This window comes from Arthrobacter sp. TJ-236 (assembly GCF_058269235.1).
Window position 1 is genome coordinate 1 of sequence record NZ_JBZCNI010000005.1, and the last position, 109,076, is coordinate 109,076.

The window sequence follows — 109,076 nt, forward strand, 5'->3', positions numbered from 1 at the left end:
ACACAACCAAACCGTCATGTCATCGCTCCGAAGCAACTTTTGAAGCTTACCCGCACTGTCTCCGTATCTCCAAATCCGCCGGTTCCCACCGCCCCCGGGTCACGACCCATCCAGATGAATGGAGGTGAACCCCGTTTGTGTGGTTGTCGGCCGACCAGATTGCTTCATCAGCGCGGATATAAACAGTAGCACCGGATCGCCCTGGATGTAAAACAGCTATGGACCCCCCTCGGTGAGGAAGATCCACAGCTGCTACGACCAGTCGGACTCAGGAGCCGGCGGGCTTGAGGTACAGCACCCCCAGCGGCGGCACGCGGACGTCACCATAGGCGGGCTGCCCGTTGTGCGCGCCCTCCCGCGCGGTCACGTGCCCGTCGTTGCCCACACCCGAGCCGCCGAACTGCGAGGAGTCCGTGTTGAGGACCTCCGTCCACTCCCCCGCCCACGGCAGGCCGACGCGGAACCCTTCGTGCGGGCCGCCCGCGAAGTTGGCGATGCAGACGAGCGGGTTGCCCTGGTGGTCCCACCGAATGAAGGAGAGAGTGTTGTGCTCGCCGTCGTTCTCGTCGATCCACTGGAAGCCGGCGGGCTCGTTGTCCCGTGCGTAGAGAGCAGGCGTCTCCCGGTAGATGGCATTGAGCGATCGGACGAGCTCCTGCACACCCTTGTGGGACGGGGTGTCCGTCAGGTACCAGTCCAGGCTGTGCTGCTCGGCCCACTCCGCTTCCTGGGCGAACTCCGACCCCATGAAGATGAGCTGCTTGCCGGGGTGCGCCCACTGGAAGGCGAGGTAGGCCCGGACGTTGGCGAGCTGCTGCCATCGGTCACCCGGCATCTTGCGCAGGAGCGATCCCTTGCCGTGGACCACCTCGTCGTGACTGATGGGCAGCATGAAGTTCTCGGTGTAGGCGTAGACCATCGAGAACGTCGCCTTGCCGTGGTGGTGCACCCGGTTGATCGGGTCCTCGGAGATGTACTCGAGGGTGTCGTGCATCCAGCCCATGTTCCACTTGATGCCGAACCCGAGGCCGCCGCTGCTCGTGGGCCGGGTGACGCCGTCGAACGCCGTCGACTCCTCCGCGACCATGACGATGCCCGGCGCCCGCTTGTACGCCGTGGCGTTGACCTCCTGCAGGAAGGAGATGGCCTCCAGGTTCTCCTGCCCGCCGAACTTGTTCGGCCGCCACTGGCCCTCTTCGCGGGAGTAGTTCAGGTAGAGCATCGACGCGACGGCGTCGACGCGCAGTCCGTCGATGTGGAACTCCTCGAGCCAGTACAGTGCGTTCGCGACCAGGAAGTTGCGCACCTCCCGACGGCCGAAGTCGAAGATGAGGGTCCCCCAGTCCCGGTGCTCCCCGAGGAACGGGTCACCGTGCTCGTACAGCGTGCCGCCGTCGAAGGTGGCCAGGGCCCAGGCGTCCTTGGGGAAGTGGGCCGGGACCCAGTCCATGATGACGCCGATGCCGGCCTGGTGGAGGCGGTCCACCAGGTACTTGAAATCGTCGGGCGAACCGAAGCGTGAGGTCGGCGCGAAGTACGACGTGACCTGGTACCCCCACGAACCACCGAAGGGGTGCTCGGCGACGGGCATCAGCTCGACGTGCGTGAACCCCTGCCAGGACACGTACTCGGTGAGCTGCTCGGCGAGCTCCCGGTAGCTGAGGCCCTGGCGCCAGGAGCCGAGGTGCACCTCGTAGACGCTCATCGGGCCGTTGTGCGGGTCCCCGGCGGCGCGCGCGGCCATCCACTCGTCGTCGCCGAACGTGTAGCTCGACTCGACGACCTTCGACCCGGTCAGCGGCGGCACCTCGGTGCCGCGTGCCATGGGGTCCGCCTTCTCGCGCCACTGGCCGTCGCTGCCGAGGATCTTGAACTTGTAGCAGGTGTCCGCGCCGGCTCCCGGGATGAAGATCTCCCAGATTCCCGAGCTGCCGAGCGCACGCATCGCATTGACGCTGCCGTCCCAGCCGTTGAAGTCCCCCATGACCTGGACGGCGCGGGCGTTCGGTGCCCACACGGCGAAGGACACGCCCTCGATGTCGCCCAGGACCGACGAGTAGTGCCGGACGTGCGCGCCGAGGGCGGTCCACAGCGTCTCGTGCCGGCCCTCCCCGATCAGGTGCATGTCGATCTCGCCGAGCGTGGGCAGGAACCGGTACGGATCGTCCACGAGGACGGGATCCGCTTCGTAGGTCACCTCGAGCCGGTAGTCGGGCACGTGGCCCGGATTCTCGGCGGGCATGGCCCCCACCCAGATGCCGTTGTGCTCGTGCGTCAACTCCGTGCGTCCGGATGCCGTCACGACGACGACGGAGCGCGCCAGGCGGCGCAGCGTGCGGATGGTGACGGTGTCGTCGTCGGCCAAGTGCGCTCCGAGGACGGCGTGCGGCTGGCGGTGGACGCCCTCGGAGACCTGCTGGAGCACGGACTGCTCGACGACCACCGGAACAGCGGCCGCCGTCGGGGCTTTCACGGGGGCGGCTGCTGGTGCATCGACCGCGGGCCTGCCCGGGGCGTTCGCACCCGAACCGTCGTTCTCGGCCGCGGCCGACACCTTCGCGGACGCCGTCGCGGCTGTGTCCGCGACCGCCTTGGCGGCCTTCTTCGCAACCTTCGCTGCCTTGCCCGCGATGGACTGCTCGCCGTTCTCGCCGGCGGATTTCTTCGGGGGGTTCATGTCTGCTGCTTTCGTTGCGTCGGCGGCGGGCTCAGCACCCAGTACACGGCGGACGTCCCGGACGGGCATCTCGACCCAGTCCGGCCTGTTGCGGATTTCGTAGACGACCTCGTAGAGGGCCTTGTCGAGCCAAAGAGCGCGGTAGAGGGCTCCCGAGGTGTCGACGGCGGAGCCGGACTCGTCGGAGTAGCCGGCGAGGAACGCGGCACGCGCTGCTGCGGACCACTGCTCGGTGACGTCGGCCTCGGGTGAGCCGGCAGGAGCCGGCCCGCGTGACGCCGCCGCGTACTCGAGGGAACGCACCATGCCCACGACGTCGCGGAGAGGGACGTCCGGGACGCTCCGCTCCTCGGTGGGCCGCAGGGGCTCGCCCTCGAAATCGATGATGAGCCAGGTGCCGTCCGGCGCCTGGAGGACCTGCCCGAGGTGCAGGTCGGCGTGGATGCGCTGCAACGGCGGGACGGCGTCGAGCTCCTCGACGCCACGCACGACGGCGTCGACCTCCGCCTGGAGGGGACCGACGGCGTCCGCCGCCTCCTCCCAGGCCCAGCGGATGCGGTGCGCGAGCGCCCGCCGGAACTCCTCCTGCTCCTCATCCGAGGCCTGCCTGCTGCCGAAGGCGCCGTCGAGCTGCTGGTGGATCCGCGCGATCGCGCGGCCGAGCTCGCGGGCCTCGTCGGAGAACTCGGTTCCCGAGGAGGCGGCGAGCGATGCGGTGCGCCACGCGTCGGTGCTGCCCTCGACGAAGTCGCGGAGGACGCTCACGTGTCCCGTGACGTGCCGGCCCGGCTCGCTGTGCGCCTGCTGCCAGGTCCCGGTGACCCACCCGTAGGTGTCGGGGGTGTCCGTGGAACCGCCCGCCGTGAGCCCGGCGCTGATCTGCACATCGGGGCTCTCGCCCGCCGCGAGGACGCGGAAGAACTTGACGATCATGGAGCCGGGCCCCGAGCCGTAGACCACGGAGGTGTTGGACTGCTCACCCTGCAGCACCTTCACGGGCTGCGATGCTCCGGGCCCCTGGTCCACGGGCTCCTTGATCAGGGTGCCGACCAGCCGTCCGTCGGCCGTCGAGCCGCCCTGCAGGATGAAGGACACCCACGCACGGACGAAATCGGGGTCGAACGTGGCGTCGTAGGCCCACCGGGAGCCGAGCTCGGGGTGATCGACCTTCCCGATGAGTCCCGCCGCGGCGTCGTTGAGTTCCTCCGTCCGATAACTGATCGGGACACTCACGACATCCGTGCGCCGGCCGGACTCCACGGCGAGGAAGTGCACCTCGAAGCCGGCCAGGCCGGCCGGGTCCTCCAGCACCGTCCCGCCGACGACGGTGATGTCGACGGAGCGGCTCCTCGCCGGGAACCAGCGCTGGGCGGGAAGCCACTCGGTGAGGATCTCCGGGATGTAGGGAGTGTGGGACGTCATGACCGTGACCCCTCCGCGATGGCGATGACGGGCATCGCCTCGGTGTGCGGTGAGGCGGAGTTGGAGGTCGCGGAGCGGACGCGCAGCCAGAAGAAGTCGTGGCTGCCGAGCGTGAGTGTGATCTCGCCGTCGTCCGCGAACGCCGGGAAGATCGCGCCGCCGAAAAGGTCGCGGAGCCCACGTCCGGCGAACTCGGGCAGGCGCATCCGCGCCGCCACGGGGTGCTGCGACAGGTTGAAGATGCAGAGCACCGATTCCGCCTGCTCGCCCTCGGCGTTCGCGACGTCCACCTCGCGGAGGAAGGCCAACACGTTCTCGGACTCGACCGGGACGTTGCGATAGCTGCCGAGGCCGAAGGCGGGGTGCGCCTTGCGGACGGCGAGCATCTGGCGGACCCAGTGCAGCAGCGAACTCGAGGTAGCCATCTGCGCCTCGACGTTCACGTGGTTGTAGTGGTAGACGAGCGACTGCACCACGGGGAGGTACAGCTTCCCGGGGTCCACCGGGGAGAACCCGGCATTGCGGTCCGGGTTCCACTGCATCGGGGTGCGCGACGCGTCGCGGTCCTCGAGCCAGATGTTGTCGCCCATGCCGATCTCGTCGCCGTAGTACAGGAACGGGCTGCCCGGGAGCGAGAGGAGCAGCGCGTGGATCAGCTCGACCTCCGCGCGGGAGTTGTCGAGGAGGGGCGAGAGCCTGCGACGGATACCCACGTTCGCCCGCATGCGCGGATCCGGTGCGTACCAACCGAGCATGGCTTCACGCTCCTCGTTGGTGACCATCTCGAGCGTCAGCTCGTCGTGGTTCCTGAGGAAGGTGCCCCACTGGGCGCCCGCGGGGATGTCGGGCGTGTCCTTCATGGTGTCGATGATGGGGGCGGCCTTCTGGTCCCGGAGGGCGTAGAACAGCCGCGGCATGATCGGGAAGTGGAAGGACATGTGGCACTCGGGGCCGTCCTCGTCACCGAAGTACTCGACGACCTCGTCCGGCATCTGGTTCGCCTCGGCGATGATGACGCGGCCGGGATACTTCTCGTCGACCATGGCCCGGAGGCGCTTGAGGAACTCGTGCGTCTTCGGCAGGTTCTCGCAGTTGGTGCCCTCCTCCTCGAAGAGGTAGGGGATGGCGTCCGCGCGGAAGCCGTCGATGCCCTGGTCGAGCCAGAACTTCACGACGTCGAAGATGGCTTCCTGCACCTTGGGGTTCTCGAAGTTGAGGTCCGGCTGGTGGTCGAAGAACCGGTGCCAGAAGAACTGGCGCCGCACCGGGTCGAAGCTCCAGTTGGACTCCTCGGTGTCAACGAAGATGATGCGCGCGTCCTGGTACTTCTCGTCCGTGTCGCTCCAGACGTAGAAATCGCCGTAGGGGCCCTCGGGATCGCTGCGCGACTCCTGGAACCAGTGGTGCTGGTCCGAGGTGTGGTTCATGGGGAGATCGATGATGACGCGGACGCCGCGCGCGTGCGCCTCGGCCACGAGCCGCTTGAAGTCGCCGAGGGAACCGAACTCGTCCAGGACGTCGTAGTAGTCGGAGATGTCGTAGCCGCCGTCGCGCAGCGGGGACTTGAAGAACGGCGGCAGCCAGAGGCAGTCGACCCCCAGCCACTGCAGGTAGTCGAGCTTCTCGATCAGACCGGACAGATCGCCGGAGCCGTCCCCGTTCGCGTCGGCGAATCCACGGACCAGGGCCTCGTAGAACACCGCCTTGCGGTACCAGTGCGGGTCATGGGCCAGTCCCGGCGCGTTGAGCTGGAAGGGGTTGGGCACTAGTGCTGCCTCCTGATTGAAAGAACATGGGCGGGCTCGACGTGCGGGTCCAGCCTGACGTAGTTGTACTCGCCCCACTCGAAGGTCTGCCCCGTGATGAGGTCGTCCACCACGAACGTACCGTTCTCGTCGAAGTCCTCCGGCGCGAGCCCGAGCCGGGAGAGGTCGAGGGAGACCGTACTCTCCCGGGTACTGTGCGGGTCCACGTTCACGACCACGATGATCGTGTCCTTGCCCGCGGACGTCTCCTTGTGCTTGGCGAAAACCACCGTGTCGGGGTCCGTGCTGCCGTGGATGCTGAGGTTCTCGAGGTCCCCGAGTGCCGGGTGCGAGCGTCTGATGGTGTTCAGTCGCGCGATGAAGGGGGCGAGGGAGCGGCCCGCCGCCTCGGCCGCCGCGTAGTCACGGGGCCGGAACTGGAACTTCTCGTTGTCGATGTACTCCTCGGCGCCCGGCCGCGCGACGTGCTCGAAGAGTTCGTACCCCGAGTAGACACCCCACAGCGGGCTGGCCATGGACGCCAGGACCGCGCGGATCTTGAACGCCGCCGGCCCGCCGTACTGCAGGTACTCCGTGAGGATGTCCGGGGTGTTCACGAAGAAGTTCGGCCGGAAGTAGGACGGTGAGACCTTGCTGATCTCCGTGAAGTACTCCTCCAGCTCCGTCTTGGTGTTGCGCCAGGTGAAATAGGAGTACGACTGCTGGAAGCCTGCACGGCCGAGAGCGTGCATCATCGGCGGACGGGTGAAGGCCTCGGCGAGGAAGATGACGTCGGGGTGCTGCGCGTTCACGCGGGCGATCAGCCACTCCCAGAACTGCACCGGCTTGGTGTGGGGGTTGTCGACGCGGAAGATCTTCACGCCGTGCCCCACCCACATCAGGGTGATCCGCAGGACCTCCTCGGCGAGACCCGTGGGGTCGTTGTCGAAGTTGATGGGGTAGATGTCCTGGTACTTCTTGGGCGGGTTCTCCGCGTACGCGATGGAACCGTCCACGCGCGTGGTGAACCACTCGGGGTGGCTCTGGACCCAGGGATGGTCGGGGGACGCCTGGAGGGCGAGGTCCAGCGCCACCTCGAGGCCGAGCTCGGCGGCCCGGGCGACGAACGCGTCGAAGTCCTCGAAGGTCCCGAGGTCGGGGTGGATGGCGTCGTGGCCTCCCTCAGCGGAACCGATGGCCCACGGTGAGCCGGGATCCGCGGGCCCGGCGACGAGCGTGTTGTTCGGGCCCTTGCGGTGTGCGCGGCCGATCGGGTGAATCGGAGGGAGATAGACGACGTCGAAGTTCATGGCCGCGACCGCGTCGAGGCGCTTAGCCGCCTCACGGAAGTTCCCCGAGGTCCACTCGGCGGTGTCGGGGTTGTACGTCGCACCCTCCGAGCGCGGGAAGAACTCGTACCACGCGGCCTTTCCCGCGATCTCCCGCTCGACGTTGATGGGGAAGGGTTCGGACGACGTGACGAGCGTCCGAAGGGGCTGCCTGCCGATCGCCTCGTGGATCTCAACCGAGAGACCCGCGGCGAGGCGCGCCTCGACGCTCTGATCGGTGACGGACAGGGCCTTGGCCGTACGCCGGAAGAGCTGGGCGTCCGCCGGCGAGCGCTCCGCGGCGGCGCGGGTGAACAGCGCCGCACCCTCGGCCAGCATGAGGTCGACGTCGACGCCCGCTGCGATCTTGATCGTGGCGTCGTGCTCCCAGGTGCCGAAGACGTCCGACCACCCCTCGATGGTGAAGGTGTGGAGCCCCTCCGCCCGGGGGGTCAGCGTTCCGGCCCAGCGGTCGAGGCCGGAGCCGACCGGCGTCATGCGCACACGCTGCACCTCGACGCCCTGGGGGTCGTGGAGGACCGCCGAGACGCCCAGCTGGTCGTGGCCCTCGCGGAACACGGTGGCTCCGATGGCGATATCCGCTCCGGGAATCCCCTTCGCGGGGAATGCACCACCCTCGACAACGGGACTGACCGCCGTGATGGGAATGCGTCCGAAGCGCAGGCCTTGCGGATAGGGGACGTGTCGGTTCTGATCACTAGTGGTCGTCACTTCTACGACGTTAGCGAGTAATGGTCCGAATTGCTAAGGGCGCTTCAGGTAACAGGAGGTCCATTCCGGCGTCATGCAAGCGTTTGCGTGGCGCGCTCTCCCCTCCCCGGAGCAAGTGCGCTAGCGTAACCGGGGTGAAGGCAATCCGTAGATTTACCGTCCGAACCGTCCTCCCCGAGAGCATTGCGCCGCTCGGAAAACTCGCGGGTAATCTGCGCTGGTCCTGGCACCTGCCGACCTCGCGCCTGTTCGAGGAGATCGATCCGGCAGCGTGGGAGGAGAGCGGGCACGACCCCGTGTCCTTCCTCGGCTCCGTGACCCGCGAGAAGCTCCAGCAGCTCGCGGCGGACGAGAAGCTCGTGAAGCGCATCCAGGAGCTCGGCGCTGATCTCGATGCCTACCTGACGAAGCCGCGCTGGTACCAGGGCCTCGGCGAGGACGCACCCCGCTGCATCGCCTACTTCTCCCCCGAGTACGGCATCAGCGCCGTGCTCCCCCAGTACTCCGGCGGTCTCGGGATCCTCGCGGGCGATCACCTGAAGTCCGCCTCGGACCTCGGCGTGCCCCTCATCGGCGTCGGGCTCCTCTACCAGGCCGGCTACTTCAAGCAGTCCCTCTCCCGTGATGCGTGGCAGCAGGAGACCTACCCGGTCCTAGACCCGGACGGCCTGCCCCTCACGCTGCTGCGCGAGGAGGACGGTACCGCCGCGACGGTGGTACTGCCCCTGCCGAACGGCCGCCAGCTGTCCGCGCACATCTGGCGCGCCGACGTCGGCCGCGTGCCCCTCCTGCTCCTCGACTCCAACGTGGCCGAGAACGACGAGGCCGCACGCAACGTGACCGACCGCCTGTACGGCGGTGGCGGCGACCAGCGCCTGCAGCAGGAACTCCTTCTCGGGATGGGCGGGGTCAAGGCCCTGCGCATCTTCGAGCGCCTCACCGGTACGCCCACCCCGGAGGTGTTCCACACCAACGAGGGCCACGCCGGCTTCCTCGGGATCGAGCGCATCCGCGAGCTCATGGACCCGTCCAACGAGTCCCCCATGAGCTGGGAGGAAGCCCTCACCGCGGGTCGCGCCTCCACCGTGTTCACCACCCACACTCCGGTCCCCGCAGGTATCGACCGCTTCGACCGCTCGCAGATCGAGCACTTCTTCCACGCAGGGCTCGCGCCGTCGGTCCCCACCGACCGGGTGCTCGCCCTCGGCGCCGAGAACTACGACGACGGCGACCCCTCGAAGTTCAACATGGCCGTCATGGGTCTTCGCCTGGCGCAGCGCGCGAACGGCGTGGCCAAGCTGCACGGTGAGGTCTCGCGCGGCATGTTCTCCGGGCTCTGGCCGGGGTTCGACACACGCGAGGTACCCATCTCCTCGGTGACCAACGGCGTGCACGTGCCCAGCTGGGTCGATCCCGAGATCGCGGACTTCGCGCTGGAGAACTTCGGCGCCGACTCGATCCTCGATCCCCAGTGGAGCAAGGTGTACGACGTCCCGGACACGGACATCTGGGCCCTGCGCCGTCGGCTACGCTCCAACCTCGTGGACGACGTGCGACGTCGCCTGCGCGCCTCGTGGAAGACGCGTGGTGCCGCCGACGCCGAGCTGACGTGGACGGACTCCGTGCTCGATCCCGACGTCCTCACGATCGGCTTCGCCCGGCGCGTGCCGACCTACAAGCGCCTCACGCTCATGCTGCGCAACCCCGAGCGCCTCAAGGCCCTCCTGCTGCACCCCGAGCACCCGATCCAGCTCGTGATCGCCGGGAAGTCGCACCCGGCCGACGAGCAGGGCAAGCGCATGATCCAGGACCTGGTCCGGTTCACCGACGACCCCGAGGTGCGTCACCGCATCGTCTTCCTCCCCAACTACGACATCGCGATGGCCCTGACGCTCTTCCCCGGCTGCGACGTCTGGCTGAACAACCCGCTGCGTCCGCTCGAGGCCTGTGGCACCTCCGGGATGAAGGCCGCCATCAACGGTGGCCTCAACCTCTCGGTCCTCGACGGCTGGTGGGACGAGATGTACGACGGCGACAACGGCTGGGCGATCCCGACCGCGAACAATGGCGCCTCCGCCGACGAGCGGGACGACATCGAGGCCTCCGCGCTGTACGACCTCCTCGAGACGCAGGTGGGCCCGCGCTTCTACTCCCTGGTCCCGGCCGATGGAGCCGGGGCGGCCGGCCCGTCCGAACCGTCGCGCGACGGCGTTCCCCACCAGTGGATCGCGATGATCAAGCACACGATGGCCACCCTCGGCCCCGCGGTGTCCGCCGAGCGGATGCTGCAGGACTACGTGGAGAAGCTGTACCGGCCCGCCTGGCGCGCCGGTCAGGAAGCCGCGGCCGACCACTTCTCCTCGGCGAAGAGGACCGCGGCCTGGCGCTCGAGGGTGCAGGGCAGCTGGCCCGCCGTGCAGGTGGAGCACGTCGACTCCACCGGCGTCTCGGAGGACCCGCAGATCGGGGACTCGCTCACCGTGAACGCGTACGTGGCACTCGGTGGGCTGAACCCCGACGACGTGTCGGTGGAGGTCGTCTACGGACGGGCACATGACAGTGACGAGCTCAGTGAGGTGACCGCCGAGGACCTCTCCATGGCGGAGAACCTCGGTAGCGGCCGCTACCTGTTCACCGGAGGTATCCGGATCGACCACTCAGGGTCCTTCGGATACACCGTGCGGGTGCTGCCGAAGCACGTGACACTCGCCACGAAGGCCGAACTGGGACTGGTCGTCAACGCCTGATCCGCCTCGCCCCTACGACGAAGCCCGGGACCACGGTCCCGGGCTTCGTCGTGTGACGGCGTGTGTGGACGCGACGTCGGAGGCCGCTGCGCGGTCAGCAGCTGTAGGTACGGAGCGAGACCGCCTGCACGGTGTCGGGTTCACCGGACCGGCGCCGTACCGGTTCCGAGGCGTCAGCAGGGTCATCGGTTTCGGCGGTGTCAGCGGTATCAGCGGTATCGCTGATGGCTGCGGAGTCGAAGGTGAGCCTGAAGGAACGGGGGCGTGCGCCCTCGACACCCTGCCCTAACAGGACCCATGCGGAGGGCAGGTGGATCCGGACGTCCTCGAGGGAGCCGTTCATCACCACCAGACCGTTGATGGAGCCGTCCCTGGAGCCGAGCAGGAGCTGCACGGTCCGGGTGGCGGGGTTGTTCCACTCCTCCGCCGTCATGGGCAGGCCGGCCGCGTTGAACCACAGGAGGGTCGACTGGTCCACGCGGGACGGGAACGTGGCCGGTTGCGCACCGAGGAAGTCGCGCCGGATGGACAGGAGTGTGCGCGTGGCCTCCAGCATGCGCAGCGCGGCGCCGTCCCGGGGCCAGTGCACCCAGGCGAGCTCGTTGTCCTGGCAGTAGGCGTTGTTGTTGCCCCGCTGCGTGCGTCCGAACTCGTCGCCGGCGGTCAGCATCGGCACGCCGAGCGAGATCAGCAGCGACGCCATGATGTTGCGGGAACTCCGCTCCCGCGCAAGGAGCACCTCCGGATCCTTCGAAGGGCCCTCCACGCCGTGGTTGTAGCTCCTGTTGTCCCCGTGGCCGTCCCGGTTGTGCTCCCCGTTGGCCTCGTTGTGCTTTTCCTCGTAGGCCACGAGGTCCGCGAGCGTGAAGCCGTCGTGCGCCGTGACGAGGTTGACGGAGGCGAGAGGGCTGCGGCCCGAGGCGCCGAAGGTGTCCGCCGATCCGGCCAGGCAACCCGCGAGGCGGGCAGGGGACGACGCCGCGCCGCCCGCAGCGAGCGACTTCACGTCGCCCAGCCAGAAATCGCGCACCGTGTCGCGGAAACCGTCGTTCCAGTCCGCCCAGCCCACCGGGAAGCGCCCCGTCTGCCAGCCCTCCGGACCGATGTCCCATGGCTCCGCGATCAGCTTGGTGCCGCTCAGCGCCTTCGACGCTCCCGCGGCCACGAGGAAGGGGTGCCTGGGTGTGAAGCGGTTGTTCTCGTCGCGCGAGAGCGTGACCGCGAGGTCGAAACGGAAACCGTCCACGCCGCATTCCTCGACCCAGTACCGGAGCGAGTCCAGAGCCATCCCGACCACGCGGGACTTCGAGAAGTCGAGGCTGTTACCGCAGCCGGTGGTGTCCACGTACCGGCCGTCGTCGTCGTGCCGGTAGTAGTCCGTGTCACCGAGGCCGCGCCAGCACAGCGCGGGGCGGCCCTGCTCGCCCTCCCCCGTGTGGTTGTACACGACGTCGAGGATGACCTCGAGACCGGCCTCGTGCAGCGTGCGGACCATCGACTTGAACTCGTCGAGCACCGCTGCGGGGCCCGCCGCCCTCGCCGCCGCCGTCGCGTAGTCCGTGTGTGCGGAGAAGAAGCCGAGCGTGTTGTAGCCCCAGTAGTTCGTGAGGCCGAGCGGTCCGAGGTGCGGTTCGTCGATGTGGAAGTGGACGGGGAGGAGTTCCACGGCCGTGACACCGAGGTCGCGGAGGTACCCCGTCATGGCGGGGTGCGCCAGGCCGGCGTAGGTCCCGCGGAGTTCCTCGGGGATGTCCGGGTGCAGCTTCGTGAGGCCCTTGACGTGCGCCTCGTAGATGACGGTGTCGCGCCACGGGGTCCGTGGGTGTGCGGACCCTCCCCAGTCGAAGGTGTGCTCGAGGAACACCGAGTAGTAGACGGTCGTCGTGCCGTCCGCAGCATCGGCAGCATCGATCGTCTCGATGGCCCGCGCGTACGGATCCAGGAGGAGCTGCGCGGAGCCGGCGGCACCCGGCAGGTCCTTGCCCGTGGGCCAGAACGCATAGAGCGCCCCCGGCGCCACGGGGCCGACGACGCCGTGGTGCACGCCGCCGTCAAGCCCCACGAGGGTGTCGGAGGTCCAGGAACCGTCCTCACGCCGCCAGTGCACGTCCATGGACGCGATGCCGGGAGCCCATACCGCGGCGTTGGCGTGGCTGTCCACGCCCCAGGCGTTCCTGATGGCGTGGAGCCCCAGGGGGAACTCGCGGGAGGCGTGGGGCAGCGAGTGGACGAACTGCGTCATGGTGCCGGTCAGGCCGATCGCTGACGGGAGATCTCGTAGAGCGAGATACCCACCGCCATGGACGCATTGAGCGACTCCATGGCGGAGTCGATGGGGATGGAGACGATCTGGTCGCAGTTCTCCCGCACCAGCCGGGACAGGCCCTTGCCCTCGGAACCGACGACGAGGCAGATGGGGTCCCGTCCGAGGGTGAGCTCGGGCAGCGAGATGTCGCCGTCGCCGTCGAGCCCGAGGACGAAGATGCCCTTCTCCTTCATCGACTTCAACGCCGAGTTCAGGTTGCCCACCCGGGCGACCGGCACGCGCACGGCCGCACCCGCGCTGGTCTTCCAGGCCGACGCCGTGACGCCGACGGACCGGCGCTCCGGCACGATCACACCGTGGCTGCTGAACGCGGACGCCGATCGGATGATGGCCCCGAGGTTGCGGGGGTCGGTGATGCCGTCGAGGGCGACGAACAGCGGGGCGTTACCGATGTGGCCCCGGCGGTACCGCTCGATCGTCGCGTCCACGAGGTCGATGGCATCCGCGTACTCGTAGGGAGGGATCTGCAGCATGAGGCCCTGGTGCACCGCGCCGTCGGTCATGCGGTCGAGCTCCTGCTTGCCCGTCTCCATGACGGGGATGCCGCGCTCGGCGGCCATCTTCAGCGACTCCCGCACGCGGTCGTCCATCTCGATGCGGATGGCGACGTGCAGGGCCTTCGCGGGGATCCCGGCGCGCAGAGCCTCGACCACGGAGTTGCGGCCGGTGACGACCTCCTCGGCCGCCTTCCCCTTCGTGCGGCCGGTGCCGGCACCCTTGCCGCCCGCGCGCTTGGCAGCGGAGCGCTCGGCGAGCTCCTTGCTCTTGTACGCCTTGTGGTACGGGCGATCCTCGGCCTTGGGCGTGGGGCCCCGGCCTTCGAGCGACTGCCGGCCGTGTCCGCCCGTGCCGATCGAGGGGCCCTTCTTCGTCTTGCGAACCGCGCCTGGGCGACCGTGAGTGGCCATGGAGAAACACCTTTGAATAGAGGAAGAGTAACCCCCAGTTTACGCGGCGCCCGTCACCCTCCGGAATGGGTGTCCGAGAGGGACCACCGGACGCCGTCCGCGGCGTCCTCCAGTGTGATGCCCGCCGCGGCGAGCGAGTCCCTGATCGCGTCGGCCCGGGACCAGTCGCGGGCCGCGCGCGCTGCACCCCGTTCGGCGATCCGGTCGGCGATCAGCGCGTCCAGCGCGTGCGTCAGGCCGGTCTCCGCCGCCCCGCCGTCGGCCGAGCCGGCGTCGTCGAGTCCGAGGACGCCCGTCATGGCGACGACGGCCGCGAGGCACTCGCGCACCGCGTCGTCGTCCTGCGCCATCAGGGCGATGTTGCCGGTCCGCACCGTGGTGTGGAGGACGGCGAGCGCCTGCGGCACGTTGAGGTCGTCGTCCATCGCCTCGGCGAAGGGTCCGGGCAGATCCGCGGTGAGCACGGGTCCGCGCACCGGTGCTCCGACGCGGGCGGACGCTTTCGCGATGAAGCCGTCGATCCGCGCCACGGCGGACCCGGCTTCCTGCAGGGACGTCTCGCGGTAGTCGAGGACCGAGCGGTAGTGGGCCTGGCCGAGGTAGTAGCGGACCACACGCGGGCCGGCGGCGGCGATCATCTCCTCGGGGCTCACGGTGTTGCCGAGGGACTTCGACATCTTCTCCCCGCGGTAGGTCACCATCCCGTTGTGCATCCAGAAGCGTGCGAACGCGTGGCCCGCGGCCTGCGACTGCGCCATCTCGTTCTCATGGTGCGGGAAGCGCAGATCGAGCCCGCCACCGTGGATGTCGAACTCCGTACCCAGGTACTTCGTGACCATGCTCGAGCACTCGAGGTGCCACCCGGGGCGCCCCGCACCCCAGGGGCTGGCCCATGAGGCGGTCGCGGGGTCCGTCTCCTTCGACCCCTTCCACAGGGCGAAGTCCCGGGGGTCCTTCTTGCCGCGGGGGTCGGCATCCGGCGCGGCCTGCATGTCGTCGATGTCCTGGCGCGTCAGGCTGCCGTAGGACGGCCAGGAGCGGACGTCGAAGTAGACGTCACCGGACGCATCGGGCGCGGGGTAGGCGTGGCCGCGGTCGATCAGCAGCTGGATCAGGGCGTGCATCTCCGGGATGTGGCCGGTGGCCCGCGGCTCGTACGTGGGTCGCCGGACCCCGAGGGCCGCGTAGGCCCGGTGGAACTCCTGCTCGAACCGGTAGGCCAGGGCCCACCACTCCTCCTCGGGCACCACGCCGGGCACCTCCCCGGCACCGGCGCGGAAGGACTCCTCGGACTTCGCGAGGATCTTGTCGTCGATGTCCGTGACGTTCCGGACCACGGTCACGCGGAGTCCGCGCGCCTCGAGCCAGCGGGTCAGCTGGTCGAAGGCGATGGCCGAGCGCACGTGGCCCACGTGCGGCATGCCCTGCACCGTGGCCCCGCAGTAGTAGAGGCTCACCCGACCCGGCTCGAGGGGTTCGAAGGCGCGCACCTCGGCGCGGGCGGTGTCATGGAATCGCAGGCTCACCGGTCCAGATTACCCGGCGGTCGAGGGTCCGCCCGGAGCGTCACCGGCGTGCACGCGGACGACGACGGCGGTGGCGACGGCCGCGACACCCTCGCCCCTGCCGGTCAGCCCCAGTCCGTCGGTGGTGGTCGCCGAGATGCTCACGGGCGCGCGGGCGGCGTCGGACAGCACGGCCTCCGCCTCGGCCCTGCGGGGCCCGAACGTCGGCCGGTTGCCGATCAGCTGCACCGCGACGTTCCCGATCTCGAAGCCCCCCGCCCGGACGATCGCTGCTGCGGCCGCCAGGAGCGTGTGTCCGGACGCACCGGCGTACTCGGGGCGGTCGGTGCCGAAGTGGGTTCCGAGGTCACCGACGCCGGCCGCGGAGAACAGGGCGTCCGCCGCCGCGTGCGCCACGACGTCGCCGTCGGAGTGCCCGGACAGCCCGCGCTCCCCCTCCCACAGCAGACCTCCGAGCCACAGCGGCGAGGGGTCCCCCTCCCCGGCGTAGGCGTGCACGTCCGTGCCGATACCGGTGCGCGGGAGAGGGGTCCGGTCCGGCATGGGTGCTCCTCGTGATGGTGCGGGTCGGGTGGCACCGGCGAGCACTGCTTCGGCGACGGTGAGATCGAGCGGGGTGGTGACCTTGAAGGCGAGCGGGTGGCCATCGACGACGCGCACCGTGGCGCCGACCGCCTCCATGAGCATGGCGTCGTCGGTGACGCCGGCGTGGTCCGAGGCCGGGTGGGCGTGGGCCGCCCGCAGCGCGGCGACGTCGAACCCCTGCGGGGTCTGGACGGCGCGCAGGCCCGCGCGCTCCAGTGTGCTCGTGACGACGTCGCCCGTCACGACCTTCACGGTGTCCACCACAGGGAGGACGGGCACGACGGCGTCCGCTCCCTCGCGGACGGCGTCGGCGACGCGGCGGAACACCTCCGCGGGGGTGAGGGCGCGAGCGGCGTCGTGCACGAGGACGACTGCCGTGCGCTCGGGGAGGAAGTCGAGGCCCGCACGCACGGAGTCGCTCCGGGTGGCTCCGCCCGGTACGGCGACCACCCCGACGTGCAGACGCGCCGCACGTTCGACGACCGCGGTCAGGAGGGCGTCCCCGGGAGGGATCACCACCACGACGGCGGACGCCACACCGGCGTCGAGGACGGCGCTCAGCGCGTGGTCGAGCAGGGTGCGCCCGGCGCACAGGACCCGCGCCTTCGGGATGCCGTGCCCCAGCCGTTGTCCCGAACCGGCGGCGACGATGACGACGCCTACGTCTGCGGGCGGGTCGTCGCGGTTCTCGGGCATTCCGTCACCCTATGACAGGCACACGAAAAAGAGGGACCCGAAAGTCCCTCTCCCCGTGCTGCCTGCTACCCCCGCGTCCACGAGGTCCGTTCGCCTAGGAGGCGAGGACCTCGTCGAGGACGGTTGCGGCCTTCTCCTCGTCGGTCTTCTCGGCGAGCGCGAGCTCCGAGATCAGGATCTGCCGCGCCTTGGCGAGCATTCTCTTCTCCCCTGCCGACAGACCGCGGTCGTGGTCGCGGCGCCAGAGATCCCGGACCACTTCCGCGACCTTGATGACGTCGCCCGAGGCGAGCTTCTCCAGGTTCGCCTTGTAACGACGTGACCAGTTGGTCGGCTCCTCGGTGAACTCGGCCCGGAGGACGTCGAACACGTGCTCGAGGCCTTCCTTGCCGACGACGTCCCGGACCCCTACGAGATCGACGTTCTCTGCTGGTACCTCTATTGTCAGATCGCCCTGAGCCACCTTGAGCTTGAGATACATCTTCTCTTCGCCCTTGACGGTGCGCATCTTGATCTCTTCGATCTTCGCGGCACCGTGGTGCGGGTAAACAACTGTTTCGCCAACCTCAAAAACCATGTGGACATTCCCCTTTCCCGCCGGTCAGTTTATCACGGGAACGACACGCCGATGCCGCGTTCTCGCAGGTCAGACGGCCTGAACAGCTCCAATTGACTATCCTTCGCCCCTTGACGGGAAGCCCTCGAGGTGATCCGGGTCTCCTCCTCGGACGAGGAACGGCACCACCTTCGGGCGGGGTTGCCGATAGTCTGGTGGCTAGGTCCACCCCGGATTCCGCATCAGTCCCGCCTGTAGAACCCCAGGAGTTTGCGCTGTGAAGAACGCACCCAAGAACCGAGTGCAGCCGGCCGTCGCTGCCGGCGCCGTCGTGATGATGCTGGGTGTCTCCGGCTGCAGTTTCACGGCCGAGCAGTTCACGGCGAACCCGTACGCGCCGTCGGACGGGATCGTGAAGGACCTGGGGCCCGTGCTGCTGCGCAACATCCTCGTGGTGGGCCGCGACGACGAGACCGCCGGGCGCCTGGTCGGGACGGTGTTCAACACGAGCGACGAACCCGTGGACCTGACCATCACGGCCGGTGGAGCAGCCACCGACATCACCATCGAGGGCCAGGGCCAGTACCGGTTCGAGGACGAGACGAGCGATGACGCGACACTCGAGGGCCTCGACGACAGCCCGGGCTCCCTGATCGACGTGGACTTCGAGACCGAGGGTGAACAGGCCGTCTTCCAGGTGCCCGTGCTCGACGGCACCCTCGAGGAGTACCGCGAGTACGTCCCCGGCGGCTACACCCCGCGACCGAGCGAACCCGCCGCGACCGAGGAAGCGGAGGGCGAGGGCGAGTAGTCCTCCCCCTCACCTCCGCCTCAACGACCGGACCTCAGGGCTCGTACTTGTAGCCGAGACCCCGGACCGTGATCAGGTACCGGGGGTTCGAGGGATCCGGCTCGACCTTCCCGCGCAGGCGCTTCACGTGGACGTCGAGCGTCTTGGTGTCACCCACGTAGTCCGAGCCCCAGACGCGGTCGATCAGCTGGCCGCGCGTCAGCACCCTGCCGGAGTTCCTCAGCAGCATCTCGAGGAGTTCGAACTCCTTGAGAGGCAGGGCGACCTGCTCGCCGTCGACGCTCACCACGTGACGTTCGATGTCCATGCGCACGGGCCCGGCCTGGATGGTGTTCGAGATGAGCTCCTCGGGCTCCCCCTGGCGTCGCAGCACCGCGCGCACGCGGGCCACGAGCTCCCGCGAGGAGTACGGCTTCGTGACGTAGTCGTCGGCGCCGAGTTCCAGGCCCACCACCTTGTCGATCTCGGCGTCCTTCGCCGTCAGCATGATCACGGGGACGCTCGAGCGCTGCCGCAGTTGCCGGCACACCTCGGTGCCGGAGAGCCCGGGCAGCTGGAGGTCCAGCAGCACCAGGTCCGCCCCGGAGCGGTCGAACTCGGTGATGGCATCGAGGCCGTTGTCCACGACGGACACCTCGAACCCTTCCTTGCCGAGGAGATAGGACAGCGGGTCGCTGAAGGACTCCTCGTCCTCGACGATCAGAATGCGGCTCAAGCCTTGACTCCCTGTTCCTGGGCAGCACTGCTGCCCTTCCTGTGTGATTTCTTGTCGGCCGCACCGTGCTTGGCGGCCTCCGAACCGTCCGCGGCGTCGTCCTCGGGGTTCCGTTCCATCTCGGGCAGGCGCACGGTGAAGGTGCTGCCCTGGCCGGCCTGGGACCACACTGTCACCTCTCCGCCGTGATTCGCGACGACGTGCTTGACGATGCTGAGCCCGAGGCCCGTACCCCCGGTCTGCCTGGAGCGTGCCGCGTCGATGCGGTAGAAGCGCTCGAAGATGCGTTCCTGCTCCTCCGGCGTGATCCCCGCGCCCTGATCCGTGACCGACACCTGGACGAGCCCGTCCCGGGAGCGTACGCCCACCCCCACGCGCGTGCCCTCCGGCGAGTAGCGGATCGCGTTGTCGATCAGGTTCCGGAACGCCGTCATCAGCAGGTCGCGGTCGCCGTACACGGGCGTGGAGACCGAGCCACCGACCACGATGTCGATCTGCTTGCTCTCCGCCGGGAGCTTGTTGCGGTCCACCGCCTCGGCGATCACGGCGTTGACGTCCACCGGCCTGCCGCGGCGGACCACGTCCGCGCCCTGCAGCCGTGAGAGCTCGATGATGTCCTGGACCAGTGCCGAGAGGCGGCCCGACTCCTTGTGCATGCGCTGCGCGAACCGCCGGACGGCCACCTCGTCCTCCGCGGCGTCGTCGATGGCCTCGGCGAGGAGGGAGATGGCGCCGACCGGCGTCTTCAGTTCGTGGGAGACGTTCGCCACGAAGTCGTTCCGGATCTCCTCGCTGCGCGTGATCTCCGTGCGGTCGTCGGCCAGGATCAGGATGTACTCGGCACCGAGGGCGGCCACGCGCACCTGGACCACGATGGTGCCCTGCCCGAGCGGGCCCCTGGGGAGTTCGAGCTGCTCCTGCTCGATCACGCCGTCGCGGCGCACGCGGGCTGTGAGCTCGAGCAGCTCCGCGTGGACGACGGTGTGACCGCGCACCAGGCCGAACGCGTAGGCCGCGGGGCTCGCGCGGACCACGCCGTCGATGGCGTCCACGATGACGTAGGCACGGCCGATGATCGAGAGGACCTCGGCGGCGCCCTCGGGCAGCGTCGGCTCGTCCTCGTAGAGGAGCCGGAGGCGCTGGGCCTCGCTCGCGCGGAATGCCGCCATGCCGCTCACGCCGAGGGCCAGGCCTACGAGACCGGCCACGAGCGTCAGGATGAGGGGGTCCACGGGCACAAGCTTATGCGCACGGATTTCGGCGCTCTCCCAGCCCGTTGGCGCGGCTCCGGGCGTTCAACTAACGTTCACACAAACCGTGACAACAGTTCACAGCCGGCTGAAAGGCTCGACGGTAGAACCATGACAGCGGTTGGATCACGAACCTCCAGGGAAGGACGCCTACGTGCGTAAGGTTTTTCAGGCGGAGCTGCACCAGATCGGTGAGGAGCTCATCGAGATCTCGCACCTGGTGTCCGATGCCATCAAGAAGGCCAACAGCGCCTTCCAGAGCGCCGACACCGAACTGGCACAGGACGTGATCGCCGCGGATGCGCGCATCGACTTCCTCCAGAACGACCTCGACGAGCGGGCGATCGACATCCTCGCGCTCCAGGGCCCGGTCGCCTCCGACCTCCGCATGATCGTGGGGGCGCTGCGGATGAGTGCCTCGCTCGAGCGGATGGGTGACCTGGCGCGGCATGTTGCCCAGCTCGCGCGGCTGCGTTTCCCGGCGAACGTGGTCCCCGAGAGCATCCGTGCGACGTTCGACGAGCTCGCCGAACTCGACGTGCAGATCGCGGCGAAGGTCACGGAGCTCCTCGAGACCCGCAACCTCGACCTCACCAACGAGATCAGCGCCGCCAACGCCCGGGTCAACGAACTCCACGCCGGCGTCTTCAAGGCCATCGCGTCCGAGCAGTGGTCGGAGAGCGCCCCGACCACGGTCGACGTCACGCTCGCCAGCCGCTACTACGAGCGCTTCGCAGACCACGGCGTCTCCGTGGCCCGCAAGGTCACCTACCTCGTGACCGGTGAGTGGCAGCCGAGTGCTCCGCTGAGCTGACCCTCACCCCTCCTACAGCACGCACACACGACGACGGCGGCCCCACCGGGACCGCCGTCGTTCTGTCTGCCGCTCGGGCAGTGTCCGAGCAGTGTTCGGGCAAAGTTCGGGCGGTGTGCGCGCTAGTGCTTGCCCTGGTTCGCGACGGCCTCGATCGCGGCCGCGGCCGCGTCGGCGTCGAGGTAGGTGCCACCCGCCTTCACGGGCTTCAGGTCCTCGTCCAGCTCGTAGACGAGCGGGATGCCCGTGGGGATGTTGAGCGACGCGATGTCCTTGTCGCTGATGCCGTCGAGGTGCTTCACCAGGGCGCGCAGCGAGTTGCCGTGGGCCGCGATGAGGACCGTCTTCCCCGCGCGGATGTCCACCGTGATGTCGGACTCCCAGTAGGGCAGGAGACGCTCGAGGACGTCCTTCAGGCACTCGGTGCGCGGGAGGTCGTCACCGAGGTCCGCGTACCGGGGATCGTGGGCCTGCGAGTACTCGCTGGAGTCGTCGAGGGGCGGCGGCGGGGTGTCGTAGGAGCGGCGCCACTCCATGAACTGCTCCTCGCCGAACTCCGCGAGGGTCTGGGCCTTGTCCTTGCCCTGCAGGGCACCGTAGTGGCGTTCGTTGAGGCGCCAGTTCCGCTTGACGTCGATCCACGTGCGGTCCGCGGCCTCGAGCGCCAGGTTCGCCGTGATGATGGCGCGCTTCTGGCGCGAGGTGTACACGATGTCGGGCAGGATTCCGGCCTCCGTGAGCAGGCGGCCGCCGCGGCTGGCCTCCTCGCGGCCCTTGGGGGTGAGATCGACGTCCACCCATCCGGTGAAGAGGTTCTTCTCGTTCCATTCGCTCTGGCCATGGCGCAGCAGGATCAGTGTGTAGGTCATGAATCCAGTCTGCCGCACGTGGCCTAGCCTTGGGAGCGTGCCTCAGCGACCGCGCCCGCCGAAACCGCTCGGGACGATCACGCGGGGCACCACGAACCCCAACCGGTTGCGCCGGGCCGACCGGTGGCTGGCCGGCCCCCAGCGTTTCCGCATCCGCCGCGCCGCCGACCCCCTCGTCGTCGACCTCGGGTACGGTGCGGCGCCCGTCACCGCCGTCGAACTGTTCACGCGCCTGCGGACGGTGCGCAGCGACGTCGAGGTGGTAGGGGTCGAGATCGACCCGGCGCGCGTGATCGCAGCACACCCCCTGGCCCGGCCCGGGCTCAGCTTCCGGCAGGGCGGGTTCGAACTGCCGCTCGACGGCCGGCGGCCGGTGGTGGTGCGGGCCTTCAACGTGCTACGGCAGTACGGGGAGCACGAGTACGCGGCGTACTGGGACGAGGTGCGCGGGCGCCTCGCTCCCGGCGGCATCCTCGTGGACGGGACCTGCGACGAGATAGGCCGGCGCGCGTCCTGGGCCACCGTGGACGGTGGCGGGCCGGTCAGCCTCACCCTCTCGATGCGCTTCGGCGCCTTCTCCATACCGTCCGACGTCGCCGAGCGGTTACCGAAGGCGCTGATCCACCGGAACGTCGAGGGCGAGCGCGTCCATGCCTACCTGAGAGCGCTGGACCGCGCGTGGCTCGATGCCGCACCGCTCGCGTCCTACGGGACCAGGCAGCGGTTCGTCGCGACCTGTGCTGCGCTGCGCTCCGGCGGCTGGCCGCTCCTGGACGGTTCAGCGCGCTGGCGCCTCGGCGAGGTCACGGTGGCGTGGGACGCCGTCGCGCCCGGATGAGACGGTGGGACCGTCCGCGCCGTGCGGGCGGGACGGTCGGTGAGGTGGACGGCTACCAGGGACCGTAGGGGCCGTAGTTGCCGCCGCGGCCGGAGGTCTGGCTCACGGCGGGCTTGACGTCGGCGAGGTACACGCACGCGGCGATGATGGCCACGAGCTGGAAGAGGTTGAACCCGCCGCGGCCTCCGAGCGCCGAGAGCAGCCCCACGACGACGGCGCCGCCGGTGAGGGCGAGCCAGAACCCCTTGGTGCGCTTGAAGGCGGCCTCGAACGCCGTACCCGGGCGCCGGATGCAGTCGGAGAACGCCCAGATCTCGATCCCGAGGGCCACGAAGCCGAGGGCGAGATACAGATACCGCTGAATGTCCAGAACGAGGTCCACACCTTCAGCTTAGCGGCCCCGTCGGGTCTGCTGCGGCGGGCTGTGGAGTGGACCGCACCGGTGCTGCGCGGTCACATGCCGGCGTCGGACGCCCGTCCTGCCACGCGCAGCGCGTGATCGAGGTCCGCCCACAGATCCTCCGGGTTCTCGATGCCCACCGAGAGCCGCACGAGCGCCTCCGGCACGGTCTTCGGTTCGGCGGGCTGACGGCGTCGACGCTCGATGAGGGACTCCACCCCGCCGAGCGAGGTGGCCGGCAGCCACAGGCGGACCGCCTCGACGAGGGCTTCGGCGGTCGCGACGTCGTCGAGCTCGATGCTGATGATCCCGCCGAAGCCGTTGAACTGGGCCGCTGCGCGCTCGTGACCGGGATCCGAGGTGAGGCCCGGGTACCGGACACGTCGGACGGCGGGGTGGTCGACGAGGCGGTGCGCGAGCTGCGCCGCGGTGGACTGGCTGCGCTCGATCCGCAGCGCCAGCGTCCGCAGGCCACGCAGGGCGAGCCAGACCTCGAACGGCCCAGCGATGGCCCCGTGCAGCGTCCGGTGCGCGAGGAGCCGATCCCGGAGTGCGGTCTTGGACGTGACGAGGGCACCCAGGACGACGTCGGAGTGCCCGGCGAGCCACTTCGTGACGGAGTGCAGGACGACGTCGACGCCCGACTCCAGCGGCCGGTGCACGATCGGCGTGTTGAACGTGTTGTCGGCGACGACGACGGCGCCGAGGGCGTGAGCGGCGTCCGTGAGCACGGACAGTTCGGCCACCTCGAGCATCGGGTTGGTGGGGCTCTCGAGCCACAGCATGACCTGACCGGCGTCGAAGCGTGTACCGAGTGCGTCGAGCTCGGCGAGTACCGCAGCGGTGTCCGCGATGTCCACCGGGCGGAGCTCGAACCGGCCCTGTGCGGCGAGGTCGGCGGCGAGGCTCAGGGAGCCGGCGTAGGCGTGCCGCGGCATGACCACCGCTCCGCCGGTCGGGACGAGGGACAGCGCGGCGGCGGCGGCACCGAGTCCGGAGGAGAACACCAGCGCGGGGAGGCGGGCGCCCTCGAGCGCGCCGAGCGCCTCCTCGAAGGGTTCCCAAGTGGGGTTCGAACCGCGCGCGTAGATGCGATCACCCTCGCCGGGGTCCCGGGTCTCGTGGTAGGTGGAGGAGAGGACGATCGGCGCGTTGACCGGGGCGTCGTGCTCGCGCGGCGGGCGGCCCGCGGCGACCACGAGCGTGTCGGGTGCGAGGTCGGTGGGGATGTCGGCGTGACTGCGGTGCGGCTCGGACATGGCTCCCAGCCTAGTCGGGGCCGTCCGATCGGCGGGCGGGGTGTGGGGACGGCCGGGATCCGTCCGTGCCACTCGGTACGCTTGGCGCGTGACCTCTCCCCTGCCGCACGGGCTGCCCGGCCTCTTCATCGCGTTCGAGGGTGGCGACGGCGCCGGCAAATCGACGCAGGCCGGTCTGCTGCGCGAGGCCCTCGAAGCGCGTGGCCGCACCGTCGTGCGGACCCGGGAGCCCGGCGGCACCCCGGTCGGCGAGCAGCTCCGACGGCTCGTCCTCGAGCACGGCAACGGCGAGATCCCCGCGCGGACGGAAGCCCTCATCTTCGCGGCCTCCCGGGCTGCACTCGTCGAGCAGGTGATCCTGCCCGCGCTGCGGCGGGGCGACGTCGTGGTGTGCGACCGCTACATCGACTCCTCCGTGGCCTACCAGGGCACCGGGCGGCACCTGGGCGCCGACGCCGTCCGCGGCGTCAACCTGTGGGCGGCGGACGGGCTGCTCCCCGACCTCACCGTCCTGCTCGACGTCGATCCGGCGGAGGGCCGCAACCGGCGGACCGCAGGGTCAGCAGCGGAGGACCGGCTGGAGTCCGAGCCCGACACCTTCCACGCGAGCATCCGCTCGGCGTTCCTCGACCTGGCCCGCGCCGAACCGGAGCGCTACCTCGTGCTCGGGGCCGCCGAGGAACCGGAGCACCTGCACAGCACCATCCTCGACACCACTCTCCGTGCTCTCGCGGACGTGCCCACCGGGACGTCGGCGTGAGCGTCGACACGAGCCGCGCCACCGGCACCGGCGTCGACAGGAAGCCGGGTACCGGCGCGGACCGGCGCCCGGCCACCGGCGTATGGGCGGACCTCCGGGGCCAGGAGCAGGTGGTGGAGCAACTGCGCCGCGCCGCGCAGTCGGGCGCGCCCACGCATGCCTGGCTCTTCACCGGCCCGCCGGGATCGGGACGCTCGAATGCCGCCCGGGCCTTCGCGGCAGCCCTCCTGTGCGACCGGGAGGCGCTGAGCGAGCGCGGCTGCGGGACGTGCAAGGCGTGCCGCACGGTGCTGTCCGGCGCCCACGCGGACCTGACGAACGTCACCACCGAGAAGGTGACGATCAGCATCGACGAAGCGCGCGAACTCGTGCGGAAGGCCCAGGACAAGCCGTCGACGGGCCGCTGGCGCATCATCATCGTCGAGGACGCCGACCGCATGCAGGAACGCAGCACCAACGTGCTGCTGAAGGCCATCGAGGAGCCGCCGCCGCGGACCATCTGGCTGCTCTGCGCGCCCAGCCCCGGGGACGTCCTCGTCACCATCCGCTCGCGCTGCCGCTCGGTCGGTCTGCGCCTGCCCCCGGTGGCGAACGTCGCCGATCTGCTCGTCACGCGGGACGGCATCGATCCGGCCACCGCGGAAGCCGCAGCGCGTGCCGCGCAGAGCCACATCGGCGTGGCGAAGCGGCTCGCGACCGATGCCGGCGCACGGGAGCGCCGCAACCAGATCGTCCGGCTGCCGCTGACGCTCCGCTCCGTCTCCGGCGCCATGCGGGCCGCCGCGGACCTCGTGAAGCTCGCCGAGGCGGAGGCGCAGAGCTCCTTCGAGCAACGTGACGCCGAGGAGCGGACGGCCCTGCTGGCCACCCTCGGCGCCCCCGAGACCGGTACGCTGCCGCCGTCGATGCGCGCGCAGATCAGGCGGCTCGAGGAGGACCAGACGCGGCGGGCGAAGCGCTCGAAGAACGACTACTTCGACCGGGCGCTCACCGACCTCATCTCCTTCTACCGGGACGTCCTCATGCTGCAGGTCTCCAGCGGGCGGTCCCTCGTCAACGAGCCGCTGCGCCCCGACCTCGAGGAGTTCGCCCGCCGGGAGAGCCCGGAGGACACCCTGCTGCGGATCGAGGCGATCAATGAGGTGCGTACCCGCCTCGTGAGCACCAACGTCTCGCCCCTCCTGGCGATCGAGGCCATGGCCGTGACCCTCCTGTCCCGGAAGGACCTCGAGCGATGAGCAGATCCACACGAATTCCCGGCACCGCCGCCCGCACCCGCCGGCTGCGCACGCTCACCGCCGCCCTCGCCGTCCTCCTCGGGGTCTCGGGGTGCACGGCGCTCCCCTCCGGACAGGGCGGCGGCGATGACTCCGTGGAGATCGAGACGGCCGACCCGGCGGCGATCGGGGACGTGCCGGAGGACCTCCGCGATTTCTACGCCCAGGAGGTGCGATGGGAGGACTGCGAGGGTTCGTTCCGATGCGCGACCATCACCGTGCCGCTCGATTACGCCGATCCCGGCCGTGCCGGCATCGACATCGCGGCGATCCGGTCGGAGGCGGGCGGTGAGGCGCGGGGCACCGTCCTCGTGAACCCCGGCGGACCGGGCGGCTCCGGCGTCGCCATCGTGCGCGACTCCCTGGACTACGTGACGAGTGAGCGGCTCCGCGAGAACTACGACGTCCTCGGTTTCGACCCCCGTGGCGTCAACCGCTCCAGCGCCGTGACCTGCTACACCGCGGAGGAGCAGGACGAGGCGCGGCAGAAGTCCTACCCCGTGGACGCACCGGACGACGAGCTCCTCGCGCTCCTCCGGGAGGACGCCCAGCGCTTCGCGGACCTGTGCGCCGAACGGACCGGGGAGCTGCTCGGATTCGTGGACACGGTGTCCGCGGCCCGCGACATGGACATCCTCCGGGCGCTCGTCAGCGACGAGAAGCTGAACTTCCTCGGGTTCTCCTACGGCACCCAGCTCGGCGCCACCTACGCGGAGCTGTTCCCCGAGCGGGTGGGGCGGCTCGTGCTCGACGGGGCGATCGACCCCTCGCTCGGCAACGACGAGATCACCCTCGGGCAGGCGACCGGCTTCGAGGCCGCCCTGCGCGCCTACGTCACGGACTGCCAGCAGGGCGACGACTGCCCCTACGCGGGATCCGTGGACGACGGCGTGCGCCAGATCCAGGACCTGTTCGCCTCGGTGGAACGCGACCCGATGACCGCGCAAGACGGACGGCTGGTCCCGGTGTCCACCTTCGTGCAGGGATTCATCCTGCCGCTCTACGACGACGCCAACTGGCCCACCCTCACGCAATCCGTCACGGCAGCGCTCAACGGGAACCCCTCGAGCATGCTGTACCTGGCAGATCTCTCCGCCGAGCGACAGGCGGACGGCACCTACGCCTCGAACTCGACGGCAGCGTTCCTGGCCGTGAACTGCCTCGACTATCCGATGTCGGACGACCCCGCGCAGATGAAGGCGGACGAGCAGGACCTCGAGGCGGCCTCACCCACCTTCGGCCGCTTCCTCGCCTACGGCGGTGTGACCTGCGCCCCGTGGCGTTACCCCCCGGTCCTGACGCCCGCTCCGGTGAGCGCCGAGGGGGCTGACCCGATCGTCGTCATCGGCACGACCGGCGACCCGGCGACGCCCTACGCATGGTCCACCGCGCTCGCCGAGCAGCTCGACTCCGGGGTGCATGTGACGTGGGAGGGCGAAGGGCACACAGCCTACGGACGCTCCAACGACTGCATCCTCGACCTGGTGGACGACTACTTCGTCGACGGGACCGTGCCGGAGGACGGCGCGCGCTGCTAGATCAGCCCAGCTGAATGACGTCGTCGGCCGGGTCGATGGCGCGGGGCGGCTCGGCCGGCGATGTCCCGGGGCTGCGCGACCCGGTCAGCAGCCACTCCGGCAGGTGACACATGGAGGGGAGGACGGCGTCGGCGCCGGCGAGTCGCAGTTCCGCCTCCGAGTGCGCGCCCGTCAGCACTCCGACGACGGCGCCCGCCCCGGCGCGCTGGCCGGCGAGGACGTCCGACGTCGTGTCCCCCGCGACGAGGACCGTGCGCACGTCCTCGATGTCCAGGGCGAGGACCGCCGTCAGGATGATGTCCGGGTACGGACGCCCGCGACCCGCGTCGGAGGGGCAGAGGCTCAGATCGGCCAGGCCCATCCAGCCGAGGGACTCGAGGATCATGTTCTGCGTGTGGCGGCCGAAGCCCGTGGCCAGGCAGATCTTGAGGCCGGACTCGCGGAGGGCGAGGATCGCTTCCTCGGCCCCCTCGATCGGCTGCACGCCGTGCCGCGCCAGCAGGTTGTCGTACGCGGCCTCGAAGGACCGGTTCGCCGCGACGGCCGTGGCCGGATCCTCGAACAGGTGGCGGAAGACGAGTTCCTTCGACGTGCCCATGGTCTGCCGGGCGTAGAACGTCATCTCGTCGAAGGCCCGGGTTCCCTCGAGCACTCCATGGGACGCGAGGGACCGCGCGAACGCTTCCTCCTGCAGGGGCCCCTCGTCCACCGTGGTTCCCGCCATGTCGATGACGGCGAGCGAGAATCTCTGGTCCTGTGTCATGCGGCGTCCCCTTTGCCGGCCGAGACCCCTCCGGCTCCGGAGATGGGCAACTCCAAGGGTCCCCTACCGGGCTGTCGGGGTGGTGGCGGACGTACGGCAGGAGGATGAACGGGGTACGAACGTGCGGCCACATGGGTAGTTTTGACCCCGGCGACGAACCTGCTATAAAGTTGTCGCTTGTGGATCGGACCGGGGCCACGCCCCCGCCGCGAAGCATTGCCTCCTTAGCTCAGTCGGTAGAGCGTCTCACTCGTAATGAGAAGGTCGCCAGTTCGACTCTGGCAGGAGGCTCTCGAGAAGCCCCGGACGGTCACCCGCCGGGGCTTTTGCATGTCCTCGACCTGACCGACGCAGCAGCATCGACACAGCCGCGACGCAGCAGCGACGGCGGGCGCCGAAGCACCCGCCGTCGGGCGGACCGTTCTCGTGGGGCTGGGACGCCGGGGTGGGTCAGCTCAGTGCGGGCCCCGACTCGGAGGAGCCGGTCAGCTCACCGAGGAACGCGTGGCACCGGGCTGCACGCTCGGAATCCTGGGCCATGACCTGCTCGAAGAACTCCGCGATGTCGTCGCGCCCGGCGTTGCGGGCGTCTCGGACGTACTGGCCGTAGTCGTGCCCGGCCTTCAGGGAGTGGTATTGCAGTGAGATCAGGTCGAACGAGACGTCGTCGAATCCGGTTTCGCCAGTGGACATCAGGCACCTCCATGTGGGGGTGAACAGGTGCAGTCAGGCTAGGAGTCGCCCTTCCGGCGCGGCAACGGGGTTCCACGCCGTCCGATGCCTCGCGCACGCGCACGGCATCTGGTACCCCCGCGGCGTCTGCATCGGCCCGGGATACGAAGAAGCCGCCCGGCATGCCGGGCGGCTTCGTCATCCGCTACGTGGTGCGGGAGGTATCAGGCGAAGTCGGACGTGGCGGGGTCGGCGCCGATGCGGCCGGCCGAGCCCTTGTCGAGGCCGTTGATGGCCTCGATGTCCGCGTCCTCCAGCGTGACGTCGAGAGCTCCCCAGTTCTCGACGATGCGCGATGCCGTGACCGACTTGGGAATGACGACGCTACCGAGCGCGATGTGCCACGCGAGGACCACCTGGGCGGGGGTGGCGTTGTGCTTCGTCGCGATGTCCTGCAGCACGGGATCCTCGAGCAGGCCCTTGCCGGATCCGAGCGGTGACCAGGCCTCGTGGAGGATGCCCTTCTCGGCCTCGAAGGCGCGCAGTTCGGCCTGGTTGAGGTACGGGTGGCTCTCCACCTGGTTGATGACGGGTACCACGCCGGTGGCGTCGATGATCTCGGTGAGGGCCTCGATGGTGAAGTTCGAGACGCCGATGCTCTTCACGCGTCCCTGCTTCTGCAGTTCGACGAAGGCCTTCCAGGTGTCCAGGTACTTGCCCTGCTTGGGCTGCAGCCAGTGGATCAGGTAGAGGTCGAGGGTCTCGAGGCCGAGGCGCTCCATGGAGGCGTCGAAGGCGGCGAGCGTGCTCTCGTAGCCCTGGTCCGCGTTCCACAGCTTGGTGGTGATGAACATGTCCTCGGGGCTGAGGCCCGAGGACGCGATCGCGCGGCCCACACCGGCTTCGTTCCCGTAGATCTTCGCGGTGTCGATGTGTCGGTAGCCGGCCTCGAAGGCCTTGCCCACGACGTCCTCCGCGACGTTGTCCTCGACCTGCCAGACGCCGTAGCCGAGCTGCGGGATGGTGTGACCGTCGTTGAACGTAAGGTGTGGTGATGTAGTCATACTGGCGGGAACCACGGTCTCCCGTCATTTATTTCTGTGTCCTCCTACAACTATCAGCCGACGCAGTATCGCGTCACGAGCTGGGCGGAGCAGGCGCCCCGAGCGGAGGTGAGCGGTGGACCACCCGGCGCGCGACGAGCGGGAGGCACTCCACGACGCCGTTCATCTCTACGTCCTTCGGCGATCTCTCAGCACCAGGCTGGCCGGAGCGACGGCCCGACAGGCTCTCGCATCGGGGGAACTGTCGCTCGGGGCGCTGCTGCGCTCCGCCCGCGCCGAGCTCGACCGCTTCCTCCCTCCCGGCCACCTGCCGCGTCTTCGGAACGCTCCCGACGTCGAGGCGGCGCTCGCCGGGCTACCGGCGGACGAGCGGGAACTGCTGCTCCTGCACCACTGGGACGGCCTGGACCGGACAGCGGCGGGCCGCCTCGCGGGTGTGGACCCGGAGCGGTTCGACGACGTCGAGGCCGCCTTCGGCGCAGCGCTCGCTACCCGAACCCCCGCCGCGGCGGACTCAGGCGCTACGTCCGGGGAGGACCTCCCCGAGCAACGGTCGAGGATCGCTGTCGAGGCGCTCCGTGCCGCCGACCCCGCACGGTATGTCCCTGACGAGGAGGTGCGGGAGGGCCGCCGGGTCATCGGTGGCGCCGACGATGCCGGGCGCAGGCACCGAGCAGCGGCGGCCCCGGTCGACTCCACCGAGCACGTCCGCTCCACCGAACAGGCCGAGCCCACCGCGCCCATCCGGCCCGAGCCCGCGCCGACTGTCCCGCCCGTTCAGCTGGCCGAGCCCGCCCTGCCCGTTCCGCCGGACGAGCCCGTTGCGCTCGTCGAACCCGGCCCGCTCGATCACGCTTCGCCGGCCGTGGGCACCGGAGACGCCGGGCAGGGTACGCGACGGAGCACGAAGCTGCGCCGTCGTCGGTGGGGCGTGCCTGGTCGCCATCACCGTGGCGCTCGCCGTAGCACTGGTCCCGCCTCCTGCCCCCGAACCCGGCGAGGAGTCTGCGCGCCTCTTCGAGCAGGCCGACGTCGTGGCGGTGGTCGACGCGCTCGATACCGAGTCCATGCTCGTGGACGACGAGGTGCGGATCCTCCAGACCGTCTCCGTGATGCAGTTCCTGAAGGGCGGGGCCGACACCGCGGACGATGTCGTCACCATCGACGTGACCGGCCGCAGCACGTCCGGCAGGCCCTACAGCCGCAATATCTTCCCGCCGTACCAGCTCGTGTTCCTCGACCGGCGCGACGACGGCGGCCTGGCGCCCCTCGACGGCGACAGCGCGGTCCTCACGCTGGTCGACCTGAGGAAGCCCGCGGCGACGACGACCGCGGGTGCTCCGGCCGCCCTGCCGGATGGCGTGGGGGACGCGATCGACGCCCTGCCCGACGAGCAGCTCCGGGTGGAGACGAGCGACTCCCCTCCCGGCGCGCTGGACCCGGACGAGATCGTCGGGATCAGGCCGGCGGAGGGGCGCGACGAGCAGAACCTGCCCGGCAATCTGCTCGGATCCTTCCGGCTCAGCCGTGACGGCGACAGCGTGTGTTCGTGGTTCGAGTTCAACGACCGCTCCGTGCTGCTCCGCTGGCCCAGCGGATTCTCGGCCTACGATCGCGAACAGACCATGTTCTACGCCGACGGGGACCCCCAGGCGGACCGCCGTGTCCTCACGATCCTCAACGAGCGCGGCTACCCCTACGTGGACGAGAACCGCACCTCACCCTTCATCCGCGGCATACCCACGGGCGAGTACGGCACGTGCGCGGGGCAGGAGCTGGAGATGTGGGAGATCGCCATCACCCCCGGCAACACCCTACTGAACTACTGACGCCCCGGCATGGCCCGCTCGGCCTCGTCGACGTCGTCCGTCACCAGCTGCGCGCGGCGCCGTACGTTCTCCAGCCCCGAGGACGCCACGCCCCAGCGTTCGCCGTCGAGCCGTGTCATCGCGGCGGCCTCCGCCGTCGTCGCCAGGGTGTTCCCCGCACGGGAGAGTGCGCGGTGCACCTGCAGGAGGGCGCCGGGGATGTCGAGCCCCGAGCTCGGCGCGATCGCCTGGGCCTCGACGCAGAGTCCCCGGACACGCGGCAGCATGGCGCCGAGCTCGTCGGCGATCCCCACGAGCTCGTTGTAGAGGGCGTCGTCGTCGATGCCCTCGAGGATCTGGTGATACCGGTCCAGGCTGCGACGGAAGCGGTCGTGTGCCCGCCGCCAGACGCCCGTGCCCAGTTCAGCGTCGTCCTTCCGTCCCTGCCGCGCAGCCGCGAAGAATGCCACCGGCGCCGTTACAGGTACTGACCGGGCCCGTGGCTGTCCGCCGGGGACGCCGGCGCGGGCCGCTGCCCCGCAGTCCGCGTGGGCTCTCCGTCCTCACCCACCACGACGCCGGGGGCGATCACCGTGCCGGGCGGCAGTTGGCGGAGCTGGAGCCGGGCGGCCAGCTGCTGGTTGGCCATCTGCTGCGCGGCGAGGGCCGCCTGGATACCGTGGAAGAGCCCCTCGAGCCAGCCCACGAGTTGCGCCTGCGCCACGCGGAGCTCGGCGTCGGTCGGGATGGAATCGTCGTCGAACGGGAGGTTGATGCGGTGCAACTCCTCGACGAGTTCGGGCGCCAGTCCGTCCTCCAGCTCCTTGACGGACCGCTCGTGGATGGCGGCGAGCCGCGTGCGTCCGGCGTCGTCGAGCGGTGCTGTGCGCACCTCCTCCAGCAGTTGCTTGAGCATGGTGCCGATCCGCATGACCTTGGCCGGTTCGTCGACCAGCTCGGAGAGGGACGTGGATCGGCCGTCCGTCTGATCGTCGGGGGCCGGGGATCCTCCGGCTGCGCTCTCCTGCGGGAGGAGGGCGGCGTCGGGCACGGACGCTTCGCCCGCGGGCGTGAGGGGACTGGCGGGCTGCTGTTCAGTCATGACGCTATGCTCCCACAACGGATCCTCGCGGGTCAGGTCAGATCCAGCCCTGCTCCCACGCCCTGGCTGCCGCCTCGTGGCGTGAGGGGGCGCCGAGTTTCGCCATCGCCGACGAGACGTAGTTGCGGACGGTCCCGGGCGCGAGGTGGAGCTCCCGCGCGATGGTCTGCAGGCTCGCACCCTGGCGTCCGTGCCGGAGGACGTCCAGCTCCCGTGCCGTCAGCGGACAGGACTCCCCGCTGAGGGCACTGGCGGCGATGTCCGGATCGACGTACCTGCGACCGGCTGCGACGTCGCGGATCACGTCGGCGAGCTTCTCCGCCGGCGTGGACTTCGGGACGAAGCCGGACACCCGGCTCGCGAGCGCCCGCCGGAGCACGCCGGGACGCGCGTGCCGGGTGACGATGACCACCCGCGTGGGCACCGAGCGGAGGATCTCCTCGGCCGCGTAGATGCCGTCGGTCGGCGGCATCTCCAGGTCGAGGACACAGACGTCCGGCCGGTGCTCCCGGGCGAGGCGGACGGCATCGGTCCCGTTGTCCGCGCTGGCCACCACCTCGAGGTCCGGCTCGAGGCCCAGGAGCGCCTCGAGGGCACCACGGATGAGGTGCTCGTCATCAGCGAGGACCAGGCGGATCATTCCGGACCTCCCTGGCCGCCCCGCACGGGCTCCTGTACCTGCGGGGTGTCACCGCCGCGGGCCACGGAGACCGGTTGGTCGCTGCCCGCGCCCGCCAGGTCCGGAACCGACGCCGCCAGCGTGAAATGCCCGCCCTCGCGGACCGCATGGACGGACCCTCCGACCTCCCCGAACCGACGCCTCAGGCCGTCGATGCCCGAGCCCCCGGAGCGCGCCGCGACGCCCGTCACGCCGTCGTTCCTGACTGTCAGCTCGAACCGGCCGCCGGAGCGCACGAGGGCGAACTCCGCCGACGTCGCCTCGCTGTGGCGGAGGATGTTGGTGGTCGACTCGCGGATGACGAGGCCGAAGAGCGCCCGCTCCGCCGGCGGGAGGCCCTCGGCGTCGACGGCCACGACGCAGCGGACGCCCGCGGCACCGAGCACCTCGGCGGCGTTGGCCGCCTCGGACGCGAGCGACACGGTCCGGTAGCCGTGGACGAGCGCACGCGTGTCCTCGAGGGCCGTCCGCGCCAGACGCTGGGCCTCCGCGATCTGCTCGGCGGCCGCGGCGGGATCACTGGCGAGCAGCCGCCCGGCGAGCTCCGTCTTCAGGGCGATCACCTGCAGATGGTGCCCCTGGATGTCATGCAGGTCGGCGGCGAAGCGGAGACGTTCCTTCGCCACGGCGAGCTCACCCGACGCCCGGCGGCTGTCATCCAGGCGCACCACGATGTCCCACCACCAGATGCCTGCGACGAACAGCACGGGTGTGGCGAGCGCGTAGATCACCAGCGAGGTGACGCCGCCCGATTCCCAGAACGCCCCAGCGGGTGTCCGGCCCAGGAGCGCGCCGAGGAATCCGTGGAGAACCAACGCGGCGAGCCCCGCCGCGAGAACCCGCGGCCTCAGCGCCCGGTGCACGACGACGGCGAGCGCGTTCGCCGCGAACCACAGGGGTACCGCTCCGACCCACAGCGTGTGCGCCTGCAGGAGACCGAGCAGGTACAGCGCCGCGGCGGGACCAAGGAGCCAGAGGGTGTAGACCCTCGGGGGAAGGCCCGCGCCCAGACCCGGCCGGAAGAACCAGCAGTACCGGACCAGAGCGCCGACGGCCACGAGGCACAGCACGAGGATCACGAGGTCGAGCACCTGCAGGCCGTCGTCGACGCCGGCGATCATGAAGAGGGTCGTCGGGACCGCGAGCACGACGCTGTAGAAGACGATGGACGACACCGTGTAGCGCCAGGTCGCCCGGACTCCCCGGCCGGTGTCCGTGCTCACGGTCGGTCCGGAAGCCGGCAGGCCGCGAGCGCCGTCGTCCGCAGGTGTGGACCGGGACCGAGCCCTGAGGAGCGCCATGCGATCCATCGTAGGACCATGACATCTGTCACGGTCCGGGTGTGCGAAGCCGCAGAGGCGCTGGTGACGCGAGGCCACTGACGCGCGCCGCCGCCGCTGGCGAAGGATGGAGGACATGAACAGGACCACCGACCCCGCGACCCCGACCACCCGCCCCTCGCTCTCCCCTTCCGTCCCCGCGCATCACGTCCCGGCCGACACCATCGCCGTCTCCGCGCAGGGCCTGCGCAGCTCCTACGGCTCCTACGAAGCCGTCAAGGGGATCGACCTCTCCATCCGCAACGGAGAGTTCTTCGCCCTGCTCGGCACCAATGGCGCGGGCAAGACCACCACCATGGAGACCCTCGAGGGGCACCGCCCCGCCACCTCGGGCTCCGTCAGCGTGCTGGGCGGCGATCCCCACCGCGACAGGGCCAGGATCCGGCCCCGACTCGGCATCATGCTGCAGGAGGCGGGCTTCGCCGACGACCTCACGGTCGCCGAGACCTGCTCGCTGTGGCTGCGGCTCTCCTCCGCCGACCCGAGCGGCCGCAGCCGTGAGCAGGTCATCGCCGAGGGACTCGACGTCCTGGACCTGGCGGAGAAGGCGGGCACCCGCGTGAAGATGCTCTCGGGCGGTCAGCGCCGACGCCTCGACCTCCTCCTGGCCACCGCGAACGACCCCGACGTGCTCTTCCTCGACGAGCCCACCACGGGCCTCGACCCGGAGTCCCGTGAGCGCACGTGGGAGCTCGTCCGCCGGCTGAACGGCGCCGGTACCACGGTGGTCCTCACCACCCACTACCTCGAGGAGGCCGAGACCTACGCGGACCGCCTCGCGATCATGCACGCCGGACGCATCGCCGTGGAGGGGACGCTCGGCGACGTGCTCCGCCGCGAACCCTCGACCATCTCCTTCGAGGTGGATGCCGACGCCGACGTCCTCGCTCTCACCGCGGCCGGCCTCACCCCGGGCTTCACGCCCACGCCGTCCACCACGCAGGTGACCCTGACCTCGCAGGATCTCCAGCGGGATCTCTGGACCGTGCTCCGCTGGGCCGACGAACACTGCGTGCGGCTCGACCGGCTCTCGGCCAGCGAGGCCTCGCTCGCCGCCGTCTTCCGTCGCGTGAGCCAGGGCGAGAGCGCCTGACCGGCGACCACCCCTCGCGCACGCCCCGACCCGCACCCCTCGACACTCACCCCGGAGGCACCGATGACCGCTCTGCTCGACCACACCACACCGTCCCACCCCACCACGCGCCCGCCCTCCGCGGCCGGCCGCATCCTCTCGATCGCCGCGATGGAACTGCGGATCATCTTCCGCAACAAGACCGTCCTCATGGGCGCACTCCTCATGCCCATCGCGATGGCGGTCTACATGTTCTCCGTAGGAGCCGACCAGGTGACGGACCCCTCCGGCGCCGCCGTCATGGCCGGGCTGACGCTCATGGTGGTCGCACTGCTCGGGGTGTACCTCACGGCCACCACGACGCTCGCCACCCGCCGCCAGGAACTGTTCCTGAAGCGCCTGAGGAGCGGCGAGTCCTCCGACACCGTGATCTGGCTCGGCATGCTGCTGCCGATCGTGGCCCTGGTGGCCGCGCAGCTCGCGATCATCGCCGTCGGTCTCGGCCTGGCCGGCATCGACGCCCCGGCCCAGCCCCTCCTGGTCCTCGGGGCGGCCCTCGGTTTCCTCGCACTGTGCGCCACCGTGGGCATGTTGACGAGCGTCTACACGCCGTCGGCAGCTGCGGCGCAGATCACCACCCTGCCGTTCTTCGCCCTGGTCTTCGGCAGCTTCTTCTGGACGGCGTTCGACGACGGATACGAGCGCATCTCCCGCCTCACCCCGGGCGGCGCACTGCAGAACCTGCTGATGGCCGGCTGGGGTGCCGAGCAGATGAGCATCTCGGTGGCCGGCGCCGCCGTGATCCTCCTGGCCTGGACGGCGATCGCCTACCAGCTCGCCGCCAAGCGCTTCCGGTGGGAGAAGCGCTGAGACCTCCCCGGACGCGGAAGGACCCGGCACCCCATCGGGTGCCGGGTCCCCTCGCCGTCCGGATCCGCCTAGCAGCAGCGCCCTTCGGGGTTGGCGTCCTGGCGGTCCGTCTTGTCCCGCCAGAACTCACGCTCCGTCATGGGCTTCCCGCCGGCGTGGGTCCGCACGTGGTGGTCGAGGTAGGCCTGGTAGGCGTTCTCCCCCATCACACCCCTGAACAGCCACGCGAGCTCACGCGCCCGCTCCAGCACGCTCATCAGTGACCCGACCTGACGGGTCGCTTGTCGGGATCGACGGCGGCCCAGCGGGCTTCCAGCTCCTTCTCGGCCGGCGTGGCCGTCAGGCCCGCCGGGGCGAAGATGCGCGAGGGCACGGCGGCGTCCTCCGTCTCGACACCCCCGCCGGTGCGGTACGCCTTGATGGTGGCGAGGATCGCGGTGGCGATGACGATGATGGAGAGCACCACGAACACGATGGACAGCGTCCCCTGGATGAAGGTGTTCCGGACCACGGCCTCCATGGCTGCGACGCTCGTCGCGGTGCCGAAGCTCTCCTCACCTGCGGCGAGGGCGTTCTTGAACGCCGTGTGCTGGGCCCAGTACCCGATGGCCGGCGTGGACGAGAAGATCTTCTGGAACGACGCCGTGATGGTGACCACCGCAGCGAAGGCCAGCGGCAGGGCCGGGATCCAAAGGAACCTGAACATGCCGCGCTTGGCACAGATGGCCATGCAGACGGCGAGCGCGATGGCCGCGAGCAGCTGGTTCGCGATGCCGAACAGCGGGAACAGCGTGTTGATGCCACCCAGCGGATCGGTGACGCCCATGATGAGGATCGCCCCCCATCCGGCCACCATGATGGCGGTGCAGATCCACGCGCCGGTACGCCAGGAGGTGTCGCGGAAGCGGGGCACGACGTTCCCGATGCTGTCTTGCAGCATGAAGCGCGCCACGCGCGTGCCGGCGTCGACCGCGGTCAGGATGAACAGTGCCTCGAACATGATGGCGAAGTGGTACCAGAAGGCCATCATGCCGGCGCCGCCGAAGACGCCCTGCATGATCTGCGCGATCCCCACGGCGAGGGTCGGTGCGCCGCCGGTCCGCGAGACGATCGACTCCTCACCGACGTTCGTGGCCATGGTGCTGAGGGCTTCCTGCGTCAGGTTGACGCCCGTGAGGCCGAGGCCGTTCACGAACGTCACGGCACCCTCGATGGTGCCGCCCGTCGCCGCTCCCGAGGAGTTCATGGCGAAGTAGATGCCGCGGTCGATCGAGAGGGCCGCGACGAGCGCCATGATCGCCACGAAGGACTCCATGAGCATGCCGCCGTAGCCGATGAAGCGCGTCTGGCGCTCCTTCTCGATCATCTTCGGGGTGGTACCGGAGGCGATCAGCGCGTGGAACCCCGAGAGGGCGCCGCAGGCGATGGTGACGAAGAGGAACGGGAACAGGGTCCCCGCGACGACGGGGCCCGCGCCGGTGCTCGCGTACTCCGTGACGGCGGGGACGCTGATCTCGGGGCGGGTGATGACGATCGCGACGGCGAGCATCACGATGGTGCCGATCTTCATGAAGGTGGAGAGGTAGTCACGCGGGGCCAGCAGCAGCCAGACGGGCAGGACGGCGGCGATGAAGCCGTAGATGATGATGCCCCAGGCGATCGTCACGCGGTCGAGCGTGAACAGCTCGGCGCCCCAGGCGGTCTCGGAGATCCAGCCGCCGCCGATGATGGCGAGGAGCAGGAGCACGAAGCCGATCAGCGACACCTCGGTGACCTTGCCGGGGCGGAGGTACCGCAGGTACACGCCCATGAAGAGGGCGATCGGGATGGTCATCGAGACGGAGAAGACGCCCCACGGGCTCTCACCGAGGGCGTTGACCACCACGAGGGCGAGGATCGCCACGATGATGATCATGATGGTGAGCGTCGCCACGAGGGCGGCGGTGCCGCCGATGACGCCGAGTTCCTCGCGTGCCATCTGGCCCAGGGAGCGGCCGCCGCGGCGCATGGAGAAGAACATGACGAGGTAGTCCTGGACGGCGCCGGCGAAGATCACGCCGATGATGATCCACAGGGTGCCGGGCAGGTAGCCCATCTGCGCCGCGAGGACCGGACCCACGAGCGGACCCGCGCCGGCGATCGCCGCGAAGTGGTGGCCGAAGAGCACCCGGCGGTCGGTGGCGGCGTAGTCCTTGCCGTCCGCCTTGTACTCCGCGGGCGTGGCACGCCTGTCGTCCGGCTTGGTGAGGTTCCGCTCGATGAACTTGGAGTAGAACCGGTAGGCGATGAGGTAGGTGCACACTGCCGCGAACACGAACCAGATCGCGTTGACGGTCTCGCCCCGCACGATCGCGAGGATGGTCCAGGACACGCCACCGAGGAGGGCGATTCCCACCCAGAGGGCGATCTTCGCCGGAGTCCACCGGCGGTCTTCTGCTTCTGCCAGCTGCGGGTCGACGGCGACCGGCGGCAGGTCGGGATCCGTCACCAGCACGTCGGCGTGCCGGTGGGACCCGTTCTGCTTCTTACTCATGATGCTCCTCGGGTGGGAGAGTGTGATGCACACGAAGGTAGCAACCTAGTGAGGCGTACGTCACATGACAAGCCTCCCAACCCGGGGGATGCGCCGAACGCGCGCGAGGGTGCGGCGAGCGGCCGGCTCTTGTCGACCGGTGTTCGGTCGGCGGGCGCGGGTGCCGTCCCTCATGCGCCCGTCAGGCGAAGGTCAGACGTGGATCAGGACGCTCAGGTGTCCGTCGTCGCGCCTGAGCCGTCGCGCGTGTCCGCGGGAGGCTCGTCGACGTTCGCGTTCATGCCCTCGCTGATGCTCGCGTGCGTCCTGGTGCGGCCGTCGGCCGGCTCGTCGGCGTCGTCCGTGGGGCCGTTGTCGACGCCGTCGGGCACCTGGTCCCCGAGGTTCTCGGCGAAGCTGTCGGCGGCCTTGGCCAGGCCGCCCTCGTTCCCGTCGTCGTCCTGCATGCCCGTCATGGCGGCGCTCCTTCCGATCGGCTGTCCGACCAGCCTTCCACAGCCCGACAATGAGAGGAAGCCTGCTGATGACCAGCGCACGGCGACCTACGTGGTCAGCAGGACCTTGCCCACGTGCTGCCCGGAGTCGAAGTACGCATGCGCCTCCGCCGCGCTGTCGAGCGGGAAGGTGCGGTCGACGAACGGCCTCACGCGACCTGCTGACACGAGCGGCCACACGTGGTCCTGCACCGCGGCCATGATCCGCGCCTTCTCCTCCACGGGGCGCGACCTCAGCGTGGTGCCCGCGACGCTGGCGCGCTTGCCCATGAGCAGGCCGAGATCGAGCTCCGCCCTGGCACCCCGCTGCAGTCCGATGACCACGAGGCGCCCGCCGGACGCGAGGGACGCGACATTGCGTGCGAGGTACTCGGCGCCCACGACGTCCAGGATCACGTCGACCCCGCGCCCTCCGGTCGCCGTCATCACCTCGTCCACGAAGTCCTGCTGCCGGTAGTCGATGAGCGAGCCGACGCCCAGGGACCGTGCGACGTCCAGCTTCGCCGCCGACCCCGCGGTCACCAGCGGTACGGCGCCGAGGGCGAGCGCCACCTGGACGGCCATCAGCCCGATCCCGCCGGACGCCCCGTGGATCAGCACGCTGTCCCCACCGGTGAGGCCCGCCTGCAGCACCAGGTTCGACCACACCGTCGCGGCGGTCTCCGGGAGTGCGGCGGCCTCGACCAGATCGACGCCGTCCGGCGCCGGCACCACCTGACCGGCCGGCACGGCCACCCGCTCCGCGTAGCCTCCGCCGGCGAGCAGCGCGACGACGGGCTGACCGACGGCGAACTGCGACGGACCCGGATCCGCGACGTGTCCCGACACCTCGAGCCCGGGGATCTCCGACGCGCCCTCCGGCGGTGGGTAGAACCCGCGCCGCTGCTGTACGTCCGCCCTGTTCAGCCCCGCGGCCACGACGTCGATGAGGACCTCGCCCGCTCCGGGACGGGGATCGGGCACCTCCTGCGGCACCAGGACCTCAGGCCCGCCGCTCCCCTGGATGAGCACAGCTCGCACGTCGCTTCTCCCTCCGCAGCCTTCGCCGCTGATCGACCAGCACGATGTTTGGGCGCCACCGGCCTCTCGTGAAACACTAGCGGCGGAAGGTTGTCCGAGCGGCCGAAGGAGCTGGTCTTGAAAACCAGTGGGCGGTCACCCCGTCTCAAGGGTTCGAATCCCTTACCTTCCGCACATCGAGGAGGCTCCGCATCGCGGAGCCTCCTCCTTTTTTCGGCCCCGGACCCGAGCGGCGCGGCGCCGTGGGCGCCGTGGTGCCCCCGTCGTCGTGCGGTACTGTCCCGAGGAGCACCGGCCCTCCCACCGCTCGGGGCCGAGAACGGGGACACCATGACCAGGCGACACCAGCGGAACGCCGTGACCCGGCGCGCGACGGCGGCTTCGGCCTGCGCCGCCCTCGCTCTGCTCACGGGCTGCAGCCTCTTGCCCTCCCAGGGGCCCGAACGCGACGCCGACGGCGCCGTCACCGCTGAGGAGGAGACGGACGCCTTCTCCGTGAAGGTGGGCGACTGCATCGATGATCCGGGCACCTCCGACGTCACCGACATCACGGTGCTCCCCTGCGACGAACCGCACGTCTTCGAGGCGATCGCCAGAACCGAGATGCCCGACGGCGACTACCCCGGCGAGGCCGCCGCCTCCACGGCGGCCACCGAGTTCTGCAGTGCCGAGTTCCGGAACTTCGTCGGGATGGACTTCGAATCCTCCGTGCTCGAACTGCTCTACTTCTACCCGGTCGAGGAGAGCTGGAACAGCGCCGACGACCGCGAGATCCTGTGCTTCGTCGCGGAGGAGGACGAGGCGCCGTCCACCGGCACGCTCAAGGGCGCCAACCGCTGACCGTACGCCCTTCCACCCGTCGGGGGCTCCCGTGTTCTGGTAACCCGCCGTTCACTGGAGTCTGGTTTGCTTCTCCCGGGGATCGCACTGTCACCTGCGTCACATAAGGTGCACAGTGCCACCACGCCCTCCCATCGACGGGTCGGCGGGTACCACTCGCGGCCGCACAGTGGCCACAGTCAAGGAGAACACCACGAATGAGTAATTCGTCCTGGAAGGGAGCGCTCGGTGCGGCGCTGTCGGTAGGGCTGATCGCCTCACCGATCTTCGCACTACCCGCCACGGCGGTGGAGACCCCACCGGCCACGACGTCCGTCACGGGAGACGACGTCATCATCAACGAAGCCTACGTCACCGGCGGCACCGTGGGCACGCCGCTCCGCAACAAGTACGTGGAGCTGTACAACCCGTCCGACGCCCCGGTCAGCCTCGACGGCTGGTCGCTGCAGTACCGGTCGGCGACCGGGACCGCTGCACCGAACAGCGTCTCCGCGCTCAGTGGCACCATCCCTGCGAAGGGATACTTCCTGGTGCAGGGCGGCAGCAACGCCGCCAACGGGGCGCCCCTGCCCACCGCGGACGTCGTCGCCGGAGCCTTCAACCCGGGCGCAGGCGGAGGCGTGATCGTCCTGTCCGACCAGGCAGCGAATGTGGGAGTCCTTCCCGTCGGCAGCGCCGCGGACGCCCCCGGCGTCGTCGACCTGCTCGGTTACGGCAACGCCACGACGTTCGAGGGCGCCGCCGCAACCGCTCCGGGCGGCGGCAGCGTCCTCTCGGCAGCCCGTACGGGCTTCGCCGACACCGACGTCAACGCAGCCGACTTCACCCTCCAGGCGACCTCGCCCACGAACAGCGCGGGCGGCACGACGCCGACCCCGACCCCTCCTCCCACCCCCACGCCGCCCCCGACACCCGGGGCCGTCACGCCGATCCGGGACATCCAGGGCACGGCGGCCACCACGCCGCTGGCCGGGCAGACCGTCACCACGCGCGGCAAGGTCACCGCGGCCTACCCCACCGGCGGATTCCAGGGCTTCTACATCCAGACCCCCGGCACGTCCGCCACGGCGGGCCAGACGGCGTCCGACGCCATCTTCGTCTTCTCGGCATCGACCGTGGCGTCCGTCGCCATCGGTGACCACGTCGAGGTGACCGGGACCGCAGGGGAGTTCTTCGGTCTCACCCAGCTCACCGTCCCGGCGGGCGGAACCGTCGAGCTCACCGAGCCGGCGGAGGAGGTCAAGGCCTCCGAGATCCCGCTGCCCGCGACCGACGCCGCCCGTGAGGGTGTGGAGGGCATGCTCTTCCAGCCCGCGGACTCCTTCACCGTCTCGGACAACTACACGCTCAACCAGTACGGCGAGGTCACCCTGGCTGCCGGCACCGAACGCCTGCTCCAGCCGACCGACGTCGCGCGTCCCGGCACCGCGGAGTACGCGGCGGTCGTCGCCGACAACGCAGCACGCGGCGTCCGGCTCGACGACGGCGCCTCGACGAACTTCTTCACCGGGGCGAACCGCAACAAGGTGCTGCCCTACCTCACGCCGACGCAGCCCGTGCGGGTCGGCTACTCCGCCGACTTCGTCTCGCCGGTGGTCCTCGACTACCGCAACAGCGCCTGGAAGTTCCAGCCGCTCTCCGAGCTGAACGGCTCCGCCCCCGACGGCGTGCAGCCCGTGCAGTTCGCCGGCGAGCGCCCAGCGGCGCCGGACGAGGTGGGCGGCAGCGTGAAGCTCGCCTCCTTCAACGTGCTGAACTACTTCGCGACCACGGGCGAGGACCTGACGGGTTGCACCTACTTCACGGACCGCGCGGGCACGCCCATCACGGTCAACGGCGGGTGCGGCGCCCGCGGGGCAGCCACGCGTGAGAGCTTCGAGCGCCAGGAGGCCAAGATCGTGGCCGCCATCAACGCGCTCGATGCCGACGTCGTCACCCTCATGGAGATCGAGAACTCGGCGAAGTTCGGCAAGGACCGCGACGCCGCGCTCGCCGTCCTCGTGGAGGCACTCAACGAGAAGGCACCCGGCACCTGGGACTACGTCCGCTCCCCCGCAGCCGTTCCCGCCATCGAGGACGAGGACTTCATCCGCACGGCCCTGATCTACAAGAAGGCCGTCGCGGAGCCGGTCGGCGAATCCGTCATCCTCAACGACGACGTCGCGTTCTCGAACGCACGCAAGCCGCTGGCGCAGGCCTTCAAGCCCGTCGGAGGCACGGAGGGCGAGACCTTCGTGGCGATCGTCAACCACTTCAAGTCGAAGGGCTCCGGTCCGAGCTCGGGGCCGAACGTCGACTCCGGCGACGGCCAGGGCGCGTGGAACGCAGCCCGTGTGACGCAGGCAGAGGCGCTCGTCGCCTTCGCGGAGACCCAGAAGGAGGCGACCGGCACGGACAAGGTGTTCCTCACCGGTGACTTCAACTCGTACACGCAGGAGGACCCCATGCAGGTCCTCTACGAAGCCGGTTACGTGAACCAGGGCGTGAAGGACGAGAGCTACTCCTACGTGTTCTCGGGCCTCAGCGGTTCGCTCGACCACATCCTCGCATCACCCTCGGCGGACGCCACGGTGACCGGGGTGGACACCTGGAACATCAACTCGGTGGAGTCGGTGGCCCTGGAGTACAGCCGCTTCAACAACAACGTCACCGACTACTACGCGGCCGACCCCTACCGTGCGAGCGACCACGATCCGGTGATCGTGGGGCTCGACCTGGTTCCGGCGGACACCACCGCGGAGGTCAACCTCCTCAACATCAACGACTTCCACGGCCGCATCGACGCCAACACGGTGAAGTTCGCCGGCACGGTGGAGCAGTTGCGCGCGGAGGGCGGCGAGGGCAGGACGGCTCTGCTGTCCGCCGGTGACAACATCGGCGCCTCGCTCTTCGCCTCCTCGCTGCAGGACGACGAGCCCACGCTCGACGTCCTCAATGCCCTGGAGCTGCGCGCCTCGGCCGTGGGCAACCACGAGTTCGACAAGGGCTTCGCCGACCTCGCCGGCCGCGTGAGCGAGTCGGCGGACTTCCCCTACCTCGGAGCGAACGTCTACGAGAAAGGCACCTCGGAGCCCGCGCTCGAGGAGTACTCCGTCATCACGGTCGACGGCATCGACGTCGCCGTGATCGGTGTCGTCACCCAGGAGACGGCATCGCTCGTCAGCCCCGGCGGTATCGCGAACGTCGACTTCGGCGATCCCGTCGCGGCCGTCAACCGCGTTGCCGAGGAGATCGCGGACCAGGATCTCGCCGACGTCATCGTCGCCGAGTACCACGAGGGCGCCGGCGACGGCGTCGTCGAGGGTGCAACCATCGAGCAGGAGATCGCGGCCGGCGGAGCGTTCGCGCGGATCGTCACCGAGACCACTCCGTTGGTCGACGCCATCTTCACCGGGCACACGCACAAGCAGTACGCGTGGGACGCTCCCATCCCGGGAGCGGCCGGAGAGACCAGGCCTGTCCTCCAGACCGGGTCCTACGGCGAGTTCATCGGGCAGATCGTCCTGACCGTGGACACCACCACGGGCGACGTCGAGTCCTACACGGCACGGAACGTCGCGCGGACCACCGTCGCCGATGCCACCCTCGTGAGCACCTACCCGCGTGTCGCGGCGGTCAAGACCATCGTCGACGCCGCCCTGGCGCAGGCGGCCGTCATCGGCAACCAGCCGGTCGGCTCGGTCACGCAGGACATCACCACCGCCTTCACCGGCACCGCTCGCGACGACCGCACGAGCGAGTCCACCCTCGGCAACCTCGTGGCCGACTCGCTCCGCTCGAGCCTGGCCCCGGCCGAGCGCGGCGGCGCGCAGATCGGCGTCGTCAACCCGGGAGGGCTCCGCAACGAGCTCTACTTCGCTCCCGACGGAACCGTCACCTTCGCCGAGGCGAATGCGGTGCTGCCGTTCGTGAACGATCTCTGGACCACCACCCTGACCGGTGCCGAGTTCAGGACCATGCTCGAGCAGCAGTGGCAGCCGGACGGCAGCTCGCGGGCCTTCCTGGCTCTCGGCCTGTCGGACAACGTGAGCTTCACCTACGACCCCACGCTCGCCCGGGGCTCGAGGATCACGTCCGTCACCATCGACGGAGCGCCGCTCGACCCGGCGAAGGACTACCGGATCGGTACGTTCAGCTTCCTGGCCCAGGGCGGCGACAACTTCACGGTCTTCCGTGAAGGCGCCGACACCCGTGAGTCGGGCCTGGTGGACCGTGACGCGTGGATCGACTACATCCGCGCCAACAGTCCGCTCTCGCCGTCCTTCGATCGACGCGGCGTGCAGGTCCAGGGCGCCCCGAGCACCGTGAAGGCGGGTACGGCTGTCTCCTTCACCGTGTCCAAGCTCGACCTCACCTCGCTCGGTAGCCCGGTCAACAGCACGCTCGCTGCGAGCTTCGTCGCAGCGGACGGCACGGCCACCCCGCTCGGGACGGTCGCGGTCTCCGGTGGCAGCGCGACGGTCGAGGTAACCATCCCGGCAAAGGCCGGCGGACAGGGAAGCATCGTCCTGACCGCCGCGCCGAGCGGAACGACGGTCACCCTGCCCGTCACCGTGGAACCCGTGGTGGCGCCCGAGGTGCCCACCCAGCCGGGCAAGCCCGAGAAGCCGGAGAAGCCCGTCAAGCCGGTCAAGCCCGAGAAGCCCGTCAAGCCGATCAAGCCGGAGAAGCCCGTGAAGCCGGGTAAGCCGGGCGACTCCGCCTGATCCGATCGACCCCGACCTCACGGTCGGGCTGCACCACGGAAGGGACCCCCACCGCATCGGTGGGGGTCCCTTCCGTTCGTCACGGGCACTGCGGGTCCGGGCGTCGAAGGAGGGTCAGGTACGGCCCATCGGGGCGGTGATCGCCGTCGCGATGGCATCGGCGTCGAGCAGGGTGCGTCCGCCCGCTTCCAGATCCGCGCCCGACTCGGCCGCGATCGCCGTACCCCACTGCACCGAGGAGAGCTGGAGGCCGATCACGAAGAGGGAGTCCAGTGCGTGCCCGGAACCGTCGATCGCGCGGTAGGGCGGTGGAGTCACGTCGAGACCTGCCGAGGCTTCCGGGGCTCCGCCCTCGGACACCGTCATCCTCGGGCGCACGAGACCCCGCTCCACGAGCGATGCGAGGAGAGGGGATCGCGTGGTCGCGACGCGGTTGGCCGGCATCATCGCCTCGACGAGGTACTGGGCCGTGAAGGAATCATCCTTCACCCAGGGGGACGATGCCCGGAACAGCGCGTCATCGGGATCGAAGCCGAAGGTGGGGTTCGGCCCGACGAAGCGCACCACTCCCGCCCGTACTAGGGCCGCCAGCTGGGCGATCCGCAGTGGAGGGGGTCCACTGGCCAGACCCTCGACGAGCGGCTCGAACCAACCGCGCAGCTCGGACTTCCACGACGCGTCGGAGATGCCGCCGTCCGACACGACCTGCTTGACCACGGACCGGCCCGCGTTCAGCGCCCCGATGGCCATCTTCAGCGGATCCTCCTCCCCGCGGGCCGAGCCTGCGGCGTCCGCCTCGAGGTAGCCCAGCACGGCCGAGGTGAAGGCCTCCCCGCCCGCGAAGTGCCTCCCGGCGAAGGGCTGAGCCAGGGCCTCGACGTCGAGGCGGTGCGCGTCGGGCACGTGGCGGCCGACCACGACGGACACCTCGTCCTCCCAGGCGGTGGACCGCTCCGACAGAGCGGCATCGAGTTCCTCGAGGAAACGGTCGGGTGCCCCGATGGGCATCTCGTCTGCACCTGTAGCTGCTCCGTCGCTGCGGCACAGCGTCGAGTAGTAGGCCCAGAGGACGTCGCGATGCAGCAGCGGCCACAGGTCGTGGTCGAAGCCGAGTTGGATCCCGCTCGTGCGGAGACCGAGGACGGCCGCAGGCGTGCAGAACCGGAGCCGCACGCTGCGCGGAACGTAGGTATCGATGGCGGCCTTGGCACGGTACGGGACCCCGCGACGCGACGCCGCGACGAGCCGCGGCTCCTTCCCCGACGGGCTGTACTCGAGCCGCCCGTCCTCACGCTGCGTGAACGCACCGCCGCGCCCCTCCGTGAGCTGGATCATCGCGTCGAAGAAGTTGAGCCCGAGCCCCCGGATCAGCACGGTCTTGCCGGCCGGCACCCGGCGCCAGTCGACGTCGGCGGGCACCGCGGGCGGCCAGTACTGCAGTCCGTGCCGCGCCGAGGCGTCCTGCAGTCTCCCCTGCTCCGGCGTGAGCGCCGCGGGGAGGTGCCCCAGCGCCAGCACGACGTCGTCGACCTCGAGGCCGCTGCCGTCGTCGAGACTGATCCGCCACCGGCGGGGACCGAGCGCGTGGAGGTCGACGGCCTCGTGCCGATGGTGCACCACGCGGGTGCCCACGGGCGCCGTCCGCACTGCCTCCGCGAAGACCCACGCGAGGTAGCGCCCGTACAGCGCCCTGCTCGGGAAACCGCTCGAGGTGAGGCGTGCACACTCCTCGAGGTCGTCGTCGGGCGCACTGATGAGGCCGTTCACCACGCGTAGGCGCCACTCGTCGAACGCGACGCCGACGGGCGAGGGTGCCACCCGCTGCCCGGCTCTGCCGACCGGAACCACCGTGGGGTAGAGGCAGGGCGTGTTCATGAGGAAGAGGCGCGACTGCCCGGTGCGCCAGACGTGACCGGGGCCGGGTTCGTACGGGTCGATCACGTGGATCGTCAGGGGCGGCGCCGCGTCCCCGAGCTCGAGGGCCCGGGCGATCAGGCGTTCCACCACGGAGGTGCCGCGGGGTCCTGCGCCGATGACGGCCACCTGCTGCGGCTCCTGGGTTCCCACGGACCAAGAGTATCCAACGCCTGTCGGCGTTCCCTCACCTGGGCGGCTCACCGCTCGAGGCCGGCCGGTGACCCGCCGCCCGTACCCGGACGCCTGCATAGGATGGGCGCATGACGGACACGACGGACACCCCGACGACGACGGACGACCCCTTCCTGTGGCTCGAGGACATCTACGGGGACAGGCAGCTCGACTGGGTGCGCCGGGAGAACGCGCTGACGGAGAACGTGCTGGTGACCCCCGAGTTCGAGGCCGGTGAGCAGCGCATCCTCGACGTGCTGGACTCCACGGACCGCATTCCCATGGTGGGCAAGCACGGGAACCACTACTACAACTTCTGGCGCGACGCCGAGCACCGGCAGGGCGTCTGGCGCCGCACCTCCTGGGACAGCTACCGCTCCGACGATCCCGACTGGGAACTGCTGCTCGACCTCGACGCCCTGAGCGCCGAGGAGCACACGGAGTGGGTCTGGGCCGGCGCGCTCTTCCTCCGGCCGGCCGAGGGTGCACCCCACGAACGCGTCCTCGTGGTCCTCTCGCCGGACGGCGGCGATGCGCACCGGTATCGCGAGTTCGACCTCGGGACACTCGCGTTCGTGGAGGGCGGGTTCGATCTCCCGACGGCGAAGAGCCGCGTCAGTTGGGCCGGACGGGACACCCTCTTCGTGGCGACCGACGTGGGGCCGGAGTCCATGACCTCGAGCTCGTACCCGCGCACCGTGCGGACGCTCCACAGGGGCGGGAACCTGACCGACGCCGAGCAGTGCTTCGAGGTCGACGAGAACCACATGGTGGCGCTGGTGATGCACGATCCGACGCCCGGGTTCGAGCGGGACATCGCCGTCGACACGATCGATTTCTACACGCGCCGCACCTACGTGCGGCGGGACGACGACTGGCGCCTCATCGAGGTGCCCGAGGACGCGAGCGTGTCCCTGCACCGTGAATGGCTCGTGATCCGCCCGCGGACGGACTGGACGGTCGGCGGCTCGACCCACGAGGCCGGCTCCCTGCTGGTGGTCCGGTTCGAGGAGTTCCTCATCGGTGGGTCGCCGCTCGTGGCGGTGTTCACCCCCGACGAGGCGACCTCGCTGCAGTCCTGGAGCTGGACCCGCGACTTCCTCCTGCTGAACCTGCTCCACGACGTCTCCTCGGAGATCCGCATCCTCGACCCGGCCCGCGACTGGCACGCCGCGACGCTCGACGCCTGCCCGCCCCTCCACTCGGTCGACGCCTACGCGGTGGACGACGAGGACGAGGTGGACGGCAACGACTACTGGCTCGTCGCCACGGGGTTCCTGACGCCCTCCACCCTCTACCGCGGCACGATCGGCGGGACGCACGGCACCGTGAAGTCCTCGCCGTCGTTCTTCGACGAGTCCCGCTTCAGCGTGGAGCAGCACTTCGCCGTCTCCCTGGACGGCACGCGTGTGCCCTACTTCCAGGTCGCGTCCACCGAGCTCACGCTCGACGGCGGCAACCCCACGCTGCTCTCCGGTTACGGCGGCTTCGAACACGCGATGACACCCGCCTACAGCGGCGTGATCGGGCGGGGCTGGCTGGAACGCAGCACCGACGACGAACGGCACGGCGTGTACGTGCTCGCGAACATCCGAGGGGGCGGTGAGTACGGCCCGCGCTGGCATCACGCCGCGCTCCACGCGAACCGGCATCGCGCGTACGAGGACTTCGCGGCCATCGCCGAGGATCTCGTACGGCGGGGCGTCACCTCACCGGCGTTGCTCGGCTGCACCGGGCGCAGCAACGGAGGCCTGCTGGTGGGCAACATGCTGACCACCTACCCCCACCTCTTCGGGGCGATCTCCTGCGGGGTGCCCCTGCTCGACATGCGGCGCTACACGAAGCTCTCCGCCGGGTTCTCGTGGATCGCGGAGTACGGCGACCCGGACAGGCCGGAGGAATGGGAGTACGTGCGGACGTTCTCGCCGTACCACCTCCTTCGGGACGGCGTCACCTATCCGAAGACCCTCATCTGGACGGCCACCAGTGACGACCGCGTGGGTCCGGTCCAGGCCCGCAAGATGGCCGCGCTGATGAAGGAGCGGGGGATCGACGACGTCTGGTTCCACGAGGCGCTCGAGGGCGGCCACGCGGGGGCAGCCGACAACCGCCAGGCTGCCCGGATGCATGCGATGAGCTTCGAGTTCCTGTGGCGTGCGCTCACCGGATCCCTGTGATCGACGGCGGCGCGAAGCACCGATCGTGGCGCCTCGCAGGGCCTCACAGCGTTTTGCTCTTGCCGTCATTCACCGGGTAGCCTTGCACAGCTAGCGATAGCCGATGGAGACGTGCCAGAGCGGCCGAATGGGCTTCACTGCTAATGAAGTGTGGGCCTAAAGCCTACCGGGGGTTCAAATCCCCCCGTCTCCGCATCGAGGGGCCCCAGGAATGGGGCCCCTTTTCGTTGCCGTTCGCCCCAGTCGAAGGACCTTCTCCCCCGAGCGCCCCCTCGCGGAGGTCAGGCCTTCAACGCGAGGGCGAACGGCAGCACTCCGGAGGCCCCCGCCACCCGCAGCGCGCGCCCGGCCTCGGTGATGGTCCAGCGGCTGTCGGCGAAGTCGTCCACGAGCAGCACCGGCCCGGGATTGGCCGCGAACCAGGCCGCTCCCTCCTCCGGGACACCGAAGTGGTCCCACACCTGGGCGAGGCGGAACGCGCTGTTGCCGCCGGGCTGACCCTGCGGGTAGCCGTTCGGCGTGGTCAGTCGGCCGAGATAGGGGATGCGCCCGACGTCGGCGAGCGCCTGCGCGAGGGACGTGATCAGTTCCGGGCGTCGACGCGAGGGCACACTCACCACGGCCACCGGGCGCTCGTCCCAGCCCCACTGCGCCAGTACGCGCACCACCGCTTCGATGACGGCGGGATCCAGCGGAGCATCGGGCGTGGCGTCGGACATCAGCTCCCGCAATCTGTTGCCCCATCCGAGGTCCGTCAGACGTGCGAGCGCGCGCCCGGGAAGGCTCACCTCGCCGGGCTTCAGCTTCCCCTTGAGCGCCACTCCGAGCTTGTCCATGCCCGACGGCCACTGGCCACGCGGCTCGAGCTCGACGCCGACGCGGCTCAGGGCCTGGTTGGCGGAGTCCGAGGCCTCGTGGGCCACGTCGTCGGAGTACCAGGGCCCGGCGCAGTTGTCACAGCGTCCGCAGGGCGTCGCCGCAGGATCGTCCAGGGAGCGGGAGAGGAATTCCATGCGGCAGGAGGTCGTGTTCTCGTAGTCGAGCATGGACTTCTGCTCGACGACCCGCGCCTCGCTGATGCGGCGGTAGCGATCGGCGTCGTAGGTCCAGGGCGTACCGGTGCTCTCCCAGCCGCCCGTCACCTTGCGGACCGCACCGTCGACGTCGAGCACCTTCAGCAGCAACTCGAGGGGCGACCGCTTGAGGTTCACGCGTGTCTCCAACGCGGGCGTCGAGAGGACCACTCCCGGCTCCAGGGCCTCGAGCACGCGGAGCGCGGCGTCCTCCGAGGGCATGGAGGCGGTGGCGAAGTACTCCCAGATGTCGCGGTCCTCGGCGCCGGGCAGCAGCAGCACGTCCGCATTCGGCGTTCCGCGGCCCGCGCGGCCCACCTGCTGGTAGTACGCGACCGGCGAGGACGGTGCGCCGAGGTGCACCACGAAGCCGAGATCGGGCTTGTCGAAGCCCATGCCGAGGGCGCTCGTGGCGACGAGCGCCTTCACCTCGTTGTTCTTCAGCGCCATCTCCGCCGCCTCGCGATCCGCCGGATCGGTGCGTCCGGTGTAGGCCCGGACCGCGTGCCCGTTCTCCCGCAGCAGCCGCGCGGTGTCCTCGGCGGCGGAGACGGTCAGGGCGTAGATGATGCCGCTCCCCGGCAGATCCGTGAGGTGCGTGAGCAGCCAGGCGAGGCGCGACCGCGGACTCGGCAGCCGGAGGACGCCGAGCCGCAACGACTTCCGCGCCAGCTCCCCACGCAGGGTGAAGACGTCCGTGCCGCCCGCCCCGAGCTGCTCCTCGACGTCCTTCACCACGCGTGAGTTGGCGGTCGCCGTGGTCGCCAGGACCGGGACGCCCTGGGGCAGGCCCATGATCAGTTCCCGGAGGCGCCGGTAGTCGGGGCGGAAGTCGTGTCCCCAGTCCGAGATGCAGTGCGCCTCGTCGATGACGAGCAGGCCGGTGCGCCGCATGAGCTCCGGGAGGTACAGCTCCCGGAAGGACGGGTTGTTCAGGCGTTCCGGCGAGACGAGCAGCACGTCCACCTCGTCGGCCTGGAGCTTCGCGATGATGTCCTGCCACTCGGTCTGGTTGGCCGAGTTGATGGCTTCCGCCCGGACGCCCGCGCGCGCGGCTGCCGCCACCTGGTCCCGCATGAGGGCCAGCAGCGGCGAGACGATCAGGGTGGGCCCGGCGCCGCGAGCCCTGAGCAGGAGGCTCGCGACGAAGTACACCGCGGACTTACCCCACCCGGTGCGCTGCACGACGAGCGCCCGCCGGCCACCCTCGACGAGGGCCTCGATGGCTTCGAACTGACCGTCGTGGAACCGGGCGTCCTTCGACCCCACCAGCGTGTGGAGGATCTCGGCGGCCTGCTCGTTGAGTGTGGTGGTGGGTGACATGCCTCCAGTCTCCCAGCCCCCTCCCCCAGTCGGCCGGGTTGGGGGAGGCTATGTGGGAAACGGGTGCCGGAAGGCCAGCCGATACACTTCCAGACGTGAATACACCCTTCGATCTCTCAGCATCCTTCAAGGCCTATGACGTGCGCGGCATCGTCGGCGAGACCATCACCGTGGACTCGGTGCGCGCTGTCGGGGCGGCCTTCGTGGACTCCCTGGGGCTCGCGGGCGAGACTATCCTGGTCGGCGGCGACATGCGTCCGTCGTCGCCGGAGTTCTCGAAGTCCTTCTCCGAGGGAGCCACCCTCCGCGGGGCCAACGTCCTGTTCCTCGACCTCATCTCCACCGACGAGCTGTACTACGCGAGCGGCACGCTGGACGCGGCCGGCGTGACGTTCACCGCCAGCCACAACCCCGCCCAGTACAACGGGATGAAGATGACCCGTCCCGGCGCCGTCCCGGTCTCGTCCGAGACCGGACTCAAGGACGTGCAGGAGCGTGCGGAGCGCTACCTCGACGACGGCACCATCCCGGCCGTGGACGTCCAGGGCACCACCAGCGTGCGCGACGTCCTCGAGGAGTACGCGCGCTTCCTCCGCGCACAGGTGGACCTCTCGGGGACCCGCCCCCTGAAGGTCGTGGTCGACGCCGGCAACGGCATGGCGGGCCTCACCACTCCCGCGGTGCTCGGCGACAAGCTGCTGCCCGCCCTGCCGTTCGACATCGTGCCCCTCTACTTCGAGCTCGACGGCTCCTTCCCCAACCATCCCGCCAACCCGCTGGAGCCGGAGAACCTGCTCGACCTGCAGGCCGCCGTCGTCGAGCACGGCGCTGACATCGGGATCGCGTTCGACGGTGACGCCGACCGCTGCTTCATCATCGACGAGCGCGGCGAGCCGGTCTCGCCGAGCGCCATCACGGCGATGGTGGCGCGCCGCGAGATCGCCCGCGCGCAGGCCGCTGGTGAGGCCGAGCCCGTGATCATCCACAACCTGATCACCTCACGCGCGGTGCCGGAACTGATCAGGAACGACGGCGGCCGCCCGGTCCGCACGCGCGTAGGACACTCCTTCATCAAGGCCGTGATGGCCGAGGAGGGCGCGGTGTTCGGCGGGGAGCACTCGGCGCACTACTACTTCCGCGACTTCTGGAACGCGGACACCGGCATGCTCGCGGCCATGCACGTCCTCGCGGCGCTCGGCGAGCAGGACGGCCCGCTGTCGGAGCTCGGCCGTGAGTACGAGCCCTACTTCTCCTCGGGCGAGGTCAACTCGAAGGTCGTGGACCTGCAGGCGTCGATCGCCCGGGCCCGCACCGAGTTCGAGCAGGACGGCGTGGTGGTGGACGACCTCGACGGTCTCACCTTCACCCCCGCGCACGGGAACTGGTGGTTCAACCTCCGCCCCTCGAACACCGAGCCGTACCTCCGGCTGAACGCGGAGGCCGTGGACCCTCAGACACTCGAGGACCTCGTGCAGCGCGTCCTCGCCGTCATCCGCGACTGACGGACCGCACCGGCACGCCCAGCACCGCGGCACGACGGCGGCGCGGCGACGGTACTCCCCCAGACGAAAGGCCCCTTCCTCATGGAAGGGGCCTTTCGTGTGCGGCATGTCAGGCGTTGCTGAAGCGCACCTTCAACTCGTCGAGCTGGCCCCGGAGCTCCTCGGGTAGGGAATCCCCGAAGCGCCCGTACCACTGCTCGATCCCTTCGAGCTCCTCGGCCCACTCGACGGCGTCGACGTGCACGGCGGCCTCGACCTCCGCCGGCGTCATGTCGAGGCCGCTGAGGTCCAGGGCGTCCCCCGTGGGGACGTAACCGATGGGCGTCTCGACGGCGTCGGCCGTTCCCTCGAGGCGCTCGATGACCCATTTCAGGACGCGCGAGTTGTCCCCGAAGCCGGGCCAGGCGAAACCGCCGGTCGCCGTGCGGCGGAACCAGTTGACCAGGAAGATCTGCGGCAGGCGCGCCTGGTCGGCCCCGGCGCTGAGGGTGAGCCAGTGACGTAGGTAGTCACCGGCGTCGTACCCGATGAACGGCAGCATGGCCATGGGGTCGCGGCGCACGCGACCCACCTCGCCCGCCGCGGCCGCGGTGGTCTCGGAGGACAACGTGGACCCCATGAAGATGCCGTTGGCCCAGGTGCGTGACTGCGTGACCAGGGGAACGGTCGTCTTCCGACGCCCGCCGAACAGGATGGCGGAGAGTTCCACGCCGTCGGGCCGGTTGAACTCCTCGGCGAGCATGTCGATCTGGTCGATCGGCGTGCAGAAGCGTGCGTTCGGGTGCGCGGCCGTATGGTCCATGTCCGGTGTCCAGTCCCGGCCCTGCCAGTCGGTGAGGTGCGCGGGCACCTCCTCGGTCATGCCCTCCCACCACACCCCGCCGTCGTCGGTGAGTGCGACGTTCGTGAAGACGGAGTTGCCCTTGGCGATGGCGCGCATGGCATTCGGGTTGGTGTGCCAGCCCGTTCCGGGCGCGACGCCGAAGAGGCCGGCCTCCGGATTGACGGCACGGAGCTCGCCCTCCTTGCCGAAGCGCATCCAGGTGATGTCGTCGCCCAGGGTCTCGACCTTCCAGCCGTCGATCGTGGGGTCGAGGAGCGCGAGGTTGGTCTTGCCGCAGGCCGAGGGGAAGGCCGCGGAGAGGTAGTAGGTCTTGTCCTGGGGCGAGGTGAGCTTGAGGATCAGCATGTGCTCAGCCAGCCAGCCCTCGTCGCGCGCCATGACGGAGGCGATCCGCAGCGCGTAGCACTTCTTGCCCAGCAGGGCGTTGCCGCCGTAGCCGGAGCCGTAGGACCAGATGGACCGCTCCTCGGGGAAGTGCACGATCCACTTCTCCTCGTTGCAGGGCCAGGGGACGTCCGCCTCGCCGTCCGCGAGCGGTGCCCCGAGCGAGTGCAGCGCCGGCACGAAGGGGGCGTCCAGCTCGGTCATGCGGTCGAGGACGGCCGTGCCGATGGTCGCCATGATCCGCATCGACGTCACCACGTAGGCGCTGTCCGTGATCTCCACGCCGAACTTCGGGTCCTCGGCGTCGAGGTGGCCCATGACGAACGGGATGACGTACATGGTGCGTCCGCGCATGGCACCCGAGAAGAGGCCCGTGAGCTTGGTCTTCATCTCCGCCGGGTCCATCCAGTTGTTGGTGAAGCCGGCCTCGCGCTCGTCCTGCGAGCAGATGAAGGTCTGCTCCTCGACCCGCGCGACGTCCTTCGGGTCGGAGAACGCCGCGAAGGAGTTCGGGAACGTCTCGGGATTCAGCCGGACGAAGGTCCCCGCCTCGACCAGTTCGTCACACAGCCTGGCGTTCTCGGTCGCCGAACCATCCACCCAGACGACGGCGGCGGGCTGTGTCAGCTCCTGCACTTCGTGTACCCAGGCCAGCAGTGCGGCGTGCGTCGTCGGCGCGGCACCAGGGCCGGCGGACCCCGGAACGGCGTTCGAACGCTGGCTGTCGGACTGGTCAAGCCGGTGCACGGCATCGCCCATTGGTCTTCCCTTCGTCGGGTGCTCGGTGTGCTCCGATGCTAGGGCTGGCGTGTTTCAGGCAAGGGGCCGGAGCCGAGACATGGGTGGGTACAGTGGCACGTCGGCCCGCCATCGCAGGGATGTCGAGCGCTTACGTTCAAGGTTCGAGTGACGAAGGTCACGTAGACCGGTCTAGTTCTCACGGAGCGCAGTACTGATTAGGCGTCATCCGGATTCCACGCTAAAGTTGTCTACGGCCAATCAGCCACCCTGCAGCACCGATTCCTCGTGGATCACACACCTGCACTCGCGTGCGTAGCTCAACGGATAGAGCATCTGACTACGGATCAGAAGGTTGGGGGTTCGAATCCCTTCGCGCGCACTCCTGAATAGACACATGAACAAACGAAGAGGCCCCGACTCCGATCGGGGCCTCTTCGCTTGTCCCGGAGCCCCCCCGGGTGCAAGGCTCGCCTCATGAGCGAACCGAAGATCGTGGACGTCGTGGTGATCGGAGCCGGCGCAGTCGGCGAGAACGTGGCGGGGCGCGTGGTCCAGAAGGGCCTGAGCGCGGTCCTGGTCGAATCCGACCTCGTAGGCGGCGAATGCTCCTACTGGGCCTGCATGCCCTCGAAGGCCCTCCTCCGCCCGGGCACCGTCCTCAACGCCGCCCGCTCGGTCGCCGGCGCCCGCGAGGCCGTCACCGGCACGCTCGACGCGTCGCAGGTGCTCGACAGGCGTACCTCCTTCACCTCGGACTGGGACGACTCCTCGCAGGAGGAGTGGGTCGCCTCGGCCGGGATCACCCTCGAGCGCGGCTGGGCCACGGTGACGGGTGAGCGCGAGGTGACCATCACGCACGACGACGAGTCCACGACCGTCTACCGCGCGTCCCATGCGGTGGTCCTGGCGACGGGCTCCACCCCGACCGTCCCGCCGATCGACGGCCTGACCGACCTCGACCACTGGACCACGCGTGAAGCGACCTCGGCGAAGTCCGTTCCCGCGAGCCTCGCCGTGCTCGGCGGAGGTGTGGCCGGCGTGGAACTCGCACAGGCCTACGCCCGGCTGGGTTCGGAGGTCACCGTCATCGCCCGCAGTGGCATCCTCGGCGGCTACCCGAAGGAAGCCTCCGACCTCGTGCTCGGCGCGCTCCGCGGGGAGGGCATCACCCTCCTGACCGACACCGCCACGCACCGCGTCCGCAAGGAGTCCGACATGTTCGTCCTCGACGTGGGCGACGGCTTGACGGTCACCGCCGAGAAGCTGCTGGTCTCCACCGGCCGGCACCCGCACACCACCGGCCTCGGACTCGAGGACCTCGGGCTCGATCCGAAGAAGCTGACCCCCGACGACACCGGTCGCGTGCCGGACAGCGGCGGATGGCTGTACCTCGTGGGCGACGCCGGCGGCCGCGTGCAACTGACCCACCAGGGCAAGTACGAGGCGCGGATGACGGGCGACGCGATCGCCGCTCGCGCCCACGGACTCCTCGGCGACGACGCCGCTCCCTGGAGCCCCTACACGGCGACGGCCGACCACGCAGCGGTGCCGCAGGTGGTCTTCACCGACCCGGAGATCGCGATGGTGGGCCGCACGCTCGAGCAGGCGCACAAGGACGGCGTGAACGCGTCCGAGACCTCGCTCGCCATCGCCGTCGCCGGGTCCGCCCTGCACTCGGACGACTACGAGGGCTGGGCCCAGATGGTCGTGGACGAGGACCGGAAGGTGATCATCGGCGTCACGTTCGCCGGACCCGAGGTCTCGGAGATGCTGCATGCCGCGACCATCGCCGTCGTGGGCGAGGTGCCGCTGGACCGCCTGTGGCACGCGGTCCCCGCCTACCCCACCGTCAGCGAGATCTGGCTGAGGCTGCTCGAGAAGTACGGGATGTGACTCAGCGCAGGGTGGAGGCCCGCCGGACCACGAAGTCGGTGACGTCGGCGTCCCGTCCGTCGAGCTCCGCCCAGTCGCCGTCGAACGTCATGACCGTGAGGCCCGACGTCGGGTAGTCCGTGGCGAGGTCCATGACCGCGCGCTCGCTGGACCGGACGGAGGCGAGACGCATGGCCAGTTCCTGGACGCCCGGGTTGTGGGCGATCACGAGGAGACTCGTGACGGTGGGCGGCACGTGGTTGATGAGGCTCAGAATCTCGGCGGGCCGGGCGGCGTAGAGCTCGTCCTCGAGTTTCGGTGTGGGCGCCTTGTCCCCGAGCTCCTTGCAGACCCAGGTGCAGGTCTGCCTCGTGCGCAGAGCCGTGGACACCAGGATGAAGTCCGGGACGGAATCGTGCTCGAGCATCCACCGCCCCACGAGGGGGGCATCAGCATGGCCGCGGGAGCTGAGCGAGCGCTCGTGGTCCGGCACGCCGTCCTGGAACTCGGCCTTCGCATGGCGCAGCAGCATGAGCGTCTTGAGGTGAGCGGAGGGCATCCCCGAAGTATAGGTCTGCAGTGTGCCGGAGCGCCGTCCCGGCCGGACCCGACGCCGCGCGGGCCACACCGAGCGCGAGATCGAGCGCTAGATCGAGTACTCGGGAGCTGCCCAGACGACGACCTCGGGGTGATCGTAGAACCTGTACCCCTGCCCGCGCACGGTCCGGACGGTGTTGGCGAGCCGGCCGAGCTTGGAGCGCAGGCGCCGGATGTGCACGTCGATGGTGCGCTCGTTCGGCACCTCCTCCGCGTTCCGCCAGAGTCCGCTGAGCAGTTCCTCGCGGCCCACCGTGCGGGTGGCGTTCTCCACGAGGTAGTTGAGGAGTTCGAACTCCTTGAAGGTCAGGTTCAGGCTCTCGCCGTCCAGGTGCACCTCACGGCGCGAGAGATCGATCAGCACGCCCGTGGGGCGCGGCGGCTGCGCCTGCGGAGCTGCCGCGGCGTCCGAGCGCGTGCGCCGGGCGACGGTGGGATCACCGAGCGCTGCCCGGACGACGTCGATGTCGGAGCCCGGCGCGTCCGCGGGCGCGAGGGCGACGGCCGCGTGGCTCTCCGCCGTCGGCACGAGGGAGCGCACGTAGGAGCGGACGTCCTGTGCGAGCTTGGCGAACGTCGTGCCGGCAGCGGCCGCCGTCGCCTCGTCGAGGGCGACGTAGAGCACGAAGCCGCGCGCCGTGGTGTCACCCGTGACGGCCTGGGGACCCGGGACGCCGTTCGGCGTGACCACCGGCACGGGCGGGGTCATCGCGGCATCCGCGCCCTGAACCGACTGCAGCCGGGCGGCCGCAGCCGAGGGGAAACGCTGGTGCGCGGGGCGGTTCGCAGCGGAACGGAGCGAGATATGGACGTAGCCCGGATTTACTGACATGAGATCAACCTCGAGAAGTGTGCCGTCATCACGGCTCGAATGCGGGTGTGCCCGGTCGGGATGAAGAGGGATGCCCGCCGTCGGGCTTGAGGTGCGTGGTACCGGTTGGGGTATGGCCGCTACGCGTGCATTCGATAGCAGCAGCGTCCAGGAGCGGACACAAGGTCCGAGGTGGGAGCAGCCACTGCAGATGCGAGTGAGTTGATGGTCACGGGGGAATTATTGCACGTAACAATCGATCGGTCGAAGTAACAAAGACCGGCCCTCCTGTATAGCCGCTGGTCAGCAGGCTGCACGTACGCAGAAGGGCGGCGCCGATCGGCCTCCACGGGGTTCCCGCTGCCGATCACGCGCCGCCCTCCCGCACCGCGGTGGTCGTCCGGATGCGCCGTCCGCTACTCGGCGCTGACGCGGTCCTCGTGCTTCCGTCGGGCGCGGGCGCAGACGAACAGGATGGAACCGACGGCGATGTAGGCGAGCCCGCCCAGCCACACGACGAAGCTCTGCTGCGCGAGCAGGGCGATGCTGGCGATCGTCGCGAGGATCGGCACGATCCGCGGCACGGAGAAGTGTGAATGCTCCACCGTGTCCTTCTTGAGGACCAGAACGCTGAAGTTGGCGGAGATGAACACGAGCAGCAGCAGGAGCACCGTGGTCTCGGCGAGCGTGCCGACGTCCCCGATGAAGGAGAGCCCGATGGTGAGCGCGGCGACGACGATGATGGACACGTACGGGGTGCGGCGGGTGGGGAGCACCCGGGCGAACGCCTGCGGGAGCAGACCCGCCTCCGCGAGGCCGTAACCCACACGGCTGGCCATGATCATGAACAGCAGGGCGCCGTTGGCGATCGCGACGAGCGCGATCAGGCTGAAGATCCACGGGGGCAGCCCCACGCCGCTGGCGTTGACGACATCCAGCAGCGGGCCGGAGGAGGTGGCGAGATCTGCCGGCGGCAGCACGATCACGGCGCCGACCGCGATGAGGATGTACACGACGGCAGCTGTGCCGATGGCCCCGAAGAGGGCACGCGGGTACGCCTTCGACGGGTTCTTGACCTCCTCGGCCATGTTGGCCGCGGCCTCGAATCCGAGGAACGAGAAGAAGGCGATCACGGAGGCGGCGAAGGCCCCCTGGAGCGCGGGGACCTCGGGGGCGAACTCGAGAAGTCGCGACGGCTCCCCGTTGCCACTGGTGAAGACGACGGCGGCCACCGCGATCACGATCACGAGGCCCGTCACCTCGATGACGGAGGCCACGAGGTTGGCCCCGAGCGATTCCTTCACCCCACGGAGGTTGATCAGCGTCAGCATGATGATGAAGACGGCCGCCGCCGGGGCGGCGGGGACGTCGATGAGGGCCGCGAGGTAGTCCCCCGCGAAGGCGTTGGCGAGAGCGGCCGCCGTCGTGATGCCCGAGGCCATCATGAGGAACCCGACCAGGAAGGAGAGGTAGGGGACCTTGAAGGCCCGCTCGGCGTACCGGGCCGCCCCGCCTGCGTGCGGGTACTTGGTGATGAGCTCGCAGTAAGTTCCCGCGGTGAGGAGCGCGACGACGAGCGCGATCAGCAGCGGCAGCCAGATCACGCCACCGACGTCGGCCGCCATGGCGCCCACCAGCGTGTAGATGCCCGCTCCAAGGGTGTCGCCCACGATGAAGGCGAACAGCAGGGGCGCGCCGACCGCCCGCTTCAGGCCACTGTTCGTGGCGGAGGCTTGAGTACCCGTGTCGTTGGTCATCGCACCATTTGAGCCGTGATCGGAACGTGATGCAAGAAACCGGGGACCGGAAGTGCTTCGTTGTCCTGCGGGTGGGCCCGTGGGGGACGCGCCACCCCGGCTCCCGCGCGGCAGCGGCGGTATTAGCCGACGACGCCGTACAGGCGGTCCCCGGCATCGCCCAGGCCCGGCACGATGTAGGACTTCTCGTTGAGCTTCTCGTCGATGGATGCCAGCACGATGGTGACATTGCGGCCGTCGAGTTCCTCCTGCAGGGTGGCCAGACCCTCGGGCGCGGCCAGCAGGCAGATGCAGGTGATGTCCGCCGCCCCGCGGGCGAAGAGGAACTTGATGGCTTCGCGCAGGGTGCCGCCGGTGGCCAGCATCGGGTCGAGCACGAAGACCTGGCGGCCCGTGAGGTCGTCCGGCAGCCGCTCGGCGTAGGTGATCGCCTCGAGGGTCTCCTCGTTGCGGGCCATACCGAGGAAACCGACCTCGGCGGTGGGTACCAGACGGGTCATGCCCTCGAGCATGCCGAGGCCGGCCCGGAGGATGGGGACCACGAGCGGGGTGGGCTTCACGAGGCCCACCCCCTCGGTGGACGTCACCGGGGTCTCGATCGAGACGGTCTCCACCCGGACATCCCGGGTGGCCTCGTAGGCGAGGAGGGTGACGAGCTCCTCGGTGAGGAGGCGGAACACCGGCGAGGACGTGTTCTTGTCCCTCAGAACCGTGAGTTTGTGGGCTACCAGGGGGTGATCGACGACCAGTACACGCATGGGCCAAAAGTACCATTGGACCCATGACCGCCTCCCTCCCCTCCGTGGATCCCGAGCACTGGACGTGGATGGGCGCAGCACTCGACGCGGCCGCGCGCACGGCCACGAGCGCGGACGTGCCGATCGGCGCCGTCGTCGTCGGGCCCGGTGGTTCCGTGCTCGGGACGGGGTGGAACCGGCGCGAGGAACTGGGGGACCCGACCGCGCACGCAGAGGTCGTGGCGATCAGGGCCGCCGCCGCCCGAACCGGTGCGTGGCGGCTCGAGGGGTGCACCCTCGTGGTCACGCTCGAACCGTGCGCCATGTGTGCGGGGGCCTCCGTGCTCGCGCGCATCCCGCGCGTGGTGTTCGGGGCGTGGGACGCGAAGGCCGGGGCGTCCGGTTCCGTGTTCGACGTGCTGCGCGAACCCCGGCTCAACCACTGGACCGAAGTGTTCCCGGGCGTCCGCGAGGACGAATGCGCGGCGCTCCTCAAGGGGTTCTTCGCGGCGCAGCGGTCCGGTTCCGCACCCGCGTGATGGTGCGTAGGCTGAGGGAATCCGCAGCAGCCCCGATCAAGGAGTAGACGTGGCAGACCAGCAGGACGGCTTGAAGGAAGTCCAGGACATCCTGGGGAAGACCGACATCGCGATCCTCACCACGGTGAGCCTCGAGGGCACGCTGGTCAGCAGGCCGCTGGCCCTGCACGGCAAGGACTTCGACGGCGACCTCTGGTTCTTCACCGAGGACCCCTCCCCCAAGGCCGACGAGATCCGCGCAAACCCCCAGGTGAACGTCTCGGCCAGCACGGGCAAGGGCTACGTGTCCATCGCCGGCACGGCCACGCTGACCAAGGACCAGGCGAAGATCGACGAGCTGTGGGGGCCGAGCGTGTCCGCATGGTTCGAGAACGGCCGTGACGACCCCGCCGTCGCCCTCATCCACGTGGACGCCGACACCGCTGAGTACTGGTCCATGGACGCGCCCCGCGTGGTCTCCGCGGTCAAGATGGTCAAGGGCCTCGTGACGGGTACGAAGCCGAGTTCGGGCAAGAACGAGGTCATCGACCTCCCCTGACGGGAGCCCGTTTTGGGACTCGGGCGCCGCAGCCGGTAAAGTAACGGCGTTGGTGACGTGTCCGAGCGGCCGAAGGTGCAACACTCGAAATGTTGTTTGGTGTAAAAGCCAACGTGGGTTCAAATCCCACCGTCACCGCCAGCGAGAGCCCCCGGGAGACCGGGGGCTCTCTGCATTCCCGGGGACTTCGTGGTGCATCTGTGGTGCATACTCCGAAGGTGCACGGGCACGCCGGGCTGTCCGTCACTCGTCCCTCTCGCCCTCGGAGTTGACGACGGAATACCTCTGGGCCGCACCGCACTCCGTACGGGATCGGCTGCTCAAGCTTTGACGACCGGGAGATCCGCCCACGTGGTCGTGTAGTGGGGCGAGAGCATGTCGCGCTTCATCGTCCAGTCCGAGCCTGCTTTGAGGCCTCCGTGCCCCAGACCGATGGCTGAGCGCCCGAATCTCTGGCCGATCTCGTGGAGGAGCGGACCTGTGTCCTTGCCGCCGGAGCTGCTTGACCCCGACCCGGAGTCGCTGCCCCATCCCGGCTCGACGTTCAGGAGCGTGTCCTGGGTGCCGACTGGCTGGAGGTCGGTGATGATGACGCCGGCGCGGTTGTAGGAGACGCCTTCTTCGATGAGTGGCAGGAGTGTGTGCGCGGCCCGGGTGAGTTCGAGCGGGTCCGAGGTGTGCGCCGGTAAGGGGATGCAGATGCTGGGCGAGCTCCTGGTGCCGGTGCTGAACGGCGAGGTGCCCGCGAATGCGGTGAGCACTCGTCCCTGGAGCTCCTTGCGCGCCAGACGCGACGCAGCGCCCTGGGCATAGACGCTCAACGCCTGCCGCATGGCATCCAGGGTGTCGACCGGATGCGCGAAGGACCGGGAGAACATGACCTGCTCGTTGCCGGTGGAGGCATTCGAGGTGATGCACGGCGTGCCCTGCAGCTCCAGCACGGTGCGCATCAGCACGACCGAGAACTTCTTCCGGATCAGGACCGGATCGGCTGCGCTCAGGTCCCACGCCGAGTCGATTCCCAGCGCGTTGAGGCGTGCGGCGTTCCTGGTTCCGACACCCCAGATGTCGGTGACTTTCAGCCTGCGCAGGAGCGCTTCACGCTGATCTGCTGGTACGAGCTGCCAGTGGCAGACGCCATCGAACCGGGTGTTGCCCTTCGCCCACCGGTTGGCGAGCTTCGCGAGGGTCTTGGTGGGTGCGATGCCCACGCACACGGGAAGCCCGGTATTGCGTTGCACGGTCGCCTTGATGGTCCTGCCGGTGGTGTATTGCCCCTGGTGATCGCCGCCGAGGGTCAGGAACGCCTCGTCGATGCTGTAGATCTCGAGGGTGGTGGTGTGCCGGCCGAGGAGCTCCATGACGCGGGCACTCATGTCCCCGTACAGCTCGTAATTGCTGGACCTGGCCTGCACCCCCGACGCCTTGGCCTGCTCGACGTTCTGGAACCACGGTGCACCCATCGGGATGCCCAGGGCCTTCGCCTCGGCGCTGCGCGTGATCACGCACCCGTCATTGTTGGACAGCACCACCAAGGGCTTCCCCTCCAGGGACGGGTCGAAGGCCCGCTCGGAGGAGACGTAGAAGTTGTTGACGTCGACCAGGGCCACGCTCGAGCTCGTGGGAGCAGGACGGCGGACTGGTGATTCCGGCTCAGACATGGTGCAGGCACCTGGTCGCCACTCCCCAGATGACCAGGCTCTCCGGATCCGGCACAGGGATGACCGGGTAGGCGTCGCCGGCCGCGATCAGTGTGACGGCGCTCGGGAGGTCTGAACCGGGAGCAGGGCTCGTGACGCGTAACCGCCGGATGATGAGTTCGCCGTCGAGGACAGCGATGACCACGGATCCGTCCTTGGGCTGCAGGGCCCGGTCGACGATCAGCTCGTCGCCATCGGAGATGCCTGCGCCGTCCATCGCGTGACCTGCGACCCGCACGATGTAGGTGCTGGTGACGTCGGGGATGAGATGTCGGTTCAGGTCGATCCGGTTCTCGAACCAGTCCTGGGCGGGAGATGCGAACCCCGACGGCATGAGTTCCGTGCGAGCAGCAGCCGGAGCCGGCCGGCCTATCGCTGTGCCTGATGCGCCGAACTCGTCCATGTGTCCGCGCACCTTCCTGCCGTGCCCCGGCTCACCGCGGCGTCTGGTCCGTTCTGGAAGCTGATTCCAGCCCCGCACCTGATCGTAGACCGCGGCGCTGACACGCCGAGGTGAAGGCGTGCCCGACCTCCCCATGCCACGCTTACTCCGTGGATCTTGAGGTGACATCGACCGTGACCATTCCGGCGAGCGAGTTGCAGTGGAAGTTCTCGAGGTCCTCCGGGCCCGGCGGGCAGCACGTCAACACGTCGGACAGCCGGGTGCAGCTCACCTGGGTGGCCTCGGAGTCGTCGGCGCTGAGCGATGAGGAACGCGCGCGGATCCTCCACCAACTCTCCCGGAGCCGTGTCCCGGGATCGATCACGGTGACGGTGTCGGAGCAGCGGTCCCAGCTGCGCAACCGCGAGATCGCCCTGGACGTCCTCCGCAAGATCGTGACCGCCGCACTCGGCCCTCCGCCGGCGAAGCGCCGCTCGACACGTCCCACACGCGGATCGGAACGGCGTCGTCTCGCGAACAAGCAGCAGCGGTCCGCCACAAAGCAGCAACGCCGGCGGCCCACCGCCGAGTGACGGGTGCGCTCGACCCCGCTCCCACCGAAGGACAGACATCGCCGCGGAGGTCCAGGAGGTCCACCACGACCCTCTTTTCGATGATCTCGGCGGGGACAGGGGTGGCTCGGCCCGGTGCTGAGTGCTGGAATAATCCGCCTTCGTAGAACGCTCTTGACCCCACGCTTAGAACATGCTAAGCACCGACGGGGTTCTGTGGATCCATCGTCGGAAGACGAAGGAGAAGGACATGGCCACTCCGTACGAGGGCATACAGGAATGGGTGCAGCAGCTCCCCGAGATCGTGCAGCCGGTGGGAGTCGCCGTCGCCGGCATGATCCCCTACATCGAAGGTGAGGGCGCTGCCGGCATCGGAATCATCCTGGGGGTCGAACCGATCATGGCGGCGCTCGCCGCGATGATCGGCAACTTCCTGAGCGTGCTCGCCGTCGTCACCATCAGTTCCACCGTCCGCCAGAAGGTGGTGGCCGGGCGGTCCGGCGGGCTCGGATCGACGGCCTCCGCGTCCGCCGCGCCATCCGCCCGGCGACTGAAGGGGCAGCGACGCCTGCAGGGGTGGCTCTCCCGATTCGGCGTGCCAGGTGCGAGTCTGCTCGCCCCCCTCGCTCTTCCCACGCAGCTCACCGCCGCGTTCCTCGCCGCGTCCGGCGTCAGGCGGGAGCGGGTGTTGCTCTGGCAGGCCATCGCCATCGTCGTCTGGACCGCAGGTGTAGCAGTGCTCGCCACGGGCCTCGTCGGAATCCTCGGCCGCTAGGAGCGCCCATCAGCCGCCCTGGTGCGCCTCTTGAAGGCGCTGGGCGTGAGCGGCCGCTCCTGACCACCCCGGCGCCCCTCCCGCGGGAGGGGCGCCGCCGCGGTCAGTCCTCGTCGCCCGCTGCGGCGGCCTTCTCGGCGGCCTTCTCGGCGTCCTTCTCGGCGCGGAGGGCCTGCGTCTCCTGCTGCTCCTCGGCTTTCTCCTGGCGGATGACCACCGCGAAGAGCTTCTCCATCTCCTTGGCGACCCCGGCCGCGGACACGGGGTTCTGGCCCGTCACGAGCCGTTCGTCCACCACGACCATCTCCTCGAAGGTCCCGGCGGAGACGTGGGTGGCGCCCTGCTTCTCGAGCTCGTCCGCGAGGAAGAACGGGATCGCCGTGTCCTTGCCGGCAGCCACTTCCTCGTCATTGGTGAAGGCGGCGACCTTCTTGCCCTCCACGAGTCGGAAGCCGTTCTCGAGCTCCACGTGCAGCAGGCCTGCCGGTCCGTGACACACTGCTCCGACGAGCCCGCCGGCGTCGTACACACTGGCGACGAGCTTCTGCAGGCCGACGCTGTCCGGGAAGTCCCACATGGTGCCGTGCCCGCCCACGAGGTAGACGGCGTCGTACTGGCCGGGATCGACGACGTCGACGCGGGCCGTGTTGTACAGACCTGCGCGCGTGGTCTCGTCCTCGGTGAAGGCGACCTGGATGGGATCGGAGGTGTCCACCTCGTCGCGCGGGGGCTGCCCGCCCTGGATGGACGCGAAGTCGACGAAGTGCCCGGAATCCTTGAAGACCTTCCAGGGATGTGCGGCCTCGGCCACGTTGTAGCCGGTCTTCTCGTCGGTATCGCCGATCGTGGAAACGCTGGTCAGTACCATGAGGATTTTCTTCATGGGGGCTCCTTTCGTCCACCGATCACCCTACGCCCGCGCCCCTGCGCCCTGACTGGCGAGGCACGCGTCCACGACGGCAGTTGCTCCGGCATCACTCATCCGGTCCGGCAGGCGCTCGTGCGGACCGGTGAAGAGTGGAGTCCCGGCGCGCGTCGGCTGCGCGATAGCGTTGGCGCATGGCCATCCGGGTACTCGCTGTGGGGCGCAAGCACGAGTCGTGGGTGTCCGAGGGCATCGACCGCTACGCGAAGCGCCTCAAGAAGCCGTTCGACCTGTCCTGGCAACTGATCCCACACTCGGCACGCCAGGACGACGCCGCCCGGGCCGAGGAGTCGGACCGGCTCCTGGCGAAGCTCGGCAGCGACCACGTGGTGCTGCTGGACGAGCGCGGCCAGGCGATCGATTCGCCGTCGCTCTCCCGGAGACTGCTCGCGCCGCTGGAGGCATCACGCCCCGTCACCGTGATCATCGGCGGCGCCTACGGTGTGGACCGCCGCATCCACGAGCGCGCCGACTTCGTGTGGTCGCTCTCGCCGCTGGTGTTCCCGCACCAGCTCGTGCGCCTCATCCTCGTGGAGCAGGTGTACCGGGCGCAGGAGATCGCGGGCGGTCGCTCGTACCACCACGAGTGATCCACGGGCAAGGGTGTCCGGTGGTCGATCAGGGGACTCCGGACGTCGGCGTGGTCGGGTTCAGTTGAAGACGTACCGCCGGAACCGCATTCCTCCGAGGGTGACGAGCACAGCCGCATACAGCGCGAGGGTCGCGAGGGCCGCCACCTGCGGCAGAGGATCCCCGCCGGTCGCGAGCGTGAGGAGCGTCCCGCCGGCAGCCGCATCCCCGACGGCGCCGGGCAGGAACCGCGCAGCCGTCGTCTCCGCAAGGACGATCCTCGCCACGGGCTCGACGAACTGGGTGAAGACGACGACGCCGATGATTGCGACGAGCTGGTTCCTGACCAGGGCACCGACACCGACACCGATCGCCCCCCACAGGGCGAAACAGGCGACCCCACCCGCTAGCCGCGACACCACCTCCGGCGAGGAGAGATGCAGCTCGTACCCCGACATGGCGAGGACCGATGCACCCCCGAGCACTCCTGCGCCGAGCGCCGCGACGCCGTAGACGGCACTGACGACGACGGCGACGGTCACCTTCGAGATGTAGATGCGAGGGCGCCGAGGCTCCCCCATGACACTGAGCGCGAGTGTCCCGTGCTGAAGATCCGCGGTGACCGTCAAGACGCCCAGCACGAACGGGATCACATACGCGAGGCCGACCACGAGGTTGTAGACCACACCCGCTGCCTCCGGCGTTCCGAGCGGCAACTGCGCGGAGGCCGTGGCCGACACCGCGAGCGTCAGGAGGGAGGACCCCCCGGCCGCCAGAAGGACCAGCGTGACCGCGAGCAGCCACCACGTCTTGGTCGTCGTGATCTTGGTGGCCTCGGCCCGCACTTGGATCATCGTCATCAGCCGGCACTCACTTCCATCAGTTCGGTCGTCCGCATGAAGGCCGCCTCGAGGGTGGGCGGTCCCGCAACCACATCTCCCGTCGGCAGGTCGGGGTGACCGGCCAGGAGGGCCTCGACCGCCGCCTGGTCCCCGGCGACCCAGAGTTGCTGCGTGGGCAGTTCCGTCGTCTTGAAGGTGGATCGCAGGAAGGCCGCGACCCTCGTCAGCACCGCCTGGTCCCGGCAGCTCAGCACCGTGACGTTCGCAGGAAGCAGCCCCTGCCGGTCGCCGGCGAAGCGGAGTCGTCCGCGGTCCAGCAGCACGACATCGTCGACCGTCCGCTCCATCTCGGCCAGCAGGTGACTCGATACGAGCACGGCCTTGCCCTCCGCGGCCATGCCACGGAGGAACTGCCGGAGCCAGCTGATCCCTGCCGGGTCGAGGCCGTTGGCCGGCTCGTCGAGGATCAGCAGGTCGGGGTCTCCGAGCAGTGCGGTGGCGAGCGCCAGTCGCTGCTTCATACCGAGCGAGTACCCGCGGACGGAGCGATCGGCGGCGTCGCCGATGCCGAGCATGGTGAGGAGTTCATCGATCCGCCCGGCCCGGGCCCGTGCTGCATGCGCGAACACCTTCAGATGGTCACGCCCGGTCCTTCCCGGACTGAACGCGCCGTTGTCGAGCGCGGCTCCCACACGGGTGCTCGGGGCGTCCAGTTCGTGATACTTCCCGCCGAACACCCGGACGGAGCCGGAGGTGGGCGGTACGACGGACAGGATCATCCGCAGGGTCGTCGTCTTCCCGGCGCCGTTCGGCCCGAGAAAACCCAGGATGCGCCCCCTCTGCACCGAGAAGCTCACGTCCGTCACCGCTTCGACCGCACCGTAACGCTTCGTCAGTCCCTCGACCTGGAGCACCGTATCAGTGTCCGTGTGAACCATTCCCCTGCCTTTCGTTCGATCGTTCGCGTCTCTCCGGTGCCCGAGATCCCGGAGGTCACGCCCTGACGTCCACCTGCGAGATCACCAGGTCCCGGTACGTACCCTCCTGTCCCATCAGGTCGTCATGCCGCCCCTTCTGCACGATCCTGCCGTGCTCGAGGACGAGGATCAGATCCGCAGCGATGATCGTGGACAACCGGTGGGCGATGACGATCTGCGTGCACTCCATCCTTCGGAGGGTGTCGTTGATCCTGGACTCGGTGATGGTGTCCAGGGAGCTCGTTGCCTCGTCGAGGACCAGGATGCGTGGCTGCCGCGCGATCGCCCGGGCGAGCGCAAGCCTCTGGCGTTGTCCGCCGGAGAGGCTGCCGCCCATCTCCCGCACCTGGGTGTTGTAGCCGAGGGGCATGGCAGCGACGTCCTCGGCCAGCTGGGCCCGTTCGGCAGCTCGACGAACGAGGTCCATGTCAGGCACTTCGCTCCCGAAGTCGATGTTCTCGGCGATCGTCCGGTTACTCAGTCGGATGTCCTGTGGGACGTACGCCAGACGCCGGTACAGGGATTCGGCCGAGAGGGCAGAGAGCGGGTGCCCTCCGATCCTCACCGAACCGTTCGCGACCGGGTAGAGGCCGAGCAGCAGCTTGCCGAGTGTGCTCTTACCGGAACCGGTGCTCCCGACGATCGCGATACGCGCCCCCGGACGGGCCGTGAAGGAGATGTCGGTGAGCGCCGGAGCACGCCCTCCCGGGTAGGTGAACGTGACATCCGCGACCTCGAGTGACCCCTCGAGGTCCAGGTCCTCGTCACCGAAGACCTGCTCCCGGTCCGGCTGATGAAGGATGTCCGCGAGGCGCTCGACGTGCGCGCTCGCCTGCACGAACTGGGTGAAAGCGGAGGACAGCGACACGACGGAGGCGAGCGCTGTGGCGGTCAGCGCCTGCGTGGCGACGACGGTACCCAGGTCCAGGCGCCCCTCGGACACCAGCGCCAGCCCGACGAGCAGTACCGTGAACGGCCCGAAGATCTGGAACGCCGAAGTGGCACTCGAGACGGCGCCCTGCACGACGATCCGCTGCTTCGTGTGGTGGATCACGCGCTCGTAGTGCTTGCGCCAGTCCTCGAAGAACTCACGCGTGACACCGGACACCTTCAGGATCTCGATCGAGTTCAGCGCCTCGAGCTGCATGGTCGACGCCGTCGATGTCTCCGCGATCTCCTGCTCGGTGATCCGGTGGATTGGCCGGTGGCTGAGCAGCGAGACCAGCACCATCAGGGCGACGACGCTCAGGGTCGCCAGTCCCAGGGGAACCGAACGGGCGAAGATGTAGATGAAGACGACGATCAGGCTTCCGACGTCGAGGATCACGGAGGTCAGCTGACCGGAGATCATGTCGCGGATCATCGTGATGCTCGACATCCGGAACATCAATTCACCCTGCGACCGGTTGGCGAAGTACGAGAACGGCAGGCTGAGCAACTTCCGGAAGGTCATCGACATCATCGCGAGGCCGAGGTGTCCGATGATGGCCGCGAGCAGGCGTGACCTCACCAGCGAGATGAGGAAGAAGCCCGCAGCCGAACCGGCGATCGCGGCAGCGAAGAGCGCAGCCGGCGTGGCCCGGAAGAAGTCGTCGAAGCCGTTGATCGCCGATTGTGTGGCGATCGGTACACCGAGGACCACGGCGTACAGCAGCAACGACAGCGCGAAGGTCCATATCAGTGGCCGGCGATTCTCCTGTGCCGTCCGCAGGAAATCTCTCCACACACTCGGCGTGCGTACCCTCTGCGGCCGGTAGTCGGGCCCCGGAACGGCATGCAGCACGATGTGCGAGAAGTGCTGGTCGAACTCGTCGAGCGTGATCGAGCGGCGACCGATCGCCGGGTCGACGAGGGTGACCCGGTCATCGGTCATCGCCTCGACGACCACGAGGTGCCGGTCGTCCCAGTAGGCGATCAGGGGCCCGGAGAGCTTTCGGATGGAGCCCGTTCCTGCCCGGTACATCCGCACCTCGAGGCCGTAGGCGCGCAGGAGGCGCGCGACGTCGTTCAGTCCGAGCCCGTCCCGGCCGGTCTCGTAGTCGCGGCGTAGTGTACTCACCTGGTTCGTGGATCCATGCGCTCCCAGCACCATGGCCGCGCAGCACAGGCCGCACTCGGACTGGAGGAACTGGCGCACCACCTTCACCTGGCTCATGGCGCGCCTCCGACCAGGAGCGCGGGAAGGGACGCCTCACCGCGTGCCGCCGCGGACGCCAGCAACCACCCGGAGGTGCCGAGCATGAACGAGGTCAACTCAGGGGCTCGGCCGAGACCCGAACGCCAGAGGCCTGCCTCGACGCGTTGCTCGCCGGCATCCCGGAGCGCTCGGGCCATGTCGAGGAGGTCCTCGTCACCGAGTTGGCGTCCGAGTGCCAGAAGACCCGTGATGCGGCCGGCCGCACCGTGGCAGAGGCTGATGTCGGTACCAGAATCATCCGCGACGTCCGCGAGCACCGCGATCTCCCGATCGAACCTGTCGCGCACTCGCTGCTTGTCGCCGGCGGCGATCATCACCTGGCTGAGCACGGGCAGGATACCCGCGTATCCCCGGCACCAGGACGTCCTCCCGGATCGGTCCTGCAGGTCGTCCGACGCGTCGTCGAAGCTGCGAACGGCCAAGCCGAGTGTCTCGTTGATGCGGTCGTCGCCGCCGAGGAGCACGGACACGGCGGACAGTGCCGCGAGGCGACCGGCCGTGCCGTGGGCCAACCCCGGTCGGCCCCAGTCCGAGAGGCTCGGGGCGTGCCTGTCGAGATAGGCGTGCGCCGCGTGCCGGGCGGCGTCAGGGTCGAATCCCACGTGACCGTACAGGGACAGCGCCACGAGATAGGCACCCATACCGCCCACGTAGTCGAGCCCGTCCGGGTCGGTCCGTCCCAGCAGCTCCACGGGCTGTGCCGGGAGCGGAGTGGGCCGGCCGAAGGTCCCGCCGAGATAAGCGAGTTCGTTCAGCGTGACGTGGTCGGCGAGCGCACCGACGAAGGGCGAGAGATGGAGGGGGTCGGGCTCGTTCGGCACCTCGTGGAGGTGTGCGCCCCGAGCAGCTGCCCCGACCGTCGCGCGGTCCTGGCCCGTACCGAGCGCCGCCGCTGCGAGGAGCTCACCCCCGCCCTCGAACAGTCCGAGGCCGATCGGCGCCAACCTCAAGCCGTCGCCCAACGTGAGAAGGCTCAGCCAGGTGCAGCTGCTTCCGTCTGCGGAGCGGCTGATCGATGCGTCAGGGGGCAGCACCCGGCGGATCATGGGTGAGCGGGTCGCGGGATCGAGGGGGTATGACCAGACATCGTCCGTCGAGCTCGAGACCGAGAGCCGTATCTCCCGCTCGTCGGATGCGAGGGTGCGGGCGAGGAAGCCTTCGAGATGTGACGTCAGGTCATGGCGGGCCCCGGCTGATACGTCGACCGCCACCTTCGCCGTGCCGTCGGCGCGTACGGCGAACAGGCCCGGTTCCGCGGCGTCGATGGCGAAATAGGGTACGTCGAGATCGGCGAGAGCCGTCGTCTCGTCGCTGAGCACCGCACCTGCCGTGCCCGGCTCCGCGTTCCCCAGCGAACGCGGCACCGGAAGCTTCGCGAACAGGGCCCGGCGGTGCTCAACCGAGGCGAGGTAGGTGGGATGGGTGCTCGCGTCCAGAACCCTCGAGTAGATGTACGTCGGCCGGACGACGACCCGGACGCGCGGCGGCACCTCCTCGGCGAGGATCCGGACGACCGCCGATCGGCGCTCCGCGATCCGGCGCCTGGCCGCCGCATAGCCACTGACCAGGGACCCGATCCGGAGCCGAGGATCGAGCACCGTCCCGTTCAGGGTCGGCGCATTGGGGCCGACCTCGACGGTCGCCGGTCCCGTCTCGAAACCGATGGTGTCCGTCCCTTCCCCGGTGACTCGGGTGGCCGTCAGCCGTGACTCCTCACCCGCCCGGAGGGTGCCGAGGCCGGAGATGTCGAGATCGATACCGGCCCCGAGGAACCGCATGGGTAGCAGCATGGTGTGCAGGGGCCCGCGGTCGAGGTGGTGGGACAATCGCTCGGCCGCGCTCGCATCGGTCGACTGCACGCGCGAAGGGCTCGTGATCGTCTCCACGTCGAGGATCACCGGCCCACCCCGGGTCGCGATGATGTTCTCGTAGTGCAGGTCGGTGGCCCCCAGCATGGTGGCGAGCGCGGTGACTGCTCCGAAACGCCGGTAGTAAGCGTCTGCGTCGGTGTCGGTGACGAGATCCTCGTGCACCACCACCTCCTGCCACGAGTGGGAGTCCCCGCCGTCGATCGTGAGGGGCAGCAACGGTCCGAAGAGTTCGTTGTCGTCGTCGAGCTCCGCGCGGAGCTTCTCGACGAAGCGCGATTGCGCGGTGTCCCTCGGTTTGTGGACGGCCGACCCCGTGGCCCAGTCGACGAAGGTGACGGTAGTTCCGCCGGCGTGGCGGTCACCGAGTCCCGTGCGCAGAGCCGTGATGGGACCCCGCAGTCCGAGGAGCGGGCGCAGTCGGGGCAGATCGCGGACGGCGTCGTCGAGCACGCGGACGGCGTGGGCGGTCACACGGTCCCTCAGCAGGGCGAGCAGGCGTCCGAGCTCGGGGAAGCGCTCGAGGATCGCGGCACGTCCCTGCTCCGTCCCGCAGTAGCGGGCGAAGGCCGCGTAGTCGGGGTTCTCGCCCCCGCGCTCGAGGTGAAGGGTGATCAGAGCACGGATCGCCACGCCGTCGAGCTCCCGCGCGAGACATGTGGCGAAGGCCGTGAGAACCGCTGCGCGGTCGACAACGCCCGGGGAAAAGGTTCCGATGGTCCGGGCGAGGCGAGTGCATCCCCACTCGACATCCACGGCGTGGAAGGCGCCGAAACGTCCGGAGAGGTTCTCCACGGCGCTGCGCACCGCGCCGTCGATCTCGTCCTGGCTCCTTCGTTCCTCCCGGTGAGGACGTGTCCCCTCCGTGGTCTCCCGTGTCGCGACGGCCATGCGCCCACTCCTCACCGTTCCTGGCCCTCATCCACTGCTTCGGGTCCGTTGTTCGATCACTCGGTGCCGATGCCGGGTGCGCCGCAGGACGCGACGCACCCGGGTCGAGGTCAGCAGCGGGTCGTGCACGCACCGGACGGACAGAAGCCCGGAAGGGCGGCGCTCGCCGCGATAGCGCCGCCGGCGATGGCGCACGGCACGGTCGTGGTGCCTGCGACGCCGACCTCCTGGGAGTCGTCGGCAAGGAGCAGCAGTTCGTCCTCGGGCACGTACCCGGTGCGTCGATCGGTGGCGATGGGCGATGTCATGTCGTTTCCTGCTTTCTCTCGTTGCTTCCTGCCGACGGGCGCCGGCAGGCCTACCCGAGCCTCAGAACGCTCGGGAAGCGGTGTGGGGAGATCCCGCGGAGGAGGGACCACGCCGTGCCGGCGCTGCCGACCATGAGTGAGGTGGTGAACGAGTACTTGCTGCTCCGGTCAGCGGGACCGTCGAGGACTGCTGCCACGAGGGCCTCATGGAGAGCCCTTGTCACGGGTTCGGTGCGTCGCCGGTCCACGCCGCGTGACGCCGCCTCGAGGAGCACGTCGAAGGTGCCCGCGTCCCCGTGGCACAACGTGGGGTTGTTGCCGAGTCCGCGATCGAGGGTCAGCTCGACGAGACGCTCCAGGCGACCCTCAGCCACGGTCCCGGGTGCCAGGGCGTCCACCTCCGCGTAAGCGAGCAGGAGTCCCGGTGCACCATGACACCAGGCGTAGGATCGCCGACCGTCGGCGTCGTCCACCGTGCGGGGCCAGTCGTCCTCGCTCGCCGACCTCGCGCGGTCGAGCACCTGGAACACCTCCAGACCGAGGGAGGTCGCCCTTCCGTCCTCCAGGAGGGTTCCCGCGCGCAGCAGGATCGGCGCGATCCCTGCCAACCCGTGCGCGTAGCCGGTGTACGCGGTCGAGAGGTCGAGGCGTTGTACGGCGGCCATCGCGTGCCGCACGAGGTGCCCGAGGGCTGCGTCACACGCCTGACGGTCGCGTTCGGACGCCAGCCTCCGGACAGTGAGGCCCGCCGCGAGGGCGCCGACGGACCCGACCGTGATGTCGGCGAGATCATCCGGCTCGGATCCTCCTGCGTGGACCAGCGCGCCGAGGAGCGCAGGGAGGTCGATCGCGTCCAGCGATCCCTGGAGGGCAGCTGCCCGGACTATCGCGTAGACCGTGCCTCCCATACCGGTGAATCCGCCCGCGGAAATGAGCTGCGCGTCGATCCTCCCCTCTGTCAGCTGCCTCGCGATGGGCCCGAGGACCCGGTCCGCTGCCGCGCCGTAGCCCGGCTCGCCCAGAAGTGCACCGGCACCGGCAAGGACGAGGCCGATACCGGCACTGCCGCCGTAGAGGTCGTATCCCAGCGTTCCCGGTTGCCACTGCGCATGGTCCGACGTCGTCACGACCGGGCCGATCCACGTCGCCGGGTGACGCGGGTCCTCACCGTCGACGATGGCGTCGACCAGGGGATCGAGCAGCATTCTCAGTGCCCGCGCAGTGGCATCATCGACGACGGTGCCACCCCGGGCAGGTTCGCCGGTACGGCCGGAGATCGCACCGAGGGAGATCCCCGTCCGGTCCCCCTCCGCGTCGAGCTTGTTGACGAAGGCGTAGTCGATCAGTTCGCGCTGTCGCGCCACCGCCGCGGGATCGAGCGCGGCCAACCGATCCAGGACCGCGTCGAGCCCGGAGGCGACGAAGAAGTCGGGATACTCCGACCAGCGCGCATCCGCACCGGGGTCCCTGCTGAAGATCGAAGTGGAGTCGGTGAGGTAGGTGAAGTACGGAACGTCCCCGGCCCACAGCTGGCGGACCTCACCGTCCGCGAGGGACACAGCGGTGACCCCCTCCCGCAGACACACACGATTGAGGACCGCTGCGCGGACCTCGGGGTCGGTGAGCACCGAAGGGTGCGTCGCCATGCGCAGGAGTTGTGAGTAGAAGAGGGTCGGGGAGGGCACGAAGCGCTGGACACATCGCCCGAAGACCTCCCGGATCACCACCTGCGCCCTCTCGCGCCGATCGATGAGGCCCAGCAGAACTCGGGAGAACCCCTCTCCGATCCGGTCGCGCTGCTCCACCGGAGTCACCTCCTCGCCTCCGACCGGCCTCGGCGCCGTCCGCCCACCGAGGGAGGCGAACGCGAGGGAGGTGTGCATGTCATCCCGGCCCTCGTTCACCACGACGAGGGACTTGATGGGCGCCGTTTGACCGTCCTGGTATCCCATGGCGCCGATGTCGATCGAGCCCTCGCGCATCGGGACGGTGATGAGGGTCGGCAGTATCCCGATGCCCAGGACGGAATCCAGGACCGCGCGCCGCGCACTCGTGGAGGCCGCCCCGTCGTCGTAGGACGGACGGGTGCGCGGCTGCGGGGTCAGGAGTGTCTCGGTGTCGACCACGACCGGGCCGTGCTCGGTCGCGAGGACGTTCTCGAAGTGGATGTCCGTGGCGCGCAGGACATGCAGCAGGGCCGTCACCTGGCCCACCTGATCGAAGTAGGAGGACCGGGGACGCACGTCGGCCTCGGCAGTATCGAGACTCCCGACGTGTTCGACATAGCCGTAGCCGTCCCGCGGCAGGACCCTCAGCACCGGCAGGCACGTGAGACCCTCGCTGTTCGTCCACTCGATCAGAGCGTTGAAGGCGACGTCGCTGCCGACGTCTCGCGGCTTGACCACCAGACGGGCGCCGTCGTCGAAGGTGACGATGGCGACGCTCCTGCCGTCCGCGTGGCTGTCCCCCTCCCCCACCCTCACCCTGTTCACCCGGGCCCCACTGACGACGTCGTCGAACGTGCGAGCGAGATCCGGGAGGTCCTGGCACAGGTTGCCGACGATCTCGCGGATGTTCCGTACGGCCCTGCGAGCACGCTCGCGCGCGAGGAGGTACGCCGGACCGTACGCGGTCGTCATGTGGGTCCGCCCGTCGTCGGAGACCAGCCAGGCGTGGAAGTGTGAGAAACGGGCCTCGGGGCTGTCGCCGACGAGGTGCCCGTCACGCCGGCGTTCCTCCAGCACGTCCAGGACCGTGCGCAGCAGATGGTTCGACACGACCGTCGTTGCGGCGTCGAGTGCGTCATCGCGGACGCCGCGCCCGCCGACGGGTCCCTGGACGGTGTCCAGCACACGCAGATCGTTCGCGGTCCAGGCCGCGGCGAGAGCCGCGAAGTAGGACGAGAAGCGGGGGTGCGGCTCGGCCTCGCCGATCGGGTCGAGCACGGACTCGGGCGCTACGCGCCGGTCCTCGGACACGTGCTCGGCGAGGAACGCGGCAACCCTTTCGCAGACGGCTCGACGACGGTCGTCATCGGCGAGCTCCGGGATGTACCGATCGATCGTCCGAGCCAAGGAGGCGGACGGCTCGTCGGCCAGAAGACCGTTCAGTGGTGGTGTCATTGCATCTCCCCGGCGTTCGGACCGCGGGAGGGCGCCGGCGCTCGAGCCGACGCCCTCCGGCCGGATCTAGTTGCAGTTGCTCTGACACTCGACGGTGGCCGTGCAGAGGTTGCCGTCGTTTCCGAGGGCCCAACTGGCGCCGTAGCAGCCGATGCTCGTCACCGTCGTCGTCCAGCCCTGGCCGGCGCTCAGGTCTGCGGCCGCCTGCTCGTCGATCTCGTCGAGGACGTCGACGTTGTGTTCGGTCATGAGGGACATGATTCAGACTTCCTTTCGAAATGTCGTCCGACATATCGACAGCACGTGGAACTGCGCTGTCTGCAGAATGTCGGGAGGAGTGTCCGGGTTCTTCCCGGACATTTCCAGAAAACAATCAATGACGTGCGGATGTCAATAAAAGTGCGAGAGGCATTTTCTCAGCTGAATTCGGGCGCAAAAATGTGGCCCCTCTGGCACAATTCTGGGGGGAGGTCACGATGAAGGCAGACCTGAGCATCGGAAAAGGCGCGTGAACCGCGGAATCGGTCAATCGACCGACAACGAATACTTCAGCAGCCGCCCGCGAGGAGGACGCGCACCGCTGGAGTCGGGTGAATCAGCCCGAGGTGTTTGCCCTCCGGCGCTTCAGCGTCACGTATTCGAAGGCGAGAAATGCGCCGATCACCAACGGCACCCACTGGGCGGAAGCAATACCCGGCGAGAGAAGGGGTGCCACCACGAAGGCGAGGATGAAACAGAATATGGTCGCGCCGAGCAGGAGATATTCGCTCGCCGTGCGCTTCGTCGAACTAGCCATGATTGCTCCTTGGTCTAGGTTTTCGATAGCCGCTTGCTCCGCAGAATCTGGTTGCACACGTGCTCCTGCGTCGACCGGTCAGTCCGTCGCCGTGCCGTTGGCAGGTATGCGGCGCTCCGAGCCGCTCGTCAGCCTCTGCAACTCCTATGCTAAGGCAACCTTTTAGAGCCCACAATCCCCCTCCGGGAAGTTTTGTATGAATCGGTGACGGCTTCCCCGACGTCCGCCGCGGAGTCTTCTCCCACGTCCTCATAGCTGGTTCGCGCAGCCCTGGGTCAGGCGTTGGACTGCCTGCGCAGGCATCGGCCGATTCCGATGGCCGAACACGGCACGCCGTCCGGTAACGCGGATCCCGGAGGAGCGCCGGACGTAGGGTGAGGCCATGACACGTGTCCCGGGAAGTAAGCGTTGGATGGTCGCCGCCACTGCAGCAGGTATGGCTCTCGCCGTCGCCGGCTGCACACCGTCGGAGCCCGACGACGGACCGACCGCGACGGCGCAGCCGTCCTCCTCCGCGAGCGCAACGCCGTCGAGCTCACCGTCGGGGTCTGCGTCCGCGTCTGCGGCGCCGAGTCCGTCGTCGAGCCCCACCACACCTGCGCCGTCGACGTCCCCCACTCCTTCCCCGACTCCTTCTCCGACCGTGACGACGCCGGAGGCCGGCGGCCCCTGCACGGCCGCGCAGCTGACGGGCGCTGTCGAGGAGCAGCTCGGCGGTGGCGGCGCCGGGAGTGTGGTTCGCACGCTCGTCCTGACGAACGCATCCGATCAGGAGTGCACGGTGCAGGGCTACCCGGGCGTCTCGTTCGTCGATGCCGCCGGGACTCAGCTGGGTGCTCCGGCTGACCGTGCGGGCTCAACCGCGCCGCTGGTCACCCTGGCGCCCGGTGCCTCGGCCACCGCCGACCTGCGCCAGACCAACGCCGAGAACTACGGCCCGGACTGCGGGCTGACGCCGGCCGCCGGGCTGCGCGTGTACCCGCCCGAGGCCACGGACTCGCTGATCCTGCCCCAGACCGTCTCGGCCTGCACCGGCGCCTCGATCGTGCTCATGACCGTGGGAACGCTGCAGCCCGCGTAGACGCCGTGACCGGCGCGAGGGCGCGGAGCCGCCACGCGGCGACGATGATCAGGCCCGCCGTGGCGAGGGCGAGCACGAGGGTCAGCCAGTGCTGGGCGACGGCGATGGCTGCGACGCCGAAGAGCGCGGCGCCCGTTCCGGCCGTCACCATGACCCGACCGCGCTCGAACCAGCCGTAGACCGCGAGGCCGAGACCGAGGACCACCCAGGCGCCGAGCCCGCGGAAGGGCTCGACGGCCCCTCCGAGCAGCGCCCCGAGTTCGACGACGACGGCCAGGACCAGGTAGGCGCCCGAGCCTGCGTGCATCGCGGGCGGGTGGCGGACGAGCCACGGCGCCGTGATCACGATGAGCACCAGCGTGCTCACCACGAAGTAGACGGCGGTGCGGGCGGTGTCGCCGTCGAACACGAGCGCCGCGGCCGCACCGCCGAGGAAGAGTGCGCCGATACAGGCCGCGGGCACTCAGTTGTTGGAGACGTGACCGCGCCCCCGCCCGAGCTCCGCCCGACCCTCCGACTCCGTCCGGACCGACATGTCCGCTCCTCCACCGGCCGCACCCTGCGGTCCTGTCCGCAACCTACTCCCCTTTCGCCCCTGCTCCCCCGCCAGCGCGTCGGTGCGCCGCCCGCCCGCTGTGAGTCCGCCGTGCACCTGCCGTCGGTGCGCCGCCATCGCGCCGTGGGTCCGCACGCCGGCCGGGCGGGAGTGTCAGCGGCCTGGGGCATGATGAACGGGTGACGACGCCGGTGCTGACGAGGTTCACCCCCGCAACCCATGAGTGGTTCGCGGGGGCCTTCGCGGAGCCCACTCCGGCCCAGGAGGGTGCATGGTCGGCGATCTCCGCGGGCTCGAACGCGCTCGTCGTCGCACCCACCGGATCCGGCAAGACCCTCGCGGCCTTCCTCTGGGCGCTCGACCGCCTGATCGCCTCCGGGGAGGGCAGCGGGGACATCGAGCCCGAGCTCGCCACGCGCGCCCCGGCGAAGGGCCGCAAGGCCGCACCGAAGCCGAAGCGGAGCACGCGGGTGCTGTACATCTCCCCGCTGAAGGCCCTCGGCGTCGACGTCGAGCGGAACCTCCGGGCACCGCTGATCGGCATCACGCAGACCGCGAAGCGCCTGGGCCTGCCCGCGCCGAGCATCACGGTGGGCGTCCGGTCCGGTGACACCCCGCAGGCCGAGCGCCGCGCCATGCTCACGCGGCCACCGGACATCCTGATCACCACGCCCGAATCCCTCTTCCTCATGCTCACCTCGAAGGCCCGCGAGACGCTGATGGAGGTGGACACCGTCATCATCGACGAGGTCCACGCCGTCGCCGGCACCAAGCGGGGCGCCCACCTCGCGGTGTCCCTGGCCCGGCTGGACGCCCTGCTGGAGAAGCCCGTGCAGCGCATCGGCCTGTCCGCCACGGTGGAGCCGAAGGAGACCGTGGCGCGCTTCCTCTCCGGGAACGCGCCGGTGGAGATCGTGGCGCCGCCGTCGAAGAAGCAGTGGGACCTCACGGTCACGGTGCCTGTGGAGGACATGACGGAGCTGGGCGGGACGGCGGGGAACGACGACGACGGCGAGGCCCAGCCGCAGGCGAGCATCTGGCCGCACGTCGAGGAGAAGATCGTCGACCTCATCGGCCAGAACCGCTCGACCATCGTGTTCGCCAACTCGCGGCGCCTCGCCGAGCGGCTGACCGCCCGGCTCAACGAGATCCACGCCGAGCGGCTCGAACGAGACGCCGTATGGGCCGCGGGAGGCGACCCCGCAGCCCTCGAGCGCACCAGCGCGCCGCCGTCGTTCGCTCATACCACGCAGACTCCCGCGCAGACGATGGCGCAGGCGGGGCAGACCACCGGTGCAGAGGCACTCCTCGCGCGTGCGCACCACGGGTCGGTGTCGAAGGACCAGCGCGCGCTCATCGAGGACGATCTCAAGTCCGGGCGGCTGCGGTGCGTCGTCGCGACCAGCTCCCTGGAACTCGGCATCGACATGGGCGCCGTGGACCTCGTGGTGCAGGTCGAATCGCCGCACTCGGTGGCCAGCGGACTGCAGCGCGTGGGCCGCGCGGGCCACCAGGTCGGTGAGGTCTCCCAGGGTGTGCTGTTCCCCAAGCACCGGGGCGATCTCGTGAACACGACGGTCACGGTGGAGCGCATGCTGGCCGGTCAGATCGAACCCCTCTACATCCCCACGAACCCGCTGGACATCCTCGCGCAGCAGACCGTCGCAGCAGCCGCGCTCGGCACCATCGACGTGGAGGAGTGGTTCGACGTCGTCCGCACCTCAGCGCCCTTCGCCACCTTGCCGCGCTCGGCCTTCGATGCGACCCTCGACCTCCTGGCCGGCCGCTACCCGTCCGACGAGTTCGCCGAATTGCGCCCCCGCATCATCTGGGACCGCGTGGAGGGCACCATCACGGGCAGGCCCGGCGCCCAGCGCCTCGCCGTCACGTCCGGCGGCACCATCCCGGACCGCGGATCGTTCGGGGTCTTCCTCGTCGGGTCCGAGGGCGAGGGCGCACGGGCAGGCGGCCGCCGCGTGGGTGAGCTCGACGAGGAGATGGTCTACGAGTCACGCGTGGGGGACATCTTCGCGCTCGGGGCCACGAGCTGGCGCATCGAGGAGATCACCCACGACCGCGTGCTCGTCTCCCCCGCGTTCGGTCAGCCGGGCAAGCTCCCGTTCTGGAAGGGGGACTCCCTCGGCAGGCCCGTGGAACTGGGCCGCGCACTCGGCGCCTTCAACCGCGAGATGTCCGGCAGCACCGTCGAGAAGGCGCAGGAGCGGTGCGCGCGGATCGGCCTCGACGCGTGGGCCGCCGGCAACCTCATCACCTACCTGACGGAACAGCGCGAGGCCACCGAGGTGGTCCCAAATGACAGGACGCTCGTGGTGGAGCGCTTCCACGACGAGCTCGGCGACTGGCGCGTGGTGCTCCACAGCCCCTTCGGGATGCCGGTGCACGCGCCGTGGGCGCTCGCGGTGGGCGCGCGGCTCGAGCAGCGCTACGGCATGGACGGCTCCGCCATGGCGTCGGACGACGGCATCGTCCTCCGTGTACCGCTGATGGACGACGAGCCGCCGGGCGCCGATCTGTTCCTCTTCGACGCCGAGGAGCTCGATGGGATCGTCACCACGGAGGTGGGCGGCTCGGCTCTCTTCGCGTCGCGCTTCCGCGAGTGCGCGGCCCGGGCGCTCCTGCTGCCGCGGCAGAACCCGAGCAAGCGCACGCCCCTGTGGCAGCAGCGGCAGCGCTCGGCGCAGCTGCTCGACGTCGCGAAGAAGTACCCCACCTTCCCGATCGTCCTCGAGACCGTCCGGGAGTGCCTGCAGGACGTCTACGACCTCCCGGCCCTGAAGGAGCTCGCGGCGTCCCTCGAACGGCGCGAATTGCGCATCGTCGAGGTGACCACGCAGCAGCCCTCGCCCTTCGCGCGCTCCATGCTGTTCGGCTACGTGGCCTCCTTCCTCTACGAGGGCGACTCCCCACTGGCAGAACGGCGTGCCGCCGCGCTCTCGCTCGATCCGACACTGCTCAACGAACTGCTCGGCCGGGCCGAGCTCCGTGAACTGCTCGACGCACGGGTCATCGCCGAGACGGAGCTCGAGCTGCAGCGGCTCAAACCCGACCGGCTGGCACGCGGACTGGAGGGTGTCGCGGACCTGCTGCGGCTGCTCGGACCGCTGACCGTGGAGGAGATCGCCGAGCGGCTCGAGGCACCGCCCGAGGAGAAGGGCGCGGCCGACACCGACGGCGGCGCTGAAACGGCCGATTCGCAGAGCGGCGCCCCCGTCCCGGCCGCCCGTGCGACGGTCAGCGGGCTCACCGCCACGACCGGGAACCCGGGGCGCGATCACGCCGCACAGGCGATCGCGGACCGCAGCGGTGACACCGGGCGAGCCGGTATCGACGAGGACAGCGACGACGGCGCGGACGAGGACGGCGATCTGCGGCCCGGGTCACAGGCCCCGGACGACGACGGCCCCACCGACGACGAGCTGATCGCGGAGGACGCCGCAGCCGCTCCCGCACCCGATCGGCGTCGCGCCTCCCCCGCCACCGTCCGCGCGCACGTCGCCGCCCTGGTCAAGACCAACCGCGCACTCACGGTGTCCATCGCCGGTATCGAGCGCATCTCCGCGGTCGAGGATGCCGCGCGGCTCCGCGACGCCCTCGGCGTCCCGCTGCCCATGGGCATCCCGCTCGCATTCATCGAGCCCGTGGCCGATCCGCTCGGGGACCTCGTGGGCCGCTACGCCCGCACGCACGGGCCCTTCACCGCGGCGGAGGCGGCCTCCCACCTCGGCCTCGGCGTCGCCGTCGTCACCGGTTCGCTGCAGCGCCTCGCCGGCGCGGGCCGCACGATCGAAGGCGAGTTCCGCCCTGCCGAATCCGTGCCCGTCCTCGACATCTCGGCCGCCTCCGGAGCTGCCCCGGGCACCATCACGGTGCACGCCCCGGCCTCCAGCGAGTGGTGCGACGTCGAGGTGCTCCGACGGCTCCGGCGTCGTTCCCTCGCCGCCCTGCGGCAGGAGGTCGAGCCCGTGGACCCGGCCGCCTACGGTCGGTTCCTCCCCGTCTGGCAGCACATCGGCTCGAACCTGCGCGGGCTCGACGGCGTGGTCACGGTCATCGACCAGCTCTCCGGCGTGCCGATCCCCGCTTCTGCGTGGGAACCGCTGATCCTCGCGCAACGCGTCGCCAACTACACCCCCGCCATGCTCGACGAGCTGACCGCGACGGGCGAGGTGCTGTGGTCCGGTGCCGGTTCGCTCGCGGGGAACGACGGCTGGATCGCCCTGCACCTGGCCGAGAACGCGTCCCTGACCCTGCGTCCGGACCCCGCATTCGAGCCCACGGCTCTCCACACCGCACTGCTGGAGCTGCTGGCGCCCGGCGGCGGGTACTTCCTGCGCCAGCTCACCAACCTGCTCGACGTGCAGGAGGTCACCTCCGACGCCGCCGTGGTCACGGCCCTCTGGGACCTCGTGTGGGCCGGCCGCATCAGCAACGACACGTTCACGCCGGTGCGCTCGCTCCTCTCCCACGGCAAGACCGCCCACAAGCAGCGGCCGGTCCCCGCGCGGGCGCGCACCTCGCGCACCGGTCGTCTGGGACGCGCACCGGGGAAGTCGCTCACGGGCGCGTCGATGCGCCTGGCGTCGGGCGGGGACGACACCGGCGCGTACCAGAGGCCCACGCCTCCCCTGGCGGCGGGGCGCTGGAACATGCTGCCGCAGGTGGAGCAGGAGACCACGCTCCACGCCCACGCGCAGGCGGAACTCCTCCTGGACCGCTACGGCGTGGTGACCCGCGGGGCCGTTGCCACCGAGGGCATCCCGGGCGGCTTCGGCCTGATGTACAAGGTGCTCGCCCGGCTCGAGGAGATGGGCCGCTGCCGGCGCGGCTACTTCATCGAACACCTCGGCGCCGCGCAGTTCGCCGTCCCCGCCACCGTGGACCGCCTGCGCTCCTTCAGCGCGGACACGCAGCTACCCACGTCGCAGGAGATCCTCGGCGGGGAGGCGGCTCCCCTGAAGGCCGTCGCGCTCGCCGCGACGGACCCGGCCAACCCGTACGGTGCCGCTCTCGCCTGGCCCCACGCCGACGGCGGGCATCGGGCCGGCCGGAAAGCTGGAGCCCTCGTGGTCCTCGTCGATGGGGAACTGGCCCTGTACGTGGAGCGCGGCGGGAAGACGCTGCTGACGTTCGCCGAGGACACCGGTGTGCTCCGTGCCGCCGCCCTCGCGCTCGTGACGGTGATCCGCCGCGGGGCCGCGGACAAGATGGCCCTCGAGAAGGTCAACGGCGGGGAGATCCTCGACACCGAGGTGGGCAGGGCCCTGGCCGATGCGGGCTTCTACACGACGCCGAGGGGGCTGAGGATCCGTGCCTGAGGGTGACACCGTCTGGCGCGCGGCCCGCGAGTTGCACAAGGCCCTCGCCGGCAAGGTCCTCACGCGCTGCGACATCAGGGTGCCGCGCTTCGCGACGGTCGACTTCACGGGCGACACCGTGCAGGAGGCCGTGGCGCGCGGCAAGCACCTGCTCATCCGGGGCGGCGGCGACGACGGCTGGGACATCCACTCGCACCTCAAGATGGAAGGCCTCTGGCATGTCTACCGCCACGGGGAGAAGTGGCGCCGCCCCGCGTTCAAGGCCCGCTGCATCCTCGAGACCGCGGATGCCGTCGTCGTCGGGTTCGAACTGGGCCTGCTCCGGGTCATCTCGCGGGCCGAGGAGGAGGACGCCGTGGGGTTCCTCGGGCCCGACCTGCTGGGGCCGGACTGGGATCCCGACGAGGCGCTGAGGAGGCTCCTCGAGCAGCCCGAGCGGCCCATCGGGCTGGCCCTGCTGGATCAGCGGAACCTCGCCGGAATCGGCAACGTCTACCGGTGCGAGCTGTGCTTCCTCGCCGGGGTGCACCCGCTCACGCCCACGGGCGAGGTACCCAACCTGCCCCGCATGGTGGAACTGTCCAAGAAGCTGCTCGAGGCCAACAAGGAGCGCAGCACGAGGGCCACCACGGGCCAGCTCCGCGGCAACACCCTGTGGGTGTACGGGCGGTCGCGCCGGGGATGCCTGCGCTGCGGGACGCCCGTGGCGCTCGAGCAGCTCGGCGACCGCGACACCGAACTCCGTGAGCTGTACTACTGCCCGCACTGCCAGCCCAGGGTGGAAGCCCCGGCGGCGAGCGCGGACGGGGATGCTCGCCCGAGTGGAAGCCCGGGACGTGCCGCACTACCCTGACGTGATGGACCCGGACCGGAGAGCTGCCGACGCATGGCGATGAAGTCCCCGCTCCCCGTGCGGGACGGCGTCAACGCGACCCGCCTCCGCCTGCCCGAGGAGGGGCCGTGGGCCACTGCCCTGGACTACATCCTCGACCGCTTCGACCACGTGGACCCCGAAGGCATCGGCGAGCGCTTCGACCGCGGCGAGGTGGTGGCCCTCGGCGGGGACGTGCTGACGCGCAGCACCCCGCTCGGCGAGCACACGTTCGTCTGGTACTACCGCGAGCTGCCCGTCGAGGAGCGGCTCCCCGTGGAACTCTCGATCCTGCACCGCGACGACCACCTGCTCGTCGTCGACAAGCCGCACTTCCTGCCCACCACCCCCGGCGGCATGTACGTGGCGGAGTCGGCGCTCGTGCGTTTACGGGTGCAGCTCGGCATCCCGGACCTGATCCCGATGCACCGCCTCGACCGCATGACCGCCGGCATCCTCATGTTCTCGATCGACCCCGCGACCCGCGGCGCCTATCAGTTGCTCTTCGAGAACCGCCGCATCAGCAAGGAGTACCGTGCGGTAGCGCCCGTGCGCCCGGAGTTGCACCTCGACGCCGAGCCCCTCGACGTGCGCAGCCGCATCGTGAAGTCCCGGACCTACCTGCTCGCGCAGGAGGTCGAGGGGCCGGCGAACACGCACACCACCATCTCTCTCCTCGAGGAGCGGAACGGTCTCGGCCTCTACCGGCTGCAGCCGCACACGGGGAAGACGCACCAGCTGAGACTCCACATGGCGTCGCAGGGCCTCGGGATCGTCAACGATCCGTTCTACCCCGTCCTCCACCCGCAGGCCCCGGACGACTACACGCGGCCCCTGCAGCTCCTGGCCCACAGCATCGCCTTCACGGATCCGGTGGACGGCTCGGAGCGCAATCTCACCTCGGGCCTGTCGCTGTCCTCGTACCCCTGACCACCTCCGTGCTCCTGGCGGCTCCTACCCCTGAGGCCTCCGTGCCCGTGACGTCCGGCCGTCCACACGGGCCGCGCGGACGGTAAGTTGGCAGGGTGGACCTGCCCGGCACGGACATCCCAGCACCCCTCTACCTCCTCTTCATGTTCGGCGTCGTGGTGCTGGACGCCGCGCTGCCGATCCTGCCCTCGGAACTCCTGGTCATCGGCGCGGGCACGGCGTCCGCGCACGGCACCCTCTTCCTCCCCCTCGCGATCGTCATCACGTTCGCCGGTAGCCTCACCGGCGACCTCGTGCTCTTCCTCCTCTTCCGGCGGCGCCTGACCCACGTGCTGGACCGCTTCCGCTGGGGCCGCGCCGTCCACCGCAACCTGCGGAAGGCCATCGACAAGGCAGGGAGTTCCCCCACGTACGCCGCCGTCGTCGCCGTGCGGTTCCTGCCGGGCGGGCGCACGGCGAGCGTGGCCGTGGCCGGGATCGCGGAGTTGCCCTTCCGGCCGTTCGCCCTCGCGGCGGCCGCGGGAGGTGCGCTCTGGACGGCGTGGCTCCTGGGCCTCGGGTACGTGGCCGGCGCCTCCACGGGCCTCCCGGCAGGGGTCAGCGCCCTGCTCGGAACGGCTGTCGGTACGCTGGTGGGAGCCATCACGGCGGCAGTCATCGCCGTGAGAAAACACCGGAAGGCCCGAAAAGCCCATGAGCACTCCGAAGAACCCGGCACCGAGGCTCCCTGACATACCGGCCGTTCCACCCTCCGTCGCCCAGCCGGCCACGGACACCGCGAGCGTCCTGGAGCGCCTCAAGGCCGCGCAGCCGCGCGTCGCCCAACCCTCCGGGGACGACGACGGCCGGGCCGCCGATCACGTGAACGCGCCATCAGCCGACACGGCGCCGGCACCGCGGAGTTCGGGCTCTGCACCCTCGACCGCTGCGTCGACGACGACCTCCCGGCGCGACGCCCGCGTGGACCGCGAGCGCCCGGCCGCGGGTGCGACGTCCGGCAGGCGCCTCGGAGCTGCGCCCTCCGGGGACGACACCTCGGCAGACACGGCAGGGCAGCGCCAGGCGGCGGCCGATGCCGCCGAGCGGCTCCGACTCGCGAGCGAGAAGGCGAAACTGGCCGGCGAGAAGGCGAAGATCGCGGCAGGCAGGGCGAAGGTCGCCGCCGGCTCCACGGGACGGGCGATCGGGCGTGGCAGCAGCGCCACCGTGCGGCACATCGGTTCGTGGAACCCCGACGTCGTCCGGCAATCGGTGGTCACGCTGTGCGCCATCGCGTGCATCGTGGGCTCGGCGGCGGGCGTCGGGGCGTTCGGCGGGCCGTCCATCAGGGACGCCGCGGGGGGGCTGTTCGCGCCGGACGCCACGTTGCTGGCGCCGTCGTCGTCGGCCTTCTCCATCTGGAGCGTGATCTACGTGGGCCTGATCGCGTACACGGTGTTCCAGTGGTTCCCCGCCCAGCGCGTGTCCGCGCGGCAGCGGCGCCTGGGCTGGACGGTCGCGGCGTCCATGCTCCTGAACCTCGCGTGGATCCTGAGCGCGCAGAGCAACCAGCTGATCCTGAGTCTCGTGGTGATCATGCTGCTCTTCTTCACGCTGCTGGTGGCGGTGCACACCATGAACGAGCACCACACCCAGACGCGCCTCGAGGGTGCTCTCGTGGACACGCCGATCGGGCTGTACCTCGGTTGGGTGCTCGTGGCGGCGTCGGCCAACGCAGCGGCGTTCCTGACGGCGACGGGCGTGGACTTCTTCGAGCTGGGCGGCGTCACGTGGGCGACCATCGGGATCGTGGCCGTGCTCATGACGGCGGCAATCATCTGCTCCACCGATCGCGGGCGGCTCTCCGTGGCCGCGGCGACGTCCTGGGGCCTGCTGTGGATCGCCGTCGAGCGGGTGCTGGGTCAGCCCTTCGCGCCCATGGTCGCGTTCGCCGCGGCCGTGGCCATCTTCCTGCTCCTCATCACGGCGGGCTCGCGCCGCCACCGTGTGGACCACGCCTACCGCCGCTGGGTGCGGGCACAGGAGGACGCCCGCCGTGAACCGCTGGACCTGCTCGGCGACGACTACGAGGACTCCCGCTTCTAGCGGGACAAGCACGGAAGGCCCCGACCCGTCTGGGTCGGGGCCTTCCGGCGTCCTGGGCAGGACGGGCGGGTCGCGTCAGCCCTGGTCGCCGACGGTCAGGGCGATCTTGCCGCGCACGTGGCCTTCCATACTGCTGCGGAAGGCGTCGGCGGCGCGCTCGAGGGGGAAGGTCTCGGCGAGAACGGGCTTCACCGCCCCGGCTTCCACGAGCTCGGTGAGGGCGAGGAGGTCCTCCGAGTTCGGCCGCACGAACACGTACCGGCCGCCCTTCTCCTTCACCTCGGCATCGGCGATGGAGGCGATGCGCGCGCTGTCCTTGAGCTGCTCGAGCGAGGCCACCCAGTCCTCGCCGCCCACGAAGTCGACCACGGCGTCGAGCCCCTCGGGCGCCACCTCCGCGAGACGGCCCGCGAGCCCCTCACCATAGGTAAGCGGCTCCGCTCCCAGAGAGCGCAGGAACTCGTGGTTCCTCTCCGACGACGTGGCGAGCACGCGCGCGCCCCATGCCTTCGCGATCTGGATGGCGTAGGTGCCCACGCCGCCCGCGCCGTTGTGGATCAGCACCGTGTCACCCTCGCCCGCGCCGACCGCGCGGAGCGACTGGTACGCGGTGAGCCCGACCAGCGGCATGGTGGCCGCCTCGGCCCACGAGACGTTGCGGGGCTTGCGCGCGAGCGTGCGGACGGGCGCGGCGACCTGCTCGGCGAACGTACCGAGGCCCACGGTATCCATGCGGACGTACCCGATCACCTCGTCACCGGCCTCGAACTCGGTGACGGACGGGCCCGGCTGCAGCACCACGCCGGCCACGTCCCAGCCCGGGATCACCGGGAAGTGCGTCGGGAGGGCGGCGTCGAGGTAGCCCGCGGTGATCTTCCAGTCCACGGGATTCACGGACGAGGCGCGGACCTCCACCAGCACGGAATCGGGGCCCACCTTCGGGTCCGGCTGCTCGCCGTAGGTCAGGACGTCGGGGTCACCGTACTGCTCGTAGAACACTGCCTTCATGGGGGTACTCCTCCTCGAGGGTGGTCCGGCGCCTGCCGGGTCGCTTCCTCCTGGCGGCAACCGCTCCCCGTTGGCCGCTATTCCGACCGGCCCGCTATGCCTGCCGGTAGGAGCTCTCGGTAGTCCCCGGGGTCCGTCGCGGAGCTGCCAGCCGGTACCCCAGGCCGCGTACGGTCTCAATCGTCGCCTCACCCAGTTTCCGCCTCAGGTACTGGACGTACACGCTCACGATGTTCGAGTCCGGATCGATGTCGTTCTCCCAGACCCTGTCGAGGATCTGGTCGCGGGTGAGCACCGCCCCCGGGTTCCGCATGAAGAGTTCGAGCAGCGTGTATTCACGGTTGGAGAGATCGACGGCGCCCTCCGCGGTGAAGGCCTGCCGGGACTGCGGGTCGAGGCGGATGCCGTTGTGCTCCAGCTGGACGTCGGCCTCGGTGGCCCGCCGGTCACGCAATCTCAGGTTGATGCGCGCGAGGAGTTCGGCGAACGCGAAGGGCTTGGTCAGATAATCGGCGGCGCCCGATTCGAGACCGGTCACGGTGTCCTGCAGGGACGTGCGGGCGGTGAGGATGATGACCGGCAGGGACACGCCTGCCGTCCGGAGGAGGCTCAGCACGCCGAACCCGTCGACCAGGGGCAGGCCGACGTCGAGGATCATCAGATCATGGCGGCCCTCGGATGCGAGGTGGAAAGCAGCGAAACCGTCGGTGACCACGTCGCAGGCGAACCCTGCGCGGACGAGTCCCTCGACCATGAACTCGTGCATCCGCTCCTCGTCCTCGGCGATGATGATGCGCTTGCTCACAGCGCCGCTCCTTTCCCGACCGACGACGGCGAGTCAGCGGTGAGCCCCACCCTCGACCGCGGGAGCTCCAGGATGAAGGTCGCCCCGCGCCCGGGGGGACTGACGACCCGCGCGCCGCCGCCGTGCCCCTTCGCGATGGCGGTCACGATCGACAGGCCGAGACCTGAGCCACCGTGCGAACGCCCGGCGCGAGCCCGGGCGAAGCGTTCGAAGATCCTGTCGGCGTCCGCGGGGTCCACACCCTTCCCCGTGTCCCGCACCCAGAGCTGAACAGGCCCGGTATCGGTCACCGAGACGCCGAACCCGATCTCGTCGCCGTCCTGGGTGAACTTCACGGCGTTCTCGGCCAACTGCAGCAGCGCCTGGGTGAGCCGTTGCTTGTCGGCCCGCAGCATCACGTCGACCCGACTGTCCACCAGCCACCGACGGCGCCCGAGAGGGCGTGCCTTGTCGGCGATCTCGTCGATGAAGCGATCCGCCTCGAACGTCGACTCCGCCATGAAGTCCGGACGAGCAGCGGCGGCGAGGAGGGTGATGTCGTCGACGAGGCGCCGCATGCGGTCCAGTTCGTCGACGAGCATGTCCACGGTCCGTCGGGCCCGGGCAGGATCATCGAGCTCCAGCAGCTCCAGGTGCCCGCGCAGGATGGCGATCGGGGTGCGCAGTTCATGGCTCGCGTCATCGAGGAAGCGACGCTGCGAGGCGAACGCGTTGTCGAGCCTGTCGACCATCCCGTTGAAGGTCTCGGCGAGCATCGAGATGTCGTCACTGCCACGGACCGGGAGCCTCTGGGAGAAGTCCGCGTCGCTGACGTTCGTGATCGCGTCGCGGAGCAGGCGCACCGGCCTGAGCAGCCGGCCTGAGAGCCACCAGAGGACCGCCGCGAGCAGGAGGAGCCCCAGCAGCGCCACGCCCGAGTAGGTGATCGCGGCCGCCACGGCTTCCTCCCGCTGCGCACCGATGTCGTTGATGATCAGGTACGTGCCACTCTGCTCCAGCCCCGCGATCTCGAACGGGACGGCGGCGTAGTGCACCTCCGATTCGTTGATCACCGCGGATCCGTCGCGGACGCCCTCGCCGGCGGAGACGCCGGACAGCTCGGCGAGGAATGCAGCGCTCGGCGGAGGATCGATCGTGGCTCCCGACACGGTGGCGAGGTCCGGACCCACCAGGCCGACGAAGGTCTCGAAGCGGCCGCCCACGTTGCCGCGTTCTGCCGCCTCGAACAACTCGACGAGCGTCGGGAAGTCGCGTGATGTCCACGGGGTACCCCTCGAGACCAGGAAGCTCGAGAACTCCTCCACCTCCTGATCGATGGCATTGCCCACGCGGACGTCGACGCGCTCGAGCTGGAGTGAGTAGGCGGTGATCGACGCAGCGAGGATCCCGAGCGCGGCAAGGCCGGTCACCCATCCGATGATGCGGGCACGCACGGATGTGATGGCTCGCGGTGAACCGGTAGTGCGTTCCGTCATTCGACCTCCGGGGCGGGGTGGGCGCAGCGACACGGCCCGTATGTAGCGGTTCTCACGATGGGGCCCATCCTTTAAGGCTAGTGCTCATGCACCGCTGCCGTCGGCACGGTCATGCGGACAGTCGACCGACCAACCCGAGACCGTCGCAGCGTCAGCCGGAAGTGCCGAACCGTCGGGTCGGCCGCGTGCGATGAGCACCACGCCGGGGTACTCCTCGATGAGGCTCCGGAGGATCTCCAGGCCTTCGTCGTCGAGCTCGGCATCGATGCGGTTGAGCACGAGCAGGGGTGGGTCGCCGAGCGCGGCACGGGCGAGGATCAATCGTGCGCGTTCCGAGACGGTGAGCGGCTCGCCGCCGCGCCTGAGCTGCGTGCGGCCGCCGCGCGGGAGCGCCTCGACCGACTGCGCAAGGCCCACCCTGCTGAGCGCCCGGTACCCGTCCTCGGTCTCTGCCTCCGGGTGGCGGTACCGGACCGAGCGTTCGATCGTGCCCCGTTCCAGGTACGAGCCGGACGCCGCGTAGCCGATGAGCCGCCGGCGCTCCTCGGGAGCCACCGCGGTCACGTCCTGACCGTCGACGAAGGCGAGGACGCGAGGGTCCGACCTCAGCCCGACGATCGCCCGGAGCACGTCGTCCGCCCGTGCGGGATCGCCCGTGGTCAGCGCGACCACGTCGCCGGGAGCGGCCAGGAGGGTGGGCGGGGCGCACTGGGAACAGGCGGGTGGGGCGACGAGGGACACCACGCCGTCGCCGGCGACCAGGGAACTGGCGATACGGGCCGCTCCGACCTCGGAGGTCCGTTCCTCCGGCTCCTCCGGCCTGTTGAAACTGGCCTTCCGGAGCGCAGGGACCAGGATCCGGCGTGCGGCCTTGTAGTTCTGCCGATACTCGACCACGCGGCCGAACTCGCTGACGGGAGCGGACATGAGCCCCACGATGGTCAGGGCGCCCGCGATCGTGGCCGTGTCGATGCCCTGCCAGAGCCCTGCGATGCCCACCGCCGCCACGGTGAGGGCTGCCGCGGCTGCGGCTGCCCCGCGGATGTAGCCGGCGATCCGCGACCTGTGGATGGACGCGTCGACCACCTGCTGACCGGCCTTGCCGATGCGTCGGAGTTCGCGCTTCTCGCCGCCGCCCGCCCGGATGACCGGAGCCGCTGCCACGGTGTCGGCGAGGAGGGACGCAAGGCGACCCCGCTTGCGCCGCACCACCTTCGCCCGGTCGAGCGCGGCACGGGAGAGGACGATCATCGCGGCCGCGAGGACGATGAGGGGCGCGACGGCGGCGAGTGCCAGCATAGGGCTGAGAAGGCCCAGTCCCACCGCGGCACCCAGGATCAGGGGAACGCCGACGGCGAGGGGTGCGATACCGAGCGCGATCCAGTTGCGGACACTCGTCAGGTCATTGGTTGCGCGGGCGATGGTGATGCCTGCCGCCGGGGCCTGCTCGTGTGTCAGCGCTGCGTCCACGAGCCCCACCCGGATTTCTTGGATATAGCTCTGCCCCAGACGTTCGGCAAGGACACGCTCGAAGGAGCGCAGCACGCCGATACCCACGGCCGCGGTCAGCAGCCCGGTACCCGCCAGGAGCGACGCCGTGAGGTCGGCTCCCGTGCCGAGCAGCATCGTCATGAACAGCGCGGTCACCCCGGCCAGTGCCGCCAGCAGGAGTCCCGTGCCGATGAGCAGTGCCATCACGCGGACTCGATCCCCGGCGAGGAGCTTCGGCATGTCGGCCGCCGCGCGAGGGTTGTCCTCGGCCGCCCTCATGACGCGAGGGTCGGCACGTCCTGCGCCGATGGGACGATGCTGAGCGCGACCTCGGGCGTGCACAGGTCGAAGGTGCTGATCACCGGGACGTCGAGTACGGCCGATGCCTCCTCTTTGGCGAGCGGGGACGCAGTGAGCAGACCGGACACGGCAGCAACCTGCACACCGCTCTCCCGAAGCACCTGGACCCCGGCCGTCGCGCCGAGCGCATCCGCCGCCGAGAACACCACCTGGTCCACGACCCCCTGGAAGACCGGATCGGCGAGGAGCCGTGCGGTCTCGCCCTGGTAGACGCCGTCGGCGATCTCGACGACCACGACGTCGGTGCCCTCGGTGCTCAGGCGCCCGATCAGGCTCGTGAGCAGCTCACGGACCTCCGCGTACTCGAGGCGGAACGTGGTGGGGTGGCCGAAGTCGGTGAAGTCGAGCACCTGACGCGCACCGGCGTCGGTGAAGAGGCGGGGATCGTTGCCCGAGCCCGTCCCGGTGGCCTTGCCCGCCGAGACGCGCAGGCCGGCGTTCGTCAGACCGTTCACCAGGCAGCCGAGCGTGGTCGACTTCCCCGAGTTCATCGAGGTCCCGAGGACCGCGACGACGGCGGGGCGGCTCAGGTCCGCCCTCACCGGTTGCACGGGAGCGGACGGGGCGAGGTCCTTCAGGTTGACGACGCCCTCCGTCGTGGCGAGGAGTCCGATCGGCTGGATGGTCGTAGCCTCCTTCATCCCGGCGTGCTGCTCGAGGACGCGACCGGCCACGCCGCCACCGGCAACGAGCTGGCACTCCTCGAGATCGGCGGGGACCTCGGCGAGGAACTGGTCCGGCGCGTAGCGGTTGCCGTAGGCCACGAGGATCTCGTCACCGACGAACATCACCTGGCGCCGTGACACGGGGCTCTCGAGCTTCAGGTGGGACCCGAGCTTCACCACACGGGCGAGGACGATGTCGCCCGGTCGCGGGGCGGCCTGCATCAGCAGGTAGCCGCTGGCATCCTTCTCCAGCGATGCGGCGAGGAAGCGGGTGGTGTAGGCCTTCTTGGCCAGCTGCAGGCGCTCGGCGTCGACCGGAACCATGCCGAGGGCCGGCGACGGCGTGCTGACGAGGGTGGCGGCGGGTGCGGTTCCTTCGATGATGATGCTCATGACGTTGAATCCAATCGGTGGGGTTCCTTCGGGATGTCTCCAGTGAAGAGCACCAATCGAAGAGCAACATGAGTCCGCCATGAGAGAGCTCTTATGGGACGTTCACCTGGCCTTCATGTGCGTCCGCGACGGTGGACCGCGGCCGCCACCGCGGTGGTGCCGCTCCCACTGTGTCGCTCGCGTGCGTAGGCGACCCGGCTGACTACTGTGGTTCAAGGGTCCGACGGGCGGTCCACGCGCCTGGCCGTCCGATGACTCTCCCCACCACGACCTTCGAGGTGTGACGTGCATCACCTGCCTGGTAACCCGGGCACCGCCGGAGCGGGGTCCGACGGACTGCGGCGGCGCGTCCTGATCGTGGCGACGGGGCGCGACCGGGGCGCGCTCGCCGCTGCACGGGCTTTCCAGCGCGAGGGCTGGTATGTCGGTGTGGGCACGCCCGAGGGCGGCGGCGCCCTCGGCTCGTCCAACGCCTGCGCCATCTCCTACACCGTGCCCCGTCCACGCACCGACGGCCTCGCCTTCGTGGAGGGTGTGCGGCGCGCCGCCACCTCCGGCCGGTTTGACGTCGTCTTCGGCGGTGGAGACGACTGGATGGCGGCCCTGGCCGCGTACCGGTCCCAGATCCCGGTCCCGGTGGCGCATCCGGAGTTCGAGGTCGTCGAGACGGTGCTCGACAAGGTCCGCCTCGCGCAGTACGCACAGAAGGCGGGCCTGGGCTCGCCCCACACGGAGCTCGCCACCGATGCTGCCCTCGCCGCATGGAACGGCCCTCTGGTGATCAAGTGCAAGGAACACTGGGGGACCAATCAGACCCACCCTGTCCGCATCGAGGCCAAGTTGTTCGCGACGGCCGAGGCCGCTCGTCCGCAGGTGGAGCGGATCCGGGCCGCCGGCGCCCAGCCCATCCTGCAGCAGCCCATCATCGGCACGCTGGGCGCGCTGATCGGCGTGTTCCACGAAGGACGCCTCCTCGGGAGGACCCAGCAGGTCTCGACCCGCCTGTGGCCCACTCCCAACGGCGCCTCGGCCCGGGCCGTCACGGTCCCGCTCGACGACGCGCTCGTCGCGAAGGCCGAAGCCCTGCTGGGCGACCTCGGCTGGCGCGGCCTGGTCGAACTCCAGTTCCTCACCGGTGACGGCGGCGTGCCGCACCTCATCGATTTCAACGGACGCTTCTTCGGCTCCCTCGCCCTCGCCGAGTCGGCTCGGCCGGGGCTCGTGCGGGCGTGGACTGATCTGGTGCTGGGCGGCGGGACCGAGCCCCTACCGGACGCGCGTCCGGGCGAGCGTTACTCGTGGCTCACGGGCGACCTCCGCCGCGCGCGGATCGAGCGGCGCGGTGGCCTCCTACGCGACTCGATCGACACGTTGCGGTGGTCCGCGGGAGCACACCACAGCATCTGGGATCCACGCGATCTCGGCCCGTCGGTGAGCCTGGCCCTCGGGCGGTTCCGGCGCCGGTGACAGGTCGCTGCGGCAAGGGAGTCACCACGCGTCCTGGGGCCTGGGACCCCGGAACGGGAGCCGAGGCCGATCGGACCATGAGAGGTGCTCTCATGTCCTCGTGGCACCTCGCGCCGATCAGGCGAACGCCGAGATGCCCGTGAGGGCCCGGCCGACGATCAGGCTGTTGATCTCGTAGGAGCCCTCGTAGGTGTAGACGGCCTCGGCGTCGGCGAAGATCTTCGCCATACCGTAGTCCGTGACGATACCGTTGCCGCCCAGGATCCCGCGCCCGAGGGCCACGGTCTCGCGCATCCGGGCCGTGGTGAAGGACTTCGCGAAGGCGGCCTGCGGCATGTCCGACACCCCCTGTTCCTGAAGCTGGGCGACGCGCGCCATCACGCCGAGGCACGCGGTGGTGTTCCCCATCATGGTGACCAGCTGGTCCTGGACGAGTTGGAAACCGGCGATCGGCCGCCCGAACTGGTGGCGCTCCACCGCGTACTGCCGGGCGACGTCGAACGCGGCGAGTTGCTGCCCCACGGCCTGCCAGCCCACGAGGATGCGGGAGCCGAGCAGGAGGTGGCGCGTGTCGTTGAACGTCTCGATGCCGGCGAAGCGGTCCGCTTCGGGGATGCGCACGTCGGTCAGCGTGATGTCGGCGTTCTGCACGGTGCGGAGCGCCGTCTTGTTCGCGATGGCGGTGCGGGTGACGCCGGCCAGTGTGGCGTCGAGGATGAAACCGCGCACCCCGCCCGTCTCGGCGTCCCGTGCCCAGAGCAGCATGTAGTCGCAGAACGTCCCGTTGCCGATCCACCGCTTGGCACCGTTGATCACCCAGGTGTCGCCGTCGCGCCTGGCCGTGGTGGCCATGCCACCGGCGACGTCGGAACCGTGCAGCGGTTCGGTGAGCGCGAAGGCGCCGGTGACCTTCAGGTCCATCGCGTCCTGCAGCAGGCGGTCCTTCTGGTTCTGGCTGCCGAACAGGTGCAGCGCCTCGACGAAGAGGTCGTGGTGGACCATGAAGAACGTGGCGATCGAGGTGTCCGCCCGCGTCAGCTCGGCGATCACGAGGCCGCTGAACAGGTGGCTGTACCCCTGCTGCACGGGCGTGCTGAGGCCCAGCGCGGCGAGCTTCGGCAGGATCTCGTGCGGGAACTCGGCGCGGTTCCACCATTCGACGGCGCGCGGCGTGACCTCCTTGGCAAGGAAGTCGCGGACGTCCTGGAGCTTCTCGCGCTCGTGCCCGGCGAGCAGGGTTTCGAAGCCGAGGAAATCGGCGGTGGGTAGCTGGCTCTCCATCGAGCCGTCCTTTCCGTTGAGACCGGGCGAACCTGGTGCGCCTACTTCGGCGCCATGCGGATGGCGCCGTCGAGGCGGATCGTCTCGCCGTTGAGCATCTGGTTCTCGACGATGTGCGCCACGAGTGCGGCGTACTCCACGGGCTTGCCGAGGCGGGAGGGGTGCGGCACCTGGGCGCCGAGGGAGTCCTGTGCCTCCTGTGGCAGACCCGCCATCATGGGGGTCTCGAAGATGCCGGGCGCGATGGTCACCACGCGGATGAGGGAGCGGGCGAGCTCGCGGGCGATCGGCAGCGTCATGGCTGCCACGCCGCCCTTCGACGCCGCGTACGCGGGCTGGCCGATCTGCCCGTCGAAGGCCGCCACGGACGCGGTGTTGATGATGACCCCGCGCTCGTCCGAGCCGCCGAGACCCGTGACGGTCGGGGTGGTGGCCATGGCTTGCGCGGTGAGCCGGATGACGTTGAACGTGCCGATGAGGTTCACGGTGATCACCCGCGAGAACTGCTCGAGCGGCAGGACGCCCTCGCGTCCCAGGACCTTGCCGGGCGTCGCGATGCCGGCGCAGTTGACCACGATGCGCAGCGGGCCGAGCTCCGCGGCGGCATCGACGGCGCGCTGCACCTGCTCCGCGTCGGCGACGTCCGCGGCCACAAAACGCACGCGTCCACCGGAGGGGTCGAGCTCCTTCGCGACGTCCGCTCCCGCAGAGCCCGGGAGGTCCACCAGGAGCACCGAGGCGCCGCCGTCGACCAGCCTGCGGGCGGTGGCGAGCCCGAGGCCCGACGCCCCGCCCGTCACGAGCGCAACCGCTCCCCCGATGTCCATGCCTGTTCCCTCCGCGGTGCTGAGCGTCATTGGTCCGTCCCCGCGGCCAGCGTACTGTGACGTGGCCCACTGCGCACCCGGCACCGCTCGCGCTGCGCACCCTGACCAGTGCTGACCCACCGCACTGGGCTGCGCGGCCTGACTAGGGTGGTCACATGCCCATTCCCGACGACGCCGCAGACGTGGCCGCTGCGAGCGTCCGGCAGGCGTTCCTCCGGCGGAGCCTCGCCGTTCCCCGGACGCGGCTCGGTGCCGTCGAGGTACCGGCGCCGGCCGCAGGCGGGCACTGGCACTACTGGTGGCAGGCCCATCTGCTCGACTGCCTGATCGACGCCGGTCTCCGCGATCCGGCGTCGGGTGCGCTCGCCGAGGCCCGACGGCTGGCCCGCGGCATCTGGCTCCGCAACGGCGCCCGCTGGCGGAACGCCTATTACGACGACATGGCCTGGCTCGCGCTCGCGCTGCAGCGGCTCGACGGCACGGCGACGACGCCAGCAGTGACGCGCGGCGGGACGTGGGCCGCCGCGGAGGACGGACGACGGCGGGATCGACGCCGCGTGCGCGTGCTCGGCGCGGCCCTCCGCTCGGCCGACACCAGTGACCTCGGCGGTGGCGTATGGTGGAATACCACGCGGGACTACAAGAACACGCCCAGCACGGCACCGGCCGCCCTGTTCTTCGCGCGGGCCGGGGAGACCGACCGCGCGCAGGGCCTGCTCGACTGGCTGCACGCGAGACTGTTCGACGCTTCCACGGGCCTCTACCTCGACGGCATCCGGGCCGACGGGTCCGTGGAACGCACGGTTCACACCTACAACCAGGGTACGGTGCTCGGCGCACTCGTGACCGTCGGCGGGCCGACCAACCTCGCGCGCGCGGCGCGGCTCATCGCGGCCGTCGAGCAGCACCTCGCCGACCGCCCCCTCGCCGATCACGGCGGACCTGGACCCCTGCCGCTCGCGTCCGCCGGGGACGCGGGCCTCTTCACCGGGATCCTCGTGCGTTACCTCTCGCTGGCTGCAGGGCATCCTGACCTCGCGCCCGACGTCGCCGCCACGGCTCGCCGGCTCGTCACAGCGACCGCCGAGCACGTGTGGAACGGCCGGCACCCCGGGGAGGCCGGGAACCTGGTGTTCCCACCTTCCGGTGACGGCCCCACGACGCTGTCCTCGCAAGTTCAGGCCTGGACCGTCCTGGAAGCCGAAAGGGCGTGCCGGCACCGGTGACCCGGTACTGACACGCCCTGACACGACGTCGGCGGCCTCGCGGCTACTCGTCCGCTGCCTGCCGCCTGCGCTTCGTCAGCACGAGCGCCAGACTGCCGATGACCAGCAGGCCGATGGCCGACGCCACGATCCCGGTGAGCTGCACACCCGTGAAGGCGAGGCCCGGGATCGGGTGCTTCACCGGCGGGACGTCCACCACGGGGTTGACCGTGACGTCACCGTCAGTCACCGGCGGAGCGACCGGCGGAGCGACCGGCGGGTCAACCGGCGGATCGACCGGCGGATCGACCGGCGGGTCAACCGGCGGATCGACCACTCCGACGGCGGTCGCCGAGTTCCGGAGCACCCCGTTGCCGGTGTCGCCCGAGACCGTCACACCGTAGGTGATCACGGCCTCCTCACCGATGGCGAGTGGACCGATCCAGCGCAACTGCCCGCCGGTGACGGTCACCTCGCCGCTGGTGGCTGAGGTACCCGGCTTCAGCACGGCGTCGTCCAGCACATCCGTCAGATCGTCCTCGACGATCGCCTCGGCGAGGTCCACGTTGCCGTCGTTCCTCACCGTGACGGTGTAGTCGACGTCCTGGCCGTCCGACACGTCCCCGTCGTCGCCCGCGGAGACCGACTTGTCGATGTCCACCGACGGCCGAACCGGCGCCGGCGCGGTGGTGACGGTGTCCGGAGCCGATCCGATCCGCGCACCGTCCAGGAGCCCGAAGGCCCGAGCGGTGTTGCTGATCGAACCGGCGGCGACGTCCTCGTCCGTGACCACGTACGGATCGGCCTCGAACTCTCCGGTGTCGCCAGGCCCGATGTCGACGGTCTCGTCGAGACCGGTGACGCGCTCGTCCTCCACCCGGACGTCCCCGATGAGGACGGGCCCGGTGTTGGTGACCTCGAACGAGTACGCGATGGTCTCGCCGGCGTCGGCGAAGCCGTTCCCGTTGCCGTCGTTGAGCTCGGCGATCTTCTCGAGCACCAGCGGACCGTCACCTGCGGGCACCACCTCTGTCGAGGGCGCCGAGAGCACCGGCGGTGCCGGATCGCCGTTCGGCAGCGCCGGTGCGGTTCCGCCCACCGTCGCCGTGTTGGACACGAATCCTGCCGCGATGTCCTCCGCCGTCACGGTGTACGGATCGGCCTCGAGCGTGCGCGCCTCGCCCGGAGCCAGCGTGAGCTCACCGGCGTCGGGCAACGTGACCTGCGGGTCGTTGACGGTGACCCCGCTGATGACCACGTTTCCGGCGTTCCGGACCGCGAACGAGTAGGTGATGGTCTCGCCCTCGTTCGCGATGTCGTCGTCGCCGGACAGCTCGCCGGTCTTCTCGACCATCAGCTGTGCGTCGCGCTCCACCGTCACGGTGCTCGTGGTGTCCGGTGCACTCTGCACGGCCTCGGCCGGCACTCCCGGCACGGCGGTCGTGACGCCGGTCGCGGTCGCCGAGTTGTTCGCGGCTCCTGCGGCGATGTCCTCCGCCGTCACCGTGTACGGCTCGGCCGTGAAGCGGACCGTCTCACCGCGCAGGATCGTCGCGGACGCGGGAGTGAGCCCCGAGACCTTCGGATCCTGGACGGCGACGTCGGTCAGGGTGACGTTGCCGGTGTTCGTGACGTCGAACGAGTACCGGATGGTCTCGCCCGGATCGGCCACGCCGTTCTCGTCGGCGTCGTCGACACCGGGTTCGAACACGGCGATCTTGTCCACCACGAGGCCCGGCACCGCGTCACCGACGACGACGACGATGCGCGCCTGCGCCCGGGTGCCGTTCGTGTCGGCCACCGAGTAGGTGATCGCCGTGGTGGTCCCGTCGAAGCCGTCCGCCGGCGTGAAGGTGACCGCCCCGGTGAATGCGTTCACCGAGTAGGAGCCCTCGCCGGGCACGAGCAGGCCCCGGCCGTCGGCGCTGACCACGGCACCCTCGACACCCTCGGGCGCCAGGAGCACCACGCTCGTGGGAACCAGGAGGGCGTCGGGGCTGCCCGGCTGATCGTTGGACAGCACGTCGATCAGCACCGCCGTCTCCGGCTCGGTGACCGCGGAATCGTCCTGTGCGAGCGGTGACACGGCGGCCACCGTCACGGTGAAGGACGCGCTCGCCGTGGCGCCGTCGACGTCGCTGACCGTGTAGGTCACCGGCGCCGCGGTGCCGCTGAAGGCACCCGTGGGGGTGAAGGTGATGGCACCGTTCTCCGGGTCCACGCGGTAGGTGCCCTGGCCGGGTACCTGCAGCGTCTTCCCGTCCTCGGACAGCTCGGCTCCCTCCACACCCTCCGGCGTGGTGAGGGCCACCGTGGTCGGATCGAGCGGAGTGGTGTCGTTGCCCGCGGAGTCGTTGCCGAGCACGTCCACGGTGACCGGGACGCCCTGCTGGGTGGTCACGGCATCGTCCCCGGCCAGCGGCGTGGCGGCGACCACGCTGATGTCGATGGTCGAGGAGGCCGTGCGGCCGTCCGTGTCGGCGACGACGTAGCGCACGGTCCCCACCGGTCCGGCGAATCCGGGTGCCGGGGTGAAGGTGATCTCACCCGTCGCCGTGTCCACCGTGAAGGTGCCACCCTCGACGGTGAGTTCCTCGACGGGCTCGCCGTCCGCATCGAGCAGGCGCACGGAGGTCGGATCGACCGGCGTGCCCCCCTCGATACCGGGCAGGTCGTTGGCGGCCGGCGCGAGCGTCACCGGGGTGTTCTGGTCGGTGCGAGCGGCGTCCGCCACCACGCGCGGGCCCACGCCCTCGACGTCGACGACGACGGCGGCCGAGGCCTCCTCGCCGTTCTCGTCGAGGACCACGTAGGTCACGGGCGAGGTGGCCCCCACGAAGAGGGCTTCCGGCTGAAAGGTGATGACGCCGTCGGGGCCGACGGTCCAGGTGCCCTGGCCGGCGACCACGAGGGTGCGGCGGTCCTCGGACAGCTGGGCGCCCGCGAGCGGCCGCAGCGTGACGGATCCGGTGACGAGCGGTGTCTGCCCGTCCACCGGGACGTCGTTCCCGAGGACCTCGACCGGCACGGACGCGCCCTGGGTGGTCGTGGCGGCGTCGTCGTTTGCCGTGGGTGCCGTGGCCCCCACCGCGACGTCGATGGTCGCCTCGCCGCGCTCGCCGTTCGCATCCGCGATCGAGTAGGTCACGGTCGCGGCCGAACCGATGAAGCCGGTGGTCGGCCTGAAGGTGACGATGCCCGTGGTGATGTCCACCGCGTAGGTGCCACCGGTCACGGTGAGCGTGGTGACGAGTTCGCCGTCACCGTCCACGAACCGGAGGGTGGTGCGGTCGGGGGCGCTGCCGCCCTCGATCCCCGGGAGGTCGTTCGCGGCGGGATCGAGTGTCACCGGCGTGTTCTGGGCCGTGCCGACGGCGTCCGCGCGGACGCGGGGCCCGACGGCGGTCACCTGGACCGAGATGTCCGCGGACACGCTCTGCCCGTCCATGTCCTGCACGGTGTACGTGACCGTGGTGGCCGTGCCGGCGAAGCCGGGCTCCGGCCGGAAGGTCACCAGGCCGGTGTCGGGATCAACGGTCCACGTGCCCTCGCCCGGGACGTCGAGCTGGCGGCCGTCGGCCGAGAGCTCCCCGCCGTCCACGGCACCCAGCACCACGGTGGTCGGGTCGAACGGCGTCTCGTCGTTGCCCGCCAGATCGTTGCTGAGGACGTCGACGGAGACCGCGCTGCCCTGGACGGTCGACGCGGAGTCGTTGTTGGCCACGGGGTTGACGAGCAGCACCGTGAGGCTGATGCCGGCCGTACCACGCGAGCCGTTCCCGTCCGTGACCACGTAGGTCACTTGCGGGACCGATCCCGTGAAGCCCTGGGCCGGTACGAAGGTGATGCTGCCGGTGGCGGGATCCACGGTGAACGTGCCTGCCGCGAGGACGAGCTCTGTCACCTCGACGCCCGCGGCGTCGAGCAGGCGCACCGAGGCGGGATCGAGCGGCGTGCCGCCGTCCACCCCGGGGCGGTCGTTCGCCGCAGGGGCGAAGGTGACCTGCTGGTTCTGGCCGGTGCGGACGACGTCGTCGACCGCGCGCGGTGCCACGGGTGTGACCTCGACCTGGATCGAGGCACTGGCGGTGGTGCCGTCCACGTCCGTGACCGTGTAGGTCACGCTCGTGGCCTGGCCCGTGAAGGCCGGCTCGGCATCGAAGACGACGACACCCGACTCCGCGTCGACCGTGTAGGTGCCCTGGCCGGGGACCACGAGAGTGCGGCCGTCGGCGGAGAGCTGGCCGCCCTCCACTGCGGTGAGCACCACGGAGCCCGGTACCAGCGGTGTCGCGGCATTGCCGGCGGTGTCGTTCCCGAGGACGGTGATCCGCGCGGACCCGCCCTGCGCCACCTCGACGGGATCGTTGCCCGCCGTGGGTGACACGGCGTCGACGTTCACGTCGATGGTAGAGCGAGAGGACTGCCCGTTGCCGTCGGTGATGACGTACTCGACCTGCGGCACCGGTCCGGCGAAGCCCCGGGTGGGTTCGAAGCGCACGGTTCCGGTCGCGGTGTCCACGGTGAACACGCCGCCGGTGACGGCGAGGGTGTCCACGGCGTTGCCGTCGGCCGGGTCCACGAGCCTCACGGAGGAGGCCAGCGGCGTGCTGCCGCCGGTCACTCCCGGGAGGTCGTTCGCAGCCGGCGTGATCGTGACGCCCACGTTCTGCTGGGTGGTCACGGCGTCGGCGGCGGCGCGGGGCGCCACCGGGGTGACGGTCACGGAGAGCGTCGAGGAGACCTCCGTGCCGTTGATGTCGCGCACGGTGTAGGTCACGGTGGCCGTGGTCCCCGTGAAGGCGGGTACCGGGGTGAACAGGACGGTGCCGGAGGCCGGATCCACCCTGAACGTGCCCTGGCCCGGGACCTGCAGCGTCCTGCGGTCCTCGGAGAGGTCCGCGCCGCTGCCGGCCGGGACGTCGAGCGTGACGGTGGTGGCGTCGAAGGGAGATGCCTCGTTGCCGGGGAGGTCGTTGGCGAGGACCGGCACCGGGACGGCCTCGGCCTGCCGGGTGGTCCTGCTGTCCGCGTTCGCCACTGGAGTGACGGCCACGACGTCGAGGGAGATCGACCCGACCGAGCGCTGCCCGATGCCGTCGCGGATGCTGTAGCGCACCTCCGGCACGCTGCCGGCGAAGCCGACGGCGGGGGTGAAGGTCACGCGTCCGGTATCGGTCTCGACCGTGAATCGGCCGGCTGCCAGCACCAGCTCGGTGACCTCGGCACCTGCAGCGTCGAGGAGCCGGACGCTGGCGGGCACCGGGACGCTACCGCCCTGGACGCCCGCGCGGTCGTTCTCGGCCGGGGCGAAGGTGACAGCCGTGTTCTGCTCGGTCGTCACGGCGTCGGCCACGGCCACGGGAGCCACGGCGGTGACGGTGACCGTGATGGTCGCCGTCGCAGGCTGTCCGTCGGTGTCCTGCACGGTGTAGGTCACAGGGGTGGCCACCTCCGTGAAGGAGGCGATCGGCGTGAAGGTGACCGTACTCCCCTGCACGCGCCAGGTGCCCTGGTTCGGGACGGCGAGCGTCCGGCCGTCCTCGGAGAGGGTTCCGCCGTCCACCGTGCCGAGCACCACGCTCTCGGGGACGAGCGGGGTCCGCGCGTTGCCGGGTACGTCGTTGGCGAGGACGTCGATGCTCGGGATCTCTCCCTGCAGGACGGTCCCGGAATCGTCGCCCGCGGTGGGCGTGACGGCGGTGACCAGGACGTCGATGGTGCTGACGCCCACCTGGCCGTTGCCGTCCGTGATCTGGTAGCGCACCTCGGGTACGGCGCCGGAGAAGCCGGCGGCCGGTGTGAAGGTGACGTCACCGTTGGTGGTGTTGACGCGGAAGGTGCCGACGCCGTCCAGGGACAGCAGGGTCACGGGCGCGGTGCCGTTGAGCAGACGGACCGAGGCCACATTCACGGGGCTCCCGCCGGTCACACCGGGGAGGTCGTCGGCGCCGGGCTGGAACGTGACCGGGGTGTTCTGCTGCGTCACCGCGGCGTCCGCGACCATGCGCGGGCCCACCGGGGTCACCGTCACGCGGATCTCCGCCGTGACGGTGAAGCTGTCGGCGTCCCGGACCTCGTACTCGACGGCGGTGGTCTCCCCCACGAAGGAGGCTGCGGGCGTGAACGTCACGACACCACTCGCGTTGATCCGGAAGACACCCTGGTCGGCGACGGTGAGCGTCTTCCCGTTGTCGGAGACCACCCCTCCGCCCGCGCCCGTGAAGATCACGGAGGTGCGGTCCAGCGGGGTGTTGTCGTTACCGGGGCGGTCGTTCGCGACGACGTCGATCACGGCCGCCTGCGCCTGTCGCGTGGTCGCCAGGTCGGGGTTCGCCACCGGGGTGACCGCCGTGACGAGGACGTCGATGGTGCTGATGCCCACCTGGCCGTTGCCGTCCAGTACGCGGTAGTGCACCTCGGGCACGGGTCCGGCGAAACCGGCTGCCGGTGTGAAGGTGACATCACCGTTCGCCGTGTTCACGCGGAACACGCCCTCGTCGAGGGTGAGCACCGTGACCGGGGCGTTGTTCTCGCCGAGCAGGCGGAGCGAGCCGAGGTTGACGGCGCTGCCGCCGTCCACGCCGGGGCGGTCGTCCTCGCCGGGCTGGAACGTGACCGGGGTGTTCTGCTGCGTGACCGCGGCGTCCGCGACCATGCGCGGGCCCACCGGCGTGACCGTCACACGGATGGTGGCCGTGGTGGTCTGACGATCGGAGTCGGCCACCCGGTACTGCACCGGCGAGGCGGCATTCACGAAGCCCGCCTGGGGCGTGAACACCAGGACGCCGTCGGCATCCACGGTGTAGACGCCCTGGTTCGGGACGGTGAGGGTCTTCCCGTTGTCCGAGACCGTTCCTCCGCCCACGCCCGTGAAGACCACGGTGGTGGGATCGAGCGGCGTCGCCTCGTTGCCGGGGACGTCGTTCGCGAGCAGGTTCGCCGTCACCGGGACCGCCTGACGCGTGGTCAGGAGGTCGTCGCCCGCGACGGGTGTCACGGACCCCACGGTGATGCTGATGGTGCTGGTGCCGATCTGTCCGTTGCCGTCCTCCACCTGGTAGAAGACCGTCGGCACCGAGCCGCTGAAGCCGGGCTCTGGAGTGAAGGTGACCGCGCCGGTGGACCGGTCCACCGTGAAGGTTCCCTGGGGCACGGTGAGCGTGTCCACGGGATCGTCACCGTCGAGGAGCTGCAGCGTGGTGAGATCCACCGGGCTGCCACCCTCGACGCCGGGGAGATCGTCCTCGCCGGGCTGGAACGTCACCGGGGTGTTCTGCTGCGTCACCGCGGCGTCCGCGACCATGCGCGGACCCACCGGGGTCACGCTCACGCGGATCTCGGCCGTGACGCTCTGGCCGTCGGCATCCTCGATGGAGTACTCCACCGGCGTGGCCGCGTTCACGAAACCGGGCTCCGGATCGAAGGTCACCACACCGTCGTCGTCCACGGTGTAGACACCCTCGTCGGTGACGGTGAGCGTCTTCCCGTTGTCCGAGACCACTCCGCCACCCACTCCCGTGAAGACCACGGTGGTGGGATCGAGCGACGTGTTGTCGTTACCCGGGCGATCGTTCGCCACCACGGGAA

General features: G+C 69.9%; 81 protein-coding genes and 5 tRNA genes. 33 read left to right on the forward strand and 53 right to left on the reverse strand.

Translation table 11 applies throughout. The annotated features are described in order from the left end of the window. Positions 1–268: 268 nt before the first annotated feature. Genes glgB through AC4D16_RS15405 form a run of 3 tightly spaced genes read right to left on the reverse strand, consistent with a single transcriptional unit; the run spans position 269 to position 7,904 of the window. Positions 269–4,099 carry a 1,4-alpha-glucan branching protein GlgB gene (glgB, locus tag AC4D16_RS15395; RefSeq protein WP_490955614.1) on the reverse strand — a complete coding sequence of 1,277 codons (3,831 nt, stop codon included), beginning with the start codon at positions 4,097–4,099 and terminating at the stop codon, positions 269–271. After that, the gene (treS, locus tag AC4D16_RS15400; RefSeq protein ID WP_490950832.1) at positions 4,096–5,865 is read right to left on the reverse strand and encodes a maltose alpha-D-glucosyltransferase; all 1,770 of its coding nucleotides are present in this window, start codon (positions 5,863–5,865) and stop codon (positions 4,096–4,098) included. The genes glgB and treS overlap by 4 nt, the downstream gene beginning before the upstream one ends. Then, complete coding sequence (locus tag AC4D16_RS15405; RefSeq protein WP_490955615.1) at positions 5,865–7,904, reverse strand: alpha-1,4-glucan--maltose-1-phosphate maltosyltransferase; 2,040 nt, start codon at positions 7,902–7,904, stop codon at positions 5,865–5,867. Before AC4D16_RS15405 ends, treS begins: the two co-directional genes overlap by 1 nt. Positions 7,905–8,038: 134 nt before the next feature. Here AC4D16_RS15405 and glgP point away from each other — a divergent pair, with 134 nt between their 5' ends. Continuing rightward, positions 8,039–10,651, forward strand: coding sequence for an alpha-glucan family phosphorylase (gene glgP, locus AC4D16_RS15410; RefSeq protein ID WP_490955616.1), 2,613 nt, complete (start codon positions 8,039–8,041; stop codon positions 10,649–10,651). Between the two features lie 94 nt (positions 10,652–10,745). Here glgP and glgX read toward each other — a convergent pair whose 3' ends face one another. From glgX to AC4D16_RS15435, 5 genes are all read right to left on the reverse strand, one after another. Next, positions 10,746–12,893 carry a glycogen debranching protein GlgX gene (gene glgX / locus AC4D16_RS15415; protein WP_490955617.1) on the reverse strand — a complete coding sequence of 716 codons (2,148 nt, stop codon included), beginning with the start codon at positions 12,891–12,893 and terminating at the stop codon, positions 10,746–10,748. An 8-nt stretch (positions 12,894–12,901) separates the two neighbouring features. After that, positions 12,902–13,885: a 23S rRNA (guanosine(2251)-2'-O)-methyltransferase RlmB gene (gene rlmB, locus AC4D16_RS15420; RefSeq protein WP_490955618.1), complete on the reverse strand. Its 984-nt coding sequence runs from the start codon at positions 13,883–13,885 to the stop codon at positions 12,902–12,904. Positions 13,886–13,938: 53 nt separating this feature from the next. Further along, on the reverse strand, positions 13,939–15,411 hold the full coding sequence (gene cysS, locus AC4D16_RS15425) for a cysteine--tRNA ligase (RefSeq protein ID WP_490955619.1): 1,473 nt from the start codon (positions 15,409–15,411) through the stop codon (positions 13,939–13,941). Between the two features lie 9 nt (positions 15,412–15,420). Then, positions 15,421–16,692 carry a 2-C-methyl-D-erythritol 4-phosphate cytidylyltransferase gene (gene ispD, locus AC4D16_RS15430; RefSeq protein WP_490955620.1) on the reverse strand — a complete coding sequence of 424 codons (1,272 nt, stop codon included), beginning with the start codon at positions 16,690–16,692 and terminating at the stop codon, positions 15,421–15,423. A gap of 94 nt (positions 16,693–16,786) precedes the next feature. Further along, a complete protein-coding gene (locus tag AC4D16_RS15435) occupies positions 16,787–17,269 on the reverse strand; it encodes a CarD family transcriptional regulator (RefSeq protein WP_026545321.1) in 483 nt (160 codons plus the stop codon). Positions 17,270–17,525: 256 nt separating this feature from the next. On the opposite strand from AC4D16_RS15435, the gene AC4D16_RS15440 reads away from it, so the two are divergent. After that, entirely contained in the window at positions 17,526–18,059 is a 534-nt protein-coding gene (locus AC4D16_RS15440) for a hypothetical protein (protein WP_490950839.1), read from the forward strand. 34 nt (positions 18,060–18,093) lie between these two features. On the opposite strand, the gene AC4D16_RS15445 is transcribed toward AC4D16_RS15440, so the two are convergent. Beyond that, the gene (locus tag AC4D16_RS15445; RefSeq protein WP_105032630.1) at positions 18,094–18,774 is read right to left on the reverse strand and encodes a response regulator transcription factor; all 681 of its coding nucleotides are present in this window, start codon (positions 18,772–18,774) and stop codon (positions 18,094–18,096) included. Next, complete coding sequence (locus tag AC4D16_RS15450; protein WP_490955621.1) at positions 18,771–20,006, reverse strand: sensor histidine kinase; 1,236 nt, start codon at positions 20,004–20,006, stop codon at positions 18,771–18,773. The genes AC4D16_RS15445 and AC4D16_RS15450 overlap by 4 nt, the downstream gene beginning before the upstream one ends. Before the next feature lie 172 nt (positions 20,007–20,178). On the opposite strand from AC4D16_RS15450, the gene phoU reads away from it, so the two are divergent. Next, positions 20,179–20,838, forward strand: a complete 660-nt coding sequence (gene phoU / locus AC4D16_RS15455; RefSeq protein WP_490950841.1) for a phosphate signaling complex protein PhoU — start codon at positions 20,179–20,181, stop codon at positions 20,836–20,838. Positions 20,839–20,960: 122 nt separating this feature from the next. On the opposite strand, the gene AC4D16_RS15460 is transcribed toward phoU, so the two are convergent. Next, positions 20,961–21,707: a phosphoglyceromutase gene (locus AC4D16_RS15460; RefSeq protein WP_490950842.1), complete on the reverse strand. Its 747-nt coding sequence runs from the start codon at positions 21,705–21,707 to the stop codon at positions 20,961–20,963. A 37-nt stretch (positions 21,708–21,744) separates the two neighbouring features. On the opposite strand from AC4D16_RS15460, the gene AC4D16_RS15465 reads away from it, so the two are divergent. After that, positions 21,745–22,545, forward strand: coding sequence for a class I SAM-dependent methyltransferase (locus AC4D16_RS15465; RefSeq protein ID WP_490955622.1), 801 nt, complete (start codon positions 21,745–21,747; stop codon positions 22,543–22,545). Between the two features lie 52 nt (positions 22,546–22,597). On the opposite strand, the gene AC4D16_RS15470 is transcribed toward AC4D16_RS15465, so the two are convergent. After that, positions 22,598–22,927: a DUF2516 family protein gene (locus tag AC4D16_RS15470; protein WP_490950844.1), complete on the reverse strand. Its 330-nt coding sequence runs from the start codon at positions 22,925–22,927 to the stop codon at positions 22,598–22,600. A gap of 71 nt (positions 22,928–22,998) precedes the next feature. Then, positions 22,999–24,204: a trans-sulfuration enzyme family protein gene (locus AC4D16_RS15475; RefSeq protein ID WP_490955623.1), complete on the reverse strand. Its 1,206-nt coding sequence runs from the start codon at positions 24,202–24,204 to the stop codon at positions 22,999–23,001. A gap of 88 nt (positions 24,205–24,292) precedes the next feature. Between AC4D16_RS15475 and tmk the strand changes: the two genes are divergently transcribed. The 3 genes from tmk to AC4D16_RS15490 all read left to right on the forward strand — a co-directional run bounded on the left by tmk (position 24,293) and on the right by AC4D16_RS15490 (position 27,779). Continuing rightward, a complete protein-coding gene (gene tmk, locus AC4D16_RS15480) occupies positions 24,293–24,964 on the forward strand; it encodes a dTMP kinase (RefSeq protein ID WP_490950846.1) in 672 nt (223 codons plus the stop codon). 110 nt (positions 24,965–25,074) lie between these two features. Beyond that, a complete protein-coding gene (locus AC4D16_RS15485; RefSeq protein ID WP_490955667.1) occupies positions 25,075–26,202 on the forward strand; it encodes a DNA polymerase III subunit delta' in 1,128 nt (375 codons plus the stop codon). Beyond that, complete coding sequence (locus tag AC4D16_RS15490) at positions 26,199–27,779, forward strand: alpha/beta hydrolase (RefSeq protein WP_490955624.1); 1,581 nt, start codon at positions 26,199–26,201, stop codon at positions 27,777–27,779. Before AC4D16_RS15485 ends, AC4D16_RS15490 begins: the two co-directional genes overlap by 4 nt. 1 nt (position 27,780) lies before the next feature. Here the strand turns inward: AC4D16_RS15490 and AC4D16_RS15495 are convergent, their stop codons facing one another. Further along, positions 27,781–28,542, reverse strand: coding sequence for an HAD family hydrolase (locus AC4D16_RS15495; RefSeq protein ID WP_490955625.1), 762 nt, complete (start codon positions 28,540–28,542; stop codon positions 27,781–27,783). Between the two features lie 218 nt (positions 28,543–28,760). On the opposite strand from AC4D16_RS15495, the gene AC4D16_RS15500 reads away from it, so the two are divergent. Beyond that, positions 28,761–28,833 (forward strand) — tRNA-Thr (locus AC4D16_RS15500). 159 nt (positions 28,834–28,992) lie between these two features. On the opposite strand, the gene AC4D16_RS15505 is transcribed toward AC4D16_RS15500, so the two are convergent. The 3 genes from AC4D16_RS15505 to AC4D16_RS15515 form a co-directional block, all read right to left on the reverse strand. Next, on the reverse strand, positions 28,993–29,235 hold the full coding sequence (locus tag AC4D16_RS15505) for an acyl carrier protein (RefSeq protein WP_490955626.1): 243 nt from the start codon (positions 29,233–29,235) through the stop codon (positions 28,993–28,995). Between the two features lie 203 nt (positions 29,236–29,438). Next, positions 29,439–30,278 carry an aldo/keto reductase gene (locus AC4D16_RS15510; RefSeq protein ID WP_490955627.1) on the reverse strand — a complete coding sequence of 280 codons (840 nt, stop codon included), beginning with the start codon at positions 30,276–30,278 and terminating at the stop codon, positions 29,439–29,441. A gap of 514 nt (positions 30,279–30,792) precedes the next feature. Beyond that, positions 30,793–31,224 (reverse strand): hypothetical protein, encoded by a 432-nt coding sequence (locus AC4D16_RS15515; protein ID WP_490955628.1) that lies wholly within the window; start codon positions 31,222–31,224, stop codon positions 30,793–30,795. A 4-nt stretch (positions 31,225–31,228) separates the two neighbouring features. On the opposite strand from AC4D16_RS15515, the gene AC4D16_RS15520 reads away from it, so the two are divergent. Further along, on the forward strand, positions 31,229–32,107 hold the full coding sequence (locus AC4D16_RS15520) for a hypothetical protein (protein ID WP_490955629.1): 879 nt from the start codon (positions 31,229–31,231) through the stop codon (positions 32,105–32,107). On the opposite strand, the gene AC4D16_RS15525 is transcribed toward AC4D16_RS15520, so the two are convergent. From AC4D16_RS15525 to AC4D16_RS15540, 4 genes are read right to left on the reverse strand one after another with little or no spacing between them, the layout of a single operon-like run. Next, on the reverse strand, positions 32,101–32,556 hold the full coding sequence (locus tag AC4D16_RS15525; RefSeq protein ID WP_490950852.1) for a hypothetical protein: 456 nt from the start codon (positions 32,554–32,556) through the stop codon (positions 32,101–32,103). The two genes, AC4D16_RS15520 and AC4D16_RS15525, sit on opposite strands and share 7 nt — an antisense overlap. 8 nt (positions 32,557–32,564) lie before the next feature. Beyond that, the gene (locus tag AC4D16_RS15530) at positions 32,565–33,188 is read right to left on the reverse strand and encodes a bacterial proteasome activator family protein (RefSeq protein WP_490950853.1); all 624 of its coding nucleotides are present in this window, start codon (positions 33,186–33,188) and stop codon (positions 32,565–32,567) included. A gap of 37 nt (positions 33,189–33,225) precedes the next feature. Beyond that, positions 33,226–33,828 (reverse strand): response regulator transcription factor, encoded by a 603-nt coding sequence (locus tag AC4D16_RS15535; protein ID WP_490955630.1) that lies wholly within the window; start codon positions 33,826–33,828, stop codon positions 33,226–33,228. Beyond that, positions 33,825–35,168 carry a sensor histidine kinase gene (locus AC4D16_RS15540; RefSeq protein ID WP_490955631.1) on the reverse strand — a complete coding sequence of 448 codons (1,344 nt, stop codon included), beginning with the start codon at positions 35,166–35,168 and terminating at the stop codon, positions 33,825–33,827. Before AC4D16_RS15540 ends, AC4D16_RS15535 begins: the two co-directional genes overlap by 4 nt. A 115-nt stretch (positions 35,169–35,283) precedes the next feature. Between AC4D16_RS15540 and AC4D16_RS15545 the strand changes: the two genes are divergently transcribed. Both AC4D16_RS15545 and AC4D16_RS15550 read left to right on the forward strand, forming a co-directional pair. Beyond that, entirely contained in the window at positions 35,284–36,300 is a 1,017-nt protein-coding gene (locus AC4D16_RS15545; protein ID WP_490955632.1) for an ABC transporter ATP-binding protein, read from the forward strand. 63 nt (positions 36,301–36,363) lie between these two features. Beyond that, on the forward strand, positions 36,364–37,149 hold the full coding sequence (locus AC4D16_RS15550) for an ABC transporter permease (protein ID WP_490955633.1): 786 nt from the start codon (positions 36,364–36,366) through the stop codon (positions 37,147–37,149). Positions 37,150–37,217: 68 nt separating this feature from the next. Here the strand turns inward: AC4D16_RS15550 and AC4D16_RS15555 are convergent, their stop codons facing one another. The 4 genes from AC4D16_RS15555 to AC4D16_RS15570 all read right to left on the reverse strand — a co-directional run bounded on the left by AC4D16_RS15555 (position 37,218) and on the right by AC4D16_RS15570 (position 41,196). Then, positions 37,218–37,406, reverse strand: coding sequence for a YbdD/YjiX family protein (locus AC4D16_RS15555; RefSeq protein WP_490950858.1), 189 nt, complete (start codon positions 37,404–37,406; stop codon positions 37,218–37,220). Next, positions 37,406–39,682 carry a carbon starvation CstA family protein gene (locus tag AC4D16_RS15560; protein WP_490955634.1) on the reverse strand — a complete coding sequence of 759 codons (2,277 nt, stop codon included), beginning with the start codon at positions 39,680–39,682 and terminating at the stop codon, positions 37,406–37,408. Before AC4D16_RS15560 ends, AC4D16_RS15555 begins: the two co-directional genes overlap by 1 nt. A 212-nt stretch (positions 39,683–39,894) precedes the next feature. Next, positions 39,895–40,137 (reverse strand): hypothetical protein, encoded by a 243-nt coding sequence (locus AC4D16_RS15565; RefSeq protein WP_490955635.1) that lies wholly within the window; start codon positions 40,135–40,137, stop codon positions 39,895–39,897. An 87-nt stretch (positions 40,138–40,224) separates the two neighbouring features. After that, a complete protein-coding gene (locus AC4D16_RS15570; protein ID WP_490950861.1) occupies positions 40,225–41,196 on the reverse strand; it encodes an NAD(P)H-quinone oxidoreductase in 972 nt (323 codons plus the stop codon). 84 nt (positions 41,197–41,280) lie between these two features. Between AC4D16_RS15570 and AC4D16_RS15575 the strand changes: the two genes are divergently transcribed. The 3 genes from AC4D16_RS15575 to AC4D16_RS15585 all read left to right on the forward strand — a co-directional run bounded on the left by AC4D16_RS15575 (position 41,281) and on the right by AC4D16_RS15585 (position 46,742). Further along, a tRNA-Ser gene (locus AC4D16_RS15575) sits at positions 41,281–41,368 on the forward strand. Positions 41,369–41,526: 158 nt separating this feature from the next. Continuing rightward, positions 41,527–42,036 (forward strand): septum formation family protein, encoded by a 510-nt coding sequence (locus AC4D16_RS15580; protein ID WP_490955636.1) that lies wholly within the window; start codon positions 41,527–41,529, stop codon positions 42,034–42,036. A gap of 197 nt (positions 42,037–42,233) precedes the next feature. Beyond that, complete coding sequence (locus tag AC4D16_RS15585; protein WP_490955637.1) at positions 42,234–46,742, forward strand: ExeM/NucH family extracellular endonuclease; 4,509 nt, start codon at positions 42,234–42,236, stop codon at positions 46,740–46,742. Positions 46,743–46,856: 114 nt separating this feature from the next. Here the strand turns inward: AC4D16_RS15585 and AC4D16_RS15590 are convergent, their stop codons facing one another. After that, on the reverse strand, positions 46,857–48,809 hold the full coding sequence (locus tag AC4D16_RS15590) for an FAD/NAD(P)-binding protein (RefSeq protein WP_490955638.1): 1,953 nt from the start codon (positions 48,807–48,809) through the stop codon (positions 46,857–46,859). A 110-nt stretch (positions 48,810–48,919) separates the two neighbouring features. On the opposite strand from AC4D16_RS15590, the gene AC4D16_RS15595 reads away from it, so the two are divergent. Continuing rightward, complete coding sequence (locus tag AC4D16_RS15595; RefSeq protein ID WP_490955639.1) at positions 48,920–51,007, forward strand: prolyl oligopeptidase family serine peptidase; 2,088 nt, start codon at positions 48,920–48,922, stop codon at positions 51,005–51,007. 105 nt (positions 51,008–51,112) lie between these two features. After that, positions 51,113–51,200 (forward strand) — tRNA-Ser (locus AC4D16_RS15600). An 88-nt stretch (positions 51,201–51,288) separates the two neighbouring features. Here AC4D16_RS15600 and AC4D16_RS15605 read toward each other — a convergent pair. Further along, positions 51,289–53,403: a RecQ family ATP-dependent DNA helicase gene (locus AC4D16_RS15605; protein WP_490955640.1), complete on the reverse strand. Its 2,115-nt coding sequence runs from the start codon at positions 53,401–53,403 to the stop codon at positions 51,289–51,291. 50 nt (positions 53,404–53,453) lie between these two features. On the opposite strand from AC4D16_RS15605, the gene AC4D16_RS15610 reads away from it, so the two are divergent. After that, positions 53,454–54,905, forward strand: a complete 1,452-nt coding sequence (locus tag AC4D16_RS15610) for a phosphomannomutase/phosphoglucomutase (protein WP_490950867.1) — start codon at positions 53,454–53,456, stop codon at positions 54,903–54,905. A 109-nt stretch (positions 54,906–55,014) separates the two neighbouring features. On the opposite strand, the gene AC4D16_RS15615 is transcribed toward AC4D16_RS15610, so the two are convergent. Continuing rightward, on the reverse strand, positions 55,015–56,892 hold the full coding sequence (locus tag AC4D16_RS15615) for a phosphoenolpyruvate carboxykinase (GTP) (protein ID WP_490950868.1): 1,878 nt from the start codon (positions 56,890–56,892) through the stop codon (positions 55,015–55,017). A 288-nt stretch (positions 56,893–57,180) separates the two neighbouring features. Here AC4D16_RS15615 and AC4D16_RS15620 point away from each other — a divergent pair. Together AC4D16_RS15620 and AC4D16_RS15625 are read left to right on the forward strand one after the other, a co-directional pair. After that, positions 57,181–57,253: transfer RNA gene (locus AC4D16_RS15620), tRNA-Arg, on the forward strand. Positions 57,254–57,348: 95 nt separating this feature from the next. Beyond that, positions 57,349–58,767: a dihydrolipoyl dehydrogenase family protein gene (locus AC4D16_RS15625; RefSeq protein ID WP_490955641.1), complete on the forward strand. Its 1,419-nt coding sequence runs from the start codon at positions 57,349–57,351 to the stop codon at positions 58,765–58,767. A gap of 1 nt (position 58,768) precedes the next feature. Here the strand turns inward: AC4D16_RS15625 and AC4D16_RS15630 are convergent, their stop codons facing one another. The 4 genes from AC4D16_RS15630 to upp form a co-directional block, all read right to left on the reverse strand. Further along, entirely contained in the window at positions 58,769–59,305 is a 537-nt protein-coding gene (locus AC4D16_RS15630; RefSeq protein WP_490950870.1) for a SixA phosphatase family protein, read from the reverse strand. An 87-nt stretch (positions 59,306–59,392) separates the two neighbouring features. Continuing rightward, on the reverse strand, positions 59,393–60,175 hold the full coding sequence (locus tag AC4D16_RS15635) for a winged helix-turn-helix domain-containing protein (protein ID WP_490955642.1): 783 nt from the start codon (positions 60,173–60,175) through the stop codon (positions 59,393–59,395). A gap of 395 nt (positions 60,176–60,570) precedes the next feature. Beyond that, positions 60,571–61,911 carry an APC family permease gene (locus AC4D16_RS15640; RefSeq protein ID WP_490955643.1) on the reverse strand — a complete coding sequence of 447 codons (1,341 nt, stop codon included), beginning with the start codon at positions 61,909–61,911 and terminating at the stop codon, positions 60,571–60,573. Positions 61,912–62,033: 122 nt separating this feature from the next. After that, positions 62,034–62,669 carry a uracil phosphoribosyltransferase gene (gene upp / locus AC4D16_RS15645; protein ID WP_490950873.1) on the reverse strand — a complete coding sequence of 212 codons (636 nt, stop codon included), beginning with the start codon at positions 62,667–62,669 and terminating at the stop codon, positions 62,034–62,036. 23 nt (positions 62,670–62,692) lie between these two features. Between upp and tadA the strand changes: the two genes are divergently transcribed. The 3 genes from tadA (at position 62,693) to AC4D16_RS15660 (ending at position 63,866) form a co-directional block, all read left to right on the forward strand. After that, a complete protein-coding gene (gene tadA / locus AC4D16_RS15650; RefSeq protein WP_490955644.1) occupies positions 62,693–63,187 on the forward strand; it encodes a tRNA adenosine(34) deaminase TadA in 495 nt (164 codons plus the stop codon). 49 nt (positions 63,188–63,236) lie between these two features. Then, complete coding sequence (locus AC4D16_RS15655; RefSeq protein WP_490950875.1) at positions 63,237–63,725, forward strand: pyridoxamine 5'-phosphate oxidase family protein; 489 nt, start codon at positions 63,237–63,239, stop codon at positions 63,723–63,725. A 51-nt stretch (positions 63,726–63,776) separates the two neighbouring features. Continuing rightward, positions 63,777–63,866 (forward strand) — tRNA-Ser (locus AC4D16_RS15660). A gap of 179 nt (positions 63,867–64,045) precedes the next feature. On the opposite strand, the gene AC4D16_RS15665 is transcribed toward AC4D16_RS15660, so the two are convergent. Beyond that, a complete protein-coding gene (locus tag AC4D16_RS15665; RefSeq protein ID WP_490955645.1) occupies positions 64,046–65,386 on the reverse strand; it encodes a Y-family DNA polymerase in 1,341 nt (446 codons plus the stop codon). Further along, positions 65,379–65,759 (reverse strand): LexA family protein, encoded by a 381-nt coding sequence (locus AC4D16_RS15670; protein WP_490950906.1) that lies wholly within the window; start codon positions 65,757–65,759, stop codon positions 65,379–65,381. The genes AC4D16_RS15665 and AC4D16_RS15670 overlap by 8 nt, the downstream gene beginning before the upstream one ends. A 218-nt stretch (positions 65,760–65,977) precedes the next feature. Here AC4D16_RS15670 and arfB point away from each other — a divergent pair, with 218 nt between their 5' ends. After that, positions 65,978–66,400, forward strand: coding sequence for an alternative ribosome rescue aminoacyl-tRNA hydrolase ArfB (gene arfB, locus AC4D16_RS15675; protein WP_490955646.1), 423 nt, complete (start codon positions 65,978–65,980; stop codon positions 66,398–66,400). Positions 66,401–66,629: 229 nt separating this feature from the next. Then, positions 66,630–67,154, forward strand: a complete 525-nt coding sequence (locus AC4D16_RS15680; protein ID WP_490955647.1) for a small multidrug efflux protein — start codon at positions 66,630–66,632, stop codon at positions 67,152–67,154. 103 nt (positions 67,155–67,257) lie between these two features. Here the strand turns inward: AC4D16_RS15680 and AC4D16_RS15685 are convergent, their stop codons facing one another. Further along, entirely contained in the window at positions 67,258–68,037 is a 780-nt protein-coding gene (locus tag AC4D16_RS15685) for a type 1 glutamine amidotransferase domain-containing protein (RefSeq protein ID WP_490955648.1), read from the reverse strand. Positions 68,038–68,213: 176 nt separating this feature from the next. Here AC4D16_RS15685 and AC4D16_RS15690 point away from each other — a divergent pair, with 176 nt between their 5' ends. Beyond that, positions 68,214–68,669 (forward strand): 23S rRNA (pseudouridine(1915)-N(3))-methyltransferase RlmH, encoded by a 456-nt coding sequence (locus AC4D16_RS15690; RefSeq protein ID WP_490950880.1) that lies wholly within the window; start codon positions 68,214–68,216, stop codon positions 68,667–68,669. 60 nt (positions 68,670–68,729) lie between these two features. Here the strand turns inward: AC4D16_RS15690 and AC4D16_RS15695 are convergent, their stop codons facing one another. The 9 genes from AC4D16_RS15695 to AC4D16_RS15735 all read right to left on the reverse strand — a co-directional run bounded on the left by AC4D16_RS15695 (position 68,730) and on the right by AC4D16_RS15735 (position 80,268). Next, positions 68,730–69,509: a hypothetical protein gene (locus AC4D16_RS15695; protein WP_490950881.1), complete on the reverse strand. Its 780-nt coding sequence runs from the start codon at positions 69,507–69,509 to the stop codon at positions 68,730–68,732. Then, positions 69,509–70,405, reverse strand: a complete 897-nt coding sequence (locus AC4D16_RS15700) for an ABC transporter ATP-binding protein (RefSeq protein WP_490955649.1) — start codon at positions 70,403–70,405, stop codon at positions 69,509–69,511. The genes AC4D16_RS15695 and AC4D16_RS15700 overlap by 1 nt, the downstream gene beginning before the upstream one ends. 79 nt (positions 70,406–70,484) lie before the next feature. Next, positions 70,485–72,623, reverse strand: coding sequence for a peptidase domain-containing ABC transporter (locus AC4D16_RS15705; RefSeq protein ID WP_490955650.1), 2,139 nt, complete (start codon positions 72,621–72,623; stop codon positions 70,485–70,487). Then, complete coding sequence (locus AC4D16_RS15710) at positions 72,620–75,424, reverse strand: DUF4135 domain-containing protein (protein ID WP_490955651.1); 2,805 nt, start codon at positions 75,422–75,424, stop codon at positions 72,620–72,622. The genes AC4D16_RS15705 and AC4D16_RS15710 overlap by 4 nt, the downstream gene beginning before the upstream one ends. A 110-nt stretch (positions 75,425–75,534) precedes the next feature. Continuing rightward, on the reverse strand, positions 75,535–75,732 hold the full coding sequence (locus AC4D16_RS15715; protein ID WP_490950885.1) for a class II lanthipeptide, LchA2/BrtA2 family: 198 nt from the start codon (positions 75,730–75,732) through the stop codon (positions 75,535–75,537). Positions 75,733–75,782: 50 nt separating this feature from the next. Beyond that, positions 75,783–78,854 (reverse strand): type 2 lanthipeptide synthetase LanM family protein, encoded by a 3,072-nt coding sequence (locus AC4D16_RS15720; protein ID WP_490955652.1) that lies wholly within the window; start codon positions 78,852–78,854, stop codon positions 75,783–75,785. A gap of 66 nt (positions 78,855–78,920) precedes the next feature. Further along, positions 78,921–79,112 (reverse strand): lichenicidin alpha family lanthipeptide, encoded by a 192-nt coding sequence (locus AC4D16_RS15725; protein ID WP_490950887.1) that lies wholly within the window; start codon positions 79,110–79,112, stop codon positions 78,921–78,923. A gap of 337 nt (positions 79,113–79,449) precedes the next feature. Next, on the reverse strand, positions 79,450–79,650 hold the full coding sequence (locus AC4D16_RS15730) for a hypothetical protein (protein ID WP_490955653.1): 201 nt from the start codon (positions 79,648–79,650) through the stop codon (positions 79,450–79,452). A 249-nt stretch (positions 79,651–79,899) separates the two neighbouring features. Next, positions 79,900–80,268, reverse strand: coding sequence for a hypothetical protein (locus tag AC4D16_RS15735; protein ID WP_490955654.1), 369 nt, complete (start codon positions 80,266–80,268; stop codon positions 79,900–79,902). A gap of 25 nt (positions 80,269–80,293) precedes the next feature. On the opposite strand from AC4D16_RS15735, the gene AC4D16_RS15740 reads away from it, so the two are divergent. Continuing rightward, positions 80,294–80,731: a DUF4232 domain-containing protein gene (locus AC4D16_RS15740; RefSeq protein WP_490955655.1), complete on the forward strand. Its 438-nt coding sequence runs from the start codon at positions 80,294–80,296 to the stop codon at positions 80,729–80,731. On the opposite strand, the gene AC4D16_RS15745 is transcribed toward AC4D16_RS15740, so the two are convergent. After that, positions 80,700–81,194 carry a hypothetical protein gene (locus AC4D16_RS15745; protein WP_490955656.1) on the reverse strand — a complete coding sequence of 165 codons (495 nt, stop codon included), beginning with the start codon at positions 81,192–81,194 and terminating at the stop codon, positions 80,700–80,702. The genes AC4D16_RS15740 and AC4D16_RS15745 overlap by 32 nt on opposite strands. Before the next feature lie 272 nt (positions 81,195–81,466). On the opposite strand from AC4D16_RS15745, the gene AC4D16_RS15750 reads away from it, so the two are divergent. From AC4D16_RS15750 to AC4D16_RS15770, 5 genes are all read left to right on the forward strand, one after another. Continuing rightward, a complete protein-coding gene (locus AC4D16_RS15750; RefSeq protein WP_490955657.1) occupies positions 81,467–86,623 on the forward strand; it encodes an Lhr family helicase in 5,157 nt (1,718 codons plus the stop codon). Then, complete coding sequence (locus AC4D16_RS15755; protein WP_490950893.1) at positions 86,616–87,476, forward strand: DNA-formamidopyrimidine glycosylase family protein; 861 nt, start codon at positions 86,616–86,618, stop codon at positions 87,474–87,476. Before AC4D16_RS15750 ends, AC4D16_RS15755 begins: the two co-directional genes overlap by 8 nt. Positions 87,477–87,515: 39 nt before the next feature. Then, positions 87,516–88,424 (forward strand): RluA family pseudouridine synthase, encoded by a 909-nt coding sequence (locus tag AC4D16_RS15760; RefSeq protein WP_490955668.1) that lies wholly within the window; start codon positions 87,516–87,518, stop codon positions 88,422–88,424. A gap of 95 nt (positions 88,425–88,519) precedes the next feature. Further along, positions 88,520–89,155, forward strand: coding sequence for a DedA family protein (locus AC4D16_RS15765; RefSeq protein WP_490950894.1), 636 nt, complete (start codon positions 88,520–88,522; stop codon positions 89,153–89,155). Then, positions 89,118–90,509 carry a TspO/MBR family protein gene (locus AC4D16_RS15770; RefSeq protein WP_490955658.1) on the forward strand — a complete coding sequence of 464 codons (1,392 nt, stop codon included), beginning with the start codon at positions 89,118–89,120 and terminating at the stop codon, positions 90,507–90,509. Before AC4D16_RS15765 ends, AC4D16_RS15770 begins: the two co-directional genes overlap by 38 nt. Before the next feature lie 75 nt (positions 90,510–90,584). Here the strand turns inward: AC4D16_RS15770 and AC4D16_RS15775 are convergent, their stop codons facing one another. The 5 genes from AC4D16_RS15775 to AC4D16_RS15795 all read right to left on the reverse strand — a co-directional run bounded on the left by AC4D16_RS15775 (position 90,585) and on the right by AC4D16_RS15795 (position 96,706). Next, entirely contained in the window at positions 90,585–91,517 is a 933-nt protein-coding gene (locus AC4D16_RS15775) for an NADP-dependent oxidoreductase (protein ID WP_490955659.1), read from the reverse strand. Positions 91,518–91,611: 94 nt separating this feature from the next. After that, positions 91,612–92,322 carry a response regulator transcription factor gene (locus AC4D16_RS15780; protein ID WP_490955660.1) on the reverse strand — a complete coding sequence of 237 codons (711 nt, stop codon included), beginning with the start codon at positions 92,320–92,322 and terminating at the stop codon, positions 91,612–91,614. Further along, positions 92,319–93,797 (reverse strand): sensor histidine kinase, encoded by a 1,479-nt coding sequence (locus tag AC4D16_RS15785; protein WP_490955661.1) that lies wholly within the window; start codon positions 93,795–93,797, stop codon positions 92,319–92,321. Before AC4D16_RS15785 ends, AC4D16_RS15780 begins: the two co-directional genes overlap by 4 nt. 84 nt (positions 93,798–93,881) lie before the next feature. Then, positions 93,882–95,567: an ABC transporter transmembrane domain-containing protein gene (locus AC4D16_RS15790; protein WP_490955662.1), complete on the reverse strand. Its 1,686-nt coding sequence runs from the start codon at positions 95,565–95,567 to the stop codon at positions 93,882–93,884. Then, positions 95,564–96,706 carry a P-loop NTPase family protein gene (locus tag AC4D16_RS15795; protein ID WP_490955663.1) on the reverse strand — a complete coding sequence of 381 codons (1,143 nt, stop codon included), beginning with the start codon at positions 96,704–96,706 and terminating at the stop codon, positions 95,564–95,566. The genes AC4D16_RS15790 and AC4D16_RS15795 overlap by 4 nt, the downstream gene beginning before the upstream one ends. A gap of 285 nt (positions 96,707–96,991) precedes the next feature. On the opposite strand from AC4D16_RS15795, the gene AC4D16_RS15800 reads away from it, so the two are divergent. Continuing rightward, positions 96,992–98,173, forward strand: coding sequence for an ATP-grasp domain-containing protein (locus AC4D16_RS15800; RefSeq protein WP_490955664.1), 1,182 nt, complete (start codon positions 96,992–96,994; stop codon positions 98,171–98,173). 117 nt (positions 98,174–98,290) lie between these two features. On the opposite strand, the gene AC4D16_RS15805 is transcribed toward AC4D16_RS15800, so the two are convergent. Next, the gene (locus AC4D16_RS15805; protein WP_490955665.1) at positions 98,291–99,454 is read right to left on the reverse strand and encodes an acyl-CoA dehydrogenase family protein; all 1,164 of its coding nucleotides are present in this window, start codon (positions 99,452–99,454) and stop codon (positions 98,291–98,293) included. A 41-nt stretch (positions 99,455–99,495) separates the two neighbouring features. Next, the gene (locus AC4D16_RS15810) at positions 99,496–100,281 is read right to left on the reverse strand and encodes a 3-hydroxyacyl-CoA dehydrogenase (protein ID WP_490955669.1); all 786 of its coding nucleotides are present in this window, start codon (positions 100,279–100,281) and stop codon (positions 99,496–99,498) included. 155 nt (positions 100,282–100,436) lie between these two features. Between AC4D16_RS15810 and AC4D16_RS15815 the strand changes: the two genes are divergently transcribed. Next, the gene (locus AC4D16_RS15815) at positions 100,437–101,507 is read left to right on the forward strand and encodes a glycoside hydrolase family 76 protein (RefSeq protein ID WP_490955666.1); all 1,071 of its coding nucleotides are present in this window, start codon (positions 100,437–100,439) and stop codon (positions 101,505–101,507) included. Positions 101,508–101,550: 43 nt separating this feature from the next. On the opposite strand, the gene AC4D16_RS15820 is transcribed toward AC4D16_RS15815, so the two are convergent. Further along, the gene (locus AC4D16_RS15820) at positions 101,551–109,071 is read right to left on the reverse strand and encodes an Ig-like domain-containing protein (RefSeq protein ID WP_490955670.1); all 7,521 of its coding nucleotides are present in this window, start codon (positions 109,069–109,071) and stop codon (positions 101,551–101,553) included. Positions 109,072–109,076 lie beyond the last annotated feature (5 nt).

What these genes read in the sequence shown, in the direction of transcription:
- glgB (WP_490955614.1), bottom strand. Translation starts at nt 4,099, where the DNA reads ATGACGTCCCACACTCCCTACATCCCGGAGATCCTCACCGAGTGGCTT.
- glgX (WP_490955617.1), bottom strand. Translation starts at nt 12,893, where the DNA reads ATGACGCAGTTCGTCCACTCGCTGCCCCACGCCTCCCGCGAGTTCCCC.
- rlmB (WP_490955618.1), bottom strand. Translation starts at nt 13,885, where the DNA reads ATGGCCACTCACGGTCGCCCAGGCGCGGTTCGCAAGACGAAGAAGGGC.
- ispD (WP_490955620.1), bottom strand. Translation starts at nt 16,692, where the DNA reads ATGCCCGAGAACCGCGACGACCCGCCCGCAGACGTAGGCGTCGTCATC.
- AC4D16_RS15435 (WP_026545321.1), bottom strand. Translation starts at nt 17,269, where the DNA reads ATGGTTTTTGAGGTTGGCGAAACAGTTGTTTACCCGCACCACGGTGCC.
- AC4D16_RS15460 (WP_490950842.1), bottom strand. Translation starts at nt 21,707, where the DNA reads ATGACCTACACACTGATCCTGCTGCGCCATGGCCAGAGCGAATGGAAC.
- AC4D16_RS15475 (WP_490955623.1), bottom strand. Translation starts at nt 24,204, where the DNA reads ATGTCCGAGCCGCACCGCAGTCACGCCGACATCCCCACCGACCTCGCA.
- AC4D16_RS15490 (WP_490955624.1), top strand. Translation starts at nt 26,199, where the DNA reads ATGAGCAGATCCACACGAATTCCCGGCACCGCCGCCCGCACCCGCCGG.
- AC4D16_RS15495 (WP_490955625.1), bottom strand. Translation starts at nt 28,542, where the DNA reads ATGACACAGGACCAGAGATTCTCGCTCGCCGTCATCGACATGGCGGGA.
- AC4D16_RS15505 (WP_490955626.1), bottom strand. Translation starts at nt 29,235, where the DNA reads ATGTCCACTGGCGAAACCGGATTCGACGACGTCTCGTTCGACCTGATC.
- AC4D16_RS15510 (WP_490955627.1), bottom strand. Translation starts at nt 30,278, where the DNA reads ATGACTACATCACCACACCTTACGTTCAACGACGGTCACACCATCCCG.
- AC4D16_RS15515 (WP_490955628.1), bottom strand. Translation starts at nt 31,224, where the DNA reads ATGGCGACCAGGCACGCCCCACCGACGACGGCGCAGCTTCGTGCTCCG.
- AC4D16_RS15530 (WP_490950853.1), bottom strand. Translation starts at nt 33,188, where the DNA reads ATGACTGAACAGCAGCCCGCCAGTCCCCTCACGCCCGCGGGCGAAGCG.
- AC4D16_RS15535 (WP_490955630.1), bottom strand. Translation starts at nt 33,828, where the DNA reads ATGATCCGCCTGGTCCTCGCTGATGACGAGCACCTCATCCGTGGTGCC.
- AC4D16_RS15540 (WP_490955631.1), bottom strand. Translation starts at nt 35,168, where the DNA reads ATGGCGCTCCTCAGGGCTCGGTCCCGGTCCACACCTGCGGACGACGGC.
- AC4D16_RS15545 (WP_490955632.1), top strand. Translation starts at nt 35,284, where the DNA reads ATGAACAGGACCACCGACCCCGCGACCCCGACCACCCGCCCCTCGCTC.
- AC4D16_RS15550 (WP_490955633.1), top strand. Translation starts at nt 36,364, where the DNA reads ATGACCGCTCTGCTCGACCACACCACACCGTCCCACCCCACCACGCGC.
- AC4D16_RS15555 (WP_490950858.1), bottom strand. Translation starts at nt 37,406, where the DNA reads ATGAGCGTGCTGGAGCGGGCGCGTGAGCTCGCGTGGCTGTTCAGGGGT.
- AC4D16_RS15560 (WP_490955634.1), bottom strand. Translation starts at nt 39,682, where the DNA reads ATGAGTAAGAAGCAGAACGGGTCCCACCGGCACGCCGACGTGCTGGTG.
- AC4D16_RS15565 (WP_490955635.1), bottom strand. Translation starts at nt 40,137, where the DNA reads ATGACGGGCATGCAGGACGACGACGGGAACGAGGGCGGCCTGGCCAAG.
- AC4D16_RS15580 (WP_490955636.1), top strand. Translation starts at nt 41,527, where the DNA reads ATGACCAGGCGACACCAGCGGAACGCCGTGACCCGGCGCGCGACGGCG.
- AC4D16_RS15585 (WP_490955637.1), top strand. Translation starts at nt 42,234, where the DNA reads ATGAGTAATTCGTCCTGGAAGGGAGCGCTCGGTGCGGCGCTGTCGGTA.
- AC4D16_RS15595 (WP_490955639.1), top strand. Translation starts at nt 48,920, where the DNA reads ATGACGGACACGACGGACACCCCGACGACGACGGACGACCCCTTCCTG.
- AC4D16_RS15605 (WP_490955640.1), bottom strand. Translation starts at nt 53,403, where the DNA reads ATGTCACCCACCACCACACTCAACGAGCAGGCCGCCGAGATCCTCCAC.
- AC4D16_RS15610 (WP_490950867.1), top strand. Translation starts at nt 53,454, where the DNA reads ATGTGGGAAACGGGTGCCGGAAGGCCAGCCGATACACTTCCAGACGTG.
- AC4D16_RS15615 (WP_490950868.1), bottom strand. Translation starts at nt 56,892, where the DNA reads ATGGGCGATGCCGTGCACCGGCTTGACCAGTCCGACAGCCAGCGTTCG.
- AC4D16_RS15625 (WP_490955641.1), top strand. Translation starts at nt 57,349, where the DNA reads ATGAGCGAACCGAAGATCGTGGACGTCGTGGTGATCGGAGCCGGCGCA.
- AC4D16_RS15630 (WP_490950870.1), bottom strand. Translation starts at nt 59,305, where the DNA reads ATGCCCTCCGCTCACCTCAAGACGCTCATGCTGCTGCGCCATGCGAAG.
- AC4D16_RS15635 (WP_490955642.1), bottom strand. Translation starts at nt 60,175, where the DNA reads ATGTCAGTAAATCCGGGCTACGTCCATATCTCGCTCCGTTCCGCTGCG.
- AC4D16_RS15640 (WP_490955643.1), bottom strand. Translation starts at nt 61,911, where the DNA reads ATGACCAACGACACGGGTACTCAAGCCTCCGCCACGAACAGTGGCCTG.
- upp (WP_490950873.1), bottom strand. Translation starts at nt 62,669, where the DNA reads ATGCGTGTACTGGTCGTCGATCACCCCCTGGTAGCCCACAAACTCACG.
- tadA (WP_490955644.1), top strand. Translation starts at nt 62,693, where the DNA reads ATGACCGCCTCCCTCCCCTCCGTGGATCCCGAGCACTGGACGTGGATG.
- AC4D16_RS15665 (WP_490955645.1), bottom strand. Translation starts at nt 65,386, where the DNA reads ATGTCTGAGCCGGAATCACCAGTCCGCCGTCCTGCTCCCACGAGCTCG.
- AC4D16_RS15670 (WP_490950906.1), bottom strand. Translation starts at nt 65,759, where the DNA reads ATGCCGTCGGGGTTCGCATCTCCCGCCCAGGACTGGTTCGAGAACCGG.
- AC4D16_RS15680 (WP_490955647.1), top strand. Translation starts at nt 66,630, where the DNA reads ATGGCCACTCCGTACGAGGGCATACAGGAATGGGTGCAGCAGCTCCCC.
- AC4D16_RS15685 (WP_490955648.1), bottom strand. Translation starts at nt 68,037, where the DNA reads ATGAAGAAAATCCTCATGGTACTGACCAGCGTTTCCACGATCGGCGAT.
- AC4D16_RS15690 (WP_490950880.1), top strand. Translation starts at nt 68,214, where the DNA reads ATGGCCATCCGGGTACTCGCTGTGGGGCGCAAGCACGAGTCGTGGGTG.
- AC4D16_RS15695 (WP_490950881.1), bottom strand. Translation starts at nt 69,509, where the DNA reads ATGACGATGATCCAAGTGCGGGCCGAGGCCACCAAGATCACGACGACC.
- AC4D16_RS15705 (WP_490955650.1), bottom strand. Translation starts at nt 72,623, where the DNA reads ATGAGCCAGGTGAAGGTGGTGCGCCAGTTCCTCCAGTCCGAGTGCGGC.
- AC4D16_RS15710 (WP_490955651.1), bottom strand. Translation starts at nt 75,424, where the DNA reads ATGGCCGTCGCGACACGGGAGACCACGGAGGGGACACGTCCTCACCGG.
- AC4D16_RS15715 (WP_490950885.1), bottom strand. Translation starts at nt 75,732, where the DNA reads ATGACATCGCCCATCGCCACCGATCGACGCACCGGGTACGTGCCCGAG.
- AC4D16_RS15720 (WP_490955652.1), bottom strand. Translation starts at nt 78,854, where the DNA reads ATGACACCACCACTGAACGGTCTTCTGGCCGACGAGCCGTCCGCCTCC.
- AC4D16_RS15725 (WP_490950887.1), bottom strand. Translation starts at nt 79,112, where the DNA reads ATGTCCCTCATGACCGAACACAACGTCGACGTCCTCGACGAGATCGAC.
- AC4D16_RS15730 (WP_490955653.1), bottom strand. Translation starts at nt 79,650, where the DNA reads ATGGCTAGTTCGACGAAGCGCACGGCGAGCGAATATCTCCTGCTCGGC.
- AC4D16_RS15760 (WP_490955668.1), top strand. Translation starts at nt 87,516, where the DNA reads ATGAAGTCCCCGCTCCCCGTGCGGGACGGCGTCAACGCGACCCGCCTC.
- AC4D16_RS15770 (WP_490955658.1), top strand. Translation starts at nt 89,118, where the DNA reads ATGAGCACTCCGAAGAACCCGGCACCGAGGCTCCCTGACATACCGGCC.
- AC4D16_RS15775 (WP_490955659.1), bottom strand. Translation starts at nt 91,517, where the DNA reads ATGAAGGCAGTGTTCTACGAGCAGTACGGTGACCCCGACGTCCTGACC.
- AC4D16_RS15785 (WP_490955661.1), bottom strand. Translation starts at nt 93,797, where the DNA reads ATGACGGAACGCACTACCGGTTCACCGCGAGCCATCACATCCGTGCGT.
- AC4D16_RS15790 (WP_490955662.1), bottom strand. Translation starts at nt 95,567, where the DNA reads ATGAGGGCGGCCGAGGACAACCCTCGCGCGGCGGCCGACATGCCGAAG.
- AC4D16_RS15795 (WP_490955663.1), bottom strand. Translation starts at nt 96,706, where the DNA reads ATGAGCATCATCATCGAAGGAACCGCACCCGCCGCCACCCTCGTCAGC.
- AC4D16_RS15805 (WP_490955665.1), bottom strand. Translation starts at nt 99,454, where the DNA reads ATGGAGAGCCAGCTACCCACCGCCGATTTCCTCGGCTTCGAAACCCTG.
- AC4D16_RS15810 (WP_490955669.1), bottom strand. Translation starts at nt 100,281, where the DNA reads ATGGACATCGGGGGAGCGGTTGCGCTCGTGACGGGCGGGGCGTCGGGC.
- AC4D16_RS15815 (WP_490955666.1), top strand. Translation starts at nt 100,437, where the DNA reads ATGCCCATTCCCGACGACGCCGCAGACGTGGCCGCTGCGAGCGTCCGG.